This is a genomic window from Mesorhizobium sp. 131-3-5 (assembly GCF_016756575.1).
GTDB lineage: Bacteria > Pseudomonadota > Alphaproteobacteria > Rhizobiales > Rhizobiaceae > Mesorhizobium > Mesorhizobium jarvisii.
The window spans coordinates 4142076-4254738 of record NZ_AP023254.1; the positions used below are offsets into that span (position 1 = coordinate 4142076).

Consider the following 112663-nt stretch of genomic DNA (forward strand, 5'->3'; position numbering starts at 1 on the left):
ACCGCCCGAAGCGCTTGATGATGTCGCGATGCTCCAGTGCGTATTTCAGGTTGAACTCGGCCCTGGCGGTGTGCAGCTCGACCGAAATGTCCTGGTCGGCAAGGTTTTCGGCATGTTCGAACGGCAAATACAGGAACACGCGGACTTCCGGTTCCAGCGCGAGGTCATGCCCGGCAGCGACCGCTTTTTGAGCAAAATGCTTCGCCAGCGGGTCGGTGGCATACATGTGGCCGGTGCCGCGAAAGCAATTGCGCGGAAACTGGTCGAGCAGGATCATCAGCGCCAACGAACCTTCGGCATGGTCCGACCAGGCGTCGCATTCACGCCGCGCGGCGGCGTAGTGCAAATCAAGAAAGCGATCGCGGAAATCGGCATCGAAAGCGTCGCTCTTCTCAAACCATGCATCCTCGCCGGCGTCGCGCCAGAATTTGGTGACCGACAGGGCTCTGCTGTCCAATTCCATGCATGATTCCTTGGTTCAATCGGCTGTTTCGGATTTGTGCAGAACGCCGGCCGTCTCCTCGTTGAGGGCCTGACCGGGGCGGCGCGGCGTGGAGAGCGGTGTCGGAATCGGCGTGCCGATATTGCCCCGCAGGAAGCGCTGGCCGGCGCGAATGCCTTCGGCGAGCTGGGTTTCGAAACGGTCGGTGTCACGACGCCTGACGTCCTCGATCGTTTCCGCCACGTCTTCGGGATCAACGCCAAGCGATTCCAAGGCCGAGCCGCCGAAAACCAGTGCCGATTCGAAGGTCTCGCGCAGCTGATAGTCGACGCCGGCGCGAATGAGCTGCAGCGCGGTGCCGCGGTCGAAAGCCCGGGCAAGCACGGTGAGCAGCGGAAATTCGGCCTTGATCAACTGGGCGATGCGAACGGCCGCATCGGCCTTGTCGACGCAGATCAGCACGGCGCGCGCCCGGCCGGCGCCGGCCGCGTGCAGGATATCCAGCCGGGTGCCGTCGCCATAATAGACCTTGAAGCCGAAATCCGCCGCCGCCTGGATCATCTCGACATCGTTGTCGATGATCGACACATCGATGCCGCGCAGCAGCAGCGGCTGGCTGGCGATCTGGCCGAAGCGGCCGAAACCGATGATCAGCACGCTGCCGGTCAGTCCGTCGGCGACATCGACGCCGTCGAGCGACTGCTCGTCGCGCGGGGTGACATAGCGCAAGGCGATGATCGCCAGCGGTGTCAGCACCATGGAGATGATGACGATCGCCGTCAGCGTCGCGTTGGCCTGGTTGTCGATGATGCCGACGGCAGCGGCGGCGGAGTAGAGGACGAAGGCGAATTCGCCGCCTTGCGCCATGAAGACCGCGCGTTCCAACGCTTCACGATGGCCGGTCTTGAGGATGCGGGCGACGATGTAGATGCCAAGCGCCTTCATGACCATGTAGGCGACGACATAGACCGCGATCAGCTTCCAGTTCGCGGCGACCACATGCAGGTCGAGCGACATGCCGACCGCAAGGAAGAACAGGCCGAGCAGGATGCCGCGGAACGGCTCGATGTCTGCTTCCAGTTGATGGCGGAAGGTCGATTCGGACAGAAGCACGCCGGCCAGGAAGGCGCCCATCGCCATCGACAGGCCGCTGAGCTGCATGGCGAGCGCCGATCCAAGCACCACCAGCAGTGCCGCGGCCGTCATCACCTCACGGGCACGGGCATCCGCCAGGATGCGGAAGAACGGGTTGAGCAGATAGCGCCCCGCCAGCACCAGTCCGACGATCGCGGCAAGGCCGATGCCGACCTCGGTCAGCCTTTCCGAAAGACTAGTGTCGGCGCCGCCCGGCGCCAGGAACGCGATCAGGGCCAGCAGCGGCACGATGGCCAGATCTTCCAGCAACAGGATGGAGACGATGCGCTGGCCTTTCGGCGAGGCGATTTCGCCGCGTTCCTCGAGAAGTTGCATCACGATCGCCGTCGAGGTCAGCACGAAACCAGCCCCGGCGACGAAGGATTGCGAGACCGGAAAACCACCGGCCATTCCCACGCCGGTCAACAGGACCGCGCAGACCCCGACCTGGAGCGCACCGAGCCCGAAGATTTCGCGCCGCAGGCCCCAAAGCCGCGACGGCTGCATTTCCAGCCCGATGATGAACAGGAACATGACGACGCCGAGTTCGGCGACGTGGAGGATGGCGCCCGATTCGGAAAAGATGCGAAGACCAAACGGGCCGATCACCACGCCGGCGGCCAGATAGCCTAGGATGGAGCCGAGGCCCATGCGCTTGAAGATGGGGACGGCGACAACCCCAGCGGCAAGCAGCGCCACCACCTGAATGAGATCGCTGCCTGATGTTTCCGCTGCCATGCCTCTTGTCCCTAAGTCTCCCTATGTCCGACAGCACTCCTTGCATGCAGTTGGAGCGGGAGGCAAGGGCGGGGAGCCTGCCAGGACGGGTAGGGTGCCGTCGAAGCGTTTCCCCTGGTGGAACAACGGTCTCCGCTTGCCTACCGGACGAATGGTATATATATCGGTAGGATGATTAACCATTCGTCCCGGCCGTCTCCGCCAGATATCCCGATGGATGCGCTCAGCGAAATCCTACAAGACTTTCGCTTGAGTGGCGTCAATTATGGCCGCTGCGAGCTCCAACATCCCTGGAGCATAGAATTCCCGCAACAATCGCTGCTTCGTTTTCACTTTGTCGGTCAGGGTCCATGCTGGATCCACACCGAAGCGCAGGGATGGCAGGAGTTGCGCGATGGCGATCTGGTGCTGCTGCCGCAAGGCATCGCCCATCGGCTGGCCAGCGCGCCGGACGTTGCAGGCGGCTCGCTCGATGATTGCCGGGTGACCAAGTTGGGGAGCAACGTCTGCGAAGTCGTACGGGAAGGTACGGGCGCGACAAGCACCCTTTTCTGCGGCTCAATGGCCTTGGGCGCCTGTGCGTTAAATCCATTGATCACGCTGATGCCGCCCATCATCAAGGGTTGCGACGTGGCCGGCAATGACCCGGTCGTGGGCCCTCTGCTGGCGGCCATGACCGTGGAGGCCGCGCAACCGCAGATGGGCAGCGCCACCATCTTGTCGCGCATGGCGGACTTGCTGACAGCCCGGCTCATTCGCTGCTGGGTCAATTGCACGGGAGCTTCGACCACCGGTTGGCTCGCTGCCATCCGCGACCCCCATATTGGCCGCGCTCTGGCAGCCATGCACAGAGACCCCGGCCATAACTGGACGCTCGAAAGCCTCGCCAGCCTGGCAGGCCAATCGCGCTCGATTTTCGCCGAGCGCTTCAGCGCTGTATTGGGAGAGGGTGCTGCACGCTATCTCGCCCGTTTGCGCATGCAGCTTGCCCGCGAGTTGTTGGGGCAAAACGGTTTGTCGGTGGCCGAGGTTGCTACTCGCTTGGGCTATGATTCCGAGGCATCCTTCGCTCGCGCCTTCAAGCGCATCACCAATGTCTCGCCAGGCGTTGTGCGTCGCACAATTCCCGGACGAATAGGCATGGATTTCGGATTTTGAGGTACATATAATCCGAAAAGACTCGTTTATGAAGATCTCCAAACCTTGGAGATATTTCAGTGACTGACACAACATTACAACTTGAAGACGCGGCGATAGGCGTTGATGCCGATGCGCCGGCCGCGTGGAGCGCAACCACCTGGTTCGCAGTCATTTCATTGGCCGCCACCAGCTTTGCCCTGGTCTCAGCCGAATTCCTGCCGGCAGGTTTGTTGACGCCAATGGCGCGCGATCTCGGCATCAGCGAGGGAACGGCCGGACAGGTCGTCACCGCCACCGCTTCAGTCGGCGCCGTGACGGCCATGTTGAGCAATGTCCTCATCGGTCGATTGAACCGCAAGACGGTGCTGGTCGGCCTTATGGCCCTAGCGGTTGCTTCCAATATTCTTGCGGCGCTGGCGCCCAATTTCTGGCTGCTGTTGCTGGGTCGGGCCGGACTGGGGATCGCTCTCAGCGCTTTCTGGGCGCTTTCGGTCGCCGTCGTGGCCAGGCTGGTTGGCGCCAGTGCGACAGGTCGGGGCATGGCTATCGTCACCCTCGGCGTCTCGCTCGCCACCATTGCCGCACCGTCGATGGGCGCGTTGATCAGCGACTGGCTGGGTTGGCGCAGCGCCATGGCCATGACGGCAGGGTTGGCCTTGCTGGCCATGCTACTGCAGTTGCTTAGCATGCCGTCTTTGCCTGCAACGGCAAGCAATAGTCTTGCGGACGTCCTTCGGCTGACACGGCGGCGTGGCATTCAACTTGGTATGCTTGCCATCCTTTTGCTGATGACGGGGCATTTTGCCGGCTCGGTCTATGTGCGTCCCTTTCTCGAACATGTGACGCTCCTTGCCACCGGGCCAATTGCCCTGGCGTTGCTTGGATTTGGCATCGCCGCAGTGATCGGAAATATTGCCGGTGGCCGCATGGCCGACGCCAATATCCACGTGGCTCTCGTGGTTACCGCCGCATTGATGGCGTTTGCGGCGCTGTCATTAGTGCTTTGGGGCGTGCACATTGGCGTTGCCTTTGGCTTCGTGACACTGTGGGGCTTCGCCTTCGGCATGGCGCCGGTGGTGTTGCCGACAAATTTGTCTCGCGCCGCGCCGGACGCGCTGGAAGCAGCGGGCAGCCTGATGGTCGCCTCTTTTCAGGTCGCCATCACCGTCGGCGCGGTTGTCGGCGGCTATGTTGTGGACACCTACGGCCCTACGGCGCCTTTGACTGTGACTGCTATCCTTGCTGCATCGACAGCCGTCTTGGCGCTGCTACAGCCGCGTAACTGAACTTTGCCGCCGCTGACACAGCAGCCCGAATCCGACCCGGACAATATTGCAGACGCGTTACACAAGTTTACGCAATGCGCGCGTTGCTTGTTGCCACAATCGAAGGCTAAGGACGCTCGGCTTCGGCCATTGGAGGGTGAGCGACGATCAAGTCGCGCCCTTTTGAGGAGATGACTGACATGAAGAAGTTTTTGCTTGTTGCCGTCGGCCTGGCGGTGCTTGCCGGTTCGGCCTGCTCGAAGGCGCCGGAATGCACGGCCGAGATCGCGACCAAGAAGGCGCAGGACATGGCGGCCGCACTGCAGGAGGCGATCACCAAGGATCCGTCCAAGGCGGCTGACCTGACCGCCAAGGTCCAGGCAGTAACAACCAAGTACCAGGGCACCACGACACTCGCCGACGCCTGCAAGGCGTATGACGAGGTGACGGCCGCCATCAAGGGCTAAGCGCCTTTTTGCTGGTTCGAGGGGGCGGTGGCGATGGGCTGCCGCCTCTTTGCTTTTGGGGATGTGCTAGGGGCAGGCGCGACAATGCGCTCAATTCGGCGCGATGGAGCCGACTTCGACGGTATCGACGCGCTTCAGGCTCATGCCGATGACCGGCACCAGTTGGTCCTGGACACGCACGGCAACCGTCACCGTCATCGAATTGTCGTCGGGAATGCGGGCTTGCATGACGCCGCGGAGCTGATTGCGGTTGATGGTGAAGACCACCTTGCGGGCATCGACGACGTTGCCGCCGATGATGTCCAGGCCCGCACCGTCAGCGCCCCCCATGAAGGAGCCCTTGTAATCGCGGCCCTTGCGCTCGATCTTGGCCGACATCGGCTGGGTGAACATGCCGACGCGGCAGCCGCCGTCCAGAGTCATGCCCATCTTGCCGTCCGGCGTGGAGCCGGTGAAGCTGCAGTTGAATTTCGTGCCCTTGTACTTGCCGGCGACGATTTCGCCCGGGCCGACCCATTTGCCTTCGGCCGACTGGAAGAACTGCTTGTCCGGCTCTGCGGCGGAAGCCTCCGAGGCGAGACCGACGACTGCTGTGATCGCAACGGCCAGGGGCAGGACGCTGGACAGAATTACGCTTTTCATCGACGACACCCGGCAACAAGGAGGCTGTTTGGAACCGGTTCGACCATGAAGAAGATTGGTTAATGCTTCGTCACTGCTGGCCTTCGAAACGGCAATCCGCTCATCGTCAGGAAGAAGAGGACGCTATTTGCCGGAGCCTGTGGTTTCGGTGTCTTTCTTCGCGGCAAACGATGTCAATGCCGAGAGGAAATCGCCCAGTCCCGGACGCTTCGCGGCGCTGAAGGGCAGGGGACGCGCGGTTTCCATCGCCGCGATGCCGATGCGCGCCGTCATCATGCCGTTGACGACGCCCTCGCCAAGCTTGGCCGAAAGCCGTGCCGCCAGGCCGTGGCCGACGATCTGCTGGACGAAACTGTCGCCGACGGCGATCGAGCCGGTGACCGCCAGATGCGCCAGCACGCTGCGCGCCAGGCGGAAGAACCCCAGCGTTCCCGGGCGTCCGCCATAGAGTTCGGACAGACGGCGAATGAGGCGTCCGGCCTCGAACACGACATAGGCGACATCGACGAGCGCGCGCGGGCTGACCGCCGTCACCAGCGAGACGCGTTTGGCCGCTTCGAGAATCATCACCTTTGCCCTGGCGTCGAGGGGGCCGAGGATTTCCGCTTCGGCCAGGCGCACCAGATTGCCGCCGTCGATGATTTCGCCGCGCAGTTCGGCGAGCGCACGCCGGCCGGCCGCGGTCTCGGGCTTGGCCGCGACGAAAGCCGAAAGCTCGTCGACCACCGACCGTGCCGCCTTGGGGTCGTCGCGCGCGATGGCGTCGAGCGCGCGTTTTTGCAGTTTTTCGACTTCGGCAAGGCGGGCGATCGCCAGGAATTCCCGAATCAGGATCACCACGAGTGCCAATACGGCGATCGCCGCCATGCCGGCGGCCAGCCAACCCAGCCATTCGGCGCGGGCGAAGAGATCGCGAACCAGCTGGTCGGTCCACAGGCCGACAGCCAGCGAAACCAGCACGCCGATGGCGCCGAAGAAGATGCTGCCAAACAACGAGCGTTTCCTGGGGGCGACCGCCGGCGGCGGTTCCGCGGCCACGATGTCCGGTTCGTCGAAGACGTCGACTTCCGCCGGTATGACCAGCGCGACATCCGTCTTCAGCCCGCGGGGTTTGCGCGGGGGCTCGGCCTGCCGCGTCTTTGACGCCTCTTGTGTTGGCGCGGCTTCCGGCTCGATGCGGAAGGCCGCCGGTTTGCGGGGCGCGGTCATGCCAGATGGTCTCCGATCAGGAACTGCAAGGCACGGTCGAGCCTGATATGCGGCAGAGACAGCGTGACGCCTTCGGCCGTGCGTTCGAGTTTTGGTGGGCGGAACCGGACAAAGCGGATTGCCGGGTCCGTGGAATCCTGCCTGTGATCGGGTCCGGAGACGTCGAATACCGCATCAATCTTCTCCGGTAAGTCACCGGGAAATATGGCAGTTTCGGTCTTTCCGTCGAACGTTTCACCGTCGATCTTCTCGCCGGCGATCGGCGTGCCGATGATGACAGGCAACGTCTCACGGCCTTGCTTGACCGTGCCTTCGCGGGTCGCGCGCACCGCCGCCATGGCGACGACGTCGACGTCGGCGCCGGTGAAGTTCGCTCGTGCCACGGCACGGTCCGCCAGCCGCCGCACGATCGCCTGCAACCGGTCATGGCTTTCATGGTGCAGGTGATCGGCCTTGGTCGCGGCGACCAGGATGCGATCGATGCGCCGCGAAAACAGGTCGGTGAGGAAGCTACCCCGGCCGGGGCGAAAACAGCTCAGAATCTCGGTCACCGCACGCTCGAGGTCGGCCATGGCGCCGGGGCCGGCGTTCAGCGCCTGCATGGCGTCGATCAGGACGATCTGGCGATCGAGGCGGGTGATGTGTTCGCGGAAGAACGGTTTGACGACATGCGTCTTGTAAGCCTCGTAGCGCCTTTCCATCATGGCGTGCAGCGATCCCGGGCGCGGACGCCTGTCGAGGCCAGCCAGCGGCGCGAAGGTCAGTGCGGGCGAGCCTTCGAGGTCGCCAGGCATCAGGAAACGGCCGGGCGGCAAGGTCGAAAGCGCGCGCTCGTCGAGCTTGCAGGCCTTGAGATAGGCCGCGAAGCTTTCGGCGAGGCGGCGTGCCGTCATCTCATCGGCGTCGCCATTCGGGTCGATTTCCGCCGAGATCGCCCGCCAGGCCCGCGAAAGATCCTCGCGCACCGGCAAAGTGGCCATCTCCATGGCCTCGTGTGAAAAATCGGCGAAGGATTTGCCGAGCAGCGGCAGGTCGAGCAGCCATTCGCCGGGATAATCGACGATGTCGACCGACAGTTTGCCTGAAGAGAACATGCGGCTCCAGCCGGAGGCCGATTCATATTCGATGGTCAGCCGCAGTTCCGAAATGGCGCGCGTGGAATCGGGCCAGGCGCGGTCGTTGATCAATGCGGCGATATGATCCTCGTACTGGAAGCGCGGCACGGCGTCGTCAGGCTGCTCTTCGAGGAAGGCGCGGGCGATACGCCCGGATTTCTGTGCCTCGAACAGCGGCAGGCGTCCGCCGTGGATCAGATTGTGCACCAGCGCGGAAATGAACACCGTCTTGCCGGCGCGTGAAAGGCCGGTAACACCCAGCCGTAGCGACGGAGAAAAAAGCCCGGTGGCGCGTCCCGACAGCGTATCGAGGGCAATTTTTGCCTCGTCGGTGAAGGTGGTCAGCGATGATGCCAAAATGTGATCTCTCAGGCTTGGGTCCGTCCGATATAGGCGCTGGAACCCGGCTTTGAAATGGCGCCGGAAATCGATGCCGAAGCAATTCCAGGAAAAGTGTGGAGCGGTTTTCCCGGGAAGAGCGCATAGCGCTTTCCCTTGGAAATTGCGCCAAAACAGGGAGTTAGAGATCGGCCGGTGTCAGGAACGCTTCGAGATAGCCCGTGTCCTGGCCTGCTTTCGTCAGATTGTCCAGGAAACGCACGACAGCCAGGCCCGAGGTCGGGAAACCATGGTTGAGCATCGCCCGCGCCGCCTCGTCGCCATCGCCCGAGACCGCCATGGCGAGATCCTCCGTCATCGGGTTGTGACCGATGACCAGCAGCGAACCTGGCCCGCCATGCTCCCGGATGAGGCGGAGATAGCCGGCCGCATCTTCGCTATAGAGTGTGTCGAAAAACAAGACCTTGCCGGTATCGGTCTGGCCGGCCAGCCCTTCGAGCGTTTCCTTGGCGCGCCGGGCGTTGGAGCACAATGTCAGGTCGGGGACATAGCCACGCGAGCGCATGGCTGCGCCCATCGTCTCGGCATCGGCGCGGCCGGATGCGTCAAGCGGTCGATCGAAATCGCGCATGCCGGGCAGCGCCCAGCCAGCCTTGGCGTGCCGCAACAGATAGAGCCTGCTCACCCAACCTCCGATGATGCCGAAGCCGCGGTACGATTAGCCACAAGAAGGGCGCCGCGCACAATGGCCCCTTGTTCTTCCGCGCAAAGAATCAGCGGCACTTTCTCCATCGAATCAGCGACATCTCGCTCCAATGGGTGCCGCGGGGGAACTTTAACAATTGCGTGAGTCGGTGACTGATTGCGCTTGTGCAGGCGTCGGGCGGCGAATATATAAGCGCCAAATTTGGGGCAGTTTGGGTGAGTCGAATGAACGACATCGTTACCGCCGATTACGTACCCTCCGAAGACGAGCCGTTCATGAACGAGCGGCAGAAATCCTACTTCCGCCTGAAGCTCGTCACCTGGAAAAATGACATATTGCGCGAAGCGCGCGAAACTCTCGAAATCCTGCAGCAGGAAAACGCCAACCACCCCGACCTCGCCGACCGCGCCTCTTCCGAAACAGACCGCGCCATCGAGCTCAGGGCTCGCGACCGTCAGCGCAAACTCATCGCGAAGATCGATTCGGCGCTGCAGCGCATCGACGAGGGCACTTACGGCTATTGCGAGGAAACCGGCGAGCCGATCGCGCTGAAACGGCTCGACGCCCGTCCGATAGCCACCTTGTCGATCGAAGCGCAGGAACGGCATGAGCGCCGCGAAAAAGTCTATCGCGACGACTGACGCATTGCTTCTGGACTGCATCTCAAGGCAGTTACAAGTGAAGTCATTGTCAAAAATGGCCGGGTTTTCCGGCCATTTTTGTTGGCTGTATCACAAATCCGTTGCAGCAAGCGAAAGCAAAACCCGGCCGGCGGGGCGCCTCAGGCGGCAATCATTTCTTCTGGCTTGAAAGTTCGCCCAGAAGCCTGGTCATTTCATCGTCGAGCGATTGCGGCGCCTTGGCCACCGGTTTGCCAACCGGACCACCGGATCGCGGCTGGTCGAGCGAAACCTCCAGGTCCTTCATGAGCGCGTCGTCGATACTGTTCTGCGGTGGCGGTGGCGCGTGCCTGACAGCATTGGCGTTGGCGGAGCCATAGGCAGGCAGCGGCGTGACGTTGGTCGATTGATAGGGTTGCGCCGGTTTCGGTGCGGGGGCTGGGGCTGGTGGTGGCGCTGCCGGGCGCGGGCGGGCAGGCGGCGCCGAGGTCGCCGGCTGCGGCGCAGGTCGTGCCGGTGCGGGAGCCGGTTGAGGCGGCCGCGGTTTTGCCGCCGGGGCCGCGGTGGCCGGGACGGGCTGCAGACCGCCATCTCCGGTCAGCGCTGGACGGCGCGGCGCGGCAAGGCGTATGTCGCGTTCGACGACTACGTCGGTCGGACCGCCGATCAGAAGCAGATGTTCGATGTCGTCGCGGCGCACCAGCACCAGCCGACGATGGCTGTCGACGGCGGTGGCGTCCATGACGGCGAGCCGCGTCTTACGGTTCCGGCCACCGGCGACGAACGTGCCGAAGGTCAGGTTGCGGACCAGCCTGATGATGACGAGCACGATGACCAGCAGGATCAGCGCCGCGAAGGTCCACAGGAGTGCCGCCGCATAACCAGGGCCCGCCACGCTATCCAGCCACTGCATTGGTTTCCCCTGATCGGTCTTGGAAAGAGACGCGACACTAGACCGTTGCGGCTGGCCACCGCAAGTTGCCTTTCACGCATCGTGAACAGCTTGAAACACGGCCGGTATCATTTTTATCTGACATTTGCCGCCCGGGCCTTTTCCGGACTGGGAGAATGTGATTCAACCGGCTAAAGCGGGTCGCGCTGAAGCGGATTCACGCGAGGCGCTCTAGGGCCTTGTTTTCGTGCATGTCGTTTTCCCAAAACCGAAGTCACTTTTGGGCGACATGCATTAGGGGCGGGTGTCGGAACGTCGGACTTCACGAGCAGGGGGCATATGGCCAAGGAAGCGCGCGGCGATTTCTATCCGGTACCGATCGTCGACCAGAACACGCGACCGGGTGCGGTCACCCGGCTCATCATCTTCATCGTCGTTCTGACGGGGGCCGCGATCGTCTTCGGTCTGTTCCGCGAGCGCCTAGGCGATCCCTTCCTGCTCGGCATGCTGGGCGTGCTGGCGATGATCGGCGTCGGCTTTCTGTTCGCGACCGCGATCGGCTTCGTACAAGTCACGCCGCGCTCGACTGGCGATGAACTGTCCAAGGCTTTCGTCGATTCGATGGCGCAGGGCCTGCTGGTGACGGACACCAAGGGCCGCGTCGTCTACGCCAACCGTGCCTATGCCGACATGACCGGAGCGTCCTCGGCCGCCGACCTCAAGACGGTCGAAGGGCTCCTTTCGGATGTTCCCGAGGCCTCGGTGACGATTTACCGGCTGGCCTCCGGCCTGCGTGACGGGCAGCCGGGCGACGGCGAGTTTCGGCTGGCGCAGTCGATCCGGCCGGGAGCCGAAGCGGGCGCCCGCTGGTACCGGGCGCGCGCCCGGACCTTCAACGTTCCGGGCCAGCGCCTGCCGATGCTGGCCTGGCAACTCGCCGACATTTCGCAGGAGCGGGCCGAGCAGGAGCGTTTCTTCCTCGACCTGCAGAAGGCCATCGATCACCTCGACCACGCCCCGGCCGGCTTCTTTTCCGCCGACCAGGACGGTCGCGTCACCTACATTAACGCCACGCTCGCGGAATGGCTGGGCATCGATCTTGCCAGCTTCACGCCCGGCGCCGTCACCTTGCCGGATATCGTTGCCGGCGACGGCATGGCTTTGGTGCGCTCGGTCAAGGCCGACCCCGGCACGACGCGCAACGCGGTCATCGATCTTGATTTGACGACGATGACGGGAGAGGCGCTGCCGGTGCGCTTCATGCATCGCGTTTCGGCCAGCCGCGAAGGCATCGGCGGTCCGACGCGCACGATCGTGCTCAACCGCACGCAAGGCGAGGATGCCTCGGCCGATCTGCGCGCCTCGGAAGTGCGCTTCACCCGCTTCTTCAATTCGACGCCGATGGCGATCGCGGGTGTCGATGCCAGCGGGCGCATCCTGCGCACCAACGCACCCTTCCTGTCGCTGTTTTCCTCGGTCGTCGACCGGGATGCCGTGGACCGCCGCGTGAGGCTCGATACGGTAATCCACGAGCGAGAGCGGCCGGCCTTTGCCGCGGCATTCGAGAAGGCCCGGCAGCGGCAGGCCGACATCGAGCCGATCGACACCGTGCTGCCCGGCAACGAGGAGCGGCACATCCGTTTCTACGTCAATGCCGTCGCCGACGGCACCGGCGGCGAGGGCGCAGAGGAATCGGCCATCGTCTACGCCGTCGAGACGACCGAGCAGAAGGCGCTCGAAGGGCAGATGGCACAAAGCCAGAAGATGCAGGCGGTCGGGCAACTCGCGGGCGGCATCGCCCACGACTTCAACAATGTGCTGACCGCCATCATCATGGCGTCGGACCTGCTTTTGACCAATCACCGGCCGTCGGACCCGTCCTTCCCCGACATCATGAATATCAAGCAGAACGCCAATCGGGCGGCTTCACTGGTCAGGCAGTTGCTGGCCTTCTCGCGCAAGCAGACGCTGCGGCCGGAAGTGCTGAACCTCACCGACGTGCTCGCCGATCTCAGGATGCTGCTTGCCCGCCTGGTCGGCAACGACATCAAGCTGAAGATCGACCACGGCCGGGACCTGTGGCCGGTCAGGGTCGATATCGGCCAGTTCGAGCAGGTGGTGGTCAATCTGGCGGTCAATGCGCGCGACGCGATGCCCGCTGGCGGCGATCTCACCGTGCGCACCCGCAACGTCACCGCCGAGGAGTGCAAGATCTTCTCCTATCGCGAACTCGCCGCGGCCGACTATGTCGTGGTCGAGGTCGAAGACACCGGCAGCGGCATCGCGCCGGACGTGCTGAAGAAGATCTTCGAACCGTTCTTCACCACCAAGGAGGTCGGCAAGGGCACCGGCCTTGGCCTGTCCATGGTCTACGGCATCATCAAGCAGACAGGCGGCTTTATTTTCTGCGATTCCGAGGTCGGCAAGGGATCGACCTTCCGCATCTTCCTGCCGCGCCACATCGCGGAAGCGAAGAAGGCGGCCGAACTCGGGGAAACCCCGAGTGCCACGCCGGTCAAGCCGGTCGACAGCACCAAGGACCTGTCGGGGTCGGCCACGGTGCTGCTGGTCGAGGACGAGGATGCCGTGCGCATGGGCGGCATGCGTGCGCTGACCTCTCGGGGCTATACGGTGCATGAGGCATCCTCGGGCGTCGAGGCGCTGGAAGTGTTCGAAGCCCTGGGCGGCAAGGTCGACATCGTCGTTTCGGACGTGGTCATGCCGGAAATGGACGGGCCGACCCTGCTTGGCGAGTTGCGCAAGCGCCAGCCGGATATCAAGTTCGTGTTCGTGTCCGGCTATGCCGAGGACGCCTTCGCCAGGAACTTGCCGGCCGACGCGCATTTCGGCTTCCTGCCGAAGCCGTTCTCGCTCAAGCAACTGGCGACGATCGTTAAGGATATGCTGGAGTCCTAATTTAGCTTTCTCCAATGGTCTGCCTTGCACAACGCCCCGACAGCGCCATGATTGCGGGCGAGAGGGTAGGCGGGCTTGGGGGAGCAGCGATTGACGCCACACATAGAGGCAGGCAAGGGCGACTACGCCGAAACGGTGCTGTTGCCGGGTGACCCGCAGCGCGCCGAATGGATGGCGAAGACATTTCTCGAAGCGCCACGCTGCGTCAATCGCAGGCGGGGTGCTCTCGGCTTTACCGGCCTTTATCGCGGCCGGCCCATCAGCATTCAGGCAACGGGTATCGGGGTTTCGTCGTTCCTGATCTATACCCACGAATTGCTCGACGATTATGGCATCCGAACATTGATCCGCACCGGGACCTGCGGTGGCCTGAGCGCCGAGGTAAAGCTGCGCAGCCTGGTGATCTCGCAATCGGCACGGCCGGAAAACAAGGAGAGTGGCCAGGTCTTTGGCCTTTATGACGCTGACGCCGGTCCGGATCCCGCGTTGCTCGCCCGCGCATTGGCCAAGGCAGCCGAACTCGGCATTGACCACCATGCCGGCCTGACAGTCTGCACCGACATATTCTACCATCCTGAAACGCACGCTCGATATGCCGAGGCAAGGGCACTCGGAGCGCTGGCCGTGGACATGGAAACCAGCGCGCTCTACCGCATCGCGGCGCATTTCGGCGCGAGGGCGTTGTCGCTGTTGACCGTTGTCGACAATCTGGTTACCGGCGAACAGGCCGACTATTCCGAGCGCCAGGCGCTTTTCACCGATATGAGCCGGCTGGCGCTCGAAATCGCTGGGGAAGGGCCCTAGGCAGCTTCCTGCTTCAACGCCATTCGCTCGTCCACGCTGGGCCGATGGCCGCGCAGATAGAGCGCGCAGGTGGTGCGAAGCATGGATGCGAAATTGGGTATCTCGCCGTTGATCTCGATGGCTTCGTCATACAGCTTCGAGATGAATTTCGGCGTCGTCAGGTCCTGGCTGTCGGCGATTTCGTCCAGCAAGGTCCAGAACGTTGCCTCGAGCTGGATGCTGGTCGAATGTCCATCAATGCGGATCGACCGGTTGATCTGGCGATAGCCTTCCGGATCCTGTGCGGCAAACACTCTGCACATTGGTACCTCCCGTTTTTGTTGGTCTTGGGCGTCGACGGAGCCATCGGCGCCTTTTGAACACTGCCTGCGATTTCATCTTCGACCGGACCGTCGATAACGGCAATCAGACTTTCGTCCTTATGGCGATGGCCTCCCTGGAATCTTGGGCGACACTAGCCATTTTCAAGCCGCATGCGTGGTAATCGGCTGCCACCACCTTTTTTCGCCGGCGCGCATAATCGGCTTCGAAAGTACGAACGCTGCGGGGTCTGATTTGGCGAAGGCAATCCACACCATGATCCGGGTTATCGACGAGGCCCGGTCCATCGACTTCTACACCAGGGCGTTCGGGCTGGAGGTTGCCCAGCGGCTGGATTTCGAGACCTTCACGCTGATCTATCTCAGCAATACCGATACGCCTTTCGAAGTTGAGCTCACCGTCAACAAGGGGCGGCAGGAGCCTTATGCGCTTGGCGACGGCTATGGCCACCTGGCCGTCTCTGTCGCCGATCTCGACAGCGAACATGACCGGCTCGGTGCGCTCGGCTTCAATCCGAAGAAGATCGTCGAGTTCAACCGCGACGGGTCGCTCATCGCACGCTTTTTCTTCATCGAGGACCCCGACGGCTACAAGATCGAGGTCCTGCAGCGAGGGGGGCGCTTCCAATAGGGGACAACCCGCCGCGTGCACCGGCGCGGCGCCAGCAACGGCACCCGAAGGGTGCGAACAGCAAGCAGGGAGGAAACTATGGTCACGATCTATGACGGAAAGCCTGGACTTTCACGTCGCGAGCTTCTCAAACGCGGCAGCATCGGCGCGTTGCTCGTCATCTCCGGCAGCGCGGTCATCAGCCCGGAACAGGCCTGGGGGCTTGAAACCTCGGCGCTGAAGCCCGAGACGATGGCGACACTGATCCAAGTGGCGCGCGACATCTATCCGCACGACCAGGTGCCGGACAAATATTACGCTATCGCCGTCAAAGGCCATGACGAGACAGCCGCCAAGGATCCTGCCCACAAGGAGCTGATCGAGAAGGGCATCGCCGATCTCGACAGCAAGGCTGGCAAGGGTGGTTATCGCGGGCTCGGCTGGGAAGAGCAGCGTGTGGCGCTGCTCACCGAGATCGAGAAGACGCCTTTCTTCCAGGCGGTGCGCGGTGGTCTCGTCGTCAGTCTCTACAACCAGAAAGAGGTGTGGCCGATCTTCGGCTACGAGGGCGAGTCCTACTCCAAGGGCGGCTACATCGCGCGCGGTTTCAACGACATCGAGTGGCTCTGAGCCGCTCTGTCCGTAACCGCTTTTTGACCGATCTCATGGGAGGAAACCATGGCAGCACAATTTGATCTCAAGAATGACGGCGTGGTCGTCATCATCGGCTCGGGCGCCGGCGGCGGCACGCTCGGCAACGAACTGGCGCAGAAGGGCATCGATGTCGTCATCCTCGAGGCGGGCGCCCGCCACGAATATGAGGACTTCATCAATGACGAGTGGGATTCGTTCGCCCAGCTCGCCTGGAAGGACAAGCGCACCACATCCGGCGACTGGCGTGTGGCGAAGGATTTCCCGAACCTGCCGGCCTGGATCGTCAAATCGGTCGGCGGCTCAACCACGCACTGGGCCGGCGCGTCGCTGCGCTTCCAGGAGCATGAGTTCAAGACGCTGTCGACTTACGGCAAGCAGGCCGGCGCCAATCTTTTGGACTGGCCGATTTCGCTGGCCGAGATGGAGCCTTATTACGCCAAGGCGGAAGCCAAGATGGGCGTGACCGGCACCAATGACTGGCCGCGGCTGCCGGGCAACAACAATTTCAAGGTGTTGAAGGCCGGCGCCGACAGGCTCGGCTACAAGGAATGCCATACCGGCAACATGGCGATCAACTCGGTCGAACGCGACGACCGCAACTCCTGCCAGCAGACCGGCTTCTGCTTCCAGGGCTGCAAATGGGGCGCCAAATGGTCGACCCTCTATACCGAAATCCCCAAGGGCGAAGCGACAGGCCACCTCGAAGTGCGGCCGAACGCCATGGTGATCAAGATCAACCATGATGCCAAGGGGAAGGTGACCGGCGTCGTCTATGCCGACAAGGACGGCAAGTTGCAGGAGCAGAAGGCCCGTATCGTCGCGGTGGCCGGCAATTCGATCGAAAGCCCGCGCCTGCTGCTCAATTCGCAATCGAGCAAATTTCCGCATGGGCTCGCGAATTCATCAGGGCAGGTGGGCAAGAACTACATGCGCCACACCACCGGATCGGTCTATGCCATCTTCGACAAACCGGTGCACATGTATCGCGGCACCACCATGGCCGGCATCATCCGCGACGAGGCGCGGCATGATCCGTCACGTGGCTTCGTCGGCGGCTACGAGTTCGAGACGCTGTCGCTTGGATTGCCGTTCATGGCGGCTTTCCTCAACCCTGGCGGCTGGGGGCGCTCCTTCACCACCGCGCTTGATCACTATGACCATATGGCAGGCCTGTGGATCGTCGGCGAGGACATGCCGCGCGAGGAGAACCGCATCACGCTGCATGCCGATGAGAAGGACGAACACGGCATGCCGATCGCCGACGTGCATTTCGACGATCACCCGAACGACACGGCGATGCGCAACCATGCCTATAAGCAGGCTTCAGCGCTTTACGATGCGGTCGGTGCGACGCGCACCTTCCCGACGCCGCCCTATCCCTCGACCCACAATCTGGGCACCAACCGGATGAGCGAGAAGGCGGAGCATGGCGTCGTCAACAAGCATGGCCAGACGCACGACATCAAGAACCTGTTCGTGTCGGACGGCAGCCAGTTCACGACGGGTGCCGCCGAAAACCCGACCTTGACCATCGTGTCGCTGGCGATCCGCCAAGCCGACTACATCGCCGCCCAGATGTCGGCGAGAAGCATCTAGTCCACCTCCCGACTGCCTGCTGGCGCGGGACCCGACAGGGTTCCGCGCCTTTTTTGGGCGTTCAGCCCCTTGTGCAGGTCGAGGCGGTGAAGGCTCCGTCGGGCTGCTTCATGATGATGTCGAAGGAGGGCGGGTTCTGGCCGTCCAGTGTCGCCTGGGTCATCGACAGCGAGTTGCCGCCGGCGGTGTAGCCGCCGAGCGGTCCCAGCCAGGTGATCTCGCCGGTTGCGTTCATCTGATAGTTGTAGGCCTGCTGGGCGGTTCCGAAGGTTACAGGGCCTGTATAGACGTTCCCCTTGATGGTGATGTCGCCGAGGTCGAGGAACATGCCGAGCAGGTAGACTTCGCAGTGATAGGTGCCGTCAGGCATCTTGCCGTCGCTGAAGTCGGCCTGTGCGGCGCCGGTCGCTGCCGCCAGAAGCGCGGTGCCGACAAAAATGCGTGAAATCAGGGATGCCATGACGTCGCTCGGTTGAGCAGGGAGCTTGCCCTATTTTTGCGCTGGGCCGCAACATTTGTCGCCCCGCCCACGCGCGGAGGCCAAAATCTAGGCATTTGGTGAAATTGGGCAAAATTTGGGCAGATGCTGTGTGCGCTGCGCAAATTTCCCTCAACCAATTCTTAACCGGCTCTCTTATGTTTGTTCAATCTAATATAATAGTCGTCTGATAATGTTGGTCTATTTGCCGTTTTTCAGCGCCCCGTCAGCGGTTGGCATGGGGGTTGCATTGTATCGTTGCGGTGCAATCAACCAGCTTGGGAGTCTTCCGTATGAGGGGTAATTTCTCGACAATAACAAAAATGTTTTCGGCGAGCGTGGTTGCCGCCGGCCTGTTGATGTCGGCTCCCGCCAGGGCGGCCGACGATACGATCAAGGTCGGCATTCTCCATTCGCTGTCGGGGACGATGGCGATTTCGGAGACGACGCTGAAGGACGCCATGCTGATGCTCATCGATGAGCAGAACGCCAAGGGCGGCCTGCTCGGCAAGAAGCTTGAAGCCGTCGTCGTCGATCCGGCTTCCAACTGGCCGCTGTTCGCCGAAAAGGCGCGCGAGCTGATTTCGAAGGATAAGGTCGCGGCGGTGTTCGGCTGCTGGACCTCGGTGTCGCGCAAATCGGTGCTGCCGGTGTTCTCCGAGCTCGACAACATCCTGTTCTATCCCGTCCAGTATGAGGGCGAGGAGAGCGAGCGCAACGTGTTCTACACGGGCGCCGCGCCCAACCAGCAAGCCATTCCGGCGGTCGACTATCTGATGAGCGAGGATGGCGGCTCGGTGAAGCGCTGGGTGCTGGAAGGCACCGACTACGTCTATCCGCGCACCACCAACAAGATCCTCGAAGCCTATCTGAAGGCCAAGGGCGTCGCGGCCGAAGACATCATGGTCAACTACACGCCGTTTGGTTTTTCCGACTGGCAGACCGAAGTCTCGGCGATCAAGAAGTTCGGTTCGGCCGGCAAGAAGACCGCCGTCGTCTCGACCGTCAACGGCGACGCCAACGTGCCGTTCTACAAGGAACTCGGCAACCAGGGCATCAAGGCCGAGGATATCCCGGTCATGGCCTTCTCGGTCGGCGAGGAAGAGCTGGCCGGTCTCGACACCGCACCGCTGGTCGGCCATCTCGCCGCGTGGAACTACTTCGAGAGCGTCGACACACCCGAAAACAAGAAGTTCATCGCCGACTGGCACAAGTTCATCAAGAACGACAAACGCACCACTAACGACCCGATGGAAGCCCACTATATCGGCTTCAACATGTGGGTGAAGGCGGTGGAGAAGGCCGGCACCACCGATCCCGACAAGGTCATCGACGCCATGATTGGCGTTTCGGTGCCGAACCTGACGGGCGGCTATTCGACGATGATGCCGAACCATCACATCACGAAGCCGGTGCTGATCGGCGAAATCCAGGCCGACGGCCAGTTCGAGACGGTTTCGCGCACGCCGGGCCTGGTGATGGGCGACGAATGGTCCGACTACCTGCCGGACTCCAAGGATTTGATCTCCGATTGGCGCAAGCCTCTGTCGTGCGGCAACTTCAACGTTGCCACCGGCAAGTGCGGCGGCAAGGGAACGAACTGATCCTCCCCGGGCTGACTAGTCAGACCCGGGCTGACCTAGTCGGACCGCGCGCGTCCGGACGGTTTCCTCCACCGTCCGGACGCCCAATTCAACCTCCAAGGGGTTAACAGAAGCCGATGACGTTGATCCGCACGGGCCTGACACTGCTGTTCCTGCTGGCGACGCTGTCGTCTTCGGGCGCGGCGGAAGCCGACCTGCGCGCCATCATCGCCAAATTCGCGACGGCCAAGGGCTTTTCGGAGATCGGAGCTGTCGTCCATGAACTGGCGGCTGCCGGTGACCCGGCCGTCGAGCGGCCGCTTGCCGCGCTCGCCGACGGCAACCTCTATGTCCGCAAGGCCGATTCCCTGGTCTTCGTCGGCAAGGAAGCCGGCGAAAGGGTCCAGCTTTTCGATCCGCTGAGCAGCGAAGCATCCGGCGAGGCGGCCAAGGACGACATCACCAAGATCAAGGTCAACAACACGCTGCGCCGCGTCATTCGCGATGCGCTGGGCACGCTGACGCTTGGCGCCAAGGACCCGACTGTCCGCATCGCCGCCGCCGACACCATGTTCAAGACGCCCGACGCGGCCAATATCGAACCGCTCGACGCGGCGATCGCCAAGGAGACGGTTGCCAGCGTCAAGGCTCTGCTGGAGCAGGCCCGCGCTGCCTCGATCCTTGTCTCGGACCGGCCTGAAGCCGACAAGCTGGCAGCCATCGCGCTGATCGGCGCGCGCGGCGACCGTGACGCGGTTTCGCTGCTCACCTCGGTCGAGGCCAACGCCTCGGGAGCGGTGAAGGAAGCCGCGACAGCCGCGATCGCCAACATCAATTCGACATTGGCGCTTTGGGATGCCGGGCAGAACATCTGGTACGGCATTTCGCTGGGCTCGGTGCTGCTGCTCGCGGCGATCGGGCTTGCCATCACCTTCGGGGTCATGGGCGTCATCAACATGGCGCATGGCGAGATGGTGATGCTCGGCGCCTACACCACCTTCGTCGTCCAGCAGGTGATCCGCACATCGTTTCCCGGCCTGTTCGACTGGTCGCTGGTCATCGCGCTGCCGCTCGCCTTTCTGGTCGCCGCACTCGTCGGCCTCGCCATCGAACGCGGCGTCATCCGTTTCCTCTACGGCCGGCCGCTGGAGACGCTGCTGGCGACCTGGGGCGTGTCGCTGATCCTGCAGCAGGCGGTGCGCTCGATCTTCGGGCCGACCAACCAGGAGGTTGGTAATCCCTCCTGGATGTCGGGCTCGTTCGATATCGGCCAGCTGGCCATTACCTGGAACCGGCTCTGGATCCTGGTCTTCGCGCTGACCGTCTTCGGCGTCCTGCTCTATGTGATGAAGCGCACGCCCTGGGGGCTGCAGATGCGCGCCGTCACCGCCAACCGGCGCATGGCCGCCTCGATGGGCATCAGGACGCCGTGGGTCGACGCGCTGACCTTCGCGCTCGGATCCGGCATTGCCGGCATTGCCGGTGTCGCGCTCAGCCAGATCGACAATGTCTCGCCCAATCTCGGCCGCGGCTACATCATCGACAGTTTCATGGTCGTCGTCTTCGGCGGCGTCGGCAATCTCTGGGGCACGCTGGTCGGTGCGTTTTCGCTTGGCATCGTCAACAAGTTCCTCGAGCCCTATGCCGGCGCCGTGCTCGGCAAGATCGTCGTGCTGGTGCTGATCATCCTGTTCATCCAGAAGCGCCCCCGCGGCCTGTTCGCGCTCAAGGGCAGGGCGGTGGAAGCATGATCACGGGACGCTTCTTCGCCGCCGGCGCCGACCGCCGCATCGCCATCACCATCTTCATCCTGTTGGCCGCGGCGATTGTCGTGCCGCTGCTCAACCTTGCGGTATCGCCAACCAGCGCCCTCCACGTCCCGGCCTATATCGTGGCGCTGACCGGCAAATATCTCTGCTATGCGCTGCTGGCGCTCTCCCTCGACCTGGTCTGGGGCTATTGCGGCATACTTTCGCTCGGCCACGGCGCCTTCTTCGCGCTCGGCGGCTATGCGATGGGCATGTATCTGATGCGCCAGATCGGCTCGCGCGGTGTCTATGGCAACCCGATCCTGCCCGATTTCATGGTGTTCCTAAACTACAAGGAATTGCCGTGGTTCTGGCATGGCTTCGACCATTTCTGGTTTGCGGCGATCATGGTGCTGGCGGTGCCCGGCCTGCTCGCCTTCGTCTTCGGCTGGTTCGCCTTCCGCAGCCGTGTCACCGGCGTCTATCTCTCCATCATCACCCAGGCGATGACCTATGCGCTGCTGCTGGCCTTCTTCCGCAACGATATGGGTTTCGGCGGCAATAACGGCCTGACAGATTTCAAGGACATTCTGGGCTTCAACGTTCAGGCCGACGCAACGCGTTCGGCGCTGTTCGCCGCCAGCGCGGTGATGCTGGCGCTCGCCGTGTTCATCACCTGGGCGATCGTCGGCTCCAAATACGGTAAGCTCCTGATGGCGGTGCGTGACGCCGAAAGCCGCACGCGCTTCCTCGGCTGGCGGGCGGAGAATGTGAAACTGTTCGCCTTCACCGTCTCGGCCGTCATGGCCGGCATTGCCGGCGCGCTTTACGTGCCGCAGGTCGGCATCATCAATCCCGGTGAGTTCGAACCGTCCAATTCGATCGAGGTGGTGATCTGGGCCGCCGTCGGCGGGCGCGGCACCATCGTCGGGCCGATCATCGGCGCGCTTCTGGTCAATGCCGGCAAATCCTGGTTCACCGGCGTGCTGCCGGAATTGTGGCTGTTTGCGCTCGGCGGCCTGTTCGTCGCCGTCACCTTGCTCTTGCCGAAGGGCATCATCGGCATGTGGGACAGCTGGCGCGGCAATGCGAAGGCGCTGCGGGCGGCCTCCGTCGCTGAAGAGGCCGGCACCAAGGTCGTAGTGGCGTCCGCGACCTCGAGGCCCGCTCGCTCGCCGGCGAGGAATCCGGGCGAGTGGTCCTTGTCCGACCCTGAACCGCAGGCGGCGGAGTAGCGACCATGAGCAAGTCGAACACCATCCTCTATCTCGACGGCGTCTCGGTCTCCTTCGACGGTTTTCGCGCCATCAACAATCTGTCGCTGGTGCTCGACAAGGGCGAGATGCGCGCCATCATCGGCCCCAACGGCGCCGGCAAGACGACGATGATGGACATCGTCACCGGCAAGACGCGGCCCGACGAGGGCGAAGTGTTCTTCGACGGCCAGGTGGATCTCACCAGGCATGACGAGGCCGAGATCGCCATGATGGGCATCGGCCGCAAATTCCAGAAGCCGACGGTCTTCGAAAGCCATACGATCGAGGACAATCTCATGCTGGCGCTGAAGGGGCCGCGTTCGATCTTCCCGGCGCTGTTCCACCGTCGCTCTGCGGCCGAGGCGCGGCAGATCGACGACATTCTCGGCGTCATCCGGCTGGGCGACAAGCGCCACGAGCTGGCCGCCAATCTCAGTCACGGCCAGAAACAGTGGCTGGAGATCGGCATGCTTCTGGCGCAGGACCCGAAATTGCTTTTGGTCGACGAGCCGGTCGCGGGCATGACCGATGCGGAGACCGAAGAGACCGCGCGGCTGCTCAAGGACATTGCGCGCGACCATTCGGTCATCGTCGTCGAGCACGACATGCATTTCGTGCGCGAACTCGGCGTCAAGGTCACCTGCCTGCACGAAGGCTCGGTGCTGTCGGAAGGCACGCTCGATTTCGTCTCAGCCGACGAACGTGTCGTCGAAGTCTATCTGGGGAGATGAGCATGATCTGGCGGGTGCAATTTCATCGCTTCGATCTGTCGTTTCTCCGGTTCTGGAGAAGGCGCTGACATGCTCGAAGTTTCCAACGCCACGCTCCACTACGGCGCCGCCCAGGCGCTGCGCGGCGTTTCGCTGAAGGCGGGCGCCGGCAAGATCACTTGTGTGCTCGGCCGCAACGGCGTCGGCAAGACCAGTTTGATGAGATCGATCGTCGGCCACCACCGGCTGACGAGCGGAAGCGTTGCCTTCGAGGGGAAGGCGCTCGACCGGAGCGCGGCGTATGACCGCGCCCGGTCGGGCATCGCATTCGTGCCGCAGGGCAGGGAGATCTTTCCCCTGCTCACGGTGCGCGAAAACCTGGAATCCGGCTTTGCGCCATTGAAGCGTGCCGACCGCAACGTGCCGGCGCATGTCTTCGAGCTGTTTCCGGTGCTGAAGCAGATGCTTGGCCGCCGCGGCGGCGACCTTTCGGGCGGTCAGCAGCAGCAGCTCGCCATCGGCAGGGCGCTGGTGATGCGGCCGAAGCTGCTGGTGCTGGATGAGCCCACCGAAGGCATCCAGCCGTCGATCATCAAGGACATCGGCCGCGCCATCCGCTATTTGCGCGACCAGGCTGGTATCGCGGTGCTGCTGGTCGAACAATATCTCGACTTCTGCCGCGAGCTTGCCGACGAGGTCAACATCATGGACCGGGGCCAGATCGTCCATACTGGCCCGGCGGAAGATCTAGACCGGGCTGACGTCCGCAAGTTCCTTACCGTCTAGAATCGGTGCTGGACTTCAGCTGACGATCCAAAGTCCTTGGCAAGTCCAATATTCTTTCATCCAGCGATCCGCATCTCTGGCGCGCCAGAGGCGGCATGCTAGTCTTTTGTTGGCTTTGTGAGTCGGCCGCTTCCGTATCAGTCTGGTTATCGCAGATCGAGGGCGCGGCGAAGGCCGGCAAGTTCCACGCAAGCAAGGCTTCCTAGCTTCCCTCCTGCGATCTTTGTCGTTCAAACGCGTTTGGGCACACAGGCTAAGGGACAGCCATGGAACGTTTCGTCGAGGACTACCAGAAGCGGCGGCTTACCGAGCGGGTCGACATCATCGCGGCCATCAACATTTTGAGGTCACAGGGCTGCGAATACGACGACCTGATCGAGGAGATCACCAAGGTGTTCTACGTCGACCTCGATACTTTCAATGAAATCGTGATGGCGGCCTAAAGCGCGTCGCGTCTGAATGGATTCCTGCGACGCCCTTTAGGTCCTTGATTTCATGCATGTCGTTCTACCGGGGCCACTTTTGGGCGACATGCATTGGAGCCGCTTTCGCCCATCCAATGGTCACAGCTCGGCATGATACGCGCGGTCAGCTCGCGCGCCGGAACGGAGAGGCGGTGACGCGGTTGCGACCGCCGCGCTTGGCGTCGTAGAGCGCCTTGTCGGCGGCACTGAGCACCTTGTCGAAGCTGAGCCCCTCTTTGCTGCCGAATGCAAAACCGGCGCTGACCGTGCACCTCAGTGAGCCGGTTTCGGTTTCTATCAGGCGTGTCGCGAAGGCGGTCCGGATGCGCTCTGCCGCGTCCTCGACCGCTTCCGGCAAGGTGCGCTTCAATACCAGCGCGAATTCCTCGCCGCCCATGCGCGCGGCAACGTCGGTCTGGCGCAGATTACCGGCGAGTTCGCTCGCAAACACCTTCAGCACCTCGTCGCCCGCCGCGTGGCCGAACTCGTCGTTGATGGTTTTGAAATTGTCGAGATCGAAGACGACCACGGCGGTGAAGGCGCCGACCGGGAGATGGCCATGCATGTCGAACAGCGCGCGCCGGTTGAGCAGGCCGGTCAAGGGATCGGTGAGCGCATTGCGGCGGTGATGCCTCGCCAGACGCCCCTGGTTGAGCGCAAGTGACAGGGCGCCAATACCCGTCATACTGGCGATGACGACAATGAGGCTCAGTTCCTCTGCCCAGTTGCTTGGTGCATGGCCGAGCACCAGCTTGCCGTCCCATGCCAGGACCGCCGCGCACAGCATGAAGGAAACGGCAGTGGCCGAGTAGAGCGTGGTGATGCCGACCGTCAGGGCAGGGGCTTCGTCGCGGCCGCGCCAGTATTCGAATGCCGTCGCGAACAGGAGCAAGGCGGCGAACAGGTTCTCGAACATGAAGCCAAGGCCATCATAGCCCAGAGCCATGGGAAGCAGCGTCACTGCCAGTGAAACACAGCCCAACAGTGCTCGCGGCAGCGGCGAGCCGCCGGTTCTGAACTGGTAGGCCGCACCCAGCATGGTCGAGAAACCGAGCAGCAACAGGGCAAGGGTGGCGATGCCGAGCAAGCGCCCGGGCATGTCGATATAGGCGTCATAGACAAAGATATCGCCGACCACGAACACCAGGCTGATCGCCCATGTCAGCAGGAACCGCTCCGTGCGGGCGGTCAGCCACATGCCGAACAACGTCAGGCTCAGGCAAGCGGCGGAGAAACCGACGGCCAGCAGAAGTGAAGTGTAGTCGAGCGACATGCCCCTCTTTCCCTGCCGGCGGCGGCTCAAGCTGTGCGGCTTGGCGTCGCCGCATTCATGCAGCAAGGAAGTGTCGATATGGTTACGATCGTGGCGAAGATGCCCAGGAATAGGCGCTTTGCTACGCGCAAAACGCATAGATGATGCGCTTACAGCATGTAGCCGAACAACAACGGATGCTTGTCAGCCGACTACCCGCTTCATCAGCGCCATCGCCCCGAACGGTGCGCGCGCCTTGCCTTCGGTGATGAAGTAGACGAACACATCGCGCGGCTGCACAGGCGCGTCGGTGGCGGGATCGGCGCGCCGCAAATCGGCCGGCTGCTCGCCTTCCGCCCATGTCTTTGCCCGCACCGCCCATTCGTCGAGGCCCTTCGGCGTGTAGCAATCGGGATTGTCGTCCGAGCCGGTCTGCAGCCGTGCGTAGACGAAGTCGCCGGTGATGTCGGCGATATCAGGATATTTGGCATGGTCGGCATAGACGATCGCCGCCTTGTATTTGCGGGCAAGCGCCGCGAATTCCGGCACGATGAAACTGTCGTTGCGCACTTCCAGCGCGTGACGCAGTGCGACACCATCCTGTTTCTCCGGCAGCAGTTTCAAAAAGGCTTCGAAATCGTCCGGATCGAACTTTTTCGTCGGCGCGAACTGCCACAGGATCGGGCCGAGCTTGTCGCCGAGCGCGGCAACGCCGGAACCGAGGAAGCGCATCATCGATTCCCCGGCTTCGCCCAGCACGCGACGGTTGGTGACGAAGCGGTTGCCCTTCAGCGAATAGACGAAACCGTCCGGCGCCTCGCTTGCCCATTTGACGAAGGTCGGCTCCTTGAAGCTGGAGTAGTAGGTGCCGTTGACCTCGATGCTCGGCACCTGCCGGCTGGCGTAGTGCAGTTGCTTGGCCTTCGACAATTTGTCCGGATAGAAGGACGTGTCCCAGGGCTCGAAGGTCCAGCCGCCCATGCCGGAGCGGATTGTTCCCGATTTGCTCATTATCGTCCTCCCGAGTGCGGTGTCTGGCCAAATTCAGAAGTCTGGGCGCGTTCAGAAAATCAGGCTGTCGTGGTCTCGTCGACCGGTTTTGCCATGTCGACCAGCACCCATCCTGGCCGGTAGGGGTTGGGCCGGCGACCCGTTTCGCGATAACCGTAGGCGAGATAGAGCGCGATGTTCCGCTCCATTTTCGCATTGGTGTAGAGCCGTATCTCCGGCAGGCCCCACAAGCGCGTCTGTTGATCCGCGTGATTGAGCAGCTTTGTGCCAAAACCCTTGCGCTGGAAGGCGGGCGACACAGCGACGGAGAAGATCATCGCGTGATCCTCATGCCGCTCCAGTGTGAGCACTCCGGCAGGTTCGCCACCGCTCTCCAGCAGCCAGACCTCGCCGTTCGCGATGCGCGGCGCGTAGTCTTCGGTCACCGGGATCGGCGGCGCTTCGAGTATGGCGTTGTAAGGAGCGTAGGCGGCTTCCGTCAGCGCGACGATCGCAGCAAGATCTTCAGGGCGGGCAAGTCTCATGACTGATCCATTCCAGCAGCAGCGGCGATCACCTTCTCCATGCCTGTGGCAATCGCCGCGACTGCAGCGCGGCTGACATCGCCCAGGCCGTGGCGACCGGCGATCCAGTGCGGATCGTTGTAGGACAGCCAGGCATTGCCTTGTTCATCTTCCCAGCCCAGCGTCTTGACGGGCAGATCGATGCCGGCAAGCTGACTGTCCTGCATGAGAGGGGTGCCACCTCTGGGGTTGCCGAAGATCAGGAGTTCCGTTGGCCGCAACGCAGCGCCGACATCACGTGCGCCGGCGGCATGATCGATGCGCGCGAAGACAACCAGGCCGGCACGCTTGACCACCTCAGCAAGGCGGTCGATGGTTTCGGTCACGCCAAAGCGGCTCTGAACCGTGATGAGACCATCCCCAGCCATCACTCCGCCGCTTCGCGCTTGCCTCCGGGGCGCCGCTCCAGCAGCTCCTTGAGGAACTGGCCGGTGTAGCTGCGCTTCTCACGCACGATCGCTTCCGGTGTGCCCTGGGCAACCAGTTCGCCGCCGCCGTCGCCGCCTTCGGGGCCAAGGTCGAGCACCCAGTCTGCGGTTTTGATCACTTCGAGATTGTGCTCGATGACCACCACCGTGTTGCCCTGGTCGACCAGTTCGTGCAGCACTTCCAAGAGTTTGGCGACGTCGTGGAAATGCAGGCCGGTGGTCGGCTCGTCGAGGATGTAGAGCGTCTTGCCGGTCGCCTTGCGCGACAGTTCCTTGGCGAGCTTGATGCGCTGCGCCTCGCCGCCGGACAGCGTCGTCGCCTGCTGGCCGATATGGATGTAGCCGAGGCCGACCTGCTTCAGCGTGTCGAGCTTGTCGCGCACGCCCGGCACGGCGGCGAAGAAATCGACGCCTTCCTCGACGGTCATGTCGAGCACGTCGGCGATCGACTTGCCCTTGAACAGGACGTCGAGCGTCTCCCTGTTATAGCGCTTGCCGTGGCAGACGTCGCAGGTGACGTAGACATCGGGCAAAAAGTGCATCTCGATCTTGATGACGCCGTCGCCCTGGCAGGCCTCGCAGCGGCCACCCTTGACGTTGAACGAGAAGCGTCCCGGCTGGTAGCCGCGCGCCTTGGCCTCGGGCAGGCCGGCGAACCAGTCGCGGATCGGCGTGAAGGCGCCGGTATAGGTGGCGGGGTTCGAGCGCGGCGTGCGACCGATCGGCGACTGGTCGATGTCGATGACCTTGTCGAGGAATTCCAGACCCTCGATGCGGTCATGCTCGGCCGGATGTTCGCGCGACCCCATGATGCGGCGCGAGGCCGCCTTGAACAGCGTCTCGATCAGGAAGGTCGACTTGCCGCCGCCCGACACGCCGGTGACAGCGGTGAAGGTGCCGAGCGGGATCTCGGCGGTGACATTCTTCAGATTGTTGCCGCGGGCGCCGACGATTTTCAGGCGCCGGTTCTTTTTCGCCTCACGCCGGACCCCGGGGGTGGCCACTTCAAGCGCGCCCGACAGATATTTGCCGGTGATCGAATTGGGGTTGGCCATCACCTGCTGCGGCGTGCCCTGGGCGATGATCTCGCCGCCATGGATGCCAGCGGCCGGCCCCATGTCGACGACATAGTCGGCATGCAGGATGGCATCCTCGTCATGTTCGACGACGATGACGGTGTTGCCGATGTCGCGAAGGTGCTTGAGCGTATCGAGGAGGCGCGTGTTGTCGCGCTGATGCAGGCCGATCGACGGCTCGTCCAGCACGTAAAGCACGCCGGTCAGGCCCGAGCCGATCTGCGACGCCAGGCGGATGCGCTGGCTCTCGCCGCCCGACAGCGTGCCCGAATTGCGCGACAATGTCAGATAGTCGAGCCCGACATCGTTGAGAAAGCGCAGGCGCTCGCGGATTTCCTTCAGCACGCGCACCGCGATCTCGTTCTGCTTATCGTTGAGCTGCGCAGGCAGATCGGTGAACCATTTGTCGGCATTGCGGATCGACTGTTCCGTGACTTCGCCGATGTGCTTGCCGCCGATCTTCACCGCCAGCGCTTCCGGTTTCAGCCGATAGCCTTTGCAGACGGGGCAGGGCGTCGCCGACATGAAGCGCTCGATCTCCTCGCGCATCCAGGCGGATTCGGTTTCCTTCCAGCGCCGTTCGAGATTGGGGATGACGCCTTCGAAAGTCTTGGTCGTCTTGTAGGAGCGCAGGCCGTCATCATACTGGAAGGTGACTTCGCGCTCGCCGGTGCCGCGCAGGATCGCGTCCTGTGCCTCGGCGCTCAAATCCTTGAACTTGTCGCCGAGCTTGAAGTTGTAGGCCTTGCCCAAGGCTTCGAGCGTCTGCACGTAGTAGGGCGAGGTCGATTTCGCCCATGGGCTGACGGCGCCGTCGCGCAGCGACACGTTCTCGTCGGGCACGACGAGGTTGGGGTCGATGGCGCGCTGGCTGCCGAGACCGTCGCAGGTCGGGCAGGCGCCGAACGGGTTGTTGAACGAGAACAGCCGCGGCTCGATCTCGGGAATGGTGAAGCCGGACACCGGACAGGCGAATTTTTCCGAGAACAGGATGCGCTCATGCGTCTCGTTCTTCGACTTGTTGACCGAATCCTCGCCGGTCTGGCTGGAATCGAGCGGTTTATCGGCGAACTCGGCTACCGCCAACCCCTCGGCGAGCTTCAGTGCCGTCTCGATGGAATCGGCAAGGCGCGTGGCCAGATCGCCGCGCACGACGATGCGGTCGACGACGACGTCGATGTCGTGCTTGTATTTTTTATCGAGCGCCGGAACATCCGCGATCTCATAGAAGACTCCGTCGACCTTGACGCGCTGAAAACCCTTTTTCTGCAGTTCCAGCAGTTCCTTGCGATACTCGCCCTTGCGGCCGCGCACGATCGGCGCCAGCAGGAACAGGCGCGTGCCTTCCTCCAGCGCCAGCACGCGGTCAACCATCTGGCTGACCGTCTGGCTCTCGATCGGCAGGCCGGTGGCCGGCGAATAGGGCACCCCGACACGCGCGAACAGCAGGCGCATATAATCGTAGATCTCGGTGACGGTGCCGACCGTCGAGCGCGGGTTCTTCGACGTGGTCTTCTGCTCGATCGAGATGGCAGGCGACAGGCCGTCGATCTGGTCTACGTCGGGCTTCTGCATCATTTCGAGGAATTGCCGGGCATAGGCCGACAGGCTCTCGACATAGCGGCGCTGGCCTTCGGCGTAGATGGTGTCGAAGGCCAGCGACGACTTGCCGGAGCCCGATAGGCCGGTCATGACGATCAGGCTGTCACGCGGCAAATCGAGATCGACATTCTTCAGATTGTGTTCGCGCGCCCCGCGAATGGAAAGGAATTTATGGTCGGCCATCGCCGGTCGCCGCCTCAGATCTGGAATTCGTGGGATTGGCGGGATTGTCCCGGCCATCCCCTATGTAGGTGTTTTTGCCGCCACGTCGAGAGACGCCACAATTCCCGACAGAAGTCGTTTAACCGCCTTTCACGCGAAGGGGCAAGCAGAAAGAACAAAGGCCGAACACGCTCCTGACAAAGCTGTGCAGAAACCTGACCTGTACGTAACCTCCCGGCGATCACAATTTTCCGTAACCGGCTATTGAAGGTTGACGTGGCCGGCTCAGGGGAGCAGTCTCCTGAGGTCAGCGAAGCCGGCCGTCTTTCGATGGCCTCGCCGCCCCAAGGCGGCCTGCGAGACGCCGCAGGTATTTGCGATTTGCGCTTCGCTACGACAATGTCGCAACGGACACAGGAGCGGAGCATGACGCCACCGGATAGTCCCCAAGGGCTCCACGCCTCGTTGGAGCCGCGGCAGGCATAAGTGCCAGGGTTTAGCGTTTGCGCCACCCGACAAACCGTGACTTGCCGTATTCCCCAAAAATCAGAGACTGCTAGTCGGATCGTCGGCTGACGCCGCGTAGCATCCGAAATCAAACGCCGGCAGTACACTCCCGGCAAAATATGGATTTGAGATCCAGAAAAGCCCCGTCCGTTTGCCTAAGGCACGGCGGGGCTGTTCGTTTGAGGAAATGGCTGAACTGGCCCAGCGGAGGGGCTGCTCACCTTGGGGGCTTAAACCCGCCCGTGGCCATATCGACCGTGATGGTGCCGGAAATCCTGACATCGGTATCGCCGATCTTGAACGTGCCGTTGCCGTTGCTGGGGAACGCATCGTCGGGTTCCGGCTGGGGAGCCGGCTTGGCGATGCGATAATCACCGTTCACGCCGGGCAGGGCGCCTTTCTGTGCCTGGGAGGTATTGTCCGCGGCAAAAGCCCCGCCGGACGTCGCGGCGGTGATCGCAATGGCTGTCATGAGTCTGTTCAGGCGGTAGCGCATGGCATGACTATAGTGCGGCGCTCATTGCGAAACCAGACCAGCGGCGGCGAAATGGATGCGACGCCGTCAGCCTTCAATGTGATGATCAGGCTTCAAGGTCTTCAAATTTCTATATTAGTCTGACACAGGGCGTGCTGGCTGGCCTGGTTGCCAGTTGCTAAAATCCATGTAGCAGCGAATGGATATACCTTCGATTCGCACGTCGCCGCCACGCGCCAGACATCCATACCCTCCGGGAACATTAACTAGCAAGAAAAATGCCATGCATATTCCTGCTATAGCTAATATAGCGCGTAATGCTCGTTTGTTTGGATCGTTAGGCTTTGGCATTTATGCCCCTGTTGATAATTCAACGGATTCAATAGCGCCGAATTCATTGATAGGTGATAAAAACTATTTTCTGCATTTAGTGCATCTGCATTTAATTGATGACCAAAATCAGCCTCATGCCGCCTTTTTGCGGGTGTCGAAGACATGGTCGACAATGCCCCATGCCTGGGCCTCGCGAGCGGTCATGAAATGGTCGCGGTCGAGCGTGCGTTCGACCTCCTCATAGCTGCGGCCGCAATGCTGCGCGTAGAGTTCGGCCATGCGCTGTTTGGTCTTGCCGATCCGCTCGGCATGGCGCTGGATGTCGGAAGCCTGGCCCTGGAAGCCACCCAACGGCTGATGCAGCAGAACGGTGGCGTTCGGCAGCGCGACGCGGCGCCCCGGCGTGCCCGCCATCAGCAGGAACGAGCCCATCGAGGCGGCGAACCCCATGCACACGGTCGATACCGGGCAACTGACGTACTGCATCGTGTCGTAGATGGCGAAACCGCTGGTCACCACGCCGCCCGGCGAGTTGATGTAGAGCGATATCTCCTTGTCGGGATTATCTGACTCCAATGACAAAAGCTGCGCGCAAACCAGCGCCGAGACATCGTCGTTGATCTCGCCATTGGAAGATGATGCGCTCGCGCAGCAGCCGCGAGAAAATGTCGAAGGCGCGTTCACCGCGGCTCGATTGCTCGATCACCATCGGCACCAGACTGGCAAGACCACTCATTTTTCGTCTCCGATTTCCGTGTTCAGGCTGCGAGCAGCAGGGTGTTCGGTATGTTCGCGGCGACAGGCTTTGCGCGCCCTTGCAATCCAAGCGAGAGCCGGCAGCCGGCGCCGGCCATGGCGACGGCAGGCATCGCTTTCCCTGTAAAACCGTCATGGACGATGCGCAGATGCGTACCGCCGGAAACGGTGCGGGCGAGCGTGAAGGTGACGACACTGTCGAAAGGATCCCCAGCGTCGCCCGGCTGCTCACGCCAGGAATAGCGCAGCAAGCGCTCCGGCTCGGCGTCGAGGATTTCGCATTCGATGGCAGTATCCCGCCCGGCGAAGGCAAAACGACTGCCGGTCTCAGGCTTGATATCGTTCGGCATCATCCAGGCGGCGAGCAGTTCAGGCACGGTCAGCGCCCGCCATACTTTTTCCGGCGGTTCGGCAAGGTCGTATTCGAACTCGAGCACATCCGGGGTCGCTTCGCTCTGGTTTCCTGCGTTCATTGATCCCACGCTCGTCATTGATCCATGTCCTTCAAAACCGTCTTCAGCCTTTCGATGCGCTCCGGCCAGAAGGTTCGGTAGCGCTCGATCCAGGAGAGCAAGGGGGCAAGCCCCTGCGGATCGGCACGATAATAGGCGTTGCGGCCGGCCCGCCGCTCGATCACCAGGCCGGCGCCACGCAGCACCGCCAGATGCTGCGACACTGCCGGCTGCGAAACCGTCAGGCCGCTGCGCAATTCCGACACGCTCATCTCAGCTGCGGCGAGGCGCTCGAAGACGGCGCGGCGCGTCGGGTCGGCCAAAGCGCGGAAAATTTCTGCTTCGATCATGACAAAAGCATAAGTCGATACTTATTGATTTGGCAAGCGCTGTTTTGAATCCCATATGATGGGCTCGGGCATTGTTGCCATTCCTTGACAATCAGCAGCAGTGCATATAGGAACGAAAAGGGAACAAAAACCTTGTGGGAAAAGCCAGCCTTAGCAGGCGGCTGACGTTCGTAGCCTGTAAGGTGCTGCGACAAAAATTTGTTTCTCGGATGAGCGCGGAGAAAAATCATGGCGGGTAGCGTCAATAAGGTCATTCTGGTCGGCAATCTCGGCGCGGACCCTGAAATCCGCCGCCTGAACTCGGGCGAGCCGGTCGTCAACATCCGTATCGCCACGTCGGAAAGCTGGCGCGACAAGAATTCCGGCGAGCGCAAGGAAAAGACCGAGTGGCACAATGTCGTCATCTTCAATGAGGGCATCGCCAAGGTGGCCGAGCAGTATCTGAAGAAGGGCATGAAGGTCTATGTCGAGGGCCAGCTGCAGACGCGCAAATGGCAGGACCAGACCGGCGCTGACAAGTACACGACGGAAGTCGTGCTGCAGAGATTCCGCGGCGAACTGCAGATGCTCGACGGGCGCCAGGGTGAGGGCGGCCAGGTCGGTGGTTATTCCGGCGGCAGCAGCCGCGGTTCCGATTTCGGCCAGTCCGGCCCGAACGAAAGCTTCAACCGTGGCGGCAGCGCACCCAGGGGCGGCGGTGGCGGCGGTTCGTCGCGCGAGCTGGACGACGAGATCCCCTTCTGATCGAAAGCAACCAAACGGCCGACGTTGTGTGATCGATACGCCCCGAGGGTCCCGCATGGACTTTCGGGGTTTTGCATTGTTGATTTGGGATCAAAGGACTGAAAGGACAGGGCGGTGAAGGCACGGATAAAGTGGGTCGAAGAGCGCACCTTCATCGGCGAGTCCGGCAGCGGCCACAAGGTGGTGCTGGGAACGGCACCTGGCCCTGAAGGCAAGACGCCGGGTCCGAGCCCGATGGAGCTGGTGCTGATCGGCACCGGCGGCTGCTCGGCCTATGATGTCGTTCATATACTGGAAAAGGGTCGCGAGGCGGTCGAGGACTGCATCGTCGAACTCGACGCCGATCGGGCCGAGACCGACCCAAAGGTGTTCACCCGCATCCACATGCATTTCATCGTCAGAGGCCGCGCGTTGTCGTCCGACAAGGTTCAGCGCGCGATCAATCTTTCGATCGAAAAATACTGCTCGGCCTCCGCCATGATGGCCAAGACGGCCACGATCACGCATGATTTTGAAGTGATTGATACGGCGGCGAAGTAGGGCAGGCGGCACTTACCTGGAATCACCTGCCTGACTCATGAGGCTGTCGAAGCTGCACGAGTTCCCTGGTGGAACACCAGTCGCCAATTCCCGTCACAATGTTTCCAGATAGAACTGCGTAACGACGCGACTGCGCTTTCTGCTCTGGGTCGCAGGCGATAGGTGAGAAGCACGACCTCCGGAGCCAGTTGAACCGCTCTGATATCGGTCATCTCCAAATGATCGTCGGGCGCTGGCTGTTCCTTCGAATCCGTCAGCGCCGCCAGGATCGATCGTTTGTCATATTCGAAACCGGATTTGCCGAACTCGATCATGCGGTCGTCGAGAACGGCGTCAAGAAAACGCGGATCAGAGCGGGTTGGCGCCTTCAGCAATGCCAACTCAAGTTCGACAATCCTGGGATCGACAGCCATTCTCAACCTCACCCCGCCATCAGAGCCTTGATGCCGTCGGCCACGAACTGCACCGCCAGTGCGGCCAGGATGACGCCGAGCAGGCGGGTCAGGATCGAGCGGCCGGTCTGGCCGAGGATGCGGTCGATGCGTTCCGACAGCACGAACACCAGATAGGTGATGGCGAGGCAGACGAAGATAATGCCGACAAGTGCTGCCTGCGCGGCAAAGCCCTGAAACGAGCCGGAGAGCAGCACCGTCGCCGAAATCGCCCCGGGGCCGGCGATCAGCGGGATCGCCAGCGGGAAGGCGGCGATGTTGTGGATCATGTCCTTGGTGATGGCGACGTCGCCGATCTTCTCCTTGCGGTCCTGTCGCCGCTCGAAGACCATTTCGAAGGCGATGAAGAACAGCAGGAAACCGCCGGCGACCCGGAATGCCGGCAGCGTGATGCCGAACACCGACAGGATCGAGGCGCCGGCAACCGCGAACAGCGCCATCACCAGGAAGCCGATGACCGAGGCGCGGACCGAAACCTGCTGGCGCTCCTCGCGGTTCATGCCGCGCGTCACGGCGAGGAACAGCGGCGCTAGCCCCGGCGGATCGATGGTCACGAGAATGGTGACGAAGGCATTGAACAGGCTGTCGAAACTGGGCATCGCTGACCCTCCCGCCGGGCCGAGCCCGCTTCGCATTGGTAGAGCAAAGCCCGGTCGGTGGGAACTGTCTTGACTGCGAAACTGCGGAGCTCAACAGGGTTAGCCGGCAGCGCTGCAATAGGCCTCCAGGCGATAGCCGTCCGGGTCGCCAAGGCAGACAGATTCCTCCGATGCCGGCCAATCGGCGATAACAACGGTGCGGCCGTTAGGCCCTGAAATTAAGTCGGGACGGCAACAGTCGTTGGCGCAACTATCCGCTGCGCCATGGCTCGTCCCTTTGTCTGGAATGGGGCTTCGATGAGGCGGCACGCGATCTCGGCGATGGCGGCGGTGAGGATGAGCCCCCCCGCGAGAATAACGACGGAATGCGCCGAGTTCCGGATGGCTTCCGCACTGCCGGCGTAGCGGGCGCTGCCCTCTTTGACCAGCCTGAAGGCTATGGAGTGGAAAAGGTAGATGGCGTAGGAGCGCTTACCGATCCAAAGCAGCAGACGTTGGTTTTCCGCGTTTCGGAACAGGTAGCCTCGATCATAAGAGGCGATCCAGACCAGAGAGCCAGCCAGCAGAGCTATCAACCCGACATAGAACGAAACGATCAGTCCGCCCGACAAGAAACAAATGGCGGTGATGGCGAGCGCCGCGAAGAGAAGACCGATGTGGCGGTGGCGAAAGATGGTGGGAGCCAGTCGCCAATAGTCGGCATGCTGCGAAAACAGCGCGATCAGGACGCCCCATGAGATGGCATCGGTCCGCGTGATCCAAAGCCATGAGGTGTTGGGTCGGTAAAGCGGAAACTGGATGACGATGAGGAGAGCACAGATCGCTGCAAGCCATTTACGCGAGAAGATGAACACCAGCGGAAGGGTGATATAGAACTGTTCTTCCAAGGACAGCGACCAAAAATGAAGGTTGATGCCGCATGTCTTCCAGCCGGCTGACAGGCATTGGAAAAAGTGCCAGTTCTGGACGTAGATCACAACCGCCACGGCGTCGTAGAAATTGTTCTGCGGGCTGCCGAAAAAGCCGAACCCGTTCCAGGTGGCGGCCAACACTATCGAGAGAGCCAAGGTCATCCAGGAAAGCGGGGCGAGACGAAAGAAACGCCGGATCCAAAACGACTTCAAGGCGATGAGGGGCGTTTCAGACCGGATATGGCGCAGTAGCGTGGCAGTGACCACAAATCCCGATATCGCGAAGAAGATATCCACGCCAGCCCAAAAATTAGCTACCCTGAATACAGGCCACCAATACGCCGATTCCCAAGCCAGTATGAACGGAACGTGCGCAGTGATCACCATGAGGATGGAGATCGCGCGCAGAATTTCAATCTCGGCGTTCTTGGCCATTGGAGAAAAACCCAGCCTTGGGCGACCCTATATCGTCGCCCGTCGCCGATTCAATACGCGCGTCGTCTCAGCAGTTTCTTTTTCACAATTGGGCCGGCCAAGCCAGCTCGCCACTTCTGAAAAGTTCGACATGGAATCTGCCCGCGCGGGCCGGGCGGAAGGGATTTCTCATGCGTACAATCAGGAAATGGCGTCGCGGATGCCGATCGAGATATGATCGAACATGGTTTTCCCTATCGTTACAAGAGGTTGCTGGTTCAGACTGTTGCAACGCGCCGCGCCAGGAACTCGACCTCCAGCCGCCATGTCGCGCCATTGTCGTGCGAGCGCTCGCCGAGCCAGCGGAAGGAATCTTCGGTGATCCGCGAAAAGCTCCAGCGCACCGAGGAACCGGTGCCGTCGGCGCCGACCTGCACAATCGCGTCGCCCTCGGCCCGGCCGAGCTGGCGGCTGAAATATTGATTGCGCGGATCGCTCCAGAAAATGTGCCAGGCGTCCGCGCCGGGATCATAGATCCGAAGCGTCGTGCCGTAGAACGTCCACTTGCCGAGGGACGGCTGGGAACCGATGTTCCGTGCGGGCAGGATCCAGACGTCCTGGATGGCGCGGCCCTCGAGCACCCAGCCGAAATGCACCTCGCCACGCCCGGTCAGCACGGTGCCATCCTCGAGGTGGCGCGAGGCGTCGAAAGTCCAGGCGCCGACGAAGCGGCCGTAAAGGTCCAGTTTTTCGGCAAGCCCGCCGATCGGACCGGGACTGTGCAGGGCTTCGGCAAAGGGGTCAAACATGACTGCGGTCTCTTTCTGTCAGGAGACCGCGAGGAGTAGGCGCTGACGGGGTTCTGGGCTTGGGAAAAATTGCTATATTTCGGCCATGGCAGCGACGACCCGCACTCTCGCATCCGGACCCGGCTGGCATGTGGCGGATGTGATCTGCACGGCCGGCGCGGGCGACCGGCCGTTCGAGGAGGCCCATCGGGATTTCTGTATCGCGGCGGTCACCAGCGGCACGTTCCGCTACCGCGCGCAGCAGGGAACGGGCATGATGGCGCCCGGCGCGCTGCTGCTCGGCAATTCCGGCACCTGCTATGAATGCGGGCACGAACATGGCAGCGGCGACCGCTGTCTCTCGTTCCATTTCAAGCCTGTCTACATGGAACGGATCATCGCCGGTGTGCCGGGCGCGAGCACGCTTGCCTTCGAAGCGCCGCGCCTGCCGCCCTTGCCCGCCCTGGCGCCTTTGCTGGCCGAGGCGGAGGCCGCGCGCGAAATGGCCGACAAGGGTGCCTTCGAGGAACTTTCCCTGCGCATTGCCGCCGCGGCTGTGGCCACGGTTTCCGGCGCCACATCCACTAGGCGCGGACCTAGCCGTCGCGATCAGAAACGGGTGGCCGACGCCGTGCGGCGGATCGAACTGGATGCCGACGGGCCGGTTTCGCTGTCGACACTGGCGGATGAGACGGCGACCAGTCCCTATCATTTCTTGCGCATTTTCCGGCAGGTCGCCGGCATGACGCCCTACCAGTTCCTGCTGAAGACCCGCCTGCACCGTGCGGCATTGCGGCTGCGCCTGTCCGCCGACGCGATCTCGGCGATCGCCTTCGACGCCGGCTTCAACGACCTGTCGACGTTCAACCGCCGGTTTCGACGGGTCATGGGTCAGACGCCGGGCGATTATCGCGCCAGCCGATCGGGCCGCATCGTCATACGCGCACCTAAAGCGCGTCGAGACGCGCTTTAGGTTTTGTTTTTATGCATGTCGTTCTCCCAAAACCGAGGTCACTTTTGGGCGACATGCATTAGGCCGAGGCAGGCTCAGTCCGAGGTCGGGCCGCACCAGCCCGGCAGATAGTCCGCGTCCTTGCCCTTGGCCAGGCTGAGTGCCTCTTTCATCGCCTTGTCGAAGTTCTTCGCAACCGCGTTGCGATCGATGCGCCGACGGAGGAAATCCGCCCAGATGAATTCGCTGAACGGCGTCGTGTCCTTGGCAAAGCCGCCCATCCGGCGCAGTTCGCCTGCCATGCTCCGGTAAGGATCATCGATCAGTTCGCCGATTGTCTTGGGAATAGCCGAGTAATCGCGGCGCCGGCCGCTCTCGTCGAACGGGTGCATCCAGCCTCTGTTATCGAGCACGAAAAGAAACGTGTCCTTGTCGAGCGCGGACAGGTCGCTGATCACGGTCACAAGCACGTCCTTGACGCCTTCCTCGAGCAGGGCGCGAGCGAGGTGATGGTGATCGGTGACGTAGTTGCGATTCTTGGGACCCAACACGACCGGCACCATGTGTTTGCCGAGAAAAGCGCCGGTCTTCTTCTTGGCGTCCTGCTCCCGGATCATCTGGCGCTTCAACGCAACTTCCCGCATGCCGACCGTTATCTGCGTCGGCCTCAATTCCTCGACGGGAACCGGCGTGACAATGGGTTCTCGCGGGTCGATCATGACACTCCATCCTGTCCTTGCTGCTGCTGTTTTCCCGGACTAAGTGATTTGATCGCCGCGTCGACGCTGTGGAATATACGTTGCGGGCCCACCATTTCAGCAACGCCGAACCGCGCCAGCGCCGCCTGGGCGCGCAGCGATTCCAGCCGCGCTATGGCAAAGACCGCGCCCGCCTTGCGGCAATGAAGGATGGTGTCGATCAGGGCCTGCGCGGCGGTGTAGTCGATTTCGACGATGTTGCTGGCCTCCAGCACGACCAGTTTCACGGTTTCGTCCCTGGCATCGACAAGGTCGCAAACGCCGCGCTTGAAGCGATCGGCATTGACGAAGGACAGTGGCGCCTGGAAGGCCGCGACCAGCACTCCCGGGAGTTGTTCGCCAGCGCTGGGCTTGGCCGGAGGCCACCAGACGGACGTGCCCGGCACCTGTTCGAGCTCGATAGGCTCCGTGCGCGTCGCGCTCCATATGCCATGCAGCAGCGACAGGCCGATGCCCACCGCCACGCCGGTTGCGATCGGCAACACGACGATTGCCGCCATGGTGACCAGGATCAACACGAATTCGACCGGCGCTTGTCGATAGACGCCGGCGAACACCTTCCAGCGCAATATGTGCTGGGCAACGAACATCAGGACGCCGGCCAAGGCGGCCTGCGGAACATTGGCGAGCAGGGCGCCGCCAAAGGCACCGAGCGCCAGCACGATGGCCGCGGCAGTGAGGCCGGACAGTTGAGAGCGGCCACCCGACTGGGAGACGATGGCTGTACGCGGCGGGCTGGCATTGACGGCAAAGGCGCCGAACAGGCTCGACAAAATGCTGCCGGCGCCGACGCCGACGAAATCGCGGTTGACGTTGGGCGAGGCGTCCTGTTGCGAGGCGAAGGACCGCGAGGTGGCGGCCGTCTGCACCATGACGACAATGGCGATCAGCAGCGCCAGCGGAACGAGCGCTTGCACATCGCCGAGGCTCGTCACCGGCAAATAGGCGCCCGGCAGGCCGTTTGGCAGAGCGCCAAGCACCTCGACGCCGTGATTCCTGAGGCCGAAGACGACGACCGCAATCGTGGCAAGCACCATGCCGATCAGGGCGCCTGGGATGCGGGCGCTGATCCGTTCCGAACAGAACACGATCGCGAACACGCCGAGGCCGAGCCCCAGGCTCCAGGGATTGGTGAGATGGAGATTGCCGGCAATCTCGCCGACACGCCGCAAGGTTTCTCCACTCTCGGCAGGCAGGCCGAGCAGTCCGGGCATCTGTGAGACGATGATATGGACTGCGATGCCGGCCAAAAAACCTGTCGTAACCGGCACCGACAGGAGATCGGCGATCCAGCCGAGGCGAAAGACGCCGCTCAAGGTTACGATCAGCCCGACCATCAACGCCAGCATGGCCGCCAGTGCCAGATAATGCGGCGAGCCGGATGTGGCGAGCAGCGCTAGGCTGCCGGCGAACAGCGGCGTGATGGTCGAATCCGCGCCAACCGAGAGGTGACGATTGGCGCCGAACAGGGCAAACGCCACCGAACCGGCGACAAAAGCGAAAAAACCGATTTCGGGGGCAAAGCCGCCGAGCCGGGCCGTTGCCATCTGCTCGGGAATGGCGATCGCCGCCAATGTCAGGCCGGCGATCAGATCACCATTGAGATCCCGGAGCTGCCAGCCGCTCAGCGCCTGCAAAGGCAGCCACCGGCGCCAACTCATGGCGCTTGCGGCTTTCGCGTGGGAAAGTTGGTCCATTGCCGGCTTTTGCCTTGTGGCGGCGAAAAGCGTTGTGGCCATATCGTCGCAATCAGTGGTATCCTTTTGAAATTACCACCAAAAATGACACTGGAAAAGTGCCGCGGACATTGGAGTTTCGGCCTTGCTTCCTATATAAGCGGTCAGTGATTCCTGATTAGATTGTGATCCGATTTGACCGACCAAAAGACACCGCGCGGCGCCGACGGCGGCCCCACCGGCATCGAGCCGATCTCCATCATCGAGGAGATGCAGAGCTCCTATCTTTCTTACGCCATGAGCGTGATCGTCAGCCGTGCGCTGCCTGATGTGCGCGACGGCCTGAAGCCCGTGCATCGCCGCATTCTCTATGCAGCGCATGAGAGCGGTTACCACTGGAACCGCAAATATGTGAAGTCGGCCCGCCCGGTCGCCGACGTGATGGGTAAATACCATCCGCATGGCGACGCCTCGATCTATGACGCCTTGGTGCGCATGGCGCAGGACTGGTCGCTGCGCGTGCCGCTGATCGACGGGCAGGGCAATTTCGGCTCGATCGACGGCGACCCGCCGGCGGCCATGCGCTACACCGAATCGCGGCTGACCAAGGTCGCGCATGAGCTTCTGGAGGACATCGACAAGGACACGGTCGATTTCCAGGAGACTTATGATGCCTCGGACACCGAACCGAAGGTTCTGCCGGCTCGCTTTCCCAATCTGCTGGTCAACGGCTCCGGCGGCATCGCCGTCGGCATGGCCACCAACATCCCGCCGCACAATCTGGGAGAAGTCTGCAACGGCGCCATCGCCATCATCGACAATCCGGCGATCGACCTGCCGGCGCTGATGGAGATCATTCCTGGCCCCGATTTCCCGACCGGCGGCATCGTGCTTGGCCGCTCCGGCATCTACAGCGCCTATTCTACGGGCCGTGGCTCGATCGTCATGCGCGGCAAGGTCAACATCGAACAGCGCGGCAATGACCGTGAATCGATCATCATCACCGAGGTCCCCTACCAGGTGAACAAGGCCTCGATGATCGAGAAGATGGCGGAACTGGTGCGCGACAAGCGCATCGAAGGCATTTCCGACATCCGCGACGAAAGCGACCGCCAGGGCTATCGCGTCGTTATCGAGCTGAAGCGCGACGCCGTCGCCGACGTCATCCTCAACCAGCTTTACCGCTTCACCCCGCTGCAGACCTCTTTCGGCGCCAATATGGTGGCGCTGAATGGCGGCAAGCCGGAACTGCTGACCCTGACCGACATGCTGAAGGCGTTCGTCTCCTTCCGCGAAGAGGTCATCACAAGGCGGACGAAATTCCTGCTGCGCAAGGCGCGCGACCGCGCCCATGTGTTGGTGGGTCTTGCCATCGCCGTCGCCAATATCGACGAGGTCATCAAGCTGATCCGCACCGCGCCGGATCCGCAGACGGCGCGCGAGCAGTTGATGGAGCGACGCTGGCCCGCGGGTGATGTCGAATCGCTGATCCTTTTGATCGACGATCCGCGCCACCGCATCAATGAGGACGGCACCTACAATCTGTCCGAGGAACAGGCGCGCGCCATCCTCGAACTGCGTCTGCAGCGCCTGACCGCGCTCGGCCGCGACGAGATCGCCGACGAGTTGAACACGATCGGCGCCGAAATCGTTGATTATCTGGACATTTTGTCGTCCCGGGCGCGTGTCCAGCAGATCGTCAAGGACGAGCTTGCCGCCGTGCGCGACGAGTTCGGCACGCCACGCCGCACCGAGCTCACCGACGGCGGCGCGGATATGGAAGACGAGGACCTGATCCAGCGCGAGGACATGGTCGTGACGGTGAGCCATTCCGGCTATATCAAGCGCGTGCCGCTGTCGCTCTACCGGGCGCAGCGCCGCGGCGGCAAGGGCCGCTCCGGCATGTCGACCAAGGAAGAAGATTTTGTCACAAGGCTGTTCGTGGCCAACACGCACACGCCGGTGCTGTTCTTCTCCTCGCGCGGCATCGTCTACAAGGAAAAGGTCTGGCGGCTGCCGATCGGCAACCCGCAGTCGCGCGGCAAGGCGCTGATCAACATGCTGCCGCTCGAGCAGGGCGAGCGCATCACCACCATCATGCCGCTGCCCGAGGACGAGACCAGCTGGGGCGAACTCGACGTGATGTTCGCCACCACGCGCGGCACCGTGCGCCGCAACAAGCTGTCCGATTTCGTCCAGGTCAACCGCAATGGCAAGATCGCCATGAAGCTGGAGGAGGAAGGCGACGAAATCCTCGGCGTCGAGACCTGCACCGACAATGACGACGTGCTTTTGACCGCCAGCTCCGGCCAGTGCATCCGCTTCTCGGTCGGCGATGTTCGCGTCTTCCAGAGTCGCAATTCCGTCGGCGTGCGCGGCATCACCATGGCCGAGACCGACCGCATCATCTCTATGTCGGTGATCGAGCATGTCGATGCGCCGCCCGCCGAACGCGCCGCCTATCTCAAGCGAGCCGCGGCTGAACGGCGGGCTGCCGCTGGCATCGTGGCCGGTGAGGAGGAAGAGATCGCGCTGACCAATGAAGAGGTCGGCGAGGAGGCTGAGCTTTCCGACGAGCGCTACGAGTTCCTCAAGGCGCATGAGCAGTACGTGCTGACGGTAACGGAGTATGGCTACGGCAAGCGCTCGTCGTCCTACGATTTCCGCCTGACTGGGCGCGGCGGCAAGGGCATCCGCGCCACCGACGTGTCGAAGACGGCCGAGATCGGCCAGCTGGTGGCGACCTTCCCGGTCGGCAATGACGATCAGATCATGCTCGTGTCGGATGGCGGCACGGTCATCCGGGTGCCGGTCAACGGCATCCGTTTCGCCAGCCGCGCCACAAAGGGCGTGACCATCTTCAATACCGCCGAGGGTGAGAAGGTGGTTTCGGTCGAGCGGATTTCCGAGCCGCAATCGGACGAGGAAAGCGAAGAGACCATGGAGGGCGGTGCGGAGTCTGCTCCCGGGACGGACGCTGGTCCAGACGGCGCTGAGTAAGTCCAGACATAGCAACGCCGGCCCATCGGCCGGCGCGGCAGCAAGTCCAGAACTGACTTAGTAGTGACGATACGGCTTGCGGGGGCCGAAGCCTTCGAAGCGCTTGGTGGTTGCCTTGACGCGGATGCGTTGCGCCTCCTGATGCAGCCCGAATACGGTGGCGATCAGCATGGCGACTGTCATTGCGGTGGCGAGCATGTAGATCAGCATTTGCGTGTTCTCCTGCGCCTTAAAACGGATAGATGGGATTTTGGTTTCATCTTATTAAGGTGCAACCTAGTGAACGCTGCGTGAAGGCTTCGTGATCAGCGTGTTCATCTGTCGTTCATGTGCTGGAAAAGGTTCATGCGCTCCGCGCCGATCGGATTTGCCTTTGCGAGAGAGGCTCGCTAGAGCCTGCTCCATCTTGGTGGACTGAAGGTGGAACAGGCTCTAGCTTTCATTTGAGCATGATCTTTTCCAAAAACCGGTTTCCACTTTTTGGGATCATGCATTAGAAGCACCTGCCATGACTGAACGCACCGCACTTTACGCAGGCTCCTTCGACCCGCTGACCAACGGCCATCTCGATGTGCTGAAGGCGTCGCTGGCCGTGGCCGACATCGTCTATGCCGCGATCGGCATTCATCTGGGCAAGAAGCCATTGTTTTCCTTCGAGGAGCGGGTGCAACTCATCGAAGCCGCCACGAAGGCCGAATTCGGCCGCGATGGCGCTCGCATCAAGGTCGTTGCCTTCGACGGGCTGGTGATCGAGGCAGCCAGGAAGCAGGGCGCCTCGATCATGATCCGCGGCCTGCGCGACGGCACCGATCTTGACTACGAAATGCAGATGGCCGGCATGAACGAAACCATGGCGCCCGAGCTGCAGACGGTTTTTCTGCCCGCCAGCCCGTCCGTGCGCACCATTACCGCCACACTTGTGCGCCAGATAGCCTCGATGGGCGGCGACATACGCCCCTTCGTGCCGGCGGCTGTTGCTGGCGCGCTCACCGCAAAATTCGCGAAATAAGCCCGGAGAAAATCCTCATGCAGCTCAAAAGGCTCGCCTCGTTCCTCGTCGTGCTTGCCGGTCTTGTGACCGCCTCGGTCTCGGCCTATGCCGCCGATCCCGAAAACACCATGATCATCACGCTGAAGGACGGCGACGTGACCATCGCGTTGCGGCCCGATCTGGCGCCCAAGCATGTCGCGCAGATCAAGAAGCTCGTGCGTGACCATGCCTATGACAATGTCGCTTTCCACCGCGTCATCGACGGCTTCATGGCGCAGACCGGCGACGTCAAGTTCGGCAACATGAAGAAGGGGTTCAACTCCCAGGCCGTCGGCACCGGCGGTTCGGACCTGCCTGACCTGCCGGCCGAATTCTCGCAGACCGAGCATTATAAGCGCGGCGTGGTCGGCATGGCCCGCTCGCAAGATCCGAACTCCGCCAATTCGCAATTCTTCATCATGTTCGCGCCGGCGCCGCCGCTCGACGGCCAGTACACCATCGTCGGCAATGTCGTCAGCGGCATGGAACTGGTGGACCACATCAAGAAGGGTGACGAGGCGGACAATGGTACGGTCTCTGACCCCGACCGGATGATCAAGGTGCGCATCGCCGCCGACAAGTAATTTCTGTTTTCTCAAAAGGATATCTGACATGGCCGAAATCAAGGACCGCGAGAACGCGCTCATCATGGAAACGACCAAGGGCAAGGTCGTCATCGAACTTTTCCCCGATCTGGCCCCCGGCCATGTCTCCCGCATCAAGGAACTGGCCAGGGAAGGCGCCTATGACGGCGTGGTTTTCCACCGCGTCATCGATGGCTTCATGGCGCAGACCGGCGACGTGAAGTTCGGCAATTCCTCGAAGCCCACCTTCGCGCCGTCGCGCGCGGGCATGGGCGGCTCGGACAAGCCGGACCTGAAGGCTGAGTTCTCCAACGCCAACCACGGCCGCGGCACCTGCTCGATGGCCCGTTCACAGAACCCGAACTCGGCCAATTCGCAGTTCTTCATCTGCTTCGACGATGCCGCCTTCCTCAACCGCCAGTACACGGTCTGGGGCCAGGTCATCGAAGGCATGGACAATGTCGACAAGATCAAGCGCGGCGAGCCGGTCGTCGATCCCGACAAGATCGTGTCGCTGAAGGTCGCGGCCGACGTCAAGTAAGGCGAAACGACAATGATGGGCGTCGTCTGGTCGCTTCTCGGCATCCTGTCCGGCGCCTTCATTGCCATTCAGGCACCGATCAATTCGCAGCTGGCGCGCGGCCTGGGTCTCCCGGTCGCGGCGGCTGCATTCTCGTTTCTGTCTGGCGCGATCGTGCTCGGCATCATCGCCGTTACGGTGATGAAGCTACAAAGCATTTCGCTCGACTGGAAGGCGCCGGCGCCCTGGCTGTTCGTTGTCGGCGGCATGCTCGGCGGCTTCTATGTCACTCTCTCCACAATCCTGACGCCGCGCATCGGCGCCGCTGCGCTGATGGCGTTCCTGGTGGCCGGCCAGTTGCTCGCCGGCATGCTCATCGACCGAATCGGCTTCCTCGGTGTCGCGGTGCGTGAAATTTCGCTCGGCCGTGTCGCCGGCGCGGTGCTGCTCTTGGCCGGAGCGCTGCTTATCCGGCTCTACTGATGCGCGTTGATCTCTTCGACTTCGACCTGCCGGAGGAGCGTATCGCGCTTCGCCCCACCGAGCCACGCGACAGCGCCAAGATGCTCGTGGTCAGACCGGGGGAGGCGCTTGATGACCGCACAGTCGGCGACCTGCCATCCCTGCTCAGAGCCGGCGACGTGCTGGTGTTCAACGACACCAAGGTCATTCCGGCGCAGCTCAAAGGCATAAGGCGGCGCGGCGATGCACAGGCGCAAGTCGAGGCCACGCTGCATATGCGCGTGGCGCCGGACCGGTGGCTCGCCTTCATGCGGCCGGGTAAGCGCATTGCCGCCGGCGACCGCATCCATTTCGGCCATGACGGCAATTCCTGCTTCCTCGGCCAACTCGATGCCACGGTGATCGAGAAGGGCGAGGGCGGCGAGGCCTTGCTTGGCTTCGACCTGTCGGGGCCGTTCCTCGACGAGGCGCTGCATACCGTCGGCCACATTCCGCTGCCGCCCTACATCGCCTCGAAGCGTGATGATGACGAGCGCGACCGTGCCGACTACCAGACGATTTATGCAAGGGAGGAAGGAGCGGTTGCCGCGCCCACCGCCGGCCTGCATTTCACGCCGGAGCTTTTTGCGGCTCTTGACGCCAAAGGCGTCGAGCGCCACTTCGTGACCTTGCATGTCGGCGCCGGGACGTTCCTGCCGGTCAAGGCCGACGACACCGCCGACCACAAGATGCATGCCGAGATCGGTTCGGTCAGCCGGGAAACAGCCAATGCGCTGAACGCGGCCAAGGCGAGGGGCGGGCGCATCATCGCCGTCGGCACGACCTCGCTACGCCTGCTGGAGAGTGCGGCGCGCGAGGACGATACGGTGCCTGCGTGGTCGGGTCCGACCGACATCTTCATCACGCCCGGCTATCGCTTTCGCACCGCCGACATGCTGATGACCAATTTCCACTTGCCGCGCTCGACGCTGTTCATGTTGGTTTCGGCCTTCAGCGGCCTCGATACGATGCGCGCCGCCTATGCGCATGCCATCGCGAACCGCTACAGGTTTTACTCCTATGGAGACGCAAGCCTGCTGTATCGAGCGGAGATGAGCGATGGATGATGACCTGCAGACCCTTGATCGCGATGCCCTGATTGCCGAGGTGAAGAAACTGCGCGCCGGCATTCGCGCGCATCGCGACACGTCAGGCCATGATCTCTGCTGGCATCACCCCGATCTGTGGGATCTGCTGCCTGAAATGACCGAGCCGTCGATCGCCGTTCCGCCCTGGCCTAGATTCATGCGCGGCTGCATCCAATATAGGCAGTCGCTCGACAGACAGGCGCCTGACGCGCCGATCCACGACAAGGAATTCAATGGCTAAGCCGTTCAGCTTCAAGGTCCTTGCCATCGACGGCAAGGCGCGGCGCGGTGTCATCGACATGCCGCGCGGCGAAATCCGCACGCCCGCCTTCATGCCGGTCGGCACCGGCGGCACCGTCAAGACCATGTATATGGACCAGGTGCGTGGCGTCGGCGCTGACATCATCCTGGGCAACACCTATCACCTGATGCTGCGGCCTGGCGCCGAGCGTGTCGCGCGGCTTGGCGGATTGCATGAATTCGCCCGCTGGCCGCATCCGATCCTGACTGACAGCGGCGGTTTCCAGGTGATGTCGCTGTCGAAGCTCAGGAAACTGACCGAAAAGGGTGTCACCTTCCGCTCGCATATCGATGGCGCGCCCTACGAAATGTCGCCGGAGCGCTCGATCGAGATCCAGGGCCTGCTCGATTCCGACATCCAGATGCAACTCGACGAATGCACGGCACTGCCGGCCGAGCTGAAGGAGATCGAGCGCGCCATGGAACTGTCGCTGCGCTGGGCCGAGCGCTGCAAGACGGCATTCGGCGACCAGCCGGGCAAGGCGATGTTCGGCATCGTTCAGGGCGGTGACAATGCAGCACTTCGAGTGCGTTCGGCGCAGGCGCTGAGCGCGATGGAGCTGAAGGGCTATGCGGTTGGCGGCCTGGCGGTCGGCGAGCCGCAAGCGGTGATGCTCGAAATGCTCGACATCACCTGTCCCGAACTGCCCGCGGACAAGCCACGCTATCTCATGGGTGTCGGCACGCCTGACGATATCCTGAAATCGGTGGCGCGCGGCATCGATATGTTCGACTGCGTGATGCCGACGCGAGCCGGCCGGCACGGCCTGGCCTACACCAGGCGCGGCAAGGTCAATCTGCGCAACGCTCGCCATGCCGACGACCCGCGCCCGCTGGACGAGGAAAGCGATTGTCCCGCGGCGCGCGATTATTCGCGCGCCTATCTGCACCATCTGGTGCGCTCGCAGGAGGCGCTGGGCGCTATGCTGCTCACCTGGAACAACCTGTCCTACTATCAGAAGTTGATGCAGGACATTCGCGCCGCGATCGAGACCGGCTCCTTCGAGGCGCGTGGAGCCGAGATATCAGAGGGCTGGGCGAGGGGCGATATACCGGTCCTGTAGAACCTCAGGTGCTTAGCGAGTTGGATGCGCGCAGGCTGCAGCCGGTGATCTGGAACGTGCCGTCGGGCTGCTGCTGCAGCGTATAGACCGCCTCGTAATCCTTGCCGTCGGGTCCGACGATCAGCACCTGCTGGATAATCGAGCCCGGACCTGTCTGCTCGACCTTGCCGAAGGCATAGGATTGTGGCTTGCGCACCGGCGGGTAGCCATTGGTCACCATGTTCATGAAGGCATCGACGGTCGGGAACACCTGCTTCACGTTCGGGGCGGCGAAGCTGTAGGCCTTGGCGCCGTCATCGGCCAGCAGCGCCTTCAACTGACCATCGATGACGGCCTGGCCTGCCTTGATTTCGGCATCGCCGGCAAAGGCCGAGGATATGAAGAGGAATGGAATGACTGCGAATGCGAAAAAAGCGCGGCGCATGGCCTGTCTCCGTTGTTCCTCGGAATAATCCCTCAAAAAATGATGTCCGAAGATGCACGATAACATACGCTTGGCGGTGCATCCCGGTTTCACCGATTGCGAATATTCGCCACCGGAATGTCATGCCTGTTGCGGAGATGCGCGAGGCCGTGGCCAGGGGCCGCGCCGGCTAAGTGCGGATTCCAGTGCTTGAAAGGCCGCCTCCAGTCTGCCAGAAGGGCCGCTTGGACTTGGACGTTTAGCGGGACGAAGCCATGAAGGCGTTTTTCGTGCAGATCAAATGCGAGTTAGGCAAATCCTATGAGGTTGCCAGCGCGCTTGCCGATGCCGAGATCGCTTCGGAAATCTATTCCACCGCCGGCAATTACGACCTGCTCGCCAAATTCTATGTCGATGACGAGGAAGACGTCGGCCATTTCGTCAACGAGAAGGTGCAGATTCTCCCCGGCATCAAGGACACGTTTACGGTCGTCACCTTCCGCGCCTTCTAGCCGGAAATGCATTTGCCCGGGCACGAGGCAAAGCCTGATCAAGGTCGTATTTCGACTGCCTCAATTTTAGGCAGCCGCAACATACTGATCGTCCGCATCTCCCAAATCACCGATTGCGCTTGATTTTCTTCGGCGACGCCAGTGAAATGGCGTCACAGGGGAGTATGCGATTGGCAGCGTTCGATGAAATGCTTCCGGAAGTTTCCGGATTGAGAAGACCGTATTCGGCTTATGATCGCTGGCTGAAGGAGCAGGATCCAGCCAGACTTACCGAGAAGATGCAGGACGCCGAACGCGTCTTCCGCAAGACCGGTATCACCTTCGCCGTCTATGGCGAGCAGGAAGCCTCCGAGCGGCTGATCCCCTTCGACATCGTTCCACGCATCATTTCAGGCAATGAGTGGCGGCGCCTGACGCAAGGCATCGAGCAGCGCGTGCAGGCGCTGAACGCCTTCCTCGACGACATTTACCATCGCCAGGAGATCCTGCGCGCCGGCCGCGTTCCCAGGGACCTGATCGCCAAGAACGAAGCGTTTCTACCGGAGATGATTGGGGTGCGGCCTCCGGCCGGCGTCTACACACACATCATCGGCGTCGATATCGTGCGCATCAGCGAGGACGAGTTCTACGTGCTGGAGGACAATGCGCGCACCCCGTCCGGTGTCTCCTACATGCTGGAGAACCGCGAGACGATGATGCAGCTGTTCCCCGAGCTGTTTCAGAAGATCAAGGTGCGGCCGGTGGAGAACTACCCGCAACTGCTGCGCCAGTCGCTCGCGGCGGTTCGGCCGCAAACCACCAAGGGCGCGCCGACCATTGCCGTGCTGACGCCCGGCAGTTTCAATTCCGCCTATTTCGAGCATGCCTTCCTTGCCGACCAGATGGGCGTGCAACTGGTCGAGGGCCAGGATCTCCGGGTCGTCGACGGCCATGTCGCGATGCGCACGACCGAGGGCTACAAGCAGATCGACGTGCTCTACCGCCGCGTCGACGATTCCTTCCTGGACCCGCTGACCTTCCGGCCGGATTCGGCCCTCGGCATACCCGGCATCATGGATGTCTATCGCGCCGGCAACATCACCATCGCCAATGCGCCGGGAACAGGTATCGCCGACGACAAGGCGATCTATTCCTACATGCCCGAGATCGTCGAATTCTACACCGGCCGCAAGGCGATCCTCGGCAACATCCCGACCTGGCGCTGTTCGGAGCCGGACAGCCTGAAATATGTGCTCGAGCACATCCACGAACTGGTGATCAAGGAAGTGCACGGCTCCGGCGGCTACGGCATGCTGGTCGGACCGGCGGCGACCAAGAAAGAGTGCGAGGCCTTCGCCAAGAAACTGGCGGCGAAGCCTTCCAATTATATCGCCCAGCCGACACTGGCGCTGTCGACCTGCCCGATCCTGACCGACAAGGGACTGGCGCCGCGCCACGTCGACCTCAGGCCCTACGTGCTGGTTTCCGACCGCATCCAGATCGTGCCCGGCGGCCTGACGCGCGTGGCTTTGAAGGAAGGCTCTCTGGTCGTGAACTCGTCGCAGGGCGGCGGCACGAAAGATACCTGGGTGTTGGATGATTGAAATGAGTGAGTAGGGAATAGTCAGTAGTGAGTAGTCAGCTGTCGAGGGAAGCGCATGCCATATTTCATTGAAATTCAACTATTTACTACGGACTACTCACTATTCCCTACTCACTAACCCGAAGGGCCTCCCCATGCTTCTCGGCCGCACCGCCAACGGGCTCTACTGGATGAACCGCTATATCGAGCGGGCCGAAAACATGGCGCGGCTGGTCGATGCCGGCCTGCGCATGGCGCTGACCCGCACGCAAAGCGCGTCGGAGGAATGGAATTCCGTGCTGCTCAGCGCCGGCTCCGACGTCGCCTTCAAGCAGAAGTATTCGGACTATACGGCCGCCGATGTCGCTGATTTCCTTTTGCGCGACACCTCGAATCCGTCGAGCACCATGTCGTCGATCGAAACGGCCCGCAACAATGCCCGCATGGTGCGCACGGCACTGACGCGCGAGACTTGGGAAAGCATCAACGAAGCCTGGATGTCACTAAAGCGGATGCTGGCGAGGCCAATAGACGAGCGCGACCTGCCAAGCGTGCTCGATGCCATCAAGCGCGAGACGGCGCTGATCCGCGGCTCGTTCTACGGCACCATGCTGCGCAACGAGATTTTCGACTTCTCGCAGCTCGGCACCTATGTCGAGCGCGCCGACAACACGGCGCGCATCCTCGACGTGAAGTACTACGTGCTGTTGCCGTCGATCTCCTGGGTCGGCTCGACACTCGACAATTATCAATGGGAATCGATCCTGCGCTCGGTGTCGGCGCATCGTTCCTACCGCTGGGTCTATGATGCGGACTACAAGCCGACCAACATCGCCGACTACCTGATCCTCAACGTGCGCATGCCGCGTTCGCTGACCTTCTGCTACCGCTTCTTGTCCGAGCACCTGAAGTTCCTCGGCGACGATTACGGCGAACGTCATGCCTGCCACGCGACGGCGGAGAAAACGCAAGCCATGCTGAGGGCCGGGTCGATCAAGGATATATTCGACGCAGGCCTGCATGAGTTCCTTGCCGGGTTCATTCGCGACAACACCCGGCTCGGCGACGAGATCGCGCAGGATTACCGGTTTTATTGAGGAAGCCATGAGGCTCAAGATCACCCACCGGACCGAATACCGCTACGATGCGCCGGTGCAATATCTGCTGCAGCGGCTGCGGCTGCTACCGGTGAGCGGGCAGACGCAGACGGTGCTGGCCTGGTCGCTGAAGGTCGAAGGAGCGCGCGAGGAAGTGCGGTTTACCGATCACTACGGCAACGACACAAGACTGCTGAGTGTCGAGGGCGACCACGATTTCATCACGGTCGAGGCGTCCGGCGAGGTGGTGACGCGCGATACGTCAGGCGTTTGCGGGTCGCATCAGGGCTTTGCGCCGCTGTGGCTGTTCGCGCAGGAAACGCCCTTGACCACCATCGGTGGCGGCATCCGTAAGCTAGCCGAAGCGGTCGGCCCGGGAACCGACATCGAAAGGCTGCACCGGCTGATGGCCATGATCGGCGAGCGCGTCGCCTACACGCCAGGCACCACAAATGCGGCCACACCGGCCGAAGAGGCGCTGGCGCTGAAGACCGGGGTTTGCCAGGACCATAGCCATATCTTTGCCGCCGCCGCGCGCGCCATGGGATTTCCGTCGCGCTACGTTTCTGGCTATCTGATGATGGATTCTGTCGAGCAGGCGGCAAGCCATGCCTGGGCCGAAGCGCATGTTCCGGGTCTCGGCTGGGTTGCCTTCGATCCCGCCAACGGTATTTCTCCCGACGAACGCTATGTGAAGGTGGCAACCGGCCGCGACTACCGCGACGCCTCACCGGTGTCGGGAATTCGACTGGGACAGGCGCAAGAACGGCTTGCGGTCACCGTCACGGTAGAGCAGTAATCCGGCAAGGATTAGTGCCAGAAGAGATTCCATGACCTATTGCGTCGGCCTGAAGATCGATCGCGGGCTCGTGTTCATGTCGGACACGCGCACCAATGCCGGCATGGATTCGATCTCGACCTTCAAGAAGATGCATGTCTGGGAACAGCCCGGCGAGCGCGTCATCGTCTTGATGTCGGCCGGCAATCTGGCGACGACTCAGGCCGTCGTCAGCCTGCTTGACGAGCGCACCAAAGCGGTGACCGACCGCCACGAGAAACTGCTCGAAACGCCATCGATGTACCAGACGGTGCGGCTGGTCGGTGATACGGTGAAAGAGGTGATCGCGCAGGCATCACCCGCCGGCGAGAAGGCCGATTCTTATTTCAACGCCTCCTTCATCCTGGGCGGCCAGATCCTGGGCAGTCCGCCGCGGCTGTTCATGATCTATCCCGAGGGCAACTTCATCGAATCGACCGACGACACGCCGTTCTTCCAGATCGGCGAGACCAAGTACGGCAAGCCGATCATCATCCGCGCCTATGAGCGCACGATGAGCCTTGCCGAGACGGTGAAGCTGCTTCTGGTGTCGTTCGATTCGACACTCAAGTCGAACCTGTCGGTCGGCTTGCCGCTCGACCTGCTGTTCCTGGAGAAGGATTCCTTCAAGGTCGGCCTGAAGAAGCGGATCGGCCAGGACGACCAATATTATCGCACCATCTCCGATGGCTGGTCGAATGCGCTGAAGAGCGCCTTTGCCAGCCTGCCGGATTTTCCGGGGTGATGTATGTCGCCCAAAAGTCCCGGTTTCGGGGGAACGACATGCACAAGAACAAGGATCTAAAGCGCATCGCTTGGATCCGATCAAGCGATGCGCTTTAGGGCGCTTGCGGTAGCTGCCGGCGCTTGCATCTATTTCACATGTTAATTATTGATGAATCTAAGAGCCGGGCGAAGAGTGCCGGCATTGCATTCGTGTCGGGAGGACAGGATGAACAATGACGAGTTCCGGCAGTGGTCGCGGCGTGCCGCCGACTGGGGCGCCGATTATCGCAATTCATTGCGCGACCGGCCGGTGCGGCCGCTGGTTGAGCCGGGCGACATTTTCAGGAGCATTGAAGCCTCGCCGCCCGAAGACGCCGAGCCGATGGACAGGATCTTCGCCGACTTCGAAGAGAAGATCGTGCCGGGCATGACGCATTGGCAGCACCCGCGCTTCTTCGCCTATTTCCCGGCCAATGCGGCGCCGGTTTCGGTGGTGGCTGAGTATCTCGTCTCCGCAATGGCCGCGCAGTGCATGCTTTGGCAGACCTCGCCGGCGGCGACCGAACTCGAGACCCGCACCGTCGACTGGATGCGCCAGGCACTTGGCCTTCCCGAAGGATTTTCCGGCGTCATCCAGGATTCGGCCTCGTCGGCGACACTCAATGCCGTGCTGACCATGCGCGAGCGGGCGCTGGATTGGCAAGGCAACAAAAAGGGGTTGGCCGGGCAGGGGCGGCTGCGCATCTATTCCTCGGATCAGGTGCACACGTCGATCGACCGGGCGATCTGGGTGTCGGGCATCGGCGAAGACAATCTTGTGCGCATTCCCGTCGATGGCCGCTTTCGCGCCATGGATGCGGCAGCACTCGAGGCGGCGATTGTCGCCGATCGCGAGGCCGGCATGCTGCCCGCCGGCATCATCGCCAGCGTTGGCGGTACCAGCACGGGCGGCACCGACGATGTCGCTGCTGTCGCCGCGGTGGCCAAACGCCACGGGCTCTATCTGCATGTCGACGCCGCCTGGGCCGGATCGGCGATGATCTGCCCCGAATTTCGCCATTTCTGGGCCGGTGTCGAACTGGCCGATTCCATCGTCTTCAACCCGCATAAATGGCTCGGCGCCCAATTCGATTGCTCGATGCAGTTCATCCGCCAGCCGGAGGATCTTGTTCGCACCCTGGCGATCAAGCCCGAATTCCTGAAGACGCATGGCCGTGACGGCATCATCAACTATTCCGAATGGTCGGTGCCGCTCGGCCGGCGCTTCCGCGCCCTGAAACTGTGGTTCCTGCTGCGCGCCCACGGGCTGGAAAACCTGCGCGCCATGATCCGCAACCATGTCACCTGGAGCGAGGGTATTGCCGCGCGGCTGGCAAGGGAGCCGGATTTCGAGATCGTCAGCGAACCGATGCTGTCGCTGTTTTCGTTCCGGCACAGGGCGCCCCCGAGCGCCGATGCCGACGCGCACAATCTGCGGCTGGTCAATGCGATCAACGACGATGGCCGCATTTACCTGACGCAGACGAGGGTCGACGGGCAGGTGGCAATCCGCTTCCAGGTCGGCCAGTTCGAGGCGACCGCTAGCGATGTCGATGCGGCTTTTGCCGTCATCACCGAAATCGCGCGCGGCATGGTCTGACCGGCCAATACTGGATTGCGCTGGAGTTCGCCTTTGCAATCAGGTGATTTCCATTAGCCGGCTTATGCCTTTTCATTGCTTTCGTTTTCGGCTATAGACAAGAAAAACGAAAACGGGAGGTCGCCCATGTATCTGTCGCCACGCCATGCCGAGATCATCCAGATGGCCAAGGACCATGGCCGCGTGCTGGTCGACGATCTGGCCACGCATTTCAACGTGACGCCGCAGACCATTCGCAAGGATCTCAACGATCTCTGCGACCAACGTCTGCTTTCGCGCATCCATGGCGGCGCATTGTTCCCGTCCGGTATCGAAAACATGGAGTATGAGGCGAGGCGCAAGATCGCCGCGGACGAGAAGGAGGCGATCGGCCGCGCGGCGGCAAGGCTGATCCCCGACAACGCCTCGCTGTTCATCAACATCGGCACCACGACGGAAGCGGTCAGCAAGGCGTTGCTCGACCACAACGGCCTGATGGTGATCACCAATAATATCAATGTTGCCAATAGGATGCGTATATATCCTTCGATCGAGGTGGTGATTGCGGGCGGGGTGGTGCGCGGTTCCGATGGTGGCGTCGTCGGCGAGGCAGCGGTCGATTTCATCAGGCAGTTCAAGGTCGACTACGCCGTTATCGGCGCCTCGGCCATCGACCATGACGGCGCCTTGCTCGACTTCGATTTTCGCGAGGTGAAGGTGGCGCAGGCGATCATTGCCAATGCCAGGCATGTGATTCTGGTCTCTGACCAGACCAAGTTCGAGCGCACGGCGCCGGTGCGTATCGGTCACCTGTCGCAGGTCAACACCTTCATCACCGACCGCTGCGACATCCCCTCGGTGCGCAAGATCTGCCAGGAGGCCGAGGTTCAGCTGATCGAGACGTCGCTGGGGTGAGGCCCTTTCACGATCGTCTCACGGGTTTGTTATATTTCGTTTGACATTCGTTATGAGTTCGAAATAATTCCGCCACGGTTTCGCAAAAGACCAAAAATGGTGCAATGCGAAATCGTGGAGGAGTTAAGTGGACACGTCTTCAGTCCGGGATATTTTCGTCATAGGTGGCGGTATCAACGGTTGCGGCATAGCCCGCGATGCCGTTGGGCGCGGGTTTTCGGTTTTTCTCGCCGAGATGAACGACCTCGCCAGCGGAACCTCCTCCGGTTCCACCAAGCTGATCCATGGCGGCCTGCGCTATCTCGAATTCTACGAGTTCCGCCTGGTGCGCGAGGCGCTGATGGAGCGCGAGGTTCTGTGGAAGAACGCGCCGCACATCATCTGGCCGATGCGCTTCGTGCTGCCCTATGCCAAGGGGCTGCGCCCGGCCTGGCTGATCAGGCTCGGCCTGTTCCTGTACGACCACATTGGCGGGCGCAAATTGCTGCCGGCGACCAGGACGCTCGACATGGCGAGCGATCCGGCGGGCAAGCCTTTGAAGCCGTTGTTCAAAAAGGCGTTCGAATATTCCGACGGCTGGGTCAACGATGCGCGGCTGGTGGCGCTGAACGCACGCGATGCCGCTGATCGCGGTGCAACGATCCGGACCCGCACGAAGGTGGTCGGCGCGCGTCGCGAAAACGGCCTTTGGACAATCAAGATCGAGAACCTGCAGAGCGGCGAGACGGAAGAGATCAAGGCGCGGCTGCTGGTCAATGCCGCCGGACCGTGGGTCGATCATGTGCTTTCCGGTGTCGTCGGCCTCAACGATGTGCACAATGTCCGCCTGGTGCAGGGCAGCCATATCGTCATCGCCAAGAAGTTCGACGATCCGCGCGCCTATTTCTTCCAGAACAAGGATGGCCGCATCATTTTCGCCATTCCCTACGAGGACGAGTTCACGCTGATCGGCACCACCGACCGGGATTATCCCGGCGATCCGCACGATGTGAAGATCAGCGACACCGAGATCGATTATCTCTGCGCCGCGGCCAGCGAGTATTTCGCGCAACCCGTCAAGCGCTCCGACATCGTCTGGACCTATTCGGCCGTGCGCCCGCTCTATGACGACGGCGCCTCCAAGGCGCAGGAAGCGACGCGCGACTATGTGCTGAAGGCCGATGGCGGCGAGGGTGCAGCTCCGATCGTCAATGCGTTCGGCGGCAAGATCACCACCTACCGCCGGCTGTCGGAATCGATGCTGGAGAAGATCGAAGGTTTTCTCGGCAAGCGCGGCAAGCCGTGGACATCGGACGCGCCGTTGCCGGGCGGCGATTTCCCGGCGACCGGGTTCGACGCGCAAGTGGCGAAGCTTAAGACAGCCTATCCTTTCCTCGATGCGCGTCTCGCCCGCCGGCTGACCCGGCTTTACGGGACGCGGGCTCAGCGTCTGCTTGGTCTTGCCAAGTCGAATGCCGAGCTAGGCCGCAATTTCGGCGGCGATCTCTATGAGGCCGAAGTGCGCTATCTCGTTGAAAATGAATGGGCCGTCACATCAGAGGATGTACTGTGGCGCCGCACCAAGCGCGGCCTGCATCTCAACCGCGAGCAGGTGGCGGCACTCGATGAATTCATGCGCGGCATAAGCCGGCGGCATGTCGCGGCCGCCGAATGAAGAGGGGTCTTGAGCTGATGCGGAAAGCCTGGGAGGAGGCGTCATGCTTGAACTGAGGAACGTCACCAAGACGGTCGGTGCGGTCGAGCACGTACGCGATGTCTCGCTGACGCTTCAGCATGGCTCGCTCAACGTCCTGCTCGGGCCGACGCTTTCCGGCAAGACCAGCCTGATGCGGCTGATGGCAGGTCTCGATGTGCCGACCTCCGGCTCGGTCTGGTTCGACGGCCACGATGTCACCGGCATGCCGGTGCAGAAGCGCAAGATCGCTATGGTCTACCAGCAGTTCATCAACTATCCGGCGATGACAGTCTATGAGAACATCGCTTCGCCGCTCCGGGTGGCCGGCGGGGAGCAAGGCAAGATCGACAGCCAGGTGCGCGAGGCCGCGGCGCTGCTGAAGCTGACGCCCTATCTCGACCGCACGCCGCTCAGCCTGTCGGGCGGCCAGCAGCAGCGCACCGCGCTGGCGCGCGCCATCGTCAAGAATGCCAGCCTGGTGCTGCTCGACGAGCCGCTCGCCAATCTCGACTACAAATTGCGCGAGGAGTTGCGGGCCGAACTGCCGAGGATCTTCGCCGCCGCCGGCACCATCTTCGTCTACGCCACGACCGAACCGCACGAGGCGCTGCTGCTCGGCGGCAATACGGCAACGCTGTCGGAAGGCCGCATCACGCAGTTCGGACCGACCATCGACGTCTTCCGCAAGCCGGTCGACCTGGTGACGGCCAGGACCTTCGCTGATCCGCCGCTCAACACCATCGTGCTGGCCAAGAAGGGCGTCGACTTCCTGCTCGAAGGCGGGGTGAAGCTGCCGGTGCCGCCCGAACTCGTCGGCATCGCCGACGGCAATTACACGATCGGCTTCCAGCCGCACCATCTGTCGCTCGAACGGCCCAACGCCGGCGCCGTGCCTGTGCGGGCCAAGGTCACCATCACGGAAATCACCGGGTCGGAGAGCTTCATCCATCTCGATTTTGCCGACGTGCGCTGGGTCATGCTGACCCACGGCATCAGGGATTTCGAGACCGACGAAGTGGTCGAGGTGTTTATCGATCCGCGTCACATCATGGTCTTCGACGAGCACGGCCGCGCCGTGACCGCGCCGAAGCTGGCGGCTTGAGGAGAGCGATATGGCGCGCATCGACGTCAACCATGTCAGGCATTCCTACCTGCCGAACCCGCAGAAGGATGCCGATTTCGCGCTCAGGGAAGTGCACCACACATTCGAGGATGGCGGCGCCTATGCGCTGCTCGGTCCATCCGGCTGCGGCAAGACCACGCTGCTCAACATCATTTCGGGCCTGCTGCACCCCTCGCACGGCCAGTTGCTGTTCAACGGCAGGGACGTGACCAATCTGTCGACGCAGGAACGCAACATCGCGCAGGTGTTCCAGTTTCCGGTCATCTACGACACCATGACCGTCTACGACAATCTGGCCTTCCCGCTGCGCAACCGCGGCGTGCCGGAGGCCGATGTCGACCGCAAGGTGCGCGAGACGCTGGAGATGATCGACCTGGCGTCCTGGGCCAAGAAGAAGGCGAGGGGCCTGACTGCCGACCAGAAGCAGAAAATCTCGCTCGGCCGCGGCCTGGTGCGCTCCGACGTCAACGCCATCCTGTTCGACGAGCCATTGACCGTCATCGACCCGCATATGAAGTGGGTGCTGCGCTCGCAATTGAAGCTGCTGCATCGCCGCTTCGGCTATACCATGGTCTACGTCACCCATGACCAGACGGAGGCGCTGACCTTCGCCGACCAGGTCGTGGTCATGTATGATGGCGGCATCGTGCAGATCGGCACGCCGGCGGAACTGTTCGAGCGGCCGCGCCATACCTTTGTCGGCTATTTCATCGGCTCGCCGGGCATGAACGTCATGCCGGTGGCGATCGACGGCAAGACGGCGACGCTCGGCTCGCAGCGGATCGACCTGCCGGGCGCGCCCAAAGCCGCCGGCGCTGTCGAACTCGGCATCCGCCCCGAATATGTGCGGCTTGGCCGCGACGGCATGGCCGTCTCGATCAGCAAGGTCGAGGATCTCGGCCGCCACAAGGTGGTTCGCGCCAAGCTAGAGGGGCGCGACATCGCTGCCGTCATCGGCGAGGACGAGACCGTGCCAGCCGAACCGAAGGTGCGGTTCGATCCGGCCGGCATCAACATCTATGCCGATTCCTGGCGCGTCGAGATGGGGGCATAGATGGACAAGACCTGGAACAACAAGGCCTGGTTCCTCGTGCTGCCGGTGCTGGTGCTGGTGGCATTCACCGCCGTCATCCCGCTGATGACGGTGGTCAACTATTCGGTGCAGGACACGTTCGGCAACAATGTCTTCACCTGGGCCGGCACCGAGTGGTTCGAGGAACTGCTGTCGTCCAGCCGCTTCTGGGAGGCGATGGTCCGCAACCTGATCTTTTCCTTCATCATCCTGGCGATCGAGGTGCCGCTCGGCATCTTCATCGCGCTCAACATGCCGAAGAAGGGCTGGGGCGTGCCGGTCTGCCTTGTGCTGATGTCACTGCCGCTGCTCATTCCGTGGAACGTCGTCGGCACCATCTGGCAGGTGTTCGGACGCAACGACATCGGGCTGATGGGCTATTACCTCAACGCGCTCGGCATCGACTACAATTACGTGCAGGATCCGTTCGATGCCTGGGTGACGATCATCGTCATGGATGTCTGGCACTGGACCAGCCTCGTGGTGCTGCTCTGCTACGCCGGACTGGTCTCGATCCCGGATGCCTTCTACCAGGCGGCCAAGATCGACGGGGCCTCGCGCTGGGCGGTGTTCCGCTACATCCAGCTGCCGAAGATGCAGCGCGTGCTTCTGATCGCCGTGCTGCTGCGCTTCATGGACAGTTTCATGATCTACACCGAACCCTTCGTCGTCACCGGCGGCGGGCCGGGCAACTCGACGACCTTCCTGTCGATCGACCTCGTCAAGACGGCCCTCGGCCAGTTCGACCTTGGTCCGGCAGCGGCCATGTCGCTCGTCTACTTCCTCATCATCCTGTTGTTGTCGTGGGTGTTCTACACCGTGATGACCAACTACGACGCGGAGCGCTGAAATGGCTGGCGCCAATGAACGAACCGAGCGCAATGCGATGAACGGGACTGCCTCGGAAAGTCTCGCCGGTACGCTGTCGCAGAGCGATCTCGACAGGCGCATGCGCCGGCGCGGCGAGGAATCGCGCTGGTGGTGGATCGTGCCGACGCTCTACATCATCGTACTTTTGCTGCCGATCTACTGGCTCATCAATATGAGCTTCAAGACCAATGCCGAGATCGTCAACTCGATGACGCTCTACCCGCACGCGCCGACAATCGCCAATTACGTCACCATCTTCACCGAGAAAGCCTGGTACTCCGGCTACATCAATTCGATCACCTATGTGGTGATGAACATGGTGATTTCGGTATCGGTGGCGCTGCCGGCGGCCTATGCCTTCTCGCGCTACCGCTTCCTTGGCGACAAACATCTGTTCTTCTGGCTGCTGACCAACCGCATGGCGCCGCCGGCGGTGTTCGCACTGCCGTTCTTCCAACTCTACTCGGCCTTCGGGCTGATCGACACGCATATCGCGGTGGCGCTGGCGCATTGCCTGTTCAACGTGCCCTTGGCGGTGTGGATCCTCGAGGGCTTCATGTCGGGCGTGCCGAAGGAAATCGACGAGACCGCCTATATCGACGGCTATTCCTTCCCGCGCTTCTTCGTAAAGATCTTCATGCCGCTGATCGCGAGCGGCATCGGTGTGGCCTGCTTCTTCTGCTTCATGTTCTCTTGGGTCGAATTGCTGATCGCACGCACGCTGACGACCACCGACGCCAAGCCGATTGCCGCCACGATGACGCGCACCGTTTCGGCCGCGGGCATGGACTGGGGCCTGCTCGCCGCCGCCGGCGTGCTGACGCTGATCCCCGGCGCGCTCGTCATCTGGTTCGTGCGAAATTATATCGCCAAGGGCTTTGCCCTGGGGAGGGTGTGATCATGAACCTAGACCTCTCCTGGATGGCGTGGACGTGGCCGACGGCGGCCTTCTTCGCGACCGTCCTGCTGTTGCTGTGCGGCATGGCGGCGTGGGAATACGCCTCGCCGGGCGGCAATCCCCGCGTCGGCATCCTGCGCTTCGAGACGACGCGCGGCGATCGTCTTTTCCTGTCGCTGCTTGGCAGCGCCTTTATTCATCTCGCTTGGTTGGGTCTCGTTGGATCCAACCTGTGGTGGGCTCTCGCTCTCTCCGTGGTCTACGCCATTGGCGTGTTCCGCTACGTATAGAGGGGGAAACTGTTGGAGCGGCCGCGTGCCGGCGACCGCTCCAGATCGCACTTGAAACCTGAAACAGTGGAGGAAACACATGCGACGGCAATTTTTAACATCAACGACGGCCCTTGTCCTGTTGCTCGGCGCGGGCAATGCCTACGCCGGGATGGATGAGGCAAAAGCCTTTCTGGACAAAGAGATAGGCGGCGTGTCGACGCTTTCCCGCGCCGACCAGGAAAAGCAAATGCAGTGGTTCATCGACGCGGCCAAGCCCTTCGCCGGCATGGAAATCAAAGTCGTGTCGGAAACCTTGACCACCCACCAGTACGAGTCTCAGGTGCTGGCACCGGCCTTTACCGCCATCACCGGCATCAAGGTCACGCATGACGTCATCCAGGAAGGCGACGTCGTCGAGAAGATCCAGACCCAGATGCAGACCGGCCAGAACATCTATGACGGCTGGGTCAACGATTCCGACCTGATCGGCACCCACTGGCGTTACCAGCAGGTGCGCAATTTGACCGACTGGATGGCGGGCGAAGGCAAAGACGTTACCGATCCGATGCTCGACGTCGACGACTTCATCGGCACGAAGTTCACCACCGCGCCGGACAAGAAGCTCTACCAGCTGCCCGACCAGCAGTTCGCGAACCTCTACTGGTTCCGTTACGACTGGTTCAACGACGAGAAGAACAAGGCCGACTTCAAGGCCAAGTACGGCTACGATCTCGGCGTGCCGGTCAACTGGTCGGCCTATGAGGACATCGCCGAATTCTTCACTGGCCGCGACGTCAACGGCAAGAAGGTCTATGGCCACATGGACTACGGCAAGAAGGATCCGTCGCTCGGCTGGCGGTTCACCGATGCCTGGCTGTCGATGGCCGGCAATGGCGACAAGGGCCTGCCGAACGGTGTGCCGGTCGACGAATGGGGCATCAAGGTCGATGCGAATTCGCGGCCTGTCGGCTCCTGCACCGCGCGCGGCGGCGACACCAATGGACCGGCATCGGTCTATGCCATCCAGAAGTATCTTGATTGGCTGAAAGCCTATGCGCCGCCGGAAGCCCAGGGCATGACCTTCTCCGAATCCGGCCCCGTGCCGTCGCAAGGCAATGTTGCCCAGCAGATCTTCTGGTACACCGCGTTCACCGCCGACATGGTCAAGCCTGGCCTGCCGGTCATGAACGACGACGGCACGCCGAAGTGGCGCATGGCGCCGTCTCCGCACGGCTCCTACTGGAAGGACGGCATGAAGCTCGGCTATCAGGACGTCGGTTCCTGGACGCTGATGAAGTCGACGCCGACCGACCGCGCCAAGGCCGCCTGGCTTTATGCGCAGTTCGTCACCTCGAAGACCGTCGATGTGAAGAAGAGCCAGGTTGGCCTGACCTTCATTCGCGACTCCACCATCCATGACAAGAGCTTCACCGAACGTGCGCCGAAGCTCGGCGGTCTGATCGAGTTCTATCGCTCGCCGGCCCGTGTGCAGTGGACGCCGACCGGTACCAACGTGCCGGACTATCCGAAGCTGGCGCAGCTCTGGTGGCAGAACATCGGTGACGCCTCGTCTGGTGCCAAGACACCGCAGGAAGCCATGGATTCGCTCTGCGCCGATCAGGAAAAAGTCATGGCACGTATCGAGAAATCCGGTGTCCAGGGCGACATCGGACCGAAGATGGCCGAAGAGCACGACCTTGCCTACTGGAACGCCGACGCGGTCAATGGCGGCAATCTGGCGCCTCAGCTGAAGCTTGAGAAGGAGAAGGACAAGCCGATCACCATCAACTACGACGAACTGGTGAAGAGCTGGCAGAAGTAAGACTGCCCTATGCGGGCGCTCGCGCCCGTGTGAAATTGGGGGAGGCGGCATGTTGCCGTCTCCCCTGTTTTGTGAAGGCGGAGGATGCAATGAGCGGTTTTGTGCTCGCAATCGACCAGGGAACGACATCGACCCGGGCGATCCTGTTCGACGACAAGATGAAGGTTGCAGGCACAGGCCAGCAGGAATTCGGCCAGCACTATCCGGCCTCCGGCTGGGTCGAGCACGACCCGGAAGAGATCTGGGCAAGCGTCGTGACGACCGTGAAGGCTGCGCTGAAGAATGCTGGCCGCGAAGCATCCGATGTCGCGGCCATCGGCATCACCAACCAGCGTGAGACCGTCGTCATCTGGGACAGGGCGACCGGCAAGCCGATCCACAACGCCATCGTCTGGCAGGACCGCCGCACCGCGCCGCTCTGCCAGAAACTGAAGAAGCAGGGACTGGAGAAGAAGTTCACGCACAAGACCGGCCTGCTGCTCGATCCTTATTTCTCGGGCACCAAGATCGCCTGGATGCTCGACAAGGTGAAGGGCGCCAGGAAACGCGCAGAGAAAGGCGAATTGCTGGCCGGTACCATCGACAGTTTTCTGATCTGGCGGCTGACCGGCGGCAAGGTCCACGCCACCGACGCCACCAACGCCTCGCGCACGCTGGTCTACAACATCGCGGAAAATGCCTGGGACGACGAGCTTTTGGCCATTCTCAACATTCCAGTGAAAATGCTGCCGGAGGTCAAGGACTGCGCCGATGACTATGGAGTGACCGAGAAAAATCTGTTTGGCGCCGAGATAAGGATCCTCGGCGTTGCCGGCGATCAGCACGCCGCGACCATCGGCCAGGCCTGCTTCGAGCCGGGCATGATGAAATCCACCTATGGCACCGGCTGCTTCGCGCTGCTCAACACCGGGGGCGATCTGGTGCGTTCGAAGAACCGGCTCTTGACTACCATCGCCTATCGGCTGAACGGCAAGACCACCTATGCGCTGGAGGGCTCGATCTTCATCGCCGGCGCTGCCGTGCAATGGTTGCGCGACGGCATCAAGGTGATCGGCAAGGCCGAGCAAAGCGGCAAACTGGCTGATGAAGCCGACCCGACGCAAAACGTCTATCTGGTGCCGGCCTTTGTCGGTCTCGGCGCGCCGCATTGGGACGCCGAGGCGCGCGGCGCGATTTTCGGGCTGACCCGCAATTCCGGGCCTGCGGAGTTCGCGCGCGCCGCCCTGGAGGCCGTCGCCTATCAGACCCGCGACCTGCTCGACGCCATGCGCAAGGACTGGAAGGGCACTTCTGCCAAAACGGTGCTCAGGGTCGATGGCGGCATGGTCGCGTCGGACTGGACCATGAAGCGGCTGGCCGACATACTCGACGCGCCGGTCGACCGCCCGACCATCCTCGAGACGACCGCGCTGGGCGCAGCCTGGCTTGCCGGCTCGAAGGCTGGTGTCTGGCCCAAGGCGAAGGAATTCGCCAAGAGCTGGGCGCTCGAGCGGCGGTTCAAGCCGGAGATGGATATCGCTACACGATCCGCCAAGCTGGCAGGCTGGCGCGATGCTGTGCGCAGGACGCTGAGCGCATAAGAAAGACCCGCGCCGTTTCCGACGCGGGCCTTGTCTTAGCTACCGATACCTGGGGTCAGTAAGGCGAACGGCACTCCTGGCGCGGTCCGTAGTTCGGCTGGAATGTGTTGTCCGAAGCACGATAGCTGCGATAGCGGTCGTAGCACCACTGCACATGCGCATTGCCTTCGTGGACCCGGTTGTTCTCGCTGTTGACGATCGCACCCGTAATCAGCGCGCCCGTCGCGAAGGCCGCCAGCGGGAACCAGTTGTCGCCATGGCGACGATAGCCGCGATGGTACTCACGATAGCCGCGATGACCGTTCCAGTAGGCGCCGCCGTCATTGTTTCGGGCAAAGTTGCGACGGACGCCGAAGTTGCGGTCGCCATAGCGCTTGTGACGCCATTGGAAATTCCGATCCCCGTTGCGGGCTTCAACGTTCAGGATATTGGATGAGGCCTCCGGTGCCTGCGGCACGAACATCTGAGCGGCATTGGCCGGGATCGCGGCCGCTACAAACGAAACGGACAAAGTGGCCGCCAGCATACCCGATATGATCTTGTTCATGATCTTCTCCTTGAAGGGTGGTTGACGTCCCTTGTGGCGAGACAACGGGCAGTATGGGGTAAGGTTCCTCGCTAAATCCCAAGTTGCTGATTTGTAATGTTTCTCCGGCCTGCCAGCTGAGCTGAAAAGAGGTGATGCCGTCGCTTTGCCAGGGGCGTTGTGCCGTTGATCGAAGCAGGCAAGGCGCCACAGTGGGAATGCTTGCGAGGTCTGGCTTGCGGATGCTCTTTTTCCGGTTGACCGGTCGAGGCACTCTCCCTATGTTCCGCGCAATTTCGAGGGCCGCCCTTTCGCGCCCGCGGGAGCGCGTAGCTCAGCCGGTAGAGCAACTGACTTTTAATCAGTAGGTCATGGGTTCGAATCCCATCGCGCTCACCATTGTTTCAAGCACAGGCAATCGTCGAGACCCTTGGCTAGGCCCGGGAAGGCAGACGCTGGACTTTCCGCGGCGCGTGAGTTCGGTCGCCTTCCGACATCAGTCGCTGCGCGACCGGCTGTACATTTTCCTCGTAGGTGATGCATCTGTCGTAGACTTTGTTCGCCACCCGCTCTTTGCCGATGCGCTCCCAGTCCGGCGTCCACGGCGCATCCCAGTCAAAGTGCTGCGAGATGAGAAGTTCCCGGTCGAAGCCCTGCGGGTCCCGATCCAGAATCTGGCGGGCTTCATCCGCCAATGGCGTGTAGGCTTTGACCGCAGCCATCTTTCTGGCGCGCGCAGCCGAATCCAGTTGGATTTCCACCTCGACAGCCCCTGGCACATTGGGAACCGCGGCGGAACAAAGCTGCTTGCGAGCCGGCCTTTGCAGCAGCCGGTTGATGGCATTGCCGAATGCATAGGCCAGATCGTGCATTGGATTGTAGCCATCGACGGCGTCCGAGACGATCTGCACGTCCTTCATATCAGACAGATCGGCATGGATCCTCGCCAGCACATCGGCAAAGAAGCCGCTGTCTCCAGCCAACAGCGCCTTGTACCAGACGGCATCAGGCATATCGCCGAACATCGCGCCGGCGGTTGCACCGGCAGCTTCCACGAGGTCGCGTGAATATTGGGTTCTGGCAGAATGGCGTCCGCCCGAACCATCCGTCAAAAGGTAGATTCGCGGTTTGCTCAGCTCAATCCAATGATGAATCCTAAGCTCATGCCCTGGATGCGCAAGGATCAGCACATGTTGTAATTTTTCGGGCAAACAACGGCTCCAATCCAGGCTTTGGCATATATCTGTGTTTTTCAATTGCATCCAAGGCGATCGGCCGTCAAAGGCTTCCCAACACTGGAGCAGGCGCCGAGGCAAATTTTGTACAAACTTGTCTGGTCGATGCCTTCAAACTAAGAACGCTGCCTAGCATCTGTTGTCCCTCGCCGCCAATGTGGTGGGTTGCGAAACAGACCGGAGGCGGCATTTGCGGGTTCTCATCACCAATCTGTTCGTATCGCATAACAGCGGCACCGAAGTGGTTGTCGAATTGCTGGCCGACGGGCTTCGCGGCGCCGGTCATCAAACCATGGTGCTGGCGCCAACACTTGGCGACATGGCCGACAGAATGCGCAGACGGGGACACCATGTGGCGGACCGGATTGCCGAGATTGTCGAAAAGCCCGACATCATCCATGGCCAGCATTTGACGCCTTGCCTGACGGCGCTGGCGCGGTTTCCCGACGTGCCTGCCGTGTTTTCCTGTCATAGCGCTTTCTTTGAGATCGAAGCTCCCATGCTTCATCCGCAGATACGCCGCTGGATCGCGGTCGACGAAGCGTGCAAGGCCAAGTGCCTGTCGCGTGGTGTACCGGCTGACAGGTTGGACCTCATCTACAACGCAGTCGACCTTCACCGTTTCAAGCCGCGCCTGCCGCTACCTTCCAGGCCCGCCAGAGCGCTGCTGCTGACCAAGAATTTCGAACACCAGCAGGCGGTGCGTGAGGCCTGCTCGAAGAGCAATATCGCGTTGGATGAGGTGGGTCCGGCTACCGAACGCTTTTCCCATCAGCTCGAAAAGGATTTGCCTGAATACGACATCGTCTTTGCAACCGCCCGTATGGCCCTTGAAGCGGCCGCGGTGGGCTGTTCGGTCGTCGTCTGCGACGCGCGTGGCTTCGCCGGCCTGCTCGATACAGCGAACATGGAGGCATGGCGGCGCATGAACCTCGGGGTTGGTCTTCTGACGAGGCCGACCACCGTCGAGAACCTGATGGAGGCGATCTCGCGGTTCGATGCCGGCGATGCCGCGAAGGTTTGTGCCTATTTCCGTGAAGTGGCTGATGTCTCGCACTTCGTTCAAGAGCATCTCAAGGCCTACAATCAGGCCATACAGGCGCAGACGAATACGACTGCCGACGAGCGGTCGCTGGCAACCGCGCGCTGGATAGAGGAAATCGGCGTTTCGGTTGCGCCCCGCAGATGGGCCCACATTGTGAAAGAGGTTCATGGATGGCAGGTTTCGCCAGACCAGACCGCGCTTGTGGAATTGCTGCAATCAAACACAAAAACGCTGGAGAGCAATGTCGCGTCGTTGGTAGAGCTTGGCGAGCAGGTCAAAGCCATCGGACCCGAAATCGCAAAACCGATCCTTGATGCCTCCGCTTCGCTCGACAGGGTGGCCCAGGACAGCCAGGCCAGATTGCATCGAATTGACGACGAGTTGTCGCGCCTTTCGAATTTCGTCAATGAGATCAAACGGCTCTACAACGGCATGATCCCGCTTTTCATCAGAAGAATGTTTCTCAGGGTTCGCAGGCGAGGGTGACTGCGTCCGAGCGCGTTCGCGGCTATTCCAGACACCGCGCCGCAACCCGGAACAAATCAGGCTGAAGAACCTTTCCAAATAGCTGCGAGACCTTGGCGGACTGCATGCGCAACGCACAGCGCGGCCGGCCGCCGGTTGAACCGATCTACACCCTGCAGGATGCGGCCGCATGCATGACTTTGTTTCGCGCCCTGGAATACGGCGCATGGACCACCGTCGCCGATGGCCTTCGCGCCCGCTTCTGGAACGCGGGCCATCTGCTTGGTTCGGCATCGGTGGAGCTTGAGATCGACCGACGCGATGCCCCGTTGCGCATCATGTTTTCGGGCGACATCGGCCCAGGCCACAAGCTGCTTCAAACCGATCCCGAGGGGCCCGCCGGCGTCGACTATCTGATCTGCGAATCGACCTACGGTGACCGCGACCGCCCGGACGTTTCGCCAGAAGAGCGGCGAACCCAACTCGGCGACATCGTTCGTGGCGCCGCAGAGGCCGGCGGGCCCCTTATCATTCCGTCCTTCGCTGTCGAAAGGACGCAAGAACTGCTGGTCGATCTGTATTTGCTTATGCAAGCAGGGCAGGTGCCGTCAGCGCCGGTCTTCGTCGACTCGCCGCTGGCAACACGCGCCAGCGCGATTTTCGAGCGACATGCCAAGGAGATCGAACAGGGCGATGTGCTGCGCCAAGCGCTCAACTCGAAGGAATTGCGCTTTACCGAGACGGTGGAGCAGAGCAAGGCGATCAACCGCCTGAGCGGCTTCTTCGTGGTGATCGCCGCCAGCGGCATGTGCGACGCGGGACGTATTCGCCATCATCTCAAGGCCAATCTCTGGCGCCGGAACGCCACGGTCATGATGGCCGGATATCAGGCCCAGGGGTCGCTCGGCAGGATTCTGCTTGATGGTGCGCAACGCGTGCGCATCCAGGGTGAGGAAGTCGACGTCAAGGCGCGGATCAGCCTGTTCGAGCTCTATTCCGGCCACGCCGACGCCAGCGAGCTGGTCGCCTGGCACAAGGCCCGAACGCCGGTGAGGCAGCGGGTGTTTCTGACGCATGGGGAGGACGCTGGTCTCGGCGGCCTGCGTGGAAGGCTTGCAGGACTTATACCCCACGACAAGATCATCATCCCAAGGCTGGACGATGCCTTCCAATTGACCCCCAGTGGCAGTTTGGTGGTCGAGCTCAACGAGCCACGCCGTCTGAAGTCGGAGAAGATTGCGCACCTCGATTGGCACAACGACCTTTCAAGGCTTCTCCTTGACGTAAATCAGGCGGTGAGCGCTGCGGCCGACGAGAGGGGCCGCGCAGCGATTATCAGGCGCATGCGTAGGGCGCTCGAGAACAAGGACGCATAAGGTGGAAGGCCGGCAATTGATTCAGGGCAAGAAGGGCGCGAGAAAGCCTGCCTGTCAACGGATAGCATATCGACTGCGTTTTGATCCGCGGGTTGATCGAAGCTGCGATCGTGGTGCCGAGCGCTATGAACCCTCAGCTATTGGCGTTCGTCATGGCGAGCAATTTTGTCTTCAGCCAAGAGCCAGATTGCCGGAGAGGGATAAAGAACCATGGCAGGGCATCAGGGCTCAGGTTGATGGGATCGCTATTCTCGACTGGCCTCTAATTTTACTCGCGCCGAGCAGAATGGGCGGTGATGGTGGTTCCATGATAGGTGGGCGTGTCCCGCTGGGATATCTCTCCTACCGACCGGCGAACCAGGTGCCCCTTTTCACCTCTGACAATTTCAATGGCGTCATTGAGCTTGCCGGTTGCGGCAGGTTTGCCTGTCGCTTCAATGAACTCGATTGCTGCGCTGTCCTTCGGTCCCATGGAGCCAGCCGGAAAATTCTTCCCCGATAGCTCCTTCGGGCCTACGCGCCGCGGCGGGCGATCAGTCGCCGTTCCGTAATCGATATAGACGCCTTCGACATCCGTCAGCATAAGCGGCGTGTCTGCCTTCAACGCGCGAGCGAGAAGCGAGCTTGCCAGATCCTTGTCGATGGCGGCTTCCACGCCGGAAAGACTGCCGTCGTCCCGGGCTATCACCGGAACCCCGCCACTGCCGGTGCAGATGACGATCACGCCGCGTTCTGCTCTTATCTTGTCCGCTCCGCCCTTGTCGCATCGTGCTTCCAGGACCATGTCGAACAGGTAGCGACCAACTTGCGCCTCCGAAATCGTCCAGGGCGCAAATCGGATTTGGTCGGTTAATAGGTCGTCAGGCAATGTCCGCCGGCTCGGCCTTGCGTTTTCGCCCCGTGATCATGGCCAGTACCAGATTTTCGCGATGACGAAAGCTTGCCAGCGCGACGCCCCCAATATGGAAAAGGACCAGCACAAGTAAGCCGTGCGCGCTCAGGCTGTGCGCCGTTTCGACCCACGAGACGCCGAAATACGCGTCCGTCGTCATCAGCCAACCGGTCAATGCGGTTGACCCCATCGCCGCGATCAGCACGACCACCATTGCGCCGCCGGCTGGGTTGTGGCCGATGTACCGGGCTTCGCGGCCGCTCAGTATTGCCGAGAGATAACGCAGCACCGTCGCCGGGTCGCGCACGAATTGCGAGAAGCGCGCATAGGGCGTGCCCAGAACACCCCATAAGAGCCGCATTGCGACCAGCGCCGCAGCGGTGTAGCCGGCCCAATGGTGAACGTCCTCCGAAGAATGGGAGGTGAGCCAGGCCGTGATGAAGCTGAGCACCAGCGCCCAGTGAAAGCCCCGCACGACCCGGTCCCAGACGCGCACCATCTCCAGCGATGGTTGCGCGTCCGCCGCTCTTGAAGCGTTGCGATCAGTTTTCGCCGGCTTCGGCATTGTCGAGCTTTTCAAGGGTCTCGGCATTGTAGGCCAGATTCACTTTCTTGCCGGCCTTGTCGACTGCGTAGACTTCGTAGCAACCCTTCTCGACCTTGATCTGGCGGACGGTAAGACCTTCGCCGGTCAATTGCGCCTCGAGCGTTGCCTTGGGCTTGAACTGTGATTTCGAGGCGGTGCTGCAGCTGCCGCCAGCAGCGAGCGCCGGTCCTGCAATGATGCCGGCGAGCGCGGCGAGGACGAGGGTGCGATACATGATGGCTCCATTCGAGAGGTTGGGCGCGGATGTTGCGCCTTGAGGGGTGGATTCGACCGATTCGGTCAGACGGCGGCATCACCGTCATTGGTGCGGGATAGCCAATTCAACCTGACAACTGGCTGACAGCGGCATAGGCACCGCCGATCGGGCTCACCGCCGGTCGGTTTGATCTGGCGCAAGGACCGCGGGTGGCGCCGCGAGCAGGATGATGGCTCGGATACAGAGCGCTTCTGCTGCCATCCCAAGGAGAAAAGTCATGAAAACCATATCGAGGAGAGCTACGATCGGGCTTGCGGCCGCAATGCTTATGATCGGCAGCGCCGACGCGACCCGGGCTGCTTCGATTGTCCAGGTCTCGCTGTGGGACAAGGGGGCAAGCGTGGAAATGCCCATGGGGCTCGCCTACGCCACGCCCGGGATCGATCTCTCCAAGGCCACGATGGGTATCAAGGCTTCCCCTGGAGCGGCGAAGGCCGGGGAGGTCACATTCAGTGTGAAGAATGATTCCAAGGACACCGTTCACGAAATGATCGTCATGTACCTTGCTGATCCCAGCAAGCCGCTTCCCTACCTTGATGCCGAGAACCGCGTCGACGAAGATAGGGCCGGCGACAAGGGCGAAGTTTCGGAGCTTGATCCCGGAAAATCAGGCACATTGACGGTCGAACTGAAGGCTGGAAAATACCTGCTTATCTGCAACGTGCCAGGTCACTATGGAGCCGGCATGTGGGCCGAATTCACTGTCGAGCCATAGATGCTGAACCAGGCAGCCGCCCGGCCGGAACCTGCGACTGCCGCAGTTTTCGAAAGCCTGCCGGGATCGCCGGCCTTGTGGGTTTGGCCGCGCCACGGCGGAATAGGCTGGGCAGTCACGGGATTTGTTTTTCCGGCGCAATATGGAACACGTCATGAGAGCGATGGTGCTCGAAAACATCGGCGTGTCATTGAAGCTGGTCGACAGGCCCGATCCATGGCTGGACCCGGTGAGACGCTGGCTTTCTCGACGGTCCGGGCTTTCCCGAAAATGTTGGCGGGCAGGTTGAAAAATTCTCACCATGGGCGCCAAGCCGGCCGGCACGTGGTTCACATCCTAAGGCGTGCTGTTTGGTCTTTAGAAATTGTGGACTCGATCTCTGACACGAAGTCCTCCACCAGAAGCGAATTGGCATAGGCCGTGACATGATCGCCGTCGAAGAACAACGGGTGTCCGTTCCTGAATGCCGAACATGTAACTTGCGGGCAGAGCGTAGGCAAAGGGTCCCAGACGTGAATGTTCGGCAGAGCCGCTGATATCCCAGCGTAGCCCTTCAAAATTGGTGATCGAAGATTTTCTATCAGCTTTCGATCGATGTCGAATCCGTTGGCACAGGACGGATTCATTGAATTGAACCAATCACTGCATCGAAAGGCCGGGGCCCTGAAGATTGGCTTTGGGCCCTCGAAAACAATCGACAGTCCCGCCTTGGAGAGGGGGGTAAGTTGATCGATAGCGTTCTTGACGGCTTGTTCCGTCTGCTGCTCGCTGCTCTGCGGGCTGCTGTCGGGGCCAGCAGCCCATTGAAGGCTAAGTCGGGTCAGCCGGAGCGAGGGCAGGAACAGCAGGTCGCGAGGCTTGGCAATCTTGGCTATGTAGGCTGCACTGGCAGCCGTGGCATGAGCGCACGTCGGCTCAGTGTCGTGGCGAAGATCCAAGCTGACAAACGGGCAACCAGCGGTCGACACCACCACTGTTCGGATACCGGTTTCGAGCGTGAAGCGCTTCAGGAGAGGAATGTAGGCTCCCGCGTGAGAGTCGCCCAGCACGAACAAGGTCTCGCTACGCCCTTCGCCCGGGCACCCGCCTTTGGTGAAGAACTGCGCTTCTTCCACAGTTTCCGTGACGACGGCGCAACCAGGAGACTGGGGAGAGGTGTCTGGTGAGGTCGCGTACCATTCGCCTCTATTCCTCATGACCGTGCTCAAGGCGATTTCATATCGATTGTCGCGCATCAGCTTGAAGCCGAAAAATGCAGCAGCGATGACAGCCAGAAAGAGGGCGACAACGGCTATGTCGGGGGCGGTTCTCAGAAGCCGCAATCGACGCGTCGGTGTTTCGATCCAGAAATACGAAGCGAGGCTGAACGCCACGGCCGCCAGCAACGCTGTTAATTTTGTGGCGGTGGTTTCGGTGCCTATCGTCCATCTTGCGATCACCAAGATTGGCCAATGCCACAGGTAGAGAGAATAAGAGATCCATCCGACGAATCTGACCGGCTTTATTTCCAACACCGCAAAGTGTGGCGCACGGTCGCTTCCCAGATAGTAGAGGCATCCGATCAAGACAGTGGTGCAGGCAACGGCAGCGATGTTCTCAAGCCCATCGTAGGCCTTGCCAAAGTCGAGCGCGAACGTTGCCACGAGTCCGATCAGCGCGATCGTGGCTGCAAGATTGCAATGCCTTTCGAAGCCCGTCCGTTCCCCTATCCGGCTGACAAGCTGAAAGCACAATATGCCGCATGCCAACTGCCAAAAGCGGGCATAGGGCATATAGAAGGCCTGAAGCGGATTCGCAGCCAGTAGATGAAGCCATACCGCCACCGACACGACGGCGAGCGCACCATAAACAAGCGCCGAGAATCTCTTCCCGCGCGGTCCTATTACCCAAGGAAAAAACAGCAGCGGGAAAACGACGTAGAATTGTTCCTCAACCCCAAGAGACCACGTGTGGGTGAATGGGTTAAATTCGGTCACGGGTGAAAAATAGTCGGTTCCCTTGGCCAGGAAGATATTGCTGAGGCCGACAAAGGCGGAAGAGGCGGTTTTGCTGATTGATGTGCTGAGCCAAGCGTCCGGAACAAACAGAAAGGTGGCGAGCGCACTAAACAGTAAGCACACCAACAGCGCCGGCATGATTCTTGTGAATCGGCGCGCATAGAATTCCAAGACAAAATGAAAAGCGGACTGGCCCCGGTAGCGCCTCGACACCGTATAGCTGACGACGAAACCAGAAATTACGAAGAAAACATCAACCCCTAAAAAACCATTGGGGATGCGGTCGCCATACAGATGGTAGAACACGACTGACAGGATCGCGATGGCCCGGAGCCCGTCAAGGAAAGCCAAGTAGTCCGTCGACGAGCGTTCCGACGTCGAACCAAAATTATCGGCCATTGGACGAAACACACGTTCTTGTAGGGAAAAAATTCGATCGGATAACGTTCCGGCTGAGGCCAGTTCAGCCCCAGTTGAAGCGCGGCAGCCTTAACCTGCGGGCAATTACAGTATGTGCCGATCATGGGAAAGGCCGCACACAGGATTTGTTTCATTCGACGGCGTTGTGGGGTCGATCCGTGGCTTTCCGCTGCAACCGAATGTCGCGAGCGAGGACGTTCGTCTCGCTCGCAGGACTCCGCAGCAGTGGCGATCGACCGTTCAGCTGTTTCGCGACAGATGCACGTCCAGGACGGCGGCCTTCTTGGCGATCAGGCCTTCCAGATCCGCGTCCGATCGCTTGGTGCCGGTCCGTTCGCGCAGCAGCGAGATCACCGCGCTCATTGAAAGCGGAGCAATTTGGGAAAGCGAAGTAATTTGGGAAAGCGGGGTGTCTTGGGAAAGCGGGGCGGTCTGGGTGGCCAGAATGGCGTCCACCGCGCCGGCAACATCGGGAATCTCCGTTGGTGCTCGCATGGTCGGTTCCTTTCTGCTCAGGTCGGCTTCGGCGGCGTCGGCCGGTCCTCGGACGCCGCGATCGAAGACGACAGCCAGGCCGTTCTTGACGGCGAGGGCGGCGACCATATCGTCGAGCTTGCGGTCGGAGAGGGCTGGGTCCGCGGGTTTCAGGATCTTGCGGATCACCCTGGCGGCCTGATCCGTCGATACGAAGTCATAACGCCGTTTTCTGGCCTCGACATATTGTTCGATGATCATGCTCAGGCGGCGGGCTGCAATGCCCCTGGGTTCCTGCACATCCTTGGGTTCCACCGGAGCCTCCCTAGGCTGCCGTGCGTACAAATTCGGCAGTCAAAAAGAAATAGGGCGGCTTGATCGGACATCAAACGTCCTTCGATCCATTTCGTCGCACCCGCCAAAGGGCCGGAACGATCCTGCGGCTGAAGCATTTCGTTCCATGACCAGCGCATTGAGGGAAGGCCGGGCCATGAAGATCGCTCATGTGGCGCCGCTGTACGAATCCGTTCCGCCAAGGCTCTACGGCGGCACAGAGCGCATCATTTCCTACCTGACCGAAGCCCTCGTCGACCTCGGCCACGAGGTGACGCTGTTCGCCAGCGGCGACACGAAGACTTCCGCCAAACTCGTGCCCTGCCGCGAGCGGGCGCTTCGTCTTGATCCACGCCCGCTGAAGTCCGAGATCGCGGCGCATCTGTCGATGCTCGACGAGGTGAGGAAACGCGCCGACGATTTTGACGTCATTCATTTCCACCTCAGCCATTTCCTGCATTTCCCATTTTTCCGCGATATGCCGCAGCGCACGGTGACGACGCCGCATGGCAGGCTGGATTACGCGGATCTCGCGCAGGCCTATGACCGGTTCCCGCGCTTCCCGATGGTTTCCATATCGCGCAGCCAACGGGCGAGGTTTGCGTCCGCCAACTGGCTTGCCACGATCCATCACGGCCTGCCCGTCGATCTCTACGAACCCGATTTCGAGGCAGGCTCGGATGGCGGTTATCTTGCCTTTCTCGGCAGGATGTCGCGCGACAAGCGGCCGGACCGGGCGATCGACATCGCCCGCCGCACCGGCCTGAAACTCAAGCTAGCAGCCAAGATCGGCGATGGCGACCGCGCCTATTTCGAGGAAGTCGTTCAACCGATGATCGATGGCGACCGGGTCGAATATGTCGGCGAAATCGGCGAGGACCAGAAGAGCGGGTTTCTTGGCAATGCAGCCGCCCTGCTGTTTCCGATCGATTGGCCCGAACCCTTCGGCCTTGCCGTGATCGAAGCCATGGCCTGTGGAACCCCAGTCATGGCCTGGAGTTGCGGCGCCATGCCCGAAATCGTCGACTATGGGGTTACAGGCTTCGTCGTCGAAACCATCGAGGATGCGGTCGCCACGATGCCGGCTCTCCTGCAGCTCGACAGGCGGCGCATAAGGGCGGTGTTCGAAAGGCGGTTTTCAGCCGACAGAATGGCCAGGGACTACGTCGAGGCTTATTCCCTGCTGCGCAACGGCCATGAGCAAAGCAGAGCGTCGTAGGCCTTCACCCGTCCGAAAAACCCAGCACGGGGACAATCCTGTTGACCATCACCCAACTCGACGAGCGCAAGCTTGATCCTGCCATAGCTCTGGCTTCTCTGGACGAAACCGCGCCGAGGGAGCCGCATCGGCTGTTCGCCCTCAAGCATGGCGATTGCTTTGCCGTTGCCGATGCCTATGGCGATATACGCGGTGTCGGCGACGGGTTTTTTCGCGACGACACGCGCGTGCTTTCCGAATTTCGCCTCACCGTCGGCGGGCGGTCGACGTCGTTGCTGGGCGCGTCGCTCAGCCAGGACAACGTGCTCTTCACCACCAACCTCACCAATCTGCCGATAGAGAGCGCCGCTGGCCGCCAGATTCCGCAAGGCGCTATGCATATCGAGCGCGTCCGGCTGTTGTGGGAGGAAAGGCTTTATGAGCGCATAACGCTGTCCAACTACAGCCGCGAGCATTCTACGATCCTGCTGTCGCTGCGTTTTGCCGCCGATTTCCGCGACATGTTCGAGGTCCGCGGCTCGACCCGATCGAAACGTGGAACCGCCCATACGGCCGAGATCACGGGGAACGCGGTCGTGCTTCGCTACGAAGGCCTGGACAAGGTCGTGCGGACATCGGCGATTTCATTCTCACAGACGCCCGATCAACTGACTTCCGAGCGCGCCGATTTCGTCATCGCCGTCACCAAGCGCAGCAGCCAGACGCTTTATGTGGAAGTGGGCAACGCGACAGACGATCGCCCCGAAAGCCGCCGGTTTCGCGCGGCTGCCGCCCGCGCTCGCTTCGGCATGCGCGCCAAGCGCCGGCATGGCGCGACGCTGCATAGTTCCGGCCGCGTCTTCAACGACTGGATGGAGCGCGCGCGCGCCGATGTCGCGCTGCTCACCACGGAATTGGCGACCGGGCCCTATCCCTATGCCGGCATTCCCTGGTTCTCGACCGCCTTCGGCCGGGACGGCGTGATCTCGGCCTTGCAGATGCTTTGGCTCAATCCCGGTCTGGCGCGCGGCGTCCTGGCGTTTCTCGCTCAACACCAGGCGACCGAGACATCGCCTTTCAGCGATTCCGAACCCGGCAAGATCATGCACGAGACCCGCAAGGGCGAGATGGTGGCGCTAAGCGAACTGCCGTTCGGCCGCTATTATGGCGGTGTCGACACGACGCCGCTCTATATCCACCTTGCCTGCGCCTATGCGGACCGCACGGGGGATACGGCCTTCATCGATACGCTATGGCCATCGCTTTGCGCCGCGGCCGAATGGATCGAAACGGCGAGCCGTTCGACGGGGTTCCTCACCTACCAGCGCGCCGCGGAATCCGGCCTTGCCAACCAGGGATGGAAGGACAGTTTCGATTCCGTCTTTCACGCCGATGGCCGCATTCCGAAGGGGCCGATCGCGCTGGTCGAGGTGCAGGGCTACGTCTTCGCGGCGTTCCAGGGGTTGGCGAAGCTGGCACGGCTGCGTGGCGAGGCGGAACGCGCCGAGAGCTGGGAAATACGCGCCGACACCATTCGCCAAGAAGTCGAGCGCCATTTCTGGATGGAAGACCTCGGCTACTATGCGCTGGCGCTGGACGGCGATGGTCAACCTTGCAAGGTGCGCACGTCCAATGCCGGTCACCTGCTCTATGTCGGCCTTCCCGGTCCGGATCGCGCGCGCATGGTCGCCGATCAGCTGCTGTCGGCCTCGTTTCATTCCGGCTGGGGGCTGCGGACGCTGGCGGACGACGCGATCTTCTTCAACCCGATGTCCTACCACAACGGCTCCATCTGGCCGCACGATACAGCGATCTGTGCTGCCGGGCTGGCGCGGTACGGTATCCGCGACAGCGTCGTGCGGCTGATGAGCGGCACCTTCGAATCCGCTGTCCATTTCAACATGCGGTTGCCGGAACTGTTTTGCGGCTTCACGCGCGCGGCCGGCGAAGCACCGATCGCCTATCCGGTGGCTTGCCTGCCGCAAGCCTGGTCCGCCGGCTCCGCCTTCATGCTCATGCAATCGTGCCTCGGCCTGCAGATCGACGGCTGGACAGGCGAAATCCATGTGACCCGGCCGCGCCTGCCGATCGGCATCGACAACCTCGTCATCCGCCATCTTTCGGTAGGGCAGGCGGCGGTGGATCTGACGTTCCAGCGCGTCGGGGATCGCGTCGGCGCCTTCCTTGCCGAACCGCATGAGGGGCTGGTGCCGCTCGTGGTCAGGAGCTGAAAAATCGGAACCATCCTGCACCGTGAGCGTTGGACCACCACGCCATGGGGTGCCGAAACTCCAGCCCATAAAGCCGCTGCGGTATCCCATTGAAAGGTAATCGATTTCAATGCCCGACAACAGTTCGTATCTAGTCGTTCCCGTTTTCACATTGTGGCTCTTCGTTGTTGCGGCTGTCTGCGTCCTGGCCATTGTGCTGGTGACGATGGTGTTGCGGGCGCGCAAGGGCAGCAGGCTGGCCGCTGTGGAGGTTGACCCAGCTCGCGGCCCATTGCCGGAATTCGAGAAGAACGGACAGTCGGCGGCCGCGGCACTGGTGCAGTGGTCGCCCGAAACGCTGCGTCACATCCTGGCCACCGAACTTCCCGATGCCCAGGTGATCGTCGTCTCAAACCGTGAACCGTATATCCACAACCGCGAGGGCGACGACATCCAGCTGGTCGTACCCGCGAGCGGGCTCGTCTCGGCACTGGAGCCGATCACACGCGCCTGTGCGGGCACGTGGATCGCCTATGGCGGCGGTTCGGCCGACAAGCTGGTGGTCGACAAGAACGATCGGATCGAGGTGCCGCCGGACAACCCTTCCTACACGCTGCGCCGTGTCTGGCTGAGCGAGGAAGAACAGCAAGGCTATTATCTCGGCTTTGCCAATGAAGGCCTCTGGCCGCTTTGCCATATCGCTTTCACCCGGCCGATATTCCGCGCCTCGGATTGGGAGGCCTACGAGGCGGTCAACCGCAAATTCGCCGACACCGTTGTCGCGGAGGCCCGCAACGAGCGGCCGATCGTTCTGGTCCAGGATTATCATTTCGCGCTGCTGCCGCGAATGATCCGTGAGCGGCTGCCCGAGGCGATCATCATCACCTTCTGGCATATTCCGTGGCCGAATTCCGAGGTATTCAGCATTTGCCCATGGCGCGAGAAGATTCTCGACGGCCTGCTCGGCAGTTCGATCGTCGGTTTCCACACCCAGTTCCATTGCAACAACTTCATCGACAGCGTCGACCGTTTCCTGGAAAGCAGGATCGAGCGCGAGGATTCGGCCATTTCCTATGGCGGCCAGATCAGCTTGGTCCATGCCTATCCGATCTCGATCGAATGGCCGCCGGCGCAACTGGGCAAACTGCCTGACATGGCGCAATGCCGCCGGCAGGTTCGCGAGAAATTCGGCCTGGCCGAAAATGTCAAGCTGTGCGTGGGCGTTGAACGTCTCGACTACACCAAGGGCATCCTCGATCGCTTCAATGCCCTCGATGAGCTGCTGACGCTTCATCCCGAATGGATCGGCAAGGTGGCGTTCCTGCAGATCGCTGCGCCCAGCCGCGGCACCTTGCCTGCCTATCAGCAACTCTACGAGGAGTGCCTGAGCCATGCCGAGGATCTCAACCGGCGCTATGGTCGCGAAGGCTACACGCCCGTCCTGATGATAACGGAACATCACTCGCAGCAGCAGGTCTACGAAATCTATCGTGCCGCCGACGTTTGCATGGTCACCAGCCTGCATGACGGCATGAACCTGGTCGCCAAGGAGTTTGTCGCGGCGCGTGAGGACGAACAGGGCGTGCTGCTGCTCAGCATGTTCGCCGGCGCCTCCAAGGAGCTTCTGGACGCACTGATCGTCAATCCCTATGACGCGGCCATGATGGGCGATGCCTTGCTGCAGGCCTTGACCATGTCGCAGGAAGAGCAAAGCCAGCGCATGCGACGCATGCGCGAGATCGTGCGCGACAACAATGTCTACCGGTGGGCGGGCAGCATGCTTCTCGATGCCGCGCGCTTGCGCAAGCGCGACGCGGTCGATCGTGCCGTCAGCGCCGCTCCAGCGGCCCCAGGCAACGTCATATCGCTGCTCGATCGCAGACGGGTGGCGGCGCTATGATGTCGATCTCGCCAAACCTCGCCGTGCCGGTCGTTCCGCAGGGACCATGGAGCCTGTTCCTCGATATCGATGGCACGCTTCTCGAACATGCCGCGCATCCCGATGCGGTGGTTGTCGGTGACGAATTGCGCACCCTGCTGGTGCGGCTCGAAGCGCAACTGGACGGAGCACTGGCGTTCATCACCGGACGGTCGATCGCCGCCGTCGATCATCTCTTCCAGCCCCTCAGATTGCGCGCTGCCGGGCTTTATGGCCTGGAACACAGGCTGGCGCGCGATGGTCCTGTCGAGGCGGCCGACGAACCGGCTGATATTGCGGCGCTTGCCAACGAAATCGCGACGGAACTGGACAATGCGGATGTCTATATCGAGCGCAAGGGACCCATCCTGGCCATTCATACGCGGGCGGCACCGCACCTGCTGCAACGCGCGACACAACTCGTCGAACAGGCACTGGACAGATTGCCTGCGGGATATCGGGTCCTGGCCGGAAATGCCGGTGTGGAGCTGATGCCGCTGGAGGCGGCGAAGGGAGCAGCCATCCGGCGCTTCCTGCAAATTCCGGCCTTCAGGGGACGACGCCCGGTGTTCCTGGGCGACGATACGTCCGACGAGAACGGGTTCGAGACCGTCAACGAATGGGACGGCATTTCGGTTCGCATAAAGCCGCAGGGATCGACAGCGGCGCTTTTTGGGCTGGCTGGGGTGGACGCGGCCCTGGCCTGGCTGGACGAGATGAGCAGAAGCGAGACCGCGAAAGCGGCGACGCTTGCCGCAACGTCCAAATGAACCGGACTGCCCCCTAAGTCGTTGCCGGTTCACGCGCATGGAAGGAAGTTGCAATGACCCAACTGACCAGCCTCATCCAGGAAATCATGCCCGCCTGGCTCCGGCGGCAATCCAAGACGAACAGCCGAGATCGCCAGGCGGCAGCTGAGCCGCTGCGTCCCGAAGATGCGGACGCAGTCTGGCGCAAGGCTGTCGAAAACGATTTGTTTGGAGCCAACACGCCGGATTACGCCAAGACTGGGGAGAAGCAGCCCGGCCGTCATTGATGGCTGCGCTCAGCCATCCCCGAAAATCAGCGAAACATTGCCGCCGGCATGGCGTTCGAGCCGGCCGGCGAGGTCGAGTTCCAAAAGCACCATGAAGACCTGGGCCGGGTGAAGGCCGGTGTGGCGGATGATCTCGTCGACTGGCACCGGTGTCGGGCCTAGCGCCTCATTGACCTTGGCGCGGTCGCTCTCGCCGGGTGGCGGTGTGGCCGAAAAGTCGGGCGGGTCCTCGAACGGTGGCACAGCAGGCGCCCGCATGCCGGTCAGCGGCGCGATCGCCCTCGAAACGTCCGATGCCTCGGTGACCAGCGTGGCGCCGTCCTTGAGCAGACCGTTGGTGCCGGCGGCGCGTGGATCGAGCGGAGAGCCCGGCACGGCAAAAACCAGCCGGCCCATTTCGCCGGCAAGCCTGGCGCTGATCAGCGAGCCCGAACGCTGGGCGGCCTCGACCACCACCAGCCCGAGGACAGCACCCGCGACAAGACGGTTGCGGCGTGGGAAATCCTGGGCACGCGGCTGCCAGCCGAACGGCATTTCGGAGATGATGGCGCCGCGCTCGGCAATTTCCGCGCACAGGCCGGCATTTTCGGGCGGGTAGGGCAGGTCGAGGCCTCCGGCCAGCACAGCGACCGTGCCGGTTTGCAGGCTGCCCTGATGCGCCGCCGTGTCGATACCGCGCGCCAGCCCCGAGACGATGCCGTAGCCGTCGCCGCCAAGGGCGGCCGCCAGCATGCGCGCCATCTTGATGCCGGCCAGCGATGCATTGCGGGCGCCCACGATGGCGACGCCAGGCAGCCGGAACACAGCGGCATTGCCTTTGACCGCCAAAAGAGGTGGGGGATTGTCCATGCTTCTCAGCAGCGGGGGATAGTCGGGCTCGCCGATGCCGACAAAGCGCGCGCCAGCCCGGCGGGCTGCCTCGAGTTCGGCCTCGGCTTCGGCGACCGACGGAATGCGGGCGATCCGGCTGGCGCCGCCCGAAATCATCAGTTCCGGCAGGATTTCCAGCGCCACTTCGGCGGATCCGAAACGGTTGATCAGGTCGCGAAAGGAAGCGGGGCCGACATTCTGGGTGCGGATCAGCCGCAGCCAGCTCAGCCGCTGCCGGTCGCTGAGGCGCGGCCCGGTGGCCGGCTCGCTCACCGCGGTGGCGCGCTCGCTCACCCCTTGGCTCCGATCTTGCCCTCGGTGCCGGCAAGCAGCCGCGAAATGTTCGCCCTGTGCTTGATGAAGACAATGATGCTCATCACCACGAACAAAACGGCAATTTGCGGCGCGCTCAGGAAGTAGAGGGCTATCGGCACGATGACGGCTGCCGTCAGCGCCGCGAGCGACGAGTAGCGGAACAGGAATGCCATCGCCAGCCAGATGACGGCGAAGATCAGTGCCACCTGCCAGGCAAGGCCGATCAGCACGCCGAGATAGGTGGCGACGCCCTTGCCGCCCTTGAAGCCAAGCCAGACCGGGAAGAGATGACCGAGAAAGGCGCCGAGGCCGGCCCAGACCGCCGTTTCCGGTGCGAAATGGCCTGCGATCAGCACGGCGGCGGTGCCCTTCAGCGCATCGAGCAGCAAGGTCGCGGCGGCCAGGCCCTTATTGCCGGTGCGCAGGACGTTGGTGGCGCCGATATTGCCGGAGCCGATCTTGCGCACATCACCGAGGCCGGCGGCGCGCGTCAGCAGCAGCCCGAAGGGAATCGAGCCCAAGAGGTAGCCGAATACCAGCGCCAGGATCAGGCCGTAAGTCATTGTTTCCCCCGCATTTCCCCCAGCTCAGCCCGGTCAGGCGCGACGCCCGTTGCCGGTCTATGCCGAGAACACTGTGCGGCCCGCGACCAGTGTTTGCAAGACCTTGCCTTGCAGCCGCGCGCCTTCGAAGCAGGTGTTTTTCGAGCGCGAGCGAATGCCGCCTTCACTGACGATCCAGGGTTCATCGAGATCGACGATCGCGAGGTCGGCGACTGAGCCCGGCTTCAGCGTGCCGCCGGGCAGTCCGAACAGCCTGGCCGGCGCGGTGGACAGCGTTTCGACCAGCCGCAGCAGCGGCACATCGCCATTGTGGTAGAGCCGCAAGGCGGCGCCCAGCAGCGTCTCCAGCCCGATGGCGCCGGCCGCGGCATCGGCGAAGGGCAGGCGCTTGGTGTCGACATCCTGCGGATCGTGCGAGGAGACGATGATGTCGACCGTGCCATCCCTGACCGCCTCGATCATCGCCAGCCGGTCTTCCTCGGCGCGCAATGGCGGTGTCAGGCGGAAGAAGGTGCGGTACTCACCGACATCGTTTTCATTGAGCGACAGGTTGTGGATCGACACGCCGGATGTCACCGCCGCACCATCGGCTTTGGCGCGGGTCACGGCGTTTGCCGCCATGGCCGTCGAGATTTTTGCCGCGTGGTAGGAGCCGCGCGTCAGCCGCGCCAAAGCCAGGTCGCGCTCGAGCGGGATCGATTCGGCTTCACGCGGAATGCCGGAAAGGCCGAGCCAGCTCGCGTACAGGCCTTCATTCATCACGCCTGACGAACCGAGGTCGGCATCCTGCGTTTCGTGCACGATGGTGGCGCCGAAATCGCGGGCATAGGTGAGCGCCCGGCGCATCACCAGCGAACTGGCGATGGTGTGGCGGCCATCGGTGAAGGCGACGGCGCCGGCCTCGCGCAGCAGGCCGAATTCGGTCATCTCGCGGCCGTCGAGGCCCTTGGTGATCGCCGCCGCCGGGAAGACGTTGACGATCGCCGTGTCCTTGGCGGTGCGCAGCACGAACTCGACCAGCGCGACATTGTCGATGACCGGATCAGTGTCAGGCATCATGACGACGGAGGTGACGCCGCCGGCGGCCGCGGCGACGCTTGCCGAAGCGATGGTTTCGCGATGCTCGCCGCCCGGCTCTCCGATAAAGACGCGGCCATCGATTAGGCCGGGAATGATCGCCTTGCCGGCGCAATCGATGGTCGCGGCGCCATCGGGCGCGCCCTGGTTCAACGCCGCCTTGCCGGCGGCAACGATCTTGCGGCCCTCGACGATGACTGAGCCGACTTCGTCGATGCCGCGCGAGGGGTCGACGATACGGGCGCGTTCAAAGACTGTCGTGCTCATGCGCCGCGACCCTCCTGGTTGCGGCCCTCTTGATTACGACGCGGGTCGAGCAGCGCTTCCATCACCGCCATGCGCACGGCGACGCCCATCTCCACCTGCTCCTGGATCACGCTTTGCGGGCCGTCGGCTATTTCCGAGGCGATTTCGACGCCGCGGTTCATCGGGCCGGGATGCATCACCAGCGCGTCGTCCTTGGCGGCCTTCAGCTTTTCGGCGTCGAGGCCGAAATAGCGGAAATATTCGCGCACCGAAGGCACGAAGGCGCCCTCCATGCGCTCGCGCTGCAGGCGCAGCATCATCACCACGTCGGCGTCCTTGAGGCCTTCGGCCATCGAGCGCGTGACGATGACGCCCATCTTCTCGATGCCGGACGGCAGCAGCGTCGAAGGCGCCACCACCCGTACCTGCGCGCCAAGCGCGTTGAGCAGCATGATGTTGGAGCGCGCCACGCGCGAATGCAGGATGTCGCCGCAGATCGCCACGATCAATTTCGACAGCGGCCCCTTGGCGCGGCGGATGGTGAGTGCGTCGAGCAGCGCCTGGGTCGGGTGTTCATGCGCGCCGTCGCCGGCATTGACCACCGAGCAGCCGACTTTCTGCGCCAGCAGGGCGGCAGCGCCCGCCGACTGATGGCGGATGATCAATATATCGGGCCGCATGGCGTTCAGCGTCATCGCCGTGTCGATGAGCGTTTCGCCCTTCTTCACGGAAGAACTTGCCACCGACATGTTCATGACATCGGCGCCGAGCCGCTTTCCGGCCAGCTCGAAAGAGGACTGTGTGCGGGTCGAGGCCTCGTAGAAGAGATTGATCTGGGTGCGGCCGCGCAGCGTCGAGGTCTTCTTTTCGGACTGCCGCGAAATCGCGACGGCCCGATCCGCCCGGTCGAGCAACAGCTCGATGTCGGCGGGCGAAAGGTCGCTGATGCCCAGAAGATGGCGGTGAGGGTAGAGTGGCAGGGACGAAGCGTCGGTCATCTCAAGGCGCTGCTATAGGGTGCGGATTTTGCGCCCGCAAGCACCAGCTTTGGATTGGCGCCTTTCTCCCCGGTATTTTCGTCGCGCACGCGGCAACGCTTGGCTATATCTAGCCGATGGCCCCGGATTCGAGGCTTTCCGACGATAGGGACGAATTGTGACCGACGACGTGACGAACCAGCCGCCGACGCTGACGGGTGGCAACGCCTGGCGAGGCGATCCGTTGCTGATCCAGCTTGCCGAGCGCTTTTCCGACCCGGTGCGCAAGGACCTCGACGGTCTCGGCCGTTTCGTCCTGACGCAGGAGGCGCAGGAGCTGGCGCGCCTGGCCAATGTCGAGACACCGAAGCTCAGGACCCATGACCGGCAGGGACGTCGCATCGACCTCGTCGAGTTCCACCCCGCCTACCACGCCTTGATGCGCCGCTCGGTGGCGAACGGGTTGCATTCCTCGGTCTGGGAAAATGGCGACGCCGAGATCGGCCGCCGCCATCAGGTGCGCGCCGCCCGTTTCTACCTGACCGCCGAACTCGAGACCGGGCATCTCTGCCCCATCACTATGACCAGCGCCTCGCTGGCGGCTTTGATGGCCAGCCCGAAGCTGTTTCGTGAATGGGCGCCGCGCGTGACGACGCGCAAATACGACCAGAGCCAGAAGCCGCCGGTCGAGAAGACCGGGCTGACGCTCGGCATGGGCATGACCGAAAAACAGGGCGGCACGGATGTGCGCGCCAATGTGACGAGGGCCGAGCGCGCCGGCAGCGGCTTCTATCGCCTGACCGGCCACAAATGGTTCATGTCGGCGCCGATGTCGGACGCCTTCCTGGTGCTGGCGCAGGCGCCGGAAGGATTGTCGTGCTTCCTCGTGCCGCGCGTGCTCGGCGACGGGTCGGGCAACGGCTTCCGCTTCCAGCGGCTGAAGGACAAGCTCGGCAACCGCTCCAACGCGTCTTCCGAGGTCGAATTCGTCAACGCCATCGGCGAGATGGTCGGCGAGCCAGGTGCCGGCGTGAAGACGATCATGGACATGGTGACCTTGACTCGGCTCGACTGCGCGGTGGCGTCCTCGGCGATCATGCGGGCAGGACTGGCGGAAGCGGTTCATCATGCTCGCCATCGCCAGGTGTTCGGCTCGACCTTGATCGAACAGCCGCTGATGCAGCGCGTGCTGGCCGACATGGCGCTGGATGTCGCCGCCGCAACCGCGCTGTCGTTCCGGCTGGCGCGCTCCTTCGACGAAGCGGCGAGCGATCGCGGCGAGGCGGCATTTGCCCGCGCCATGACGCCGGTGGTCAAATACTGGGTGTGCAAGATCGCGCCGCCGCTGCTTTACGAGGCGATGGAGTGTCTCGGTGGCAATGGCTATGTCGAGGAGGCGCCGCTCGCTCGTTATTACCGCGAAGCGCCTGTCAACGCGATCTGGGAAGGGTCGGGCAATGTCATGGCGCTCGATGTGCTGCGCGTGCTCGGGCGCGCGCCCGGCCTGTTCGATGAGGTGCTGGCCGGCATCGACCGCGACCTCGGCGCCGGCGGGCGCGGCACGATCGGCGTGTTGAAGGCGGCGATGCAGGTGGCTTCGACCGACGAGGGCTCGGCGCGCCTGCTGACCGAACAGCTGGCGTTGTCGGCCGCGGCGGCGGAGCTGCGCCGGCTGGGGGCAGGGCGGATTGCCGATGCCTTCGTCGAGACCCGCCTGGCCGGCCAGTGGCGCAACACCTACGGCATGATCGATTCGCGCCACGACGCGCGCATGATCATCGACACGCTCTATCCGCCGGTGAACTGAGCCGAGAGCGGCGCACCGCTCGATTTTTCGATCGGTTCAACGCATCCGAGGACATCGTGAGTGCGTCCTGTGGATCGCCGTTAACCTTAACAAATGGTTTCCATTGCGGCGGCGGGCGGCAAAGCCCACTGTCATTCCTGCCGAAGCAGGGACCACGATGCGACACGTACTGACCTCCTTTCTGTCTGTGCACTGGGCGATTGTCTTCGCCCTGCTGGCGCTGATCTGCATAGATGGAGACCGTGGCGTGGCGGCGGCCCTCGGCGTGCTCGGTGTGACCGTTGAGAGCGCCCGGTTCGTCGATCTGCAGAACGTCGTCGTGGTCGCGCCGCTGGCGATCGCCTTGCTGGTCGTGGCGGTGCTGTTCTTCTGGGCCTTTGTCGATACGCTGATCAACGATGCGGCCAGCCCGGGCGCCGACAGCGTCGTTCGCATCGCCTTCATTTCCGCGTCCGGCGTCCTGTCGATGATCCTGATCGGTGGCGCCGCGCAAGGCATCAACGGGCTGTTCATGGTCGTCGCGGTGCAATTGGCGGCACTTCTGGCTTCCTATGTCGCGATGCTCGCCGAGCGGCGCTCAGCGGCCGCGTCGGATGACGCCGATTTTCGCGCCACGGCGCACAGCATGGCGAAGGCAGCGGCCCACAATTCGCTGCTTTCCCTGATATCGGGCCGGACCGGGCCGAACGGGAAGGGAGGCCGCTGATGCGCTATATCTTCGCATTGTGGGCGGCCCCGATGGCGCTGTTCTGGGGCTGGTTCTACCTGTCGCTCAACGACATGAATTTCGGCTATGTGATGCTGACCCGGCAGCTGCATGATTTCGTGTTCCAGCTTTATGGCCAGATGCTCGGCATCGATCCCGCGATCATCCCGGGAATGGTGGGAAAGGCCTGTATCTTCGACGGATTTCTGCTGATGGCGATATGGGCTTTTCGCCGTCGCCGCGAAATTCTGGATTGGGTCAGGCGTCGTCGTTCGGGCCCGGTTCCGCTTGACCGCCCAATTCCGTTCGATCGCCTGAATCGAGCGACTGAAGCCGGTCCAAGACTCCCTGCAGAATAAAGGCCGCGGCCGCCGAATCGATCTTGCCGGCACGTTTGGCGCGCGAGAAATCCATTTCGATCAACGTCCTCTCGGCCGCCACCGTCGACAGCCGTTCATCCCAGAACACAAAGGGCAGGTCGCTCAGCTGCGCCATGTTGCGCACGAAGGCGCGCGATTTTTGCGCGCGCGGACCTTCCGACCCGTCCATGTTGATCGGCAGCCCGATCGCCACCGCGCCAACATTCTCCTTCTTCAGTAATGCCAGAAGCACGGCGGCATCGAGCGAGAATTTCTTCCGCATGATGACCGGGCGCGGGTGAGCGAAGGCGAATCCCCGGTCGGAAACCGCGACGCCGATCGTCTTGTCGCCGAGATCGAGCCCCGCCAGCGTCCTGCCGTCGGCGAGCCATGCCGGCAATTGCTCAATCGTGATGATAGCCAACGGTTTTCCCTTGTCTTTTTCAGCAGCGTGCGTCCTTCCGGATGCGCGGCGGACACTATACCCTTTGATATCGAGGTCATCGGCGTTTTATCCTCTGGCCCGGCAATAATCGAGGAATGCATTTCATGAAACTGACCTGGTACGGCCATTCGGCCTTCCGTATCGAAACCGACGACGCCAAGATCCTCATCGACCCCTTTCTGATCGGCAACCCGTCCTGGACGGGCGGCTGGGAAGGGCCGGCCGAAGGGATCACGCATGTTCTGCTGACGCATGGACACAGCGACCATATCAGCGGCGCGCTGGAAGTGCTCGGCAAGAGCGGCGCGCAGCTGGTCGCCAATTTCGAGATCTGCATGTATCTGGTCGGCAAGGGCGCCGACGGCGGCAAGATCAATCCCGGCAATATCGGCGGCACGGTCGATTGCGGCGGCTTCACCACCACTTTCGTCCAGGCGCTGCACTCTTCCTCGTTTGGCGAAGAAGGCGGCAAGAACGTCTATCTCGGCAATCCGGGCGGGCTGGTCCTGCATTTCCCGGACGACCCGACGCTCTACCATATGGGCGATACCGACATCTTTTCCGACATGGCGCTGATCAACGAATTGCATGAGCCGAAGATCGGCATCGTGCCGATCGGCGATCGTTTCACCATGGGCGGCGCGGTGGCGGCACTTGCCTGCCGGCGCTTCTTCAAGTTCGACACGGTCGTCCCTTGCCATTTCGGCACGTTTCCGATGATCGATCCGACGCCCGAGAAATTCGAGGCCGGCCTCGAAGGGTCCGGTGTGAAGGTCGCGTTGCCGAAAATCGGTGAAACGATTACGATCTAGAAACAGCCAAAGCGGAACAAATCCATGGCGTTGGGGCGATCTCTTTGTGTGTCGATGTTTGTCGCGGCATCGCCCGCGCTCGCCGCGGATGACTTCATCGAAGGCGTCTATCTGCAGTCCGAGGAGCTTTGCACGCAGGCCAGGAAGGACACGCTGCAGAGGCTGATCGATGCCGGCAACATCGTGCTTTCCGTGCATGGCCTGCAGGGCGTTGAATACAATTGCGAATTCGTGCAGGTCAGCAAGGCGACACGCCCGCCGAGCTGGGCGGTGACGGCCATCTGCCAGGAGCCAGGCTATGTCTTTCCCGATGTCCTGTCGGTGACGCGGATCAGCCCGACGCAGATCGATCTCGTATCGGTCCGGCCGATCGATGACGAAAGCGAAGCGAGCGGCAACAGCGGCAGCTATTATCTGTGCGAGGGCGTCGCCTTGCCATAGACTTGTCCTTGGACCGATGGCCGTGAGCCAGCGCGCCACCACGGCCTGGTCTCTCGCATGATGCATGTTGCGCCGCGCGCGCGGCGCCGCTATAGCCCGGACTGGTTTTCCCCGAGGCAAAATCTATGTCCGTTGATCTTCAGACTGTGAAGCGCGTCGCGCGTCTCGCCCGCATCGCGGTGAGCGAAGAAGATGCAGAACGCATGACCGGCGAACTGAACGCCATACTGGGCTTCGTCGAGCAACTGAACGAGGTCGATGTCTCCGGCGTCGGGCCGATGACCTCGGTGACGCCGATGGAGATGAAGAAGCGCCAGGACGTCGTCACCGACGGCAACAAGGCGGCCGACATCGTCGCCAATGCGCCGGCGACCGAAGAGAATTTCTTCCTCGTGCCGAAGGTCGTGGAGTAGGGCGCCGATGGCAATCGAGATCGCCATCGAGACACCGTTGCAGGACGATGTGCGCGGCCTGGTCAAGGAACTCAACGAGACCTTGCTCGAATTGACGCCGCCGGAGCACTGCTATCATCTGACAGTGGAGCAGATGGCCGGTCAGGACACGACCGTTTTCATCGCCCGCGACAATGGCATCGCCGTCGGTTGTGGCGCGCTGAAGCGCCATGGCGGCGCCATTGGCGAGGTCAAGCGCATGTATACGCGGCCTTCGCATCGCGGCCAGAAAATCGGCGCCAGCATCGTTGAGCGCGTCGAGGCGCTGGCGCGTCAGGAAGGGCTGAAGCGGCTGGTGCTGGAGACGGGAGACCGCCATCCCGCCGCTTGGACCGTCTACGAACGTGCCGGGTTTTCGCGCTGCGGCCCGGTGCTGGATTATCCCGATTCCAAGTGGTCGGTGTTTTACGAAAAGAGCCTTTGATGAGCGACCTGACCAGACTGACGATTTCACAGGCCCGCGCCAAGCTGCGCGGCAAGGAAATCACCGCGACCGAGATCACCGAGGCCTATCTCTCGGCCATCGATCGCGCCAATCCGGCGCTCAATGCCTATGTCGCGGTGACTGGCGACAGGGCGCGTGACATGGCCAAGGCGTCCGACGCCAGGCTGGTCAAGGGCGAGGGCGGTGCGCTGGAAGGCATTCCGCTGGGGATTAAGGACCTGTTCGGCACCGAAGGTGTCCACACCCAGGCCTGCAGCCACGTGCTCGACGGCTTCAAGCCACTCTACGAATCGACTGTCACCGCCAATCTGTGGGCGGATGGCGCGGTCATGCTCGGCAAGCTCAACATGGACGAGTTCGCCATGGGCTCGTCCAACGAGACGTCGTATTACGGCCCGGTCATCAACCCGTGGCGGCGTTCGCGCCTCGACACAGTGGTGATGCCGACGACGCATCAGGGCGACGGCGGTTTCGTCTCGGCCGGCGGCACGAAAACCCAGCGCAGCCTGGACAACGCGCAGCTGGTGCCGGGCGGTTCTTCCGGCGGCTCGGCAACCGCCGTCTCGGCGTTCCTGTGCGCCGGCGCGACGGCGACCGATACGGGCGGCTCGATCCGCCAGCCGGCGGCCTTCACCGGCACCGTCGGCATCAAGCCGACCTATGGCCGCTGCTCGCGCTGGGGCATCGTCGCCTTCGCCTCGTCGCTCGACCAGGCCGGTCCGATCGCGCGCGACGTGCGCGACGCCGCGATCCTGCTCAGGTCGATGGCCTCGGTCGATCCGAAGGACACCACCTCCGTCGACCGCCCGGTGCCGGACTATGAGGCGGCCATCGGCAAGCCGATCAAAGGCATGAAGGTCGGCATTCCCAAGGAATACCGCGTCGACGGCATGCCCGAAGAGATCGAGGCGCTGTGGCAGAAGGGCATTGCCTGGCTGCGGGATGCCGGCGCCGAGATCGTCGACATTTCCCTGCCGCATACGAAATACGCACTGCCGGCCTATTACATCGTGGCGCCCGCCGAGGCGTCGTCCAACCTGGCGCGCTATGACGGCGTCCGCTACGGCCTGCGCGTGCCAGGCAAGGACATTGTCGAGATGTATGAGAAGACCCGCGCCGCCGGTTTCGGCCGCGAGGTCAAGCGCCGCATCATGATCGGTACCTATGTGCTGTCGGCCGGCTATTACGACGCCTACTACCTGCAGGCGCAGAAGGTACGCAATTTGATCAAGCGCGACTTCGAAAATGTCTTCGCTGCCGGCGTCGACGTCATCCTGACCCCGGCGACGCCGTCCGCCGCCTTCGGCATCGCCGACGAGGACATGGCGGCCGATCCGGTGAAAATGTACCTCAACGACATTTTCACCGTCACTGTGAACATGGCCGGCCTGCCGGGCATCGCCGTGCCTGCCGGCCTCGACCCCAAGGGGTTGCCGCTTGGCCTGCAGCTCATCGGCCGGCCGTTCGAGGAAGAGACGCTTTTCCAGACCGCTGCCGTCATCGAGCAGGCGGCCGGCACATTTCAGCCTGAGAAGTGGTGGTAAGGGTATCGATCATCTGAAGGGGTGAGCGATGTTCTTCTATCTTTCCAAGGTCTTCTGGTTCTTCATCCAGCCGCTCAACCTGACGATCTTCCTGCTTCTGGCGGGATTGATTGCCGGGCTGATCGGCCGGCGGCGGCTGGCCTTCACCGGCAGTGTCCTGGCGTTTCTAATCCTGGCGCTCTCGACCTGGACGTCGCTTGGCGCGATGATGCTGAACCCGCTCGAGGAGCGCTTTCCACGGCCGCCGCTGCCGCAAAAGGTCGACGGCATCGTCGTGCTCGGCGGCGGCTTCGAGGGCGCCATTAACCTCGCGCGTGGCGGCTATGAATTGAGCAGCAGCGGCGATCGCATGGTCGAGACCGCAATCCTCGCCCGGCGCTTCCCACAGGCCAAGGTGGTTGTATCAGGCGGTCACGGCGCGTTTTTCATCGACGCCGAGGGGGACGCCGACACCGCGTCCCGCCTGCTCGTTCCGCTCGGTGTATCGGCCGATCGTCTTGTCCTGGAAGACAAGTCCCGCAACACCTACGAAAATGCTGTCTTCAGCCGCAAACTTGTCGAGCCGAAGCCGGGCGAGACCTGGCTGCTGGTGACCTCCGCCTTCCACATGCCACGGGCCAAGGCACTGTTCGACAAGGCTGGTTTTCCAACCGTTCCATGGCCGGTCGACTATCACACCTCCGGCAAGGAAGGTGTCGGCTTGTTTCGCGACAATGCGATTGATTCCGTGCAGAACACCACCATAGCGCTCCGCGAATGGATCGGGCTTTTTGCCTATTGGCTTTCCGGCCGCATCGATCAGCCCTTTCCCGGGCCGGGCGGCTGACCGATGACGGCGCGTCGCGCCGCCGAGAAGAACTGGCGCCGCACCAGCACGGCCAGCAGCAGAAGCGTCGACAGCACGAACACCACTGGGTCAACGAACCAGCCGAGATAGCCGATCGAGAAGAACACGCCGCGCAGGCCCGAGTTGAAATGCTTGCCGGCCAGCATGTTCATCTGCGCCGCGCGCCACACCGCGGTTTCCGTGACCGGATTGCGCGAGGCTTCGCCATGCGGGATCGGCACGGCGCCGATCAGGATCGAGCAATAGTTGAACAGCCGGTAGGCCCAGCCGAATTTGAAGAAGGAGAAGGCGAGGATCAGCACCAGCCCCAGCACCTTGATCTGAAAGGCCGGGCGCGATGGGGCGCCGCCGAGCGGCAGGTTGCTCAGCACTTCCAGCACCCGATCGGACGCACCGAGCAAGGCAAAACAGCCGCCGAGCGCGATCAGCGAACTCGACGCGAAGAAGGCGGTTCCCTGCTGCAGGCCGCTCATGATGGCGGTGTCGACGATGCGGATTTCGCGCTCGGCCATGGTGCGCATCCAGGCTTCGCGCTGTGCATTCATCGCCGTCGTCAGCGACATGCGGCTGACCAGCTTGCCGTCCGAGGCGAGCGTATGCAGGAGCCACGCGATCAGGAAGAAGGCCAGCGCCCCGAGATCAGCCATCGAAAGATAGAAGGAATCGCCCATGGGCTGAATTTATCACATCCAGCGTGGTGGCTTCGATGCCGGCTCCCGTGATCGGCGGCAATGTCGCTGCCGGAGCAAACAAGGTCGGCAGGTGCTGCGCCGCGCCCGTCAAAAGAGCGGAAACATTCCTGGGAATTCCTATATGTAGAGTCCTCGACGCGACTCCAGGAGACAGCGTGTTCCTTTCGGTTTTCGACCTGTTCAAGATCGGCATTGGCCCCTCGAGCTCGCACACAATGGGGCCGATGACGGCCGCGCGGCGGTTTCTCGACGAGGTCGCCGGAGACGACTGGCCGCGCCCCGCCGGCGCCAAGGTTGCCCGCATCGGCGCCAGCCTGCATGGCTCGCTCGCCTATACCGGCATCGGCCATGGCAGCGACCGCGCCGTCATCCTTGGCCTTGCCGGCCAGACCCCGCAAACAGTCGATCCGGACCAGGCCGACGGCATCATCAGCCGCATCACCGCCGACAAGATGATTTCACCGCCAGGTCACCCGTCCTACCATTTCGATCCGGCAACCGATCTGGTGCTCGACCGCAAGACACCGCTTACCGGCCATGCCAACGGCATGGCGTTCCATGCCTATGACGCCGGCGGACGCCTGCTGCTCAAGCGCATCTACTATTCGATCGGCGGCGGCTTCGTGGTGTCGGAAGAAGAGCTGCAGCGCGTGAAGGCCAAGGGGTCGGTGACATCAGAAGGCAAGAAAGTGCCTTATCCCTTCAAGAACGCGGTCGAGATGCTCAAGATGGCGGCCAAGAGCGGGCTTTCCATCGCCGAGATGAAGCGCGTCAACGAGGAAACGCAGATGTCGCGCGAGGACCTCGACGCCGGCCTCGACGCCATCTGGGGTGCGATGAAGAGCTGCATCGATCGTGGCCTGTCGCAGGACGGCATCATGCCGGGCGGGTTGAAGGTGCGGCGTCGGGCCCGGCAGTTGCACGACAAGCTGCAGGAACAGTGGCAGCAGAACCGGCCAAATCCGCTGCTCGCCAATGACTGGCTGTCGATCTACGCCATGGCGGTCAACGAGGAGAATGCCGCCGGCGGCCGCGTCGTAACCGCGCCGACCAACGGTGCGGCCGGCACGCTGCCGGCGGTGCTGCGCTACTGGCTGCATTTCCATCCCGAGGCCGACCAACCGAGCATCCGTGACTTCCTGCTGACGGCTGCCGCCGTCGGCGGCATCATCAAGACCAATGCGTCGATCTCGGGCGCCGAGGTCGGCTGCCAGGGCGAGGTCGGGTCCGCCTCGGCGATGGCCGCGGCCGGCCTGTGCGCCGTCATGGGCGGCACGCCCGAGCAGGTCGAGAATGCCGCCGAAATCGCGCTCGAACACCATCTCGGCATGACCTGCGATCCGGTCGGCGGGCTGGTGCAAGTGCCGTGCATCGAGCGCAATGCGCTCGGCGCGGTCAAGGCGGTGACGGCCGCGTCGCTGGCGATCAAGGGCGACGGCGTCCATTTCGTGCCTCTCGACGCGGCGATCGAGACCATGCGCCAGACCGGCCTCGACATGAACGAGAAGTACAAGGAAACCAGCCTCGGCGGTCTCGCCGTCAATGTCGTGGAGTGCTGAGCAACGCTTGGCACTGTGGAGAAGTCCCTCAGGCCGTTGACGTCCCGGCGCTCCGGACTAACCTTAGCGAATGGCTCTCAATCTGCTAAAACTGTGCGTCGGCTGCGACAGCGTCGAGGATCTCGAGGAATGGATCGAGTTCCGCCTCGACGAACGGCGCCGGGCCGGCGAACCGGCCGAACACTGGCACACCACCCGCATGGTGCCGACGCGCGGCGCCGAGGTCACCGATGGCGGTTCGCTCTACTGGGTGATCAAGGGCAATGTGCAATGCCGGCAGCTGATCACCGAGATCCGGCCTTTCATTGACGACGAGGGCATCGGTCGCTGCCGCCTGATGCTCGATCCGCAAGTCGTGCGCACCGATTGGCAGCCGCGTCGGGCCTTCCAGGGGTGGCGCTATTTGAAACCGTCGGATGCACCACCTGATCTCGGCAAAGGCAAGGCGGGACTGGTCGAGATGCCGCCGAAACTCAGGCGCGAGCTTGCCGATCTCGGCTTGCTGTAGGCCATCGCGCGCAAGTGCTGTCTGTTTTGGCGCGGGCTTTTCTGGCCCTCCATCTTGCTTCGCTCTGGACTTGCAAGCGGCGCGACAACGCCACATCTTGAAATCCATGCGCGATGAAAAGCTGGCGAAGCCGACAAGGTCCACAGGGCTGGGGAGCCATTCCGCATGGCGGTCTTCTTCCTGTCCAGGTGAAAGCCTTCATTCCGGCGCAGAAAAAGTGTTGGATGACATCACGCGGCTGTCCAGGCGGACAGGGCATCTGCGGGGCGGTGGGAAATGTTAGGCGCAATTATCGGTCTGGTCGCATTGCTGCTGGTGCTCCTGGGCGTTGCCTCGGCCTTCCTCCGGGCCGATCCGGCCCGCTTGGCAACCGGCATGAGAACACTGGGACCGATCCTGCTGGCACTGGTGGGCGCCGCCGTGCTTCTGGTCGAACGAAGCGGAATCGGCGGCGTCGTGCTGTTTGCGGCGATCGGCTGGTATGCTGCCACGCGCAAGAACCGGCCTGATGTCAAGCCGGCGCCGGGAAAACGCTCAACGGTGCGGACGGCAGCGCTTGAAATGGAGCTGGATCACGATACCGGCGGCCTCGAAGGGCTGGTTCTGGCCGGCCGCCATGACGGCAAGATGCTTGGTGCGATGGGCCTTGCGGAGTTGCAGCATCTCTACCGCGAACTCTCCGCCGATGCGGAGAGCCGCCAGTTGCTAGAGACGTATCTTGACGGCAGATTTCCCGTCTGGCGCAAAAACACTGAGACGAACGGTGGCGAAGGGCTGGGTGTTGCGCCAGGTCCGGGCGCCATGACTAAGGAGGAGGCCTACAAGGTCCTTGGTCTTGAAGCGGGGGCCGCCGCGGCGGATGTCCGCAAGGCGCACCGCCGCCTGATGCAGCGCCTGCACCCCGATATCGGCGGCACGTCTTTCCTGGCGGCGCGAATCAACGAAGCCAAGGACGTCTTGCTCTCCAATCACAACTAGTCTCCTTCGACGCAGAAATTTTCCGGGAGATTACTTCCACGCCGCCCTACTGCTGGACGGCGTAGCACTCGATTTTCTTCTTCTTTAGAGCGGTACAGGCCTTCCAGGCGGCGTCCTTCGAACCAAAGCCGCCGAAACGGGCGCGGTAATAGGTGACGCCGTCCTTGTCGAAGGCGACGGTGAAGCCGGAAGCATCCGCCAGCGCCTTCGGCGCCTGCTTGCTGGTCTTGTCGAGGACGGCCTGGGCTTCCGACTGCTTCGGCGAAGAGGCGACCTGGATCGCCCAACCCGACGGCACCGAAGCGGTGTTGACCGGATCGACGGTTGGCGCCGGCTCGGCGGCCGCCGCCGGCTCGGCATAGGCGGCCACGACCTGTGCGCTGGCGACCTTGGGCGCTGAGACGATGACCGTCTTCACCTTCTTTGCCGGGGCAACCAGCTTGGGCGCTTCGGCCTCGGCGCTCTCTTCGTCATCACCCTGCGCAGCCGTCGCGTCGTCGGCAACGGCGTCATCGGCGCTGGCCACCGCGACCGGCTTGTCGTCCGGGGTCGGCGCGTCGTGCTTGGGCAAAAGAACCTTGGCGAGGGCCTTGACCGGGTTGCTGCTGTCGGCCTTGGCGACGAGGTCGCCGCCACCGCGGGTCGAGGCCCTTGGCAGGTAGGTGTTGATCAGGGACGCCATCTGGTTGTCGCGGCTGCCGCCCGACGTGCCGCCCATGACAACGGCGACAAGGCGGCGGTTGCCGTCGGCCACCGATGAGACGAGGTTGAAGCCGGAGGCACGGGTATAGCCGGTCTTGATGCCGTCGACGCCCTTGATGCGGCCGAGCAGTCGGTTGTGACCGTTGATGCGCTGGCGGCCGTAGAGAAACGAGCGCTGCGAGAAATAGCCGTAGTACTGGGGAAAATGTTCCCTGAGCGCAATGCCGAGCGTGGCCATGTCGCGCGCGGTGGTGAACTGGCCGGGGTCGGGCAGGCCGTTGGCGTTGCGGAAGACGGTGCCGTTCATGCCGAGAGCCCGCGCCTTGGCGGTCATCATGCGGGCAAAAGTGGATTCATCGCCGCCAAGCATTTCACCGAGGGCAGTGGCCGAGTCGTTCGCCGACTTGGTGACGATCGACAGGATCGCGGTTTCGACCGAGACCGAACCGCCCGGCTTCACGCCGAGTTTCGTTGGCGCCTCGGCGGAGGCCTTGGCGGAAAACACGACAGGCGTGTTCCGGCTGATCTTGCCCTTCGCCATCGCTTCGAAGGTCAGATAAAGCGTCATCATCTTGGTCAGCGACGCCGGATAGCGCCTGCCATTGGCATCCGCGGAGTACAGCACCTTGCCCGTCTTGGCGTCCACAACGATGGCCGCCTGCCGCGCTGCCAGCGAGGCGGCAACGTCGGAGCAAACGAACGTCATCGCCAGGGCGAGGACCATGATCGCTTTGAGGGGGGAAGTGGATTTGGAAACGATGCCCAACAACGCCTGACGCACTGATATTTCCCTTGAATTCTTCGTTGCGTTGGAGGCGGCAAAGGGTCCTGCCTCACTTTCAGCCAAGCTAACGGGGCAGCGTTACCAATCCGTTTATGGTAACCGCCGCGTTCACCATTTTCTTCGGGCTTGAAACACACTTTATTTGATTTTTAGCCATTGCCTGCGCAGGCGAGCCTCGCACGCCGGTGAAATATTGACTTTTGTGCGGCGCACAATATATTGAGGTGCATTGCACAACGGCGCCCCGAAGAAGGACGCCTCAACCGTCAAGGGAATCGTGAAATGACCCAGACCTATGAGGACTTCAGCAAATACGGCAAGGAATTCGCCGACACCGGTTTGAAGAGCTTCGCTTCGCTCTCCAAGGGCGCCCAGGCGATCGCCACCGAGGCCGGTGAGTACACCAAGAAGAGCTTTGAGGCCGGCAGCGCTGCTGTCGAGAAGCTGTTTTCGGCCAAGTCGCTGGACAAGGCGATCGAGATCCAGACCGACTATGCCAAGCAGTCCTACGAGGCATTCGTCGCCGAGGCCACCAAGATTGGCGATCTCTATGCCGAACTCGCCAAGGAAGCCTACAAGCCGTTCGAATCGATCGTTGCCAAGGCGAAGTAATTTCGCCCGGGCGAGGTAATTTTCGCCCTGACACTTTCAGATCCGGCCCTTTGGGCCCGGGACAAAGCCCGGTCGCGGAAACGCGGCCGGGTTTTTTCATGCTAATTTCCGGTTCGCGGCGGCGTAGCGCTTCACGATTGCGAAAATCCGCCAAGTTTGGTCACCTAGCCATATTGTCAGCTAACCAGAAGGGCTTAAAATCGTCCATCGAACACCTACATGTCGAACTCGCATGAGGATTCGAACGAGGCAGGATTACGTGACGATCAGTTTGACTGCCATGAGACAAGTGGCGCGGATGCAAAACGGCGGCGGCGACGGCAATGAGGCCGGCCGCGGGACGGCCGTTATCACGCGCACCAAAACCAAGACCAAGAAGCCCAGCCTTTACCGGGTCCTCATCCTCAACGACGACTACACTCCCATGGAGTTCGTGGTTCACGTGCTGGAGCGTTTTTTCCAGAAGGACCGCGAAGCCGCCACACGCATCATGCTTCATGTTCACAATCATGGAGTGGGCGAGTGCGGGGTCTATACATTCGAGGTGGCCGAGACCAAAGTGTCTCAGGTCATGGATTTCGCCCGACAGAATCAGCATCCGCTGCAATGCGTGATGGAGAAGAAGTGAGGTAACATGCCGGCTTTCTCCCAAGGCCTGGAAAAGGCGCTTCACCAGGCGCTGACGCTCGCCAATGAGCGGCACCATGAATACGCAACCCTTGAACATCTGCTGCTCGCGTTGATCGACGACACCGAGGCGGCCGCCGTCATGCGCGCCTGCAACGTCGATCTCGATGAGCTGAAGCACACTGTTCTGACCTATATCGACACCGAGCTCGACAATCTGGTCACCGGCTACGACGAGGATTCCAAGCCGACCGCCGGCTTCCAGCGCGTCATCCAGCGCGCGGTGATCCATGTGCAGTCGTCGGGCCGCGAGGAAGTGTCGGGGGCCAACGTGCTCGTCGCCATCTTCGCCGAGCGCGAGAGCCATGCCGCCTATTTCCTGCAGGAACAGCAGATGACCCGCTACGACGCGGTCAATTACATCTCGCACGGCATAGCCAAGCGCCCCGGCGCATCGGAAACGCGCTCGCCGCGCGGCGCCGATGACGAGCAGGGCGGCCAGAATGGCGCCGAGCCGCAAGAGGAAGGCGGCAAGAAGAAGCAGCAGCAGGATGCGCTGACGGCTTATTGCGTCAACCTCAACAACAAGGCCAAGGCCGGCAAGATCGACCCGCTGATCGGCCGCGAGTCGGAAATCAACCGCACCATCCAAGTGCTGTGCCGCCGCTCCAAGAACAACCCGCTCTATGTCGGCGATCCGGGCGTCGGCAAGACGGCGATCGCCGAGGGTCTCGCCAAGCGCATCGTCGAGGGCGACGTTCCCGAAGTGCTGCACAACGCCACCATCTTCGCGCTCGACATGGGCACGCTGCTGGCCGGCACGCGCTACCGTGGCGATTTCGAGGAACGGCTGAAGCAGGTCGTCAAGGAACTCGAGGACTATCCGGGTGCGGTGTTGTTCATCGACGAGATTCATACGGTGATCGGGGCAGGAGCCACCTCGGGCGGCGCCATGGACGCGTCGAACCTGCTGAAGCCTGCTCTGTCGTCGGGTGGGATCCGCTGCATCGGCTCGACCACCTACAAGGAATTCCGCCAGTTCTTCGAGAAGGACCGCGCTCTGGTGCGGCGCTTCCAGAAGATCGACGTCAACGAACCGACCATCGAGGACGCCATCGAGATCATGAAGGGCCTGAAGCCCTATTTCGAGGAGTTCCACAAGGTCCGCTACACCTCGGAAGCCATCAAGGCTTCGGTCGAGCTGTCGGCGCGCTACATCAACGACCGCAAGCTGCCGGACAAGGCGATCGACGTGATCGACGAGACCGGCGCCTCGCAGATGCTGGTGCCGGAAGCCAAGCGCAAGAAGACCATTGGCATCAAGGAGATCGAAGCAACGATCGCTACCATGGCGCGCATCCCGCCGAAGACGGTTTCGGCCGATGACGAGAAGGTGCTGCAAGGCCTCGATATCGAGTTGAAGCGGGTCGTCTATGGCCAGGATACTGCCATCACGGCACTGACCTCGGCGATCAAGCTGGCCCGTGCCGGACTGCGCGAACCGGAAAAGCCGATCGGCTCGTATCTGTTCTCGGGTCCGACCGGTGTCGGCAAGACGGAAGTGGCCAAGCAACTAGCCGCCTCGCTCGGCGTCGAGCTGATCCGCTTCGACATGTCGGAATATATGGAACGCCACACCGTTTCGCGGTTGATCGGCGCGCCTCCCGGCTATGTCGGTTTCGACCAGGGCGGCTTGCTCACCGACGGCGTCGACCAGCATCCGCACTGCGTGCTGTTGCTCGACGAGGTCGAGAAGGCGCATCCGGATCTGTTCAACATCCTGTTGCAGGTCATGGACCACGGCAAACTGACCGACCACAACGGCAAGCAGATCGACTTCCGCAATGTCATCCTGATCATGACCACCAATGCGGGCGCATCGGATGCGCAGCGCGCGGCGATCGGTTTCGGCTCGACCAAGCGCGAAGGCGACGATGTCGAGGCGATCAACCGGCTGTTCACGCCGGAATTCCGCAACCGTCTCGATGCGATCATCCCGTTCGGCTCGCTGCCGGTGCCGGTCATCCATCAGGTGGTGCAGAAGTTCGTCATGCAACTCGAGGCGCAGCTCTCCGAGCGTGGCGTCACCTTCGACCTGTCGCCGGATGCGATCGCCTGGCTCGCTGACAAGGGCTATGACGAGCGCATGGGCGCGCGGCCGCTCGGCCGTGTGATCCAGGAGCACATCAAGAAGCCACTGGCTGACGAGGTGCTGTTCGGCAAGCTCAAGAAGGGCGGCACGGTGCGCGTCACCGTCGAGAAGAAGGAAACCGGCGAGACCGGCCTGAAGCTCGAATCGCTGGCCGACGAGGCGCCGGTGAAGCCGAAGAAGGAAGAGCCGGAAGACGCGCCGAAGCCGCCCAAGGCAGTGGCCAAGAAGCCTGCAGCCAAGAAGGTCGTGGCGCAGAAGCCGGAGCCCAAGGGCAAGGATGGCGGCAAGCGCAGCCTGGTCCCGCAACTGCCCCGCAAGGGCTGATCGGCACGCACTCGAAAAAGCCCCGGCAACGGGGCTTTTTCATTTTTGAGCAATGGGGTGGCTATGCCAGGCCAGATCGTCATCCTCAACGGCGCGCCGCGGTCGGGAAAATCGAGCATCGCTCGCGCCATTCAGGAAAGCTTCGATGGCGCATGGATGAATCTGGGTGTCGACAGCTATGCCCAGATCATACCGCCGCGACTTCGCCCGGGAATAGGGTTGCGACCTGGAGGCGAACGTCCCGACCTCGAAGTCTTCGTGCCGCACCTTTATGCCGCCCTCTACGAATCGGTCGCGGTGCACAGCCGGCTGGGGCTGAACGTCGTGACGGACGTCGGCCATCACGATGCCTATTCGAAGCCGCTCGATTGCCTGGCCGATTGCGCGCGCCGTCTCGCCGGCCTGCCGGCGCTGTTCGTCGGCGTTCGCTGTCCGATTGAAATCATCATGGAAAGGCGAGCCGCCAGCGAGGCGGGCCGGGGTTATGTCACCGGCTCTTCGGACGATCCCACGCCTTTGCCGGTGCGTATGTGGCAAGAAGCGGTGCACCGGCCGGGCATATATGATCTCGAGGTCGATACCTCGGTCCTCAGCCCTGAACAGTGCGCACAAGCAATCCGCCAGCGCCTGCGTGATGGCGCTCAGCCGGGTGCGATCGAGCGCTTGGCTCAAGCCGCTAGCTAGACTTTCTCCTGCCCCCGAAACGAAGTTCGGCTCAGCTTCCCAGCGCCGCCCGTATTTTCTCGGCGTTCCCGGCCAGCACTTCGGGTTTCTCCATCTCACCGCTATGCGGCTTCAACGGGATGCCGTCGAAGCGCGGGATGATATGGACGTGCAAGTGATAGACGGTCTGGCCGGAGGCCGGCTCGTTGAACTGCAGGATGGTGACGCCGTCGGCATCGAGCGCCTTCTTGACTGCCAGCGCCACTTTCTGGACGACGGTAAAAAGCGGGCCGAAGGTCGACGGATTGGCGTCGAGCAGGTTGCGCGACGGGGTTTTTGGCACAACCAGCGTATGGCCGGGTCCTTGCGGCATCACATCCATGAAGGCGACGACGGCGTCATCTTCGTAGACGCGGTGCGAAGGGATTTCGCCGCGCAGGATCTTTGCGAAGATGTTGTTGGTGTCGTAGGCGGCCTCAGTCATGGCGAACGCTCCGGATTGTGCCTCGCGTCCCGTGTAGCGAAGCTCTTCCGGAGCGGCAAGACGATGTGGCGGTACGATCAGGCGAGATCGGCCATGCCAGAAGGCGTGCTACTCCTCGAGATCCTTGCGAAACGGCGTGTGTTCTTCGAGATAATCGCTCATCCGCTCCACTTCGCGCCGCTCGCGCTGGAGATAGTCGGCCACCGCATTGCGCAGGCCGGGGTGCGAAATGTAGTGCGCGGAATGCATCGTCACCGGCCGGTAGCCGCGCGCCAGCTTATGTTCTCCCTGCGCGCCCGCCTCCACCACCTTCAGCTTGCGTTCGATGGCGAAGTCGATGGCCTGGTGGTAGCAGACCTCGAAATGCAGGAAGGGATGATCCTCGATGCAGCCCCAGTTGCGGCCGTAGAGCGCGTCCGAGCCGATGAAATTGATGGCCCCGGCGATGTAGCGACCGTTGCGCCTGGCCATCACCAGCAGGATGTCATCCGCCATGCGTTCGCCGATCAGCGAGAAGAACTGGCGGTTCAGGTAGGGGCGGCCCCATTTGCGGCTGCCGGTGTCCATGTAGAAGGCGAAGAAGTCGTCCCAGGCCTTTTCCGTCAGGTCCTTGCCGGTCAGCCAGTCGATGGTGATGCCATCGGCAAGCGCCTCGCGCCGCTCCTTCTTCATCGCCTTGCGCTTGCGCGAGGCAAGCGTGGCGAGGAAGTCGTCATAGGTCGAAAAACCTTCGTTGAAGAAGTGGAATTGCTGGTCGGTGCGGTGCAGGAAACCGGCGGCCTCGAGCGTCGCGACATCGTTCTCCTGCGCGAAGGTGACATGCGCCGAGGACACGCCGAGCTTGTCGGTCACCATTTTGAGGCCGGCGGCAAGCCCGGCCCTCACCGCATCCGGATCCTCGCCTTTGCCGACCAGCAGGCGAGGGCCGGTGACCGGCGTAAACGGCACGGCGCATTGCAGTTTCGGATAATAGCGGCCGCCTGCGCGCTCGAAGGCGTCAGACCAGCCGTGGTCGAACACATATTCGCCCTGGCTGTGCGATTTGAGATAGCAGGGGACGGCGCCCAGCAGCCTGCCTTGCGCGGTCTCCAACCGCAAATGATGTCCCTGCCAGCCGGTGCGCCGCACGGCGCAGCCGGAATCCTCCAACGCGCTTAAAAAAGCGAATGAAACGAGCGGATTATAGCCGTTTTCCGCATCGCCGCGCGTGGTGCCGGCAAAGCCGTTCCACTCATCGCAGGTGAACGCGCCGATGCCCGCGGCGATACGGATCGAATAGTCCGCATTTGCAGTTTGCCCGTCGCCATCGTCGCCCTGATCCATGAGGCTTATTTAAGCTCCATCCGGGGCGCTACAAGTCACGTTTCAGACACTCCGCTCAAGCGACTTTGACCAGCTCGGGTTCGAACCCTTCGAATGTCATCTGATCGGCGTATTTGAAGGTCAGGTCGATCGCGGGCTGATCATGCACCGTCCAGGTGATGACAGGCATTTTGAGCTTTTCACGCACGAAACTGACGAACGGGTTCGGCAGGTCGCCGGCGGCGTAGGAGGTGAAGGATAGCTCATGCGCCAGCATGGAAAAATGCGCCTCGATCAGCTTGAGGTCCTTGCCGTAGGCGGTCAAGCCGGCGGGAATGCCGGGTGCATGTTTCGGGAAGTCACGGATCAGCCAGTGATCGAACGACATGATCGCCGCCTTGCCCTTGTAGCGCTTGAGCATCCTGCCGACACTTGCCACCAGGCCTTCATCGCGGCCGGGAACCCCTTTCAGCTCGACGACCATGGGCACGCGGCCGTCGACGAGGTCGAGCGCTTCCTGCAGCGTCGGCACGCGGTCGGATGTGGCGCCAACCTTGAGCGCGGTCAGTTCGGCCGCGCTGCGCTGCCAGACGAAACCGTCCTCTCCAGTCAGTCTTTTCAGGTCGTCATCATGGATGATGACGGGAACGCCGTCCGACGACAGATGCACGTCGCATTCGATGGCGTAGCCCCGTTCGGCCGCGGCCGTGAAGGCGGAAAGCGTGTTTTCCCAGCGCGTCTTGTTCATGTCGTGGAAGCCGCGATGGGCAACGGGCCGGGCGGTTAGCCAGGATAGATCGGTCATGTCAGGCCTTCGTTCATTCGACTTCGAAGATGGCTTCGATTTCCACTGCGGCATTAAGTGGCAGGGAGGCAGTGCCGACGGCGGAGCGGGCGTGTTTGCCGCGCTCGCCAAGGGCGGCGACCAGGAAATCGGAAGCGCCGTTGGCAACCAGATGCTGTTCGACAAAGTCGGGGGCAGAGGCGACGAAGACGGTGATCTTCACCAGCCGGCTGATCTTCTCCAGGTCGCCGAGCGCAGCCTTGGCTTGCGCCAGAATGTTGATCGCGCAGTATCTCGCCGCGTCCTTGCCGCTTGCCGTGTCGACGTCGCGGCCGAGCAGGCCGCTCGCCTGCAGCTTGCCGTCCTTGAGCGGCAATTGCCCGGCGGTGAACAGCAGATTGCCCGACCTGCAGTAGGGAACGTAGTTGGCGGCAGGTGCGGCGGCGACTGGAAGCGTCACGCCGAGATCACTTAGCCGCTTTTCGATTGTTTCACTCATTGCTTTTCCCTATTGCTGGAAGGCGCCGCGCTGGCGGGGCCGAAATTGCTATTTTTGCCTCGCTTCCGCCACGACTTTTTTTAAGCTGGACCATCTTTCCCTGCGGCCTGCCATCAGCCGCGACGATCGGAGTACCTCATGCGCGCAGCGCGCCTCGCATTCCACGCCGTTCTGTTATCGGCGGTGTTCCCGATAGTCCCCGCCTTCGCCGTACCGGCGCTGCAGGCGCATCGCGCCGTGTATGACCTTACCCTCAAAAAGGCCTCCGACCGCTCCGGCATAACAGGTATATCCGGTCGCATGGTCTACGAATTCAACGGTTCGGCGTGCGAAGGTTATACGGTGAAATTTCGCTTCGTCACCCAGATCGTTACCGCCGAGGGCACGAAGCTGACGGACCAGCAGACGACGACTTTCGAAGATGCCGAAGGCAAGACTTTTTCCTTCGTGACCAAATCCTTTGTCGACCAGAACCTCGACAAGGAGGTCAAGGGCATCGCCACGAAAGACGCCAAGGGCCTCAAGGTCGATATCGACAAGCCCGAGAAGAACAGCCTGGAACTCGCCGCCACCCAGTTTCCGACCCAGCATCTGGTCGAACTGATCGGCAAGGCCGAGAAAGGCGAGAATTTCTACCAGACGAACCTGTTCGACGGCTCGGAGGACGCCAATAAGGTGATGGCGACCACTGTTGTCGTCGGCAAGAAGACCGAAGCCGACAAGGTCGATCCGGAGGCTCCGGCGCTGGCCAAACTCGCCACCGACAAGTACTGGCCGGTCGACATCGCCTATTTCGACGACAGCGCCCAGAACGGCGAGGAAGTGCCGGAATACCGGATCAGCTTCAAGCTGCACGAGAACGGCATCACCCGCGATCTCACCATGGACTATGGCGACTTCTCGATGACCGGCAAGCTGGTCAATCTTTCGCTGTTCGACCAGACAAAGCCTTGCGCGGTATCGAAGTAGCAGAGTTGCGCAATTGAGCTGGCCGCGGCGGGCTTGATGGCGGTCTACGTCGATGCGGCGATCTGGAAGTGGGCCGGCCATCGCTGGTGCCACCTGATGGCCGACGACACCAACGAGCTGCATCGCTTCGCCGCCGCGCTTGGCGTCAAGCGTTCGTCCTACCAGGGACCGCCCAAGACATCGGCCCCGCATTATGACATAACCGGCTTCGAGCGCGACCGCGCGGTGCGGCTCGGCGCCATCGAATGCAGCCGCGAGGAGATCGTCGCGATCTTCCGGCGCGTGCGGGTGCCCAATGGAAAGGCCCGGTCATGACACCAACAGCATTTCTGGCCTATTGCGCCGCTGTCACACTTGCTGCGGCCACGCCGGGGCCAGCGATGTTCACGGTCATCACCAATGGTGTGTCGCGCGGTTTCCTCCGTGCCTTCATGGCCGGCGTCGGGGTCGCCGCCGGCGACGCCGTGCTGGTCACCCTGGCGCTGCTCGGGCTGGTGGCGCTGGCGCAAACCTTCGAATGGATCTTTCTCCTGCTGAAATATGCCGGCGCCGCCTATCTGATCTTTCTCGGCATCAGGATGTGGCGCGCCTCGGCCTCGCAATCGAATGAGCCGCGGACGGCCGAGGCGAGATTGTCCCGGTCCTTTTTCCTTGGCGCGTCCATTGCGCTGGGCAACCCCAAGGCGATCCTGTTCCACGCCTCGATCATGCCGCTGATCCTCAATCTCGACACGCTGACCCTTGTCGATGGCCTTCTGGTGGTGGCCACCGTCATCAGCGTCAACATCCTGACCATGGGGGTCTATGCAGCGCTTGCGGGCCGGGCTTCGGGCTGGTTCAGGACACCGAAGCGCATGCGGCTGATGAACCGGTTTGCCGGCAGCGCCATGATCGGCACCGGCGCGCTGATTGCCGCACGCTGAGCGGGAAAACGCTACCCCGCTTGCGTTTGTCGCGCTTCCCCTCTATATGCGCGCTCATTCCACACACGGACTTTGGTGTCTGCCCGGGAGAAATCCGGCTGAAACCTCCGGTGGCGTTCGAGGACAAAGTCCAAAAATGCCTGTGTCCGTGGAGGCTAACCGGAAAGGAAAATAAGAATGGCTCTGCCTGATTTCAGCATGCGCCAGCTTTTGGAAGCTGGCATTCACTTCGGCCACCAGACCCATCGCTGGAACCCGAAGATGGCGCCCTACATCTACGGCGCTCGCAACAACATCCACATCATCGACCTCTCGCAGACGGTGCCTTTGCTGCACCAGGCGCTGAAGCAGGTTTCCGACACCGTCGCCAAGGGCGGCCGCGTGCTGTTCGTCGGCACCAAGCGCCAGGCGTCCGACATCGTCGCCGATGCGGCGCAGCGTTCGGCCCAGTACTATGTCAATTCGCGTTGGCTCGGCGGCATGCTGACCAACTGGAAGACGATCTCGAATTCGATCCAGCGCCTGCGCAAGCTCGACGAGATGCTGGCCGGCGAGGCCCAGGGCCTCACCAAGAAGGAGCGCCTGAACCTCGACCGCGAGCGCGAAAAGCTCGACAAGGCGCTGGGCGGCATCAAGGACATGGGCTCGACGCCCGACCTGATGTTCGTGATCGACACCAACAAGGAAGCGATCGCCATCCTGGAGGCCAAGCGTCTCGGCATCCCGGTCGTCGCCATCATCGATTCGAACTGCGATCCGGACAAGATCGACTTCCCGATCCCTGGCAATGACGACGCAGCGCGCGCCATCCAGCTCTATTGCGACCTGATCGCCAAGGCTGCGATCGACGGCATCGCCCGTCAGCAGGGCGCGCTCGGCGTCGACATCGGCGCTTCGATCGAAGCCCCGGTCGAGCCGGCGCTCGATCCGGCTCCGTCGACCGAGACCCCGCAGGCGTAAAACGGCGAGGGCCGGTTCCGGCCTTCATCTTTCTAATATTTTGGCACGCTAAACGGACGCATCATCGAGTACCGGTGGTGCGTCGGTGCATTTAAAACAAAGAGGCGACAATGAGCATTTCGGCTGCACAGGTCAAAGAACTCCGCGACTTGACCGGCGCGGGCATGATGGACTGCAAGGCGGCGTTGAACGAGACGAACGGCAACATGGAAGAAGCCGTCGACTGGCTGCGCAAGAAGGGCATCTCCAAGGCTGACAAGAAGGCCGGCCGCACCGCGGCCGAAGGCCTGATCGGCGTCGATGCCGGCGTGCGCGAAGCTGCCATTGTTGAGGTCAACTCCGAGACTGACTTTGTGGCCCGCAACGAGCAGTTTCAGGAGCTCGTCCGCAACATCGCCAAGGTGGCGCTCGCCTACGGCACGACCGAGGCGGTGGCTGCCGCCAAGTATCCCGGCTCGGACAAGACTGTCACCGAGGTGATCAAGGACGCTGTGGGCACCATCGGTGAGAATATCAGCTTCCGCCGCTCGGCGAAGCTCACGGTGCCGCATGGTGCCGTGGCGACCTATGTCCATAATTCGGTTGCCGACAACCTCGGCAAGCTCGGCGTGCTGGTCGCGATCGAGACCACGGGCAATGAACATGCCGCCAACGCCTTTGCCCGCCAGGTCGCCATGCATGTCGCCGCCACCAACCCGATGGCGTTGACGGCGGAGCAGATCGATCCGGCAGCGGTAGAGCGTGAGAAGGCGATCTTCTCCGATCAGGCGCGCCAGTCCGGCAAGCCGGAAGCGATCATCGAAAAGATGGTCGAGGGCCGCCTGCGCAAGTTCTACGAGGAAGTCGTGCTCCTGAAGCAGGCCTTCGTGCTCAATCCCGACATCACCGTCGAGAAGGCGCTGAAGGATGCCGAGAAGGAAATCGGCGCGCCGGCCAAGATCACCGCCTATCTGCGCTTCGCGCTCGGCGAAGGCATCGAGAAGGAAGCGACTGATTTCGCGGCGGAAGTCGCCGCGGCGGTCAAGAAGTAAACTTCCCACCGCTTTATTCCGAAAGCGTTTTTCGGCCGGATGTCCGCAGGGATGTCCGGCCGATTTCTTGTGCGGTGTCGATAAAGGCCCGCAGTTTCGGCGCCATCGCCGCCCGGCGCGGGAAGTAGAGGAAAAGGCCAGGTTCCTCGATTGCCGATTGCGGCAGAACCTGCACCAGGCGGCCGGCTACAAGATCGGCGCGCGCCAGCGGCTCGAACATATAGGCAAGGCCCACTCCGGCAAGCGCCAGGTCAATCGCGGCGAGCGAATCCGTGACGATGGCCGTACCGCCGGCCTCCATGACGACATCCTTGCCGTCTTCGGTCAGATCCCAGCGATAGAGGGCGCCGGAGCGGACGAGCCGGTAGCCGATGCAATTGTGGTTGGCGAGATCGGCCACGCTGCGCGGACGGCCGTGGCGTCCGATATAGGCAGGAGAGGCGACGATGATGGTTCTGAACGGAGGCGTGAGCCGCACGGCCACCATGTCCTGCGCGATCATCTCGCCCAGCCGGATGCCAGCGTCAAAACCTTCGCCTACGATGTCGACCAGTCCCTGATCGGCGAAAATCTCCACCGTAACGTCCGGATAGCGCTCGGCCATCGCCGCGACCACAGGCGTCACCGCCAATGGAATCGCGATGGTGGAGGCGTTGATCCTGAGCAGGCCGGACGGCCTGCCCTTGACGCTGCGGATTCGATCGATCCGCTCGCCGATATCCTGAAGGGCAGGGGCCGCGGTCTCCACCAGCGCCTTGCCGGCCTCAGTCAGCGAAACACTGCGCGTCGTGCGCGCGAACAAGGGCTGGCCGATACGCTCCTCGACCAGCCGTACGGCGTGACTGACCGCCGACGGGCTCATGCCGAGTTCGGCCGCCGCGAGCGCGAAGCCGCCACGCCGGGCAACGGCAACGATCACAGGCAGATGTATGAGGAGATCGCGATCCATTCATGAGCAATATCGCATGGTCTTTGCGAACAATGCAATCTTATCGATGCCTCCGCCGGGGTCCACATT

General features: G+C 62.2%; 114 protein-coding genes, 1 tRNA gene and 1 pseudogene (1 of these 116 running past the window's edge). 71 read left to right on the forward strand and 45 right to left on the reverse strand.

The features are described 5' to 3' along the window. Positions 1-463 carry the 5' portion of a DUF924 family protein gene (locus tag JG747_RS20125; protein ID WP_064985674.1) on the reverse strand. The gene continues 83 nt to the left of window position 1, outside the view, so 463 of the gene's 546 nt are visible here — the first part of the coding sequence; its start codon is at positions 461-463; the stop codon falls past the left edge of the window. A gap of 15 nt (positions 464-478) precedes the next feature. Continuing rightward, a complete protein-coding gene (locus tag JG747_RS20130; protein WP_064985672.1) occupies positions 479-2314 on the reverse strand; it encodes a monovalent cation:proton antiporter-2 (CPA2) family protein in 1836 nt (611 codons plus the stop codon). A 171-nt stretch (positions 2315-2485) separates the two neighbouring features. Between JG747_RS20130 and JG747_RS20135 the strand changes: the two genes are divergently transcribed. The 3 genes from JG747_RS20135 to JG747_RS20145 all read left to right on the forward strand — a co-directional run bounded on the left by JG747_RS20135 (position 2486) and on the right by JG747_RS20145 (position 5186). Then, positions 2486-3472: an AraC family transcriptional regulator gene (locus JG747_RS20135; RefSeq protein ID WP_202359886.1), complete on the forward strand. Its 987-nt coding sequence runs from the start codon at positions 2486-2488 to the stop codon at positions 3470-3472. Between the two features lie 59 nt (positions 3473-3531). Then, positions 3532-4740: an MFS transporter gene (locus JG747_RS20140; protein WP_019858328.1), complete on the forward strand. Its 1209-nt coding sequence runs from the start codon at positions 3532-3534 to the stop codon at positions 4738-4740. A gap of 179 nt (positions 4741-4919) precedes the next feature. After that, on the forward strand, positions 4920-5186 hold the full coding sequence (locus tag JG747_RS20145; RefSeq protein ID WP_019858327.1) for a hypothetical protein: 267 nt from the start codon (positions 4920-4922) through the stop codon (positions 5184-5186). 90 nt (positions 5187-5276) lie between these two features. Here the strand turns inward: JG747_RS20145 and JG747_RS20150 are convergent, their stop codons facing one another. The 4 genes from JG747_RS20150 to JG747_RS20165 form a co-directional block, all read right to left on the reverse strand. Then, complete coding sequence (locus tag JG747_RS20150; protein ID WP_027046871.1) at positions 5277-5828, reverse strand: hypothetical protein; 552 nt, start codon at positions 5826-5828, stop codon at positions 5277-5279. 123 nt (positions 5829-5951) lie between these two features. Beyond that, positions 5952-7037 carry a YcjF family protein gene (locus tag JG747_RS20155; RefSeq protein ID WP_019858325.1) on the reverse strand — a complete coding sequence of 362 codons (1086 nt, stop codon included), beginning with the start codon at positions 7035-7037 and terminating at the stop codon, positions 5952-5954. Next, positions 7034-8509, reverse strand: coding sequence for a YcjX family protein (locus tag JG747_RS20160; RefSeq protein ID WP_019858323.1), 1476 nt, complete (start codon positions 8507-8509; stop codon positions 7034-7036). Before JG747_RS20160 ends, JG747_RS20155 begins: the two co-directional genes overlap by 4 nt. Before the next feature lie 163 nt (positions 8510-8672). After that, the gene (locus tag JG747_RS20165; protein ID WP_019858321.1) at positions 8673-9176 is read right to left on the reverse strand and encodes a SixA phosphatase family protein; all 504 of its coding nucleotides are present in this window, start codon (positions 9174-9176) and stop codon (positions 8673-8675) included. A 245-nt stretch (positions 9177-9421) separates the two neighbouring features. On the opposite strand from JG747_RS20165, the gene dksA reads away from it, so the two are divergent. After that, entirely contained in the window at positions 9422-9838 is a 417-nt protein-coding gene (gene dksA / locus JG747_RS20170) for an RNA polymerase-binding protein DksA (RefSeq protein ID WP_010909647.1), read from the forward strand. A 151-nt stretch (positions 9839-9989) separates the two neighbouring features. Here the strand turns inward: dksA and JG747_RS20175 are convergent, their stop codons facing one another. Beyond that, positions 9990-10730 carry a flagellar biosynthetic protein FliO gene (locus tag JG747_RS20175; protein ID WP_064985664.1) on the reverse strand — a complete coding sequence of 247 codons (741 nt, stop codon included), beginning with the start codon at positions 10728-10730 and terminating at the stop codon, positions 9990-9992. A 318-nt stretch (positions 10731-11048) separates the two neighbouring features. Between JG747_RS20175 and cckA the strand changes: the two genes are divergently transcribed. Next, positions 11049-13625 (forward strand): cell cycle histidine kinase CckA, encoded by a 2577-nt coding sequence (gene cckA, locus JG747_RS20180; RefSeq protein WP_019858318.1) that lies wholly within the window; start codon positions 11049-11051, stop codon positions 13623-13625. A 90-nt stretch (positions 13626-13715) separates the two neighbouring features. Further along, a complete protein-coding gene (locus JG747_RS20185) occupies positions 13716-14429 on the forward strand; it encodes a purine-nucleoside phosphorylase (protein WP_202359887.1) in 714 nt (237 codons plus the stop codon). On the opposite strand, the gene JG747_RS20190 is transcribed toward JG747_RS20185, so the two are convergent. Continuing rightward, positions 14426-14731 (reverse strand): ribbon-helix-helix domain-containing protein, encoded by a 306-nt coding sequence (locus JG747_RS20190; protein ID WP_038646966.1) that lies wholly within the window; start codon positions 14729-14731, stop codon positions 14426-14428. The two genes, JG747_RS20185 and JG747_RS20190, sit on opposite strands and share 4 nt — an antisense overlap. Positions 14732-14984: 253 nt before the next feature. Here JG747_RS20190 and JG747_RS20195 point away from each other — a divergent pair, with 253 nt between their 5' ends. The 3 genes from JG747_RS20195 (at position 14985) to JG747_RS20205 (ending at position 17609) form a co-directional block, all read left to right on the forward strand. Continuing rightward, a complete protein-coding gene (locus JG747_RS20195) occupies positions 14985-15380 on the forward strand; it encodes a VOC family protein (RefSeq protein WP_064985659.1) in 396 nt (131 codons plus the stop codon). Between the two features lie 78 nt (positions 15381-15458). Continuing rightward, entirely contained in the window at positions 15459-15989 is a 531-nt protein-coding gene (locus JG747_RS20200) for a twin-arginine translocation pathway signal (RefSeq protein ID WP_019858314.1), read from the forward strand. Between the two features lie 48 nt (positions 15990-16037). Next, complete coding sequence (locus tag JG747_RS20205; RefSeq protein WP_202359888.1) at positions 16038-17609, forward strand: GMC family oxidoreductase; 1572 nt, start codon at positions 16038-16040, stop codon at positions 17607-17609. Between the two features lie 61 nt (positions 17610-17670). On the opposite strand, the gene JG747_RS20210 is transcribed toward JG747_RS20205, so the two are convergent. Further along, on the reverse strand, positions 17671-18069 hold the full coding sequence (locus JG747_RS20210; protein ID WP_202359889.1) for a hypothetical protein: 399 nt from the start codon (positions 18067-18069) through the stop codon (positions 17671-17673). Between the two features lie 311 nt (positions 18070-18380). Here JG747_RS20210 and urtA point away from each other — a divergent pair, with 311 nt between their 5' ends. The 6 genes from urtA (at position 18381) to JG747_RS20240 (ending at position 24613) form a co-directional block, all read left to right on the forward strand. After that, entirely contained in the window at positions 18381-19691 is a 1311-nt protein-coding gene (gene urtA, locus JG747_RS20215; RefSeq protein WP_019858310.1) for an urea ABC transporter substrate-binding protein, read from the forward strand. A 116-nt stretch (positions 19692-19807) separates the two neighbouring features. Next, entirely contained in the window at positions 19808-21421 is a 1614-nt protein-coding gene (gene urtB, locus JG747_RS20220) for an urea ABC transporter permease subunit UrtB (protein WP_038646962.1), read from the forward strand. Beyond that, complete coding sequence (urtC, locus tag JG747_RS20225; protein ID WP_202359890.1) at positions 21418-22653, forward strand: urea ABC transporter permease subunit UrtC; 1236 nt, start codon at positions 21418-21420, stop codon at positions 22651-22653. Before urtB ends, urtC begins: the two co-directional genes overlap by 4 nt. Positions 22654-22658: 5 nt before the next feature. Then, positions 22659-23405: an urea ABC transporter ATP-binding protein UrtD gene (urtD, locus tag JG747_RS20230; protein WP_019858307.1), complete on the forward strand. Its 747-nt coding sequence runs from the start codon at positions 22659-22661 to the stop codon at positions 23403-23405. A gap of 69 nt (positions 23406-23474) precedes the next feature. After that, complete coding sequence (urtE, locus tag JG747_RS20235; RefSeq protein WP_013895283.1) at positions 23475-24170, forward strand: urea ABC transporter ATP-binding subunit UrtE; 696 nt, start codon at positions 23475-23477, stop codon at positions 24168-24170. Between the two features lie 266 nt (positions 24171-24436). Then, positions 24437-24613 (forward strand): hypothetical protein, encoded by a 177-nt coding sequence (locus JG747_RS20240; protein ID WP_019858306.1) that lies wholly within the window; start codon positions 24437-24439, stop codon positions 24611-24613. Positions 24614-24758: 145 nt separating this feature from the next. Here the strand turns inward: JG747_RS20240 and JG747_RS20245 are convergent, their stop codons facing one another. The 9 genes and pseudogenes from JG747_RS20245 to JG747_RS20285 form a co-directional block, all read right to left on the reverse strand. Continuing rightward, a complete protein-coding gene (locus JG747_RS20245) occupies positions 24759-25907 on the reverse strand; it encodes a GGDEF domain-containing protein (protein WP_202359891.1) in 1149 nt (382 codons plus the stop codon). Positions 25908-26090: 183 nt separating this feature from the next. Beyond that, the gene (locus JG747_RS20250) at positions 26091-26897 is read right to left on the reverse strand and encodes a DUF72 domain-containing protein (RefSeq protein ID WP_202359892.1); all 807 of its coding nucleotides are present in this window, start codon (positions 26895-26897) and stop codon (positions 26091-26093) included. A 59-nt stretch (positions 26898-26956) separates the two neighbouring features. After that, entirely contained in the window at positions 26957-27421 is a 465-nt protein-coding gene (locus JG747_RS20255) for a GNAT family N-acetyltransferase (protein ID WP_038646954.1), read from the reverse strand. Further along, positions 27418-27786, reverse strand: a complete 369-nt coding sequence (locus JG747_RS20260) for a DUF302 domain-containing protein (protein ID WP_244748159.1) — start codon at positions 27784-27786, stop codon at positions 27418-27420. Before JG747_RS20260 ends, JG747_RS20255 begins: the two co-directional genes overlap by 4 nt. Before the next feature lie 41 nt (positions 27787-27827). After that, positions 27828-30749 carry an excinuclease ABC subunit UvrA gene (gene uvrA, locus JG747_RS20265; RefSeq protein ID WP_010909632.1) on the reverse strand — a complete coding sequence of 974 codons (2922 nt, stop codon included), beginning with the start codon at positions 30747-30749 and terminating at the stop codon, positions 27828-27830. Between the two features lie 703 nt (positions 30750-31452). Beyond that, positions 31453-31707, reverse strand: a complete 255-nt coding sequence (locus JG747_RS20270; protein ID WP_223217726.1) for a hypothetical protein — start codon at positions 31705-31707, stop codon at positions 31453-31455. 468 nt (positions 31708-32175) lie between these two features. After that, positions 32176-32779: pseudogene (locus tag JG747_RS20275) on the reverse strand (ATP-dependent Clp protease proteolytic subunit). Between the two features lie 22 nt (positions 32780-32801). Further along, on the reverse strand, positions 32802-33272 hold the full coding sequence (locus tag JG747_RS20280; protein ID WP_244748161.1) for an SRPBCC family protein: 471 nt from the start codon (positions 33270-33272) through the stop codon (positions 32802-32804). A gap of 14 nt (positions 33273-33286) precedes the next feature. Then, positions 33287-33601 carry an ArsR/SmtB family transcription factor gene (locus tag JG747_RS20285; protein ID WP_019858297.1) on the reverse strand — a complete coding sequence of 105 codons (315 nt, stop codon included), beginning with the start codon at positions 33599-33601 and terminating at the stop codon, positions 33287-33289. A gap of 228 nt (positions 33602-33829) precedes the next feature. On the opposite strand from JG747_RS20285, the gene JG747_RS20290 reads away from it, so the two are divergent. Both JG747_RS20290 and JG747_RS20295 read left to right on the forward strand, forming a co-directional pair. Then, on the forward strand, positions 33830-34345 hold the full coding sequence (locus JG747_RS20290; protein WP_019858296.1) for a single-stranded DNA-binding protein: 516 nt from the start codon (positions 33830-33832) through the stop codon (positions 34343-34345). Between the two features lie 114 nt (positions 34346-34459). Further along, positions 34460-34885 carry an OsmC family protein gene (locus JG747_RS20295; protein WP_019858295.1) on the forward strand — a complete coding sequence of 142 codons (426 nt, stop codon included), beginning with the start codon at positions 34460-34462 and terminating at the stop codon, positions 34883-34885. 35 nt (positions 34886-34920) lie between these two features. Here JG747_RS20295 and JG747_RS20300 read toward each other — a convergent pair whose 3' ends face one another. From JG747_RS20300 to JG747_RS20315, 4 genes are all read right to left on the reverse strand, one after another. Then, positions 34921-35298, reverse strand: coding sequence for a nuclear transport factor 2 family protein (locus tag JG747_RS20300; RefSeq protein WP_202359895.1), 378 nt, complete (start codon positions 35296-35298; stop codon positions 34921-34923). An 8-nt stretch (positions 35299-35306) separates the two neighbouring features. Further along, positions 35307-35936: a MarC family protein gene (locus tag JG747_RS20305; RefSeq protein WP_010909625.1), complete on the reverse strand. Its 630-nt coding sequence runs from the start codon at positions 35934-35936 to the stop codon at positions 35307-35309. A 218-nt stretch (positions 35937-36154) separates the two neighbouring features. Then, positions 36155-37282: an acyltransferase family protein gene (locus JG747_RS20310; protein WP_032920586.1), complete on the reverse strand. Its 1128-nt coding sequence runs from the start codon at positions 37280-37282 to the stop codon at positions 36155-36157. A 257-nt stretch (positions 37283-37539) separates the two neighbouring features. Next, the gene (locus tag JG747_RS20315) at positions 37540-38070 is read right to left on the reverse strand and encodes a hypothetical protein (RefSeq protein ID WP_202359896.1); all 531 of its coding nucleotides are present in this window, start codon (positions 38068-38070) and stop codon (positions 37540-37542) included. A gap of 85 nt (positions 38071-38155) precedes the next feature. Between JG747_RS20315 and JG747_RS20320 the strand changes: the two genes are divergently transcribed. Then, on the forward strand, positions 38156-39022 hold the full coding sequence (locus JG747_RS20320) for a helix-turn-helix transcriptional regulator (RefSeq protein WP_019858287.1): 867 nt from the start codon (positions 38156-38158) through the stop codon (positions 39020-39022). A gap of 74 nt (positions 39023-39096) precedes the next feature. Here the strand turns inward: JG747_RS20320 and JG747_RS20325 are convergent, their stop codons facing one another. Both JG747_RS20325 and JG747_RS20330 read right to left on the reverse strand, forming a co-directional pair. Beyond that, a complete protein-coding gene (locus JG747_RS20325) occupies positions 39097-39720 on the reverse strand; it encodes a ParB-like protein (protein ID WP_010909621.1) in 624 nt (207 codons plus the stop codon). Then, on the reverse strand, positions 39717-41456 hold the full coding sequence (locus JG747_RS20330) for a SulP family inorganic anion transporter (protein ID WP_244748162.1): 1740 nt from the start codon (positions 41454-41456) through the stop codon (positions 39717-39719). Before JG747_RS20330 ends, JG747_RS20325 begins: the two co-directional genes overlap by 4 nt. A gap of 174 nt (positions 41457-41630) precedes the next feature. On the opposite strand from JG747_RS20330, the gene gyrA reads away from it, so the two are divergent. Then, positions 41631-44435: a DNA gyrase subunit A gene (gene gyrA / locus JG747_RS20335; RefSeq protein WP_202359897.1), complete on the forward strand. Its 2805-nt coding sequence runs from the start codon at positions 41631-41633 to the stop codon at positions 44433-44435. A gap of 57 nt (positions 44436-44492) precedes the next feature. Here gyrA and JG747_RS20340 read toward each other — a convergent pair whose 3' ends face one another. Then, positions 44493-44645 carry a hypothetical protein gene (locus JG747_RS20340; RefSeq protein ID WP_019858284.1) on the reverse strand — a complete coding sequence of 51 codons (153 nt, stop codon included), beginning with the start codon at positions 44643-44645 and terminating at the stop codon, positions 44493-44495. A 298-nt stretch (positions 44646-44943) separates the two neighbouring features. Here JG747_RS20340 and coaD point away from each other — a divergent pair, with 298 nt between their 5' ends. The 7 genes from coaD to tgt all read left to right on the forward strand — a co-directional run bounded on the left by coaD (position 44944) and on the right by tgt (position 49522). Continuing rightward, positions 44944-45444, forward strand: a complete 501-nt coding sequence (gene coaD, locus JG747_RS20345) for a pantetheine-phosphate adenylyltransferase (RefSeq protein WP_202359898.1) — start codon at positions 44944-44946, stop codon at positions 45442-45444. 110 nt (positions 45445-45554) lie between these two features. After that, entirely contained in the window at positions 45555-46049 is a 495-nt protein-coding gene (locus tag JG747_RS20350; protein WP_010909616.1) for a peptidylprolyl isomerase, read from the forward strand. A gap of 28 nt (positions 46050-46077) precedes the next feature. Continuing rightward, complete coding sequence (locus tag JG747_RS20355) at positions 46078-46590, forward strand: peptidylprolyl isomerase (RefSeq protein ID WP_019858281.1); 513 nt, start codon at positions 46078-46080, stop codon at positions 46588-46590. A 12-nt stretch (positions 46591-46602) separates the two neighbouring features. Then, a complete protein-coding gene (locus JG747_RS20360) occupies positions 46603-47052 on the forward strand; it encodes a DMT family transporter (RefSeq protein ID WP_019858280.1) in 450 nt (149 codons plus the stop codon). Next, a complete protein-coding gene (gene queA, locus JG747_RS20365) occupies positions 47052-48137 on the forward strand; it encodes a tRNA preQ1(34) S-adenosylmethionine ribosyltransferase-isomerase QueA (RefSeq protein WP_019858279.1) in 1086 nt (361 codons plus the stop codon). Before JG747_RS20360 ends, queA begins: the two co-directional genes overlap by 1 nt. Next, complete coding sequence (locus JG747_RS20370) at positions 48130-48399, forward strand: hypothetical protein (RefSeq protein ID WP_202359899.1); 270 nt, start codon at positions 48130-48132, stop codon at positions 48397-48399. The genes queA and JG747_RS20370 overlap by 8 nt, the downstream gene beginning before the upstream one ends. Continuing rightward, positions 48392-49522 (forward strand): tRNA guanosine(34) transglycosylase Tgt, encoded by a 1131-nt coding sequence (tgt, locus tag JG747_RS20375; RefSeq protein ID WP_019858278.1) that lies wholly within the window; start codon positions 48392-48394, stop codon positions 49520-49522. The genes JG747_RS20370 and tgt overlap by 8 nt, the downstream gene beginning before the upstream one ends. 4 nt (positions 49523-49526) lie before the next feature. Here tgt and JG747_RS20380 read toward each other — a convergent pair whose 3' ends face one another. After that, positions 49527-49946 carry a DUF4864 domain-containing protein gene (locus tag JG747_RS20380; RefSeq protein WP_027046864.1) on the reverse strand — a complete coding sequence of 140 codons (420 nt, stop codon included), beginning with the start codon at positions 49944-49946 and terminating at the stop codon, positions 49527-49529. A gap of 254 nt (positions 49947-50200) precedes the next feature. On the opposite strand from JG747_RS20380, the gene JG747_RS20385 reads away from it, so the two are divergent. The 15 genes from JG747_RS20385 (at position 50201) to glpK (ending at position 66483) form a co-directional block, all read left to right on the forward strand. Then, the gene (locus JG747_RS20385; RefSeq protein ID WP_010909609.1) at positions 50201-50437 is read left to right on the forward strand and encodes an Lrp/AsnC family transcriptional regulator; all 237 of its coding nucleotides are present in this window, start codon (positions 50201-50203) and stop codon (positions 50435-50437) included. A gap of 170 nt (positions 50438-50607) precedes the next feature. Then, entirely contained in the window at positions 50608-52020 is a 1413-nt protein-coding gene (locus tag JG747_RS20390; protein WP_027046863.1) for a circularly permuted type 2 ATP-grasp protein, read from the forward strand. A 133-nt stretch (positions 52021-52153) separates the two neighbouring features. Next, complete coding sequence (locus tag JG747_RS20395) at positions 52154-53095, forward strand: alpha-E domain-containing protein (protein WP_038646939.1); 942 nt, start codon at positions 52154-52156, stop codon at positions 53093-53095. Positions 53096-53102: 7 nt separating this feature from the next. Continuing rightward, complete coding sequence (locus JG747_RS20400) at positions 53103-53894, forward strand: transglutaminase family protein (protein WP_069092217.1); 792 nt, start codon at positions 53103-53105, stop codon at positions 53892-53894. Positions 53895-53925: 31 nt separating this feature from the next. Then, positions 53926-54657, forward strand: a complete 732-nt coding sequence (locus JG747_RS20405) for a peptidase (protein WP_019858273.1) — start codon at positions 53926-53928, stop codon at positions 54655-54657. 207 nt (positions 54658-54864) lie between these two features. After that, positions 54865-56277 (forward strand): pyridoxal phosphate-dependent decarboxylase family protein, encoded by a 1413-nt coding sequence (locus JG747_RS20410; protein WP_069092216.1) that lies wholly within the window; start codon positions 54865-54867, stop codon positions 56275-56277. 126 nt (positions 56278-56403) lie between these two features. Then, a complete protein-coding gene (locus JG747_RS20415; protein WP_010909603.1) occupies positions 56404-57171 on the forward strand; it encodes a DeoR/GlpR family DNA-binding transcription regulator in 768 nt (255 codons plus the stop codon). A 127-nt stretch (positions 57172-57298) separates the two neighbouring features. Continuing rightward, positions 57299-58825, forward strand: coding sequence for a glycerol-3-phosphate dehydrogenase (glpD, locus tag JG747_RS20420; RefSeq protein ID WP_019858268.1), 1527 nt, complete (start codon positions 57299-57301; stop codon positions 58823-58825). Positions 58826-58868: 43 nt separating this feature from the next. After that, positions 58869-59948, forward strand: a complete 1080-nt coding sequence (locus JG747_RS20425; RefSeq protein WP_019858266.1) for an ABC transporter ATP-binding protein — start codon at positions 58869-58871, stop codon at positions 59946-59948. 10 nt (positions 59949-59958) lie between these two features. Beyond that, the gene (locus JG747_RS20430) at positions 59959-61023 is read left to right on the forward strand and encodes an ABC transporter ATP-binding protein (protein ID WP_202359900.1); all 1065 of its coding nucleotides are present in this window, start codon (positions 59959-59961) and stop codon (positions 61021-61023) included. Then, positions 61024-61890, forward strand: a complete 867-nt coding sequence (locus tag JG747_RS20435) for a carbohydrate ABC transporter permease (RefSeq protein ID WP_019858264.1) — start codon at positions 61024-61026, stop codon at positions 61888-61890. A 37-nt stretch (positions 61891-61927) separates the two neighbouring features. Further along, positions 61928-62809, forward strand: coding sequence for a carbohydrate ABC transporter permease (locus JG747_RS20440; RefSeq protein ID WP_394811856.1), 882 nt, complete (start codon positions 61928-61930; stop codon positions 62807-62809). A 2-nt stretch (positions 62810-62811) separates the two neighbouring features. Next, complete coding sequence (locus JG747_RS20445; RefSeq protein WP_038652733.1) at positions 62812-63099, forward strand: DUF2160 domain-containing protein; 288 nt, start codon at positions 62812-62814, stop codon at positions 63097-63099. 79 nt (positions 63100-63178) lie between these two features. Beyond that, a complete protein-coding gene (locus JG747_RS20450) occupies positions 63179-64903 on the forward strand; it encodes an ABC transporter substrate-binding protein (protein ID WP_202359901.1) in 1725 nt (574 codons plus the stop codon). Between the two features lie 89 nt (positions 64904-64992). Continuing rightward, entirely contained in the window at positions 64993-66483 is a 1491-nt protein-coding gene (gene glpK, locus JG747_RS20455) for a glycerol kinase GlpK (protein ID WP_202359902.1), read from the forward strand. A gap of 55 nt (positions 66484-66538) precedes the next feature. Here glpK and JG747_RS20460 read toward each other — a convergent pair whose 3' ends face one another. Continuing rightward, the gene (locus JG747_RS20460; RefSeq protein WP_202359903.1) at positions 66539-67030 is read right to left on the reverse strand and encodes a BA14K family protein; all 492 of its coding nucleotides are present in this window, start codon (positions 67028-67030) and stop codon (positions 66539-66541) included. Between the two features lie 302 nt (positions 67031-67332). On the opposite strand from JG747_RS20460, the gene JG747_RS20465 reads away from it, so the two are divergent. Next, positions 67333-67408, forward strand: a tRNA-Lys gene (locus JG747_RS20465). Between the two features lie 35 nt (positions 67409-67443). Here the strand turns inward: JG747_RS20465 and JG747_RS20470 are convergent. Beyond that, the gene (locus JG747_RS20470) at positions 67444-68271 is read right to left on the reverse strand and encodes a hypothetical protein (protein ID WP_202359904.1); all 828 of its coding nucleotides are present in this window, start codon (positions 68269-68271) and stop codon (positions 67444-67446) included. Positions 68272-68434: 163 nt separating this feature from the next. On the opposite strand from JG747_RS20470, the gene JG747_RS20475 reads away from it, so the two are divergent. Both JG747_RS20475 and JG747_RS20480 read left to right on the forward strand, forming a co-directional pair. Next, positions 68435-69775: a glycosyltransferase gene (locus JG747_RS20475; protein ID WP_244748164.1), complete on the forward strand. Its 1341-nt coding sequence runs from the start codon at positions 68435-68437 to the stop codon at positions 69773-69775. Between the two features lie 104 nt (positions 69776-69879). Continuing rightward, positions 69880-71130: an MBL fold metallo-hydrolase gene (locus JG747_RS20480; RefSeq protein WP_244748165.1), complete on the forward strand. Its 1251-nt coding sequence runs from the start codon at positions 69880-69882 to the stop codon at positions 71128-71130. A 268-nt stretch (positions 71131-71398) separates the two neighbouring features. Here JG747_RS20480 and JG747_RS20485 read toward each other — a convergent pair whose 3' ends face one another. The 3 genes from JG747_RS20485 to JG747_RS20495 are packed head-to-tail and all read right to left on the reverse strand — an operon-like array spanning position 71399 to position 72843. After that, positions 71399-71998, reverse strand: coding sequence for an amino acid kinase family protein (locus JG747_RS20485; protein WP_244748166.1), 600 nt, complete (start codon positions 71996-71998; stop codon positions 71399-71401). Beyond that, complete coding sequence (locus tag JG747_RS20490; protein WP_342216756.1) at positions 71991-72587, reverse strand: cytochrome b/b6 domain-containing protein; 597 nt, start codon at positions 72585-72587, stop codon at positions 71991-71993. Before JG747_RS20490 ends, JG747_RS20485 begins: the two co-directional genes overlap by 8 nt. Next, the gene (locus JG747_RS20495) at positions 72565-72843 is read right to left on the reverse strand and encodes a PepSY domain-containing protein (protein WP_019858251.1); all 279 of its coding nucleotides are present in this window, start codon (positions 72841-72843) and stop codon (positions 72565-72567) included. The genes JG747_RS20490 and JG747_RS20495 overlap by 23 nt, the downstream gene beginning before the upstream one ends. Positions 72844-73102: 259 nt before the next feature. Here JG747_RS20495 and JG747_RS20500 point away from each other — a divergent pair, with 259 nt between their 5' ends. Continuing rightward, a complete protein-coding gene (locus JG747_RS20500; protein ID WP_069092208.1) occupies positions 73103-73600 on the forward strand; it encodes a cupredoxin domain-containing protein in 498 nt (165 codons plus the stop codon). Positions 73601-73929: 329 nt separating this feature from the next. Here the strand turns inward: JG747_RS20500 and JG747_RS20505 are convergent, their stop codons facing one another. Next, the gene (locus tag JG747_RS20505) at positions 73930-75996 is read right to left on the reverse strand and encodes an acyltransferase family protein (RefSeq protein ID WP_202359906.1); all 2067 of its coding nucleotides are present in this window, start codon (positions 75994-75996) and stop codon (positions 73930-73932) included. A gap of 261 nt (positions 75997-76257) precedes the next feature. Next, entirely contained in the window at positions 76258-76806 is a 549-nt protein-coding gene (locus tag JG747_RS20510) for a hypothetical protein (protein WP_223217733.1), read from the reverse strand. A 175-nt stretch (positions 76807-76981) separates the two neighbouring features. Between JG747_RS20510 and JG747_RS20515 the strand changes: the two genes are divergently transcribed. The 5 genes from JG747_RS20515 to JG747_RS20535 all read left to right on the forward strand — a co-directional run bounded on the left by JG747_RS20515 (position 76982) and on the right by JG747_RS20535 (position 83186). Further along, a complete protein-coding gene (locus JG747_RS20515) occupies positions 76982-78043 on the forward strand; it encodes a glycosyltransferase family 4 protein (protein WP_202359907.1) in 1062 nt (353 codons plus the stop codon). Between the two features lie 47 nt (positions 78044-78090). Beyond that, positions 78091-80253, forward strand: a complete 2163-nt coding sequence (locus tag JG747_RS20520) for an amylo-alpha-1,6-glucosidase (protein ID WP_202362324.1) — start codon at positions 78091-78093, stop codon at positions 80251-80253. Between the two features lie 109 nt (positions 80254-80362). Next, a complete protein-coding gene (locus JG747_RS20525; protein ID WP_202359908.1) occupies positions 80363-82132 on the forward strand; it encodes an alpha,alpha-trehalose-phosphate synthase (UDP-forming) in 1770 nt (589 codons plus the stop codon). Then, entirely contained in the window at positions 82129-82920 is a 792-nt protein-coding gene (gene otsB, locus JG747_RS20530) for a trehalose-phosphatase (protein ID WP_202359909.1), read from the forward strand. The genes JG747_RS20525 and otsB overlap by 4 nt, the downstream gene beginning before the upstream one ends. Positions 82921-82973: 53 nt before the next feature. After that, complete coding sequence (locus tag JG747_RS20535; RefSeq protein WP_019858240.1) at positions 82974-83186, forward strand: hypothetical protein; 213 nt, start codon at positions 82974-82976, stop codon at positions 83184-83186. Between the two features lie 9 nt (positions 83187-83195). Here the strand turns inward: JG747_RS20535 and dprA are convergent, their stop codons facing one another. From dprA to JG747_RS20555, 4 genes are read right to left on the reverse strand one after another with little or no spacing between them, the layout of a single operon-like run. Further along, the gene (gene dprA, locus JG747_RS20540; RefSeq protein ID WP_027046858.1) at positions 83196-84329 is read right to left on the reverse strand and encodes a DNA-processing protein DprA; all 1134 of its coding nucleotides are present in this window, start codon (positions 84327-84329) and stop codon (positions 83196-83198) included. A 17-nt stretch (positions 84330-84346) separates the two neighbouring features. Further along, positions 84347-84934 (reverse strand): glycerol-3-phosphate 1-O-acyltransferase PlsY, encoded by a 588-nt coding sequence (gene plsY, locus JG747_RS20545; RefSeq protein WP_010909584.1) that lies wholly within the window; start codon positions 84932-84934, stop codon positions 84347-84349. A 57-nt stretch (positions 84935-84991) separates the two neighbouring features. Continuing rightward, a complete protein-coding gene (locus JG747_RS20550) occupies positions 84992-86278 on the reverse strand; it encodes a dihydroorotase (RefSeq protein WP_202359910.1) in 1287 nt (428 codons plus the stop codon). Then, on the reverse strand, positions 86275-87255 hold the full coding sequence (locus JG747_RS20555; protein ID WP_019858236.1) for an aspartate carbamoyltransferase catalytic subunit: 981 nt from the start codon (positions 87253-87255) through the stop codon (positions 86275-86277). The genes JG747_RS20550 and JG747_RS20555 overlap by 4 nt, the downstream gene beginning before the upstream one ends. A 157-nt stretch (positions 87256-87412) precedes the next feature. Between JG747_RS20555 and JG747_RS20560 the strand changes: the two genes are divergently transcribed. The 3 genes from JG747_RS20560 to JG747_RS20570 all read left to right on the forward strand — a co-directional run bounded on the left by JG747_RS20560 (position 87413) and on the right by JG747_RS20570 (position 90106). Further along, complete coding sequence (locus JG747_RS20560) at positions 87413-89041, forward strand: DNA alkylation response protein (protein WP_202359911.1); 1629 nt, start codon at positions 87413-87415, stop codon at positions 89039-89041. Between the two features lie 157 nt (positions 89042-89198). After that, the gene (locus JG747_RS20565; protein WP_019858234.1) at positions 89199-89747 is read left to right on the forward strand and encodes a hypothetical protein; all 549 of its coding nucleotides are present in this window, start codon (positions 89199-89201) and stop codon (positions 89745-89747) included. Next, positions 89747-90106 carry a DUF6105 family protein gene (locus tag JG747_RS20570; protein ID WP_080643738.1) on the forward strand — a complete coding sequence of 120 codons (360 nt, stop codon included), beginning with the start codon at positions 89747-89749 and terminating at the stop codon, positions 90104-90106. Before JG747_RS20565 ends, JG747_RS20570 begins: the two co-directional genes overlap by 1 nt. Here JG747_RS20570 and ruvX read toward each other — a convergent pair. After that, positions 90006-90530 (reverse strand): Holliday junction resolvase RuvX, encoded by a 525-nt coding sequence (gene ruvX / locus JG747_RS20575; RefSeq protein WP_051112828.1) that lies wholly within the window; start codon positions 90528-90530, stop codon positions 90006-90008. The two genes, JG747_RS20570 and ruvX, sit on opposite strands and share 101 nt — an antisense overlap. 125 nt (positions 90531-90655) lie before the next feature. Between ruvX and JG747_RS20580 the strand changes: the two genes are divergently transcribed. The 6 genes from JG747_RS20580 to JG747_RS20605 all read left to right on the forward strand — a co-directional run bounded on the left by JG747_RS20580 (position 90656) and on the right by JG747_RS20605 (position 95071). Next, entirely contained in the window at positions 90656-91363 is a 708-nt protein-coding gene (locus tag JG747_RS20580; protein WP_027046857.1) for a metal-dependent hydrolase, read from the forward strand. Between the two features lie 24 nt (positions 91364-91387). Further along, positions 91388-91804, forward strand: coding sequence for a hypothetical protein (locus JG747_RS20585; protein ID WP_202359912.1), 417 nt, complete (start codon positions 91388-91390; stop codon positions 91802-91804). Between the two features lie 125 nt (positions 91805-91929). After that, positions 91930-92217, forward strand: coding sequence for an Asp-tRNA(Asn)/Glu-tRNA(Gln) amidotransferase subunit GatC (gene gatC / locus JG747_RS20590; protein ID WP_019858229.1), 288 nt, complete (start codon positions 91930-91932; stop codon positions 92215-92217). Between the two features lie 7 nt (positions 92218-92224). Next, the gene (locus JG747_RS20595; protein WP_010909574.1) at positions 92225-92680 is read left to right on the forward strand and encodes a GNAT family N-acetyltransferase; all 456 of its coding nucleotides are present in this window, start codon (positions 92225-92227) and stop codon (positions 92678-92680) included. Next, positions 92680-94245 carry an amidase gene (locus JG747_RS20600; protein WP_019858227.1) on the forward strand — a complete coding sequence of 522 codons (1566 nt, stop codon included), beginning with the start codon at positions 92680-92682 and terminating at the stop codon, positions 94243-94245. The genes JG747_RS20595 and JG747_RS20600 overlap by 1 nt, the downstream gene beginning before the upstream one ends. Before the next feature lie 28 nt (positions 94246-94273). Beyond that, on the forward strand, positions 94274-95071 hold the full coding sequence (locus JG747_RS20605) for a YdcF family protein (protein WP_019858225.1): 798 nt from the start codon (positions 94274-94276) through the stop codon (positions 95069-95071). On the opposite strand, the gene JG747_RS20610 is transcribed toward JG747_RS20605, so the two are convergent. Then, on the reverse strand, positions 95044-95763 hold the full coding sequence (locus tag JG747_RS20610; protein WP_019858224.1) for a DUF599 domain-containing protein: 720 nt from the start codon (positions 95761-95763) through the stop codon (positions 95044-95046). The two genes, JG747_RS20605 and JG747_RS20610, sit on opposite strands and share 28 nt — an antisense overlap. 176 nt (positions 95764-95939) lie before the next feature. Between JG747_RS20610 and JG747_RS20615 the strand changes: the two genes are divergently transcribed. From JG747_RS20615 to JG747_RS20625, 3 genes are all read left to right on the forward strand, one after another. After that, positions 95940-97343 carry an L-serine ammonia-lyase gene (locus JG747_RS20615; RefSeq protein ID WP_069092197.1) on the forward strand — a complete coding sequence of 468 codons (1404 nt, stop codon included), beginning with the start codon at positions 95940-95942 and terminating at the stop codon, positions 97341-97343. A gap of 70 nt (positions 97344-97413) precedes the next feature. Further along, positions 97414-97851 carry a DUF1489 family protein gene (locus JG747_RS20620; protein ID WP_069092196.1) on the forward strand — a complete coding sequence of 146 codons (438 nt, stop codon included), beginning with the start codon at positions 97414-97416 and terminating at the stop codon, positions 97849-97851. Between the two features lie 276 nt (positions 97852-98127). Then, positions 98128-98829 (forward strand): DnaJ domain-containing protein, encoded by a 702-nt coding sequence (locus JG747_RS20625; RefSeq protein WP_202359913.1) that lies wholly within the window; start codon positions 98128-98130, stop codon positions 98827-98829. A gap of 46 nt (positions 98830-98875) precedes the next feature. On the opposite strand, the gene JG747_RS20630 is transcribed toward JG747_RS20625, so the two are convergent. After that, positions 98876-100312 carry a D-alanyl-D-alanine carboxypeptidase gene (locus tag JG747_RS20630; protein WP_202359914.1) on the reverse strand — a complete coding sequence of 479 codons (1437 nt, stop codon included), beginning with the start codon at positions 100310-100312 and terminating at the stop codon, positions 98876-98878. A gap of 285 nt (positions 100313-100597) precedes the next feature. Between JG747_RS20630 and JG747_RS20635 the strand changes: the two genes are divergently transcribed. The 4 genes from JG747_RS20635 to JG747_RS20650 all read left to right on the forward strand — a co-directional run bounded on the left by JG747_RS20635 (position 100598) and on the right by JG747_RS20650 (position 104714). Continuing rightward, on the forward strand, positions 100598-100927 hold the full coding sequence (locus JG747_RS20635; RefSeq protein ID WP_010909566.1) for a phasin family protein: 330 nt from the start codon (positions 100598-100600) through the stop codon (positions 100925-100927). Positions 100928-101225: 298 nt separating this feature from the next. Continuing rightward, positions 101226-101555 carry an ATP-dependent Clp protease adapter ClpS gene (clpS, locus tag JG747_RS20640; protein WP_010909565.1) on the forward strand — a complete coding sequence of 110 codons (330 nt, stop codon included), beginning with the start codon at positions 101226-101228 and terminating at the stop codon, positions 101553-101555. A gap of 6 nt (positions 101556-101561) precedes the next feature. Beyond that, complete coding sequence (gene clpA, locus JG747_RS20645; RefSeq protein ID WP_202359915.1) at positions 101562-104030, forward strand: ATP-dependent Clp protease ATP-binding subunit ClpA; 2469 nt, start codon at positions 101562-101564, stop codon at positions 104028-104030. Positions 104031-104093: 63 nt separating this feature from the next. Further along, on the forward strand, positions 104094-104714 hold the full coding sequence (locus tag JG747_RS20650) for a chloramphenicol phosphotransferase CPT family protein (RefSeq protein ID WP_202359916.1): 621 nt from the start codon (positions 104094-104096) through the stop codon (positions 104712-104714). Between the two features lie 31 nt (positions 104715-104745). Here the strand turns inward: JG747_RS20650 and JG747_RS20655 are convergent, their stop codons facing one another. The 4 genes from JG747_RS20655 to JG747_RS20670 all read right to left on the reverse strand — a co-directional run bounded on the left by JG747_RS20655 (position 104746) and on the right by JG747_RS20670 (position 107762). Next, entirely contained in the window at positions 104746-105177 is a 432-nt protein-coding gene (locus tag JG747_RS20655; RefSeq protein ID WP_038646890.1) for an HIT family protein, read from the reverse strand. Between the two features lie 108 nt (positions 105178-105285). Beyond that, a complete protein-coding gene (locus tag JG747_RS20660) occupies positions 105286-106500 on the reverse strand; it encodes a GNAT family N-acetyltransferase (RefSeq protein WP_038646888.1) in 1215 nt (404 codons plus the stop codon). A 55-nt stretch (positions 106501-106555) separates the two neighbouring features. Continuing rightward, positions 106556-107284, reverse strand: coding sequence for a glycerophosphodiester phosphodiesterase (locus JG747_RS20665; RefSeq protein WP_038646886.1), 729 nt, complete (start codon positions 107282-107284; stop codon positions 106556-106558). Between the two features lie 13 nt (positions 107285-107297). Then, a complete protein-coding gene (locus tag JG747_RS20670; RefSeq protein WP_038646884.1) occupies positions 107298-107762 on the reverse strand; it encodes a RidA family protein in 465 nt (154 codons plus the stop codon). A gap of 138 nt (positions 107763-107900) precedes the next feature. On the opposite strand from JG747_RS20670, the gene JG747_RS20675 reads away from it, so the two are divergent. The 5 genes from JG747_RS20675 to tsf all read left to right on the forward strand — a co-directional run bounded on the left by JG747_RS20675 (position 107901) and on the right by tsf (position 111645). Next, complete coding sequence (locus tag JG747_RS20675) at positions 107901-108731, forward strand: cell envelope integrity EipB family protein (protein ID WP_038646882.1); 831 nt, start codon at positions 107901-107903, stop codon at positions 108729-108731. 36 nt (positions 108732-108767) lie between these two features. Beyond that, positions 108768-109046, forward strand: a complete 279-nt coding sequence (locus JG747_RS20680) for a DUF4031 domain-containing protein (protein ID WP_202359917.1) — start codon at positions 108768-108770, stop codon at positions 109044-109046. Continuing rightward, positions 109043-109654, forward strand: a complete 612-nt coding sequence (locus tag JG747_RS20685; RefSeq protein ID WP_019858209.1) for a LysE family translocator — start codon at positions 109043-109045, stop codon at positions 109652-109654. The genes JG747_RS20680 and JG747_RS20685 overlap by 4 nt, the downstream gene beginning before the upstream one ends. A 177-nt stretch (positions 109655-109831) precedes the next feature. Continuing rightward, positions 109832-110614 carry a 30S ribosomal protein S2 gene (gene rpsB / locus JG747_RS20690; RefSeq protein ID WP_064985515.1) on the forward strand — a complete coding sequence of 261 codons (783 nt, stop codon included), beginning with the start codon at positions 109832-109834 and terminating at the stop codon, positions 110612-110614. Positions 110615-110724: 110 nt separating this feature from the next. Next, positions 110725-111645 (forward strand): translation elongation factor Ts, encoded by a 921-nt coding sequence (tsf, locus tag JG747_RS20695; protein WP_202359918.1) that lies wholly within the window; start codon positions 110725-110727, stop codon positions 111643-111645. Positions 111646-111658: 13 nt separating this feature from the next. Here tsf and JG747_RS20700 read toward each other — a convergent pair whose 3' ends face one another. After that, complete coding sequence (locus JG747_RS20700; RefSeq protein ID WP_202359919.1) at positions 111659-112594, reverse strand: LysR family transcriptional regulator; 936 nt, start codon at positions 112592-112594, stop codon at positions 111659-111661. Positions 112595-112663 lie beyond the last annotated feature (69 nt).

Bases quoted from the DNA above. Each gene is read 5' to 3' on its own strand.
- plsY (WP_010909584.1), bottom strand. From the start codon at position 84,934: ATGACTTACGGCCTGATCCTGGCGCTGGTATTCGGCTACCTCTTGGGC.
- JG747_RS20655 (WP_038646890.1), bottom strand. From the start codon at position 105,177: ATGACTGAGGCCGCCTACGACACCAACAACATCTTCGCAAAGATCCTG.
- JG747_RS20380 (WP_027046864.1), bottom strand. From the start codon at position 49,946: ATGCGCCGCGCTTTTTTCGCATTCGCAGTCATTCCATTCCTCTTCATA.
- JG747_RS20210 (WP_202359889.1), bottom strand. From the start codon at position 18,069: ATGGCATCCCTGATTTCACGCATTTTTGTCGGCACCGCGCTTCTGGCG.
- JG747_RS20495 (WP_019858251.1), bottom strand. From the start codon at position 72,843: ATGTATCGCACCCTCGTCCTCGCCGCGCTCGCCGGCATCATTGCAGGA.
- JG747_RS20245 (WP_202359891.1), bottom strand. From the start codon at position 25,907: ATGTCGCTCGACTACACTTCACTTCTGCTGGCCGTCGGTTTCTCCGCC.
- JG747_RS20385 (WP_010909609.1), top strand. From the start codon at position 50,201: ATGAAGGCGTTTTTCGTGCAGATCAAATGCGAGTTAGGCAAATCCTAT.
- JG747_RS20320 (WP_019858287.1), top strand. From the start codon at position 38,156: ATGGCAGCGACGACCCGCACTCTCGCATCCGGACCCGGCTGGCATGTG.
- JG747_RS20305 (WP_010909625.1), bottom strand. From the start codon at position 35,936: ATGCCCAGTTTCGACAGCCTGTTCAATGCCTTCGTCACCATTCTCGTG.
- JG747_RS20620 (WP_069092196.1), top strand. From the start codon at position 97,414: ATGGCTCTCAATCTGCTAAAACTGTGCGTCGGCTGCGACAGCGTCGAG.
- JG747_RS20130 (WP_064985672.1), bottom strand. From the start codon at position 2,314: ATGGCAGCGGAAACATCAGGCAGCGATCTCATTCAGGTGGTGGCGCTG.
- gatC (WP_019858229.1), top strand. From the start codon at position 91,930: ATGTCCGTTGATCTTCAGACTGTGAAGCGCGTCGCGCGTCTCGCCCGC.
- JG747_RS20270 (WP_223217726.1), bottom strand. From the start codon at position 31,707: ATGACAGCCATTGCGATCACCGCCGCGACGTCCGGCGGGGCTTTTGCC.
- JG747_RS20635 (WP_010909566.1), top strand. From the start codon at position 100,598: ATGACCCAGACCTATGAGGACTTCAGCAAATACGGCAAGGAATTCGCC.
- JG747_RS20625 (WP_202359913.1), top strand. From the start codon at position 98,128: ATGTTAGGCGCAATTATCGGTCTGGTCGCATTGCTGCTGGTGCTCCTG.
- JG747_RS20555 (WP_019858236.1), bottom strand. From the start codon at position 87,255: ATGACCGACGCTTCGTCCCTGCCACTCTACCCTCACCGCCATCTTCTG.
- JG747_RS20595 (WP_010909574.1), top strand. From the start codon at position 92,225: ATGGCAATCGAGATCGCCATCGAGACACCGTTGCAGGACGATGTGCGC.
- coaD (WP_202359898.1), top strand. From the start codon at position 44,944: ATGACTGAACGCACCGCACTTTACGCAGGCTCCTTCGACCCGCTGACC.
- JG747_RS20370 (WP_202359899.1), top strand. From the start codon at position 48,130: ATGGATGATGACCTGCAGACCCTTGATCGCGATGCCCTGATTGCCGAG.
- otsB (WP_202359909.1), top strand. From the start codon at position 82,129: ATGATGTCGATCTCGCCAAACCTCGCCGTGCCGGTCGTTCCGCAGGGA.
- JG747_RS20290 (WP_019858296.1), top strand. From the start codon at position 33,830: ATGGCGGGTAGCGTCAATAAGGTCATTCTGGTCGGCAATCTCGGCGCG.
- JG747_RS20445 (WP_038652733.1), top strand. From the start codon at position 62,812: ATGAACCTAGACCTCTCCTGGATGGCGTGGACGTGGCCGACGGCGGCC.
- JG747_RS20405 (WP_019858273.1), top strand. From the start codon at position 53,926: ATGACCTATTGCGTCGGCCTGAAGATCGATCGCGGGCTCGTGTTCATG.
- JG747_RS20610 (WP_019858224.1), bottom strand. From the start codon at position 95,763: ATGGGCGATTCCTTCTATCTTTCGATGGCTGATCTCGGGGCGCTGGCC.
- JG747_RS20670 (WP_038646884.1), bottom strand. From the start codon at position 107,762: ATGAGTGAAACAATCGAAAAGCGGCTAAGTGATCTCGGCGTGACGCTT.
- JG747_RS20190 (WP_038646966.1), bottom strand. From the start codon at position 14,731: ATGTGCAGAGTGTTTGCCGCACAGGATCCGGAAGGCTATCGCCAGATC.
- JG747_RS20300 (WP_202359895.1), bottom strand. From the start codon at position 35,298: ATGGCTGTCGATCCCAGGATTGTCGAACTTGAGTTGGCATTGCTGAAG.
- JG747_RS20580 (WP_027046857.1), top strand. From the start codon at position 90,656: ATGAAACTGACCTGGTACGGCCATTCGGCCTTCCGTATCGAAACCGAC.
- JG747_RS20355 (WP_019858281.1), top strand. From the start codon at position 46,078: ATGGCCGAAATCAAGGACCGCGAGAACGCGCTCATCATGGAAACGACC.
- JG747_RS20585 (WP_202359912.1), top strand. From the start codon at position 91,388: ATGGCGTTGGGGCGATCTCTTTGTGTGTCGATGTTTGTCGCGGCATCG.
- JG747_RS20470 (WP_202359904.1), bottom strand. From the start codon at position 68,271: ATGCAATTGAAAAACACAGATATATGCCAAAGCCTGGATTGGAGCCGT.
- JG747_RS20425 (WP_019858266.1), top strand. From the start codon at position 58,869: ATGCTTGAACTGAGGAACGTCACCAAGACGGTCGGTGCGGTCGAGCAC.
- JG747_RS20280 (WP_244748161.1), bottom strand. From the start codon at position 33,272: ATGAACGCAGGAAACCAGAGCGAAGCGACCCCGGATGTGCTCGAGTTC.
- JG747_RS20360 (WP_019858280.1), top strand. From the start codon at position 46,603: ATGATGGGCGTCGTCTGGTCGCTTCTCGGCATCCTGTCCGGCGCCTTC.
- JG747_RS20135 (WP_202359886.1), top strand. From the start codon at position 2,486: ATGATTAACCATTCGTCCCGGCCGTCTCCGCCAGATATCCCGATGGAT.
- JG747_RS20250 (WP_202359892.1), bottom strand. From the start codon at position 26,897: ATGAGCAAATCGGGAACAATCCGCTCCGGCATGGGCGGCTGGACCTTC.
- JG747_RS20340 (WP_019858284.1), bottom strand. From the start codon at position 44,645: ATGCTGATCTACATGCTCGCCACCGCAATGACAGTCGCCATGCTGATC.
- JG747_RS20395 (WP_038646939.1), top strand. From the start codon at position 52,154: ATGCTTCTCGGCCGCACCGCCAACGGGCTCTACTGGATGAACCGCTAT.
- urtB (WP_038646962.1), top strand. From the start codon at position 19,808: ATGACGTTGATCCGCACGGGCCTGACACTGCTGTTCCTGCTGGCGACG.
- JG747_RS20500 (WP_069092208.1), top strand. From the start codon at position 73,103: ATGAAAACCATATCGAGGAGAGCTACGATCGGGCTTGCGGCCGCAATG.
- JG747_RS20310 (WP_032920586.1), bottom strand. From the start codon at position 37,282: ATGGCCAAGAACGCCGAGATTGAAATTCTGCGCGCGATCTCCATCCTC.
- clpS (WP_010909565.1), top strand. From the start codon at position 101,226: ATGCAAAACGGCGGCGGCGACGGCAATGAGGCCGGCCGCGGGACGGCC.
- urtD (WP_019858307.1), top strand. From the start codon at position 22,659: ATGAGCAAGTCGAACACCATCCTCTATCTCGACGGCGTCTCGGTCTCC.
- JG747_RS20665 (WP_038646886.1), bottom strand. From the start codon at position 107,284: ATGACCGATCTATCCTGGCTAACCGCCCGGCCCGTTGCCCATCGCGGC.
- urtC (WP_202359890.1), top strand. From the start codon at position 21,418: ATGATCACGGGACGCTTCTTCGCCGCCGGCGCCGACCGCCGCATCGCC.
- rpsB (WP_064985515.1), top strand. From the start codon at position 109,832: ATGGCTCTGCCTGATTTCAGCATGCGCCAGCTTTTGGAAGCTGGCATT.
- JG747_RS20200 (WP_019858314.1), top strand. From the start codon at position 15,459: ATGGTCACGATCTATGACGGAAAGCCTGGACTTTCACGTCGCGAGCTT.
- JG747_RS20150 (WP_027046871.1), bottom strand. From the start codon at position 5,828: ATGAAAAGCGTAATTCTGTCCAGCGTCCTGCCCCTGGCCGTTGCGATC.
- uvrA (WP_010909632.1), bottom strand. From the start codon at position 30,749: ATGGCCGACCATAAATTCCTTTCCATTCGCGGGGCGCGCGAACACAAT.
- JG747_RS20315 (WP_202359896.1), bottom strand. From the start codon at position 38,070: ATGTTTGACCCCTTTGCCGAAGCCCTGCACAGTCCCGGTCCGATCGGC.
- JG747_RS20450 (WP_202359901.1), top strand. From the start codon at position 63,179: ATGCGACGGCAATTTTTAACATCAACGACGGCCCTTGTCCTGTTGCTC.
- cckA (WP_019858318.1), top strand. From the start codon at position 11,049: ATGGCCAAGGAAGCGCGCGGCGATTTCTATCCGGTACCGATCGTCGAC.
- JG747_RS20650 (WP_202359916.1), top strand. From the start codon at position 104,094: ATGCCAGGCCAGATCGTCATCCTCAACGGCGCGCCGCGGTCGGGAAAA.
- JG747_RS20155 (WP_019858325.1), bottom strand. From the start codon at position 7,037: ATGACCGCGCCCCGCAAACCGGCGGCCTTCCGCATCGAGCCGGAAGCC.
- JG747_RS20600 (WP_019858227.1), top strand. From the start codon at position 92,680: ATGAGCGACCTGACCAGACTGACGATTTCACAGGCCCGCGCCAAGCTG.
- JG747_RS20330 (WP_244748162.1), bottom strand. From the start codon at position 41,456: ATGGACCAACTTTCCCACGCGAAAGCCGCAAGCGCCATGAGTTGGCGC.
- JG747_RS20660 (WP_038646888.1), bottom strand. From the start codon at position 106,500: ATGGATCAGGGCGACGATGGCGACGGGCAAACTGCAAATGCGGACTAT.
- glpK (WP_202359902.1), top strand. From the start codon at position 64,993: ATGAGCGGTTTTGTGCTCGCAATCGACCAGGGAACGACATCGACCCGG.
- JG747_RS20505 (WP_202359906.1), bottom strand. From the start codon at position 75,996: ATGGCCGATAATTTTGGTTCGACGTCGGAACGCTCGTCGACGGACTAC.
- JG747_RS20570 (WP_080643738.1), top strand. From the start codon at position 89,747: ATGCGCTATATCTTCGCATTGTGGGCGGCCCCGATGGCGCTGTTCTGG.
- JG747_RS20240 (WP_019858306.1), top strand. From the start codon at position 24,437: ATGGAACGTTTCGTCGAGGACTACCAGAAGCGGCGGCTTACCGAGCGG.
- JG747_RS20535 (WP_019858240.1), top strand. From the start codon at position 82,974: ATGACCCAACTGACCAGCCTCATCCAGGAAATCATGCCCGCCTGGCTC.
- queA (WP_019858279.1), top strand. From the start codon at position 47,052: ATGCGCGTTGATCTCTTCGACTTCGACCTGCCGGAGGAGCGTATCGCG.
- JG747_RS20255 (WP_038646954.1), bottom strand. From the start codon at position 27,421: ATGAGACTTGCCCGCCCTGAAGATCTTGCTGCGATCGTCGCGCTGACG.
- JG747_RS20480 (WP_244748165.1), top strand. From the start codon at position 69,880: ATGCGCAACGCACAGCGCGGCCGGCCGCCGGTTGAACCGATCTACACC.
- JG747_RS20205 (WP_202359888.1), top strand. From the start codon at position 16,038: ATGGCAGCACAATTTGATCTCAAGAATGACGGCGTGGTCGTCATCATC.
- JG747_RS20515 (WP_202359907.1), top strand. From the start codon at position 76,982: ATGAAGATCGCTCATGTGGCGCCGCTGTACGAATCCGTTCCGCCAAGG.
- JG747_RS20680 (WP_202359917.1), top strand. From the start codon at position 108,768: ATGGCGGTCTACGTCGATGCGGCGATCTGGAAGTGGGCCGGCCATCGC.
- JG747_RS20175 (WP_064985664.1), bottom strand. From the start codon at position 10,730: ATGCAGTGGCTGGATAGCGTGGCGGGCCCTGGTTATGCGGCGGCACTC.
- clpA (WP_202359915.1), top strand. From the start codon at position 101,562: ATGCCGGCTTTCTCCCAAGGCCTGGAAAAGGCGCTTCACCAGGCGCTG.
- JG747_RS20490 (WP_342216756.1), bottom strand. From the start codon at position 72,587: ATGCCGAAGCCGGCGAAAACTGATCGCAACGCTTCAAGAGCGGCGGAC.
- JG747_RS20440 (WP_394811856.1), top strand. From the start codon at position 61,928: ATGAACGGGACTGCCTCGGAAAGTCTCGCCGGTACGCTGTCGCAGAGC.
- urtA (WP_019858310.1), top strand. From the start codon at position 18,381: ATGAGGGGTAATTTCTCGACAATAACAAAAATGTTTTCGGCGAGCGTG.
- tgt (WP_019858278.1), top strand. From the start codon at position 48,392: ATGGCTAAGCCGTTCAGCTTCAAGGTCCTTGCCATCGACGGCAAGGCG.
- JG747_RS20435 (WP_019858264.1), top strand. From the start codon at position 61,024: ATGGACAAGACCTGGAACAACAAGGCCTGGTTCCTCGTGCTGCCGGTG.
- JG747_RS20285 (WP_019858297.1), bottom strand. From the start codon at position 33,601: ATGATCGAAGCAGAAATTTTCCGCGCTTTGGCCGACCCGACGCGCCGC.
- JG747_RS20145 (WP_019858327.1), top strand. From the start codon at position 4,920: ATGAAGAAGTTTTTGCTTGTTGCCGTCGGCCTGGCGGTGCTTGCCGGT.
- JG747_RS20675 (WP_038646882.1), top strand. From the start codon at position 107,901: ATGCGCGCAGCGCGCCTCGCATTCCACGCCGTTCTGTTATCGGCGGTG.
- JG747_RS20460 (WP_202359903.1), bottom strand. From the start codon at position 67,030: ATGAACAAGATCATATCGGGTATGCTGGCGGCCACTTTGTCCGTTTCG.
- JG747_RS20410 (WP_069092216.1), top strand. From the start codon at position 54,865: ATGAACAATGACGAGTTCCGGCAGTGGTCGCGGCGTGCCGCCGACTGG.
- JG747_RS20605 (WP_019858225.1), top strand. From the start codon at position 94,274: ATGTTCTTCTATCTTTCCAAGGTCTTCTGGTTCTTCATCCAGCCGCTC.
- JG747_RS20325 (WP_010909621.1), bottom strand. From the start codon at position 39,720: ATGATCGACCCGCGAGAACCCATTGTCACGCCGGTTCCCGTCGAGGAA.
- JG747_RS20685 (WP_019858209.1), top strand. From the start codon at position 109,043: ATGACACCAACAGCATTTCTGGCCTATTGCGCCGCTGTCACACTTGCT.
- JG747_RS20430 (WP_202359900.1), top strand. From the start codon at position 59,959: ATGGCGCGCATCGACGTCAACCATGTCAGGCATTCCTACCTGCCGAAC.
- JG747_RS20350 (WP_010909616.1), top strand. From the start codon at position 45,555: ATGATCATCACGCTGAAGGACGGCGACGTGACCATCGCGTTGCGGCCC.
- JG747_RS20415 (WP_010909603.1), top strand. From the start codon at position 56,404: ATGTATCTGTCGCCACGCCATGCCGAGATCATCCAGATGGCCAAGGAC.
- JG747_RS20400 (WP_069092217.1), top strand. From the start codon at position 53,103: ATGAGGCTCAAGATCACCCACCGGACCGAATACCGCTACGATGCGCCG.
- JG747_RS20565 (WP_019858234.1), top strand. From the start codon at position 89,199: ATGCGACACGTACTGACCTCCTTTCTGTCTGTGCACTGGGCGATTGTC.
- dksA (WP_010909647.1), top strand. From the start codon at position 9,422: ATGAACGACATCGTTACCGCCGATTACGTACCCTCCGAAGACGAGCCG.
- tsf (WP_202359918.1), top strand. From the start codon at position 110,725: ATGAGCATTTCGGCTGCACAGGTCAAAGAACTCCGCGACTTGACCGGC.
- JG747_RS20550 (WP_202359910.1), bottom strand. From the start codon at position 86,278: ATGAGCACGACAGTCTTTGAACGCGCCCGTATCGTCGACCCCTCGCGC.
- urtE (WP_013895283.1), top strand. From the start codon at position 23,475: ATGCTCGAAGTTTCCAACGCCACGCTCCACTACGGCGCCGCCCAGGCG.
- JG747_RS20700 (WP_202359919.1), bottom strand. From the start codon at position 112,594: ATGGATCGCGATCTCCTCATACATCTGCCTGTGATCGTTGCCGTTGCC.
- JG747_RS20525 (WP_202359908.1), top strand. From the start codon at position 80,363: ATGCCCGACAACAGTTCGTATCTAGTCGTTCCCGTTTTCACATTGTGG.